Below are 111,554 nucleotides of genomic sequence, written 5' to 3' on the forward strand. Positions count from 1 at the left end.
GCGGCGGCAAGGGCGGGTTGCCGGTACCGGGGGCGGCCGGCGCGGGCGGCGCGCCCGTGGTGGTCCATTCCGGGGGGAGGGTGGGGCCCGGGGGGCGTGCTTCCGTGCTCATCCGCCCCCCGTTCCGTCGCTCGCCGTACTGCCCGATCCCCTTGCGGGGCAGGTTCGTTCGCGCGTCACTCTACGGGTTCGGGCAGGCCGGGCGGGAACTCCCCGGCACCGCCGGGTGATCTGCCCCGATCGTCCCCCTACCCTGCGGTAATCAGGTCTGGCAAGCTGCGGCCATGATTCCGCGCGCTGCCGACGGGGACCGGTACGACCGGGCCACCGCCCACCTCGACGCGCCCCTCGCCGTCGTCGATCTGGAGGCCTTCGACGCCAACGCGGCCGACCTGGTCCGGCGAGCGGCCGGGAAGCCGGTCCGGGTGGCGAGCAAGTCCGTACGGTGCCGTGTCCTCCTGGAGCGCGTACTGGCGAGGGACGGGTTCGCCGGGGTCATGTCGTTCACGCTGGCCGAGTCGCTGTGGCTGGCCCGGTCCGGCTTCGATGACGTCCTGCTGGCCTATCCGTCCGCGGACCGCGCCGGTTTCGCCGAGCTGGCCGGCGATCCGAAGCTCGCCGCCGCGGTGACCGTGATCGTCGACGATCCGGCGCAGCTGGAGCTGATCGACCGGGCCCGCGACGGCGGCAAGGAGCAGGTGCGGGTCTGTCTGGAACTGGACACGTCCCTGCGACTGCTCGGCGGTCGCGTCCGGATAGGCGCACTCCGCTCCCCGCTGCGCACGCCGGTCCAGCTGGCGGAGCTGGCCCGCTCGATCGCACGGCGCCCCGGCTTCCGGCTGGTGGGGATCATGGCGTACGAGGGCCATGTGGCCGGCGTCGGCGATGCCGTGTCGGGCCGGCCGCTGCAGTCACGCACCATCCGCCTGATGCAGGCCGCGGCTCGCGGAGAGCTGGCCGCGCGCAGGGCCGAGGCCGTACGGGCGGTCCGGGCCGTCGCGCCGGACCTGGAGTTCGTCAATGGCGGTGGGACGGGCAGCGTGCAGCACACCGCCGCCGAGGACGCGGTGACCGAGATCGCGGCGGGGTCGGGGCTCTATGTGCCGCGGCTGTTCGACAACTACACGTCGTTCACCGGCCGTCCGGCGGCCCTGTTCGCGCAGCCCGTCGTACGCCGTCCGGGCGTGGGCGTGGTGACGGTACTCGGCGGCGGCTATCCGGCGTCCGGCGCGGCGGGCGCCGACCGGCTGCCGGTGCCCTGGCTGCCGGAGGGCTTGCGGTACGACGCGAAGGAGGCGGCCGGTGAGGTGCAGACCCCGCTGCTGGGGTCCGCCGCCGACGACCTGCTGATCGGCGACCGGGTCTGGTTCCGGCACGCCAAGGCCGGCGAGATGTGCGAGCGGTTCGACGAACTGCACCTGATCGAGGGCGACCGGGTGACGGCGACCGTACCGACGTACCGCGGCGAGGGGCGCACCTTTCTCTGAGGCCCTTTCTCTGAGGCCCTTTCTCTGAGGCTCGGACCGTTGGGGCCTCAGACCTTGCTGCCTACGCCGCCGTTGCCGCTGTCCCCCGACTGCCGGATCCCCTGGGTGATCCGGTCCATGAGGGACAGTTCCGGCCCGTCGGGGCCGGCGTCGAACGCGAGGCGGACGAGGACCATCGCCTCGGTCCCGGCGGCCGACGGGAAGACCACCGACTGGACGTAGCCGCCCGGCCCGGCGCCGGTGCTGACGCGCCAGCGGACCAGGTGGCCCGTGCGTCCGGCGACGACGACCGGCGCCGAGGTGAGCTGCCGGTGCGAGGTGATGCCGCCGTGGGGCTGCCGGTCGAGCACGTCGCGGCCGTACGCCGCCTCCGCGTGGTCGGAGATGTCCTTTTCGGCGATGGCCTTCGCGGTGGTCTCGTCGCCGGTCGGCGCGGTACGGGAGGTCACCTTGCCGTGCCGGCAGAACGCCGAGGAGTGGCCGGGGCACTCGTACTGCCCGATGGACATGGCGGTGGAGTCCTCGGCGAGGCTGTCGGGCTTCTCCCAGCCGTCCGGGACGGGCAGGATGATCTTGTTGAGCTGGTCGACGAGCAGGGAGGCTTCTTCGGACGGCTCGGCGGACGGTTCGGCAGCCGGGCCTTCGGTGCTGTTCTTTCCGTCCGGCGGTGACGCGGAACTGCTCGGCCCGGTCGCCGTTTTCGTGCCGCCGCCGTCGCCCTTGCCGAGCATCACCACCCCCAGCACGACCGCGGTGACGAGCACGACTCCCGCCGCGGTGAGCGCCACGACCTTGCCGCCGCCACCCTGGCGGCCGGGCGGTGGTTCCGGCGCGGGCCCGTCCAGGACCCGGCTGTGCGCGGTCCAGGCGACGCCGTCCCACCAGCGTTCGGTGCCCGGCACGCCGGGGTCGGGATACCAGCCGGGTTGGGTCGTCATGCTCATCCCGACACCCTAGGGCGCGTCACAGCGCTGCGACGGCTTCTGGATGCACGACAGCCGGGCGTCCTGCGACGCCCGGCTGCGCAAAAGGGGACGGATTACTTGGGTGTGTTACATGGGGGTGACGTAGGCCCCGGAGATTCCGCCGTCGACCAGGAAGTCGGTGGCGTTGATGAAGGACGAGTCGTCGCTGGCCAGGAAGGCGACCGCGGCGGCGATCTCCTCCGCCTCGGCGAACCGGCCGACCGGGATGTGGACCAGGCGGCGCGCGGCCCGCTCGGGGTCCTTGGCGAACAGCTCCCGCAGGAGCGGGGTGTTGACCGGCCCCGGGCACAGGGCGTTGACCCTGATGCCCTCGCGGGCGAACTGCACGCCCAGCTCGCGGGACATGGCGAGTACGCCGCCCTTGGAGGCGGTGTACGAGATCTGGCTGGTGGCCGCGCCCATGATGGCCACGAACGAGGCGGTGTTGATGATCGAGCCGCGGCCCTGGCGCTGCATGTAGGGGAGGGCCGCCTTGCAGCACAGGTAGACGGAGGTGAGGTTGACGTCCTGGACGCGCTTCCAGGCGTCGAGCCCGGTGGTGAGGATGGAGTCGTCGTCGGGCGGCGAGATACCGGCGTTGTTGAAGGCGATGTCCACCGAGCCGTAGGTGTCGAACGCGGTCTTGAACAGCGCCTCGACCTGCTCGGGGTCGGTGACGTCGACCCGTACGAACGTGCCGCCGGACTCGTCGGCCGCGGCCTTGCCCGCGGCTTCGTCGATGTCGCCGCAGACGACGCTTGCGCCCTCGGAGGCGAGGCGGCGGGCGGTGGCCAGGCCGATGCCGCTGCCGGCGCCGGTGATGACGGCGGTACGGCCGATCAGGCGGCGGCAGATGGAAGTCTCTACGGTCATGGGTCAGGCCTCCGTGCTGATGAAGACGTTCTTGGTTTCGGTGAAAGCGGCGAGGGCGTCGGGTCCCAGTTCCCGGCCGAGTCCGGACTGCTTGTAGCCGCCGAACGGGGTCCAGTAGCGGACGCTGCTGTGCGAGTTGACCGACAGGTTGCCGGCGGCGACGGCGCGCGAGACGCGGATCGCGCGCCCCACGTCGCGGGTCCAGATCGAGCCGGACAGGCCGTACTCGGTGGCGTTGGCGAGCCGGATCGCGTCGGCCTCGTCCTCGAAGGGCAGGACGACGGCGACCGGGCCGAAGACCTCCTCGGTGGCGGCCGGGGCGTCCGCGGCGATGTCGGTGAGGACGGTCGGCGGGAACCAGAAGCCGCGGCCTTCGGGGGCGCTGCCCCGGATGCCCTTGAGGCCGTCGGGAACGTACGACCGTACGCGCTCCAGCTGGGCCGCCGAGATCAGCGGGCCCATCTGCGTCGCCTCGTCGGACGGGTCGCCGACGACCACGGACTCGATGCCGGGCGTGAGGAGTTCGAGGAAGCGGTCGTACACGCCGCGCTCGACGAGGACGCGGGTTCGGGCGCAGCAGTCCTGGCCGGAGTTGTCCAGGAACGACATGGGGGTGGCGGCCGCGGCGGCTTCGAGGTCGGAGTCGGCGAAGACGATGTTCGGGCTCTTGCCGCCGAGTTCGAGGGTCACGCGCTTCACCCGCGTGGCGCACTTGGCCATGATCTGCCTGCCCACCCCGGTGGAACCGGTGAACACGATCTTGGCGACGCCCGGGTGCTCGACGAGCGCGTTGCCGGCGACCGCGCCCGCACCGGGGAGCACCTGGAAGAGGTGCTCGGGAAGGCCGGCCTCCAGGGCGAGTTCGGCCAGGCGCAGGGCTGTCAGCGGAGTGGTCTCGGCCGGTTTGAGGAGGACCGCGTTGCCGGCCGCGAGTGCGGGGGCCGCGCCCCAGGCGGCGATCGGCATGGGGAAGTTCCAGGGCGCGATGACGCCGATGACCCCGAGGGGTTCGAGGAGGGTGATGTCCAGGCCCCCCGCGACCGGGATCTGGCGGCCGGAGAGCCGCTCCACTCCCCCGGCCGCGAAGTCCAGCAGATCGCGGACGTTGCCCGCCTCCCAGCGGGCGTTGCCGAGGGTGTGGCCGGCCTCGCGGACCTCCAGCCGGGCGAGTTCCTCGCGGTGTTCGTCGACGACGAAGGCGAAGCGGCGCAGCAGCCGGGCCCGGTCGGCGGGGGCGGCGGCCGCCCATCCCTGCTGGGCACGGGCGGCCCGTACGACCGCGGCGTCGACCTCGGCGGCCGTGGTCGCCGGGACGGTCGCGATGACTTCCTCGGTGGCCGGATTGAGTACGTGATGTTCCACAGCGTGGTGCTCGTGCGACAAGGCGTTCCTCACATGCGTTCGAAGGAGCGGCGCAGCTCCCAGTCGGTCACCGCGGCGTCGAATGCGGCGAGCTCGACGCGCGCCATGTTGCGGTAGTGCGCGACGACTTCGTCGCCGAAGGCCGCCTTGGCGATGGGGCTGTTCTCCCACAGTTCGGCGGCCTCGCGGAGCGTGGTCGGCACGTGCTCGTACTCGCCGGTGTAGGCGTTGCCCGCGCACGCCTCGGGGAGTTCGAGCTGCTGCTCGATGCCGTACAGGCCGGCCGCGACGAGTCCGGCGACCGCGAGGTGCGGGTTGACGTCGCCGCCGGGGAGGCGGTTCTCGAAGCGCATCGAGCGGCCGTGGCCGACGACGCGCAGCGAGCAGGTGCGGTTGTCGTAGCCCCAGGCGACGGCGGTCGGGGCGAAGGAGCCGGGCTGGAAGCGCTTGTACGAGTTGATGTTCGGCGCGTAGAGGAGGGAGAAGTCGCGCAGCGCGGCGAGCTGTCCGGCGAGGAAGTGGCGCATCACCGGGGACATGCCGCCGGGGCCGTCGCCCGCCATGACGTTGTGCCCGGCCTCGTCGAGGGACTGGAGCGAGAGGTGGATGTGGCAGGAGTTGCCCTCGCGCTCGTTGTACTTGGCCATGAAGGTGAGCGAGACGCCCTCCTGGGCGGCGATCTCCTTGGCGCCGGTCTTGTAGACGGCGTGCTGGTCGCAGGTCACGAGCGCCTCGTCGTACTTGAAGGCGATCTCGTGCTGGCCGGGGTTGCACTCGCCCTTCGCGGACTCGACGGTCAGTCCCGCGGCCGCCATCTCGTTGCGGATGCGGCGCAGCAGGGGCTCGATACGGCCGGTGCCGAGCACCGAGTAGTCGATGTTGTACTGGTTGGCCGGCGTGAGGCCGCGGTAGTTGCTGTCCCAGGCCTGTTCGTACGTGTCCTTGAAGACGATGAATTCGAGTTCGGTGCCGACGTGGGCGCTGTATCCGTGCTCGGCGAGGCGCTCCAGCTGGCGGCGCAGGATCTGCCGGGGCGCGGCGACGACGGGCGATCCGTCGTTCCAGGCGAGGTCGGCGATGAGCATGGCCGTGCCCGCGTTCCAGGGGACGCGGCGCAGGGTGGACAGGTCGGGGTGCATGGCGAAGTCGCCGTAGCCGCGGTCCCAGGAGGACATCTCGTAGCCGTCGACGGTGTTCATGTCGGTGTCGACGGCGAGGAGGTAGTTGCAGCCCTCGGTGCCGTGGTCGAGCACGTCGTCGAGGAAGAACGGTGCGGCGAACCGCTTGCCCTGGAGCCGCCCTTGCATATCGGGGAAGGCCAGGACGACAGTGTCGATCTCACCGCTCGCGACGAGGGCACGCAGCTCCTCGATCCCGAGCGGGGGTGTGCGGTCTGCCACGGGATTTTCCTCCTTCGGTCAGCCGGGAGCCATAAGGTATTGCCGAAGACCATTGCTTGGGAAGGGGAAACCGCGACGTGGTGAATGAGAGTGACACCTCCGACCGGCTCGCGCCCGTGTTGCGGCCGGTCCGGGCGGGCAACGGTTTCGAGGAGGCGCTGGAGCAGATTCTCCAGGTCGTACGGCTGGGTCTGGTGGCCGCCGGCGAGCGGCTGCCCGCCGAGCGCGAGCTGGCGGACCGGCTGCGGATCAGCCGGGTCACCCTGCGCGAGGTGCTGAAGGTGCTGCAGGACCAGGGGCTGGTGGAGAGCCGCCGGGGCCGGTACGGAGGAACGTTTGTGCGGCCGCGCTCGGACACCCACGCCGGGGGCTCCGAGGAGGAGCTGCGCCGCCGGGTGGCCGACGTCGACATCGAGGACATCCTGCGCTTCCGGGAGGTGCTCGAAGTGGGTGCGGCCGGGCTGTGCGCGGCGCACGGCCTCTCCGAGGAACAGGCGGACCGGCTGCGCGCGGCGCTCGCCGCGACGCATGACGCGCCGCTGGCCGACTACCGCAGGCTCGACACCCTGCTGCACCTGACCCTGGCAGAGCTGTCCGGCTCGGCCACGCTGACGGCGCAGTACGCCGCCGTACGGGCGACCGTGAACGAACTGCTCGACTGCATCCCGCTGCTCGTGCGCAACCTGGAGCACTCCCAGCACCAGCACACCGCGCTCGTCGAGGCCGTACTGGAGGGCGACGCGGACGCGGCGCGCGAGGTGATGCGCGAGCACTGCGGCGGTACGGCGGCGCTGCTGCGGGGCTTCCTGACCTGAGATCCGTTACATCCGTTTAACGCACAGGTCTTGCGCAGCAGCCGATGCGGCCGCAATGGTGTGGCCCCACACCATTACCCCGCAGCATTGACCGAGGGCAGGAGCGGCTCATGGCCGACGGCACCGACTCGCGCACCGCACCACCATCAGCACCGGTCGGCTCCTCGGCCGACTCCGAAAGCACCTACCTCCAGCGGCGCGCGCTGCGCCGGGGCAGTGCGGGCTGGCTGCTGCTCACCGGCCTCGGCGTGGCCTATGTCGTCTCCGGCGACTTCTCCGGCTGGAACCTCGGCCTGGCCGAGGGCGGTTTCGGCGGGCTGGCGATCGCCACTCTGCTGATGGGCGTGATGTACGCCTGTCTGGTCTTCGCGCTCGCCGAGCTGTCAGCCATCCTCCCCACCGCGGGCGGCGGCTACGGCTTCGCGCGGCGGGCGCTGGGCACCTGGGGCGGCTTCCTGACCGGCACCGCGATCCTCATCGAGTACGTCATGGCACCCGCCGCCATCTCGATCTTCATCGGCCAGTACGTCGAATCGCTGAAGCTGTTCGGCCTGACCAACAGCTGGCCGGTCTATCTCGCGTGCTTCGCGATCTTCATCGGGATCCACCTGTGGGGAGTCGGCGAGGCGCTGCGCTTCAGTCTCGTGGTGACCGCCATCGCGGTGGCGGCGCTGCTGATCTTCGCGGTCGGGGCGTTCACCGAGTTCGACGCGGACGGGCTCAGCGACATCCCGGTCGACAAGGAGGCGTTCGGGTCGGGCTCCTGGCTGCCGTTCGGCCTGCTGGGCATCTGGGCCGCGTTCCCGTTCGGCATGTGGTTCTTCCTCGGTGTCGAGGGCGTGCCCCTGGCCGCCGAGGAAGCCAAGGACCCCGTCCGCTCGATGCCGCGGGCCCTGGCGATCTCGATGGGCATCCTGGCGCTGCTGGCCCTGATCACCTTCTTCGCCGCGACCGGGGCACAGGGCGCGGACGCCATCAAGGAGGCGGGCAACCCGCTGGTCGTCGCGCTGGAGGGAGACGGCGATCCGACCGCGCTCAGCCGCTTTGTGAACTACGCGGGCCTGGCCGGTCTCGTCGCCTCCTTCTTCTCCCTCATCTACGCCGGATCCCGCCAGCTCTTCGCACTCTCCAGGGCCGGCTACCTGCCCCGCTTCCTCTCCCTGACGAGCCGCCGCAAGGCCCCCTACCTGGGGCTCCTGATCCCCGGCGCGATCGGCTTCGCGCTCGCGGCCGGCAGCGGCAACGGCGGCCGGATGCTCAATGTCGCCGTCTTCGGCGCGACCATCTCGTACGCGCTGATGGCCCTCTCCCACATCGTGCTGCGTCGCCGTGAACCCGGGCTGGAGCGTCCGTACCGTACGCCCGGTGGCGTCCTCACCTCTTCGGTGGCCTTCGTACTGGCGCTCTCCGCGCTGGTGGCGACCTTCCTGGTGGACAAGGACGCGGCGTTCATCGCGCTCGGCGTCTATGCAGTGGCTCTCGCCTACTTCGCCTTCTACAGTCGGCACCGACTGGTCGCTGCCGCTCCCGAGGAGGAGTTCGCGGCGCTGGCCGCGGCCGAGGCCGAGCTCGAACGCGGCTGAGCGCACCAGCAACCGGCAATCACCGGCAGCACTGACCGCATCCCGACCGGAGGAACCACCCGTGACCGAGCCGCTGATCGGTGTCAGCACCTACCTGGAGCCCTCCGCCCGGTGGGGCGTATGGGACCTGCCGGCCGCCCTGCTGCCCGCCGGGTACCCCCGGCTGGTCCAGGCGGGCGGCGGGCTGGCCGCGATGCTGCCGCCGGACGAACCGGCCGCGGCGGCACGGGTGGTGGCCCGGCTCGACGGACTGGTCATCGCCGGCGGTCCCGACGTGGAACCGGGCCGGTACGGGGCTGAGCGCGAGCCCCTGACCGGCCCGCCCGCCGAGGAGCGGGACGCGTGGGAACTCGCCCTGATCGCGGCCGCCCTGGAGTCCGGGACACCGCTGCTGGGCATCTGCCGCGGCATGCAGCTGCTCAATGTGGCGCTGGGCGGCACGCTCGTACAGCACCTCGAAGGGCACACGGAGACGGTCGGGACGTTCGGCGCGCACCCGGTGAAGCCGGTTCCCGGCACGCGATACGCGGCGATCGTGGCCGAGGAGGCCGACGTACCGACGTACCACCACCAGGCCGTGGACCGGCTCGGCCGCGGCCTGGTGGTCTCCGCGCACGCGGCGGACGGGACGGTGGAGGCCGTCGAACTGCCCGGCGAGCCATGGGTGCTGGGCGTCCAGTGGCATCCGGAGATGGGACAGGACGCCCGGGTGATGGCGGCTCTGGTCGCGGCGGCCGCGGCGCGTTCCACGTCCTGAGCGGAGCTCAGATCATCATTCGCCGCCGGGCCCCTGACCCGCGCCCCGCCCGTGGGGGAGCTTGTTGATCAGTCCGGATCGGTCCGCGCCGCCGGTGAGCGGCTGATGTCGTGTCGCGGTCAGCTCGGCATCCGGAGGGATGAAGAGCCGAGGCCGAGTCGGCGCGCAAGGACAGCAGAGGCCCGCGACTTCAGTCGCTGCCGCGGCAGGCGGTGAGAGGCGTCGGCGAGCGACGGACGACGCGCGAGCGCGGGCGCGTCGTGCCTGGCGGCACCTCTGGGGGCACCCCCAGCGGTAGCCGGGGGAGCGCCGCGGGGCCGGGGTGATTCGTCAGGCGCCGCCCGGGATCAGGGGCGTCCGGCGGGTCAGGGACAGGAGGTCCCTGGCCGGGCCCGCCGGGCGGGTGCCCGCCGGCCATACCGCCCGCAGGTCGCGGCGCAGGCTGACGCCCTCCACCGGAACCTCGGCCAGCCGGTGGGCCGACAGCTCCTCGCCGACCGCGAGTTCGCTCAGGACGCAGGGCCCGTGGCCGCTCACCGTGGCGGCCTTCACCGCGGTGGTGGAGGCGAGTTCGAGGAGGGGCTCGGCGAGGCCGCCGTACGCGGCGAGCGCGGCGTCCAGGACCTGGCGGGTGCCGGAGCCCTGCTCGCGCAGGATGAGCGGGGTCGCCGCGAGTTCCTCGGGTCCCAGCGGCTTGCGGCGGCGGCTCCAGGGGTGGGCGGGGGCGGCGACGACGAGCAGGCGGTCGTGGCCTATGACGGTGGAGTCCAGGCCCTCGGGCGTGGCCAGCCCCTCGACGAAGCCGAGGTCGGCCTCATGGGCGAGGAGCCGTCCGGCGACGGCGGCCGAGTTGCCGGCCAGCAGGGACACGGCCGTGCCGGGGCGCTCGCCGCGCAGCGCGATCAGCCAGCCGGGCAGCAGGTACTCGGCGATGGTCATGCTGGCCGCGACGCGCAGCCGCGAGTCACGGCGCACGCGCAGCGCCTGCGCCCCTGCGTCGAACACCTCCGCGGCCTCGACGATGCGCCCCGCCCAGTCCGTGACGAGCGCCCCGGATTCGGTGAGCCGGGAGCCGCGCGGTGACCGGTCGACCAGCGCCACGCCGAGCTGTCGCTCCATGGAACGGATGCGGCTGCTCGCGGCGGGCTGGGTGATGCCGAGTTCGCGGGCCGCCCGGCCGAGACTGCCGAGCCGGGCGACGGCGAGCAACAGCTCCAGCGCGCCGAGGTCGGGCACGCGGTGGGAGAGGGGGGCCGGTTCCGCAGCGCTGCTCATAACTTCAGATTATGCCCCCATAGACATGTCGTCCCTGGTGGGAGGGGCCGGTCCACCGGAGGGTGGACGCATGGCCACCGTCGCTCAGCCCCGCCCCCTCCCCCTCCCCCTCCCCGCGCGCGTGCGGGTGCCGGCTCTGCGGCACTTCGGCCCGAACTGGTACGCCCCCGTCATGGGCACCGCGATCGTCGCCACCGCCGGGGCGGCTCTGCCGTACGGCATACCGGGGCTGCGCGGGGCCTGCGTCGCCTTCTGGGCGCTGTCCGCCGCACTGCTGGGCGTCGTGCTCCTCGCCCGCGCCGGGCACTGGCTGCACCACCGTGACCAGGCGCGGGCTCATCTGCTCGACCCGGCGGTCGCCCCGTTCTACGGGTGTCTTTCGATGGCCCTGCTGGCGGTCGGCGGCGGCACGCTCGTCGTGGGCCGGGACGTGATCGGAGAGGGCGCGGCGGTCGCCGTGGACGCGGCGCTGTTCACCGTGGGCACGGGCATCGGACTGGCGGTCGCGGTGGCCATCCCGTACCTGATGGTCGTACGTCACCAGGCCGGGCCCGGCAGCGCCTCTCCCGTCTGGCTGCTGCCGGTGGTCGCGCCCATGGTGTCGGCCGCGCTCGGGCCGCTGCTGGTCCCGCATCTGCCCGCGGGCCGGCCTCGGGAGGCGATGCTGCTCGCCTGCTACGCCATGTTCGGGCTGAGCCTGCTGGCCACCCTGCTGATACTGCCGCTGGTGTTCGCCCGGCTCGTCCACCACGGGCCGCTGCCGCTCGCGCTGACGCCCGCGCTGTTCCTTGTCCTCGGACCCCTCGGCCAGTCCACCACCGCGGTCAACCAGCTCGCGGACGTGGCTCCGGGCGCGATCGGCGATCCGTACGCGGGGGCACTCGGCGCGTTCGCCGTCGTCTACGGCGTACCGGTGATGGGCTTCGCGCTGCTGTGGCTGGCGCTCGCCGGGGCGATGGTGGTGCGGGCGGCCCGGAACGGGATGCCCTTCGCGATGACCTGGTGGGCGTTCACCTTCCCGGTCGCTACGTGCGTCACGGGAGCCGCCGGACTGGCCCGGTACACCGGACTCGCCGCATTCGAGTGGCTGGCGGCCGCGCTGTTCGTGTTCCTGCTGGCCGCGTGGGCGGTGGCCGGATTCCGTACGCTGCGGGGACTGTTCAGCGGCGTTCTGCTCGCGCAGCCTCAGCCGACCACCACCTCGGACTTTCGCGACCGGAGCAGGGCTTGGTGCGCCGACCAGAGAACGGACACGAGCGGTACGGCCACGACCGCGCCCACCACTCCCGCTGCGATTGCGCCGCCGATGACGGAGACTGCGACGACCACGGGGTGCAGCCGGACGGCCCAGCTCATTACGATCGGGTGCAGCAGGTGTCCTTCGATCTGACCGATGATCACAATCAACGCAACGACGATCGCCGCCACGACCGGACCCTTCGACGCGAGGGCCACCACAGCGGCAACCGCGAGAGCGACGGGCGAGCCGATCAGCGGAATGAAGGCGGCGAAGAGCTCCAGCAGTGCCAGAGGTACGGCCAGAGGTACTCCGAGGGCCAAGAGGGCCACGCCGACCAGAATGGCGTTGGTCACCGCCACCAGCACGATGCCGTGCGTGTAACCCGTAAAAGTCCGCCACGCCGCCCGGCCGGCGATGGCCGCCCGGTCCCGGACGGTCATGGGCAGCTGGTCGCACGACCAGCTCCACAGCCGGTCTCCCGAGTGGATGAAGAACACCGAACAGAACAGTGCCAGGGCGAATACCGTCAGCACCTCCACCAGCCGCCCTGCGCCGCTGAGAGCTGTACTGATCAGGGTGGCCCGGTGGGCCGACAGGAATCGTCCGAGCCGGGACTGGACGTCTGAGAGCGCTTCCGGGTTCAGCCGGAAGGGCGGTTCCTCCAGCCGGCGCTCGATCCTGCCGATGCCCTCGCCGAACTCCCGTTGCAGGCCGGACCGCTCGGCTGCCACCACCTCACCGATCAGGGCCAGGATTGCGAGTACGAGGACGATGCTGCCGATCAACGTCACAGTGACGGCCAGCGGCCGTGGGACAAAGCGGGTGAGGAGATCCGCCACCGGCCTGAGCATCGCGGTGACGACCAGGCCGAGGAACACGGCCACGGCGATCTCGTGAAAATGTCCCAGCACGGAGAAGACGGCGTAGACGGCGCCTCCCACCACGAGGATCCGCCACGCGTAAGCGGCAGCCGTCCGGAGTGCCGGAAACACCCGCGGCTCGCCCCCGGACGCCGGCCCCACGCCTTCGCCCGACTGCCGCGCCGACGGACGGTCCATGCCGCGAAGTGCCTGGCGCGACGCCGCGCGGATCCGGTTCCGCCGCGCCTCGGAGGGCGCACCGGGGTCCGGGTGCGTGCGCTGCGTTTCGGGTTGCCTGGGCATCCCTGGCTCGTACCACCACGGACCCGTCACGTCACGCGCCAGAAGCCACATTCGCCCGAAGGCACTCGCGCGGGGGGCGCGCTCGCCCGGCCTGGAACGCGTCTAAATCTGACGATGTGCTCGTCGCAGCGCCGCGCCGAGGACCTCGGGTGCCTCGGCCAGTGAGGGGCCGTACCAGGTGAGGTGGCGGCCGCTGACGAGTGCGGCGGGCAGGCCGGGGAAGGCCTCGGGGCCGTCCTCGGCGGTGAAGCGGTAGGGCTCGTCCGGCAGGACGACGAGATCGCTGTCCGCCTCGTTCAGCTCGTCCACCGGAATACGCGGATAGCGCTCGGCATGGTCGGCGTACACGTTCTCCACCCCGAGCCTCGCGAGCAGGTCGCCGGCGAAGGTGTCCCGGCCCAGCACCATCCAGGGCCGCCGCCAGACGGGAACGACGGCCCTTCGTTTGACCACCGGGACGACGTTCGCCCATGCGGCCTCGGCCTCGTCGAGCCAGCGGGGCCTGCTCAGCCCGCAGCCCGCCACCAGGACTCGTTCGAGCTCGCGGAAGGCGCCGCGGACGTCGCGGATCTCGGTGACCAGCACGTCGAGACCGGCGGCGCGCAGCTCGGCGAGGTCCGGTGCGCGGTTCTCCTCCTCGTTGGCGATCACCAGATTGGGGCGGAGCCGGACGACCGCGTCGACATCCGGGTTCTTGGTGCCGCCGATGCGTGCGGCACCGAGGTCCGCCGGATGGGTGCACCAATCGGTGACTCCTGCCAGCAGGCCGGGGGCGGTCACGGCCACGGCTTCGGTGAGGGAGGGGACGAGCGAGACGACGCGCACGGGGCGCTCCCTTCAGCGGCGGGCTTCAGCGACGGAGTTCGCCGGTCGCGTCGACATGGCCGGCGACCGCGACGACAAGGATTCGGGTGCCAGGGGCGGTGGCGCGCCAGCGGTGCCGGACGCCGCCGGAGAGGAAGAGGGTGTCGCCCCGCTCCAGGCGGTACGCCCGCCCCTCTGCCTCCACCTCGGCCGCACCGTCCGCGACGTACATCAGCTCGTCGTTGCGGTGCTGGAACTCCCGCCCGGCGTCCTGCTCGCCGGTGAACTCCAGGGCGCGCAGCTGGTGCTGACCGCGGACGAGCGAGCGGACCCGGGCTTCGAGACCGGGGTCGGCGCCGGCCCGTACGACATCGACCGTGCGCGCGGAGTCGGAGGCGGCGATCAGCTGCCCGGCCGTGGTCTCCAGGGCGTCCGCGACCCGCTGCAGTGAGCGCATGCTGGGGCGGGCCCGCTGGTTCTCTATCTGGCTCAGGAACGGTACGGACAGTCCGCTGCGCGCGGCGACCGCGGCAAGGGTGAGGTCGAGGGCCCGGCGCCGTCTGCGCACGGCGGACCCGACCCGGAGGGGTTCCTTGTCCTTGTCGTCCTTGTCCTTCGCGCCCATTCGCCCGGTCTCCCCTCCTCGTCCTGTCGGCGCTGCGGTGTACTGACAGCACCATACGCAGCTTCGGCCCGTGGCCGTACCGGAGAGAACGGTTCAACTGCGGCCGGCAAAGGACTCCTGGGTGAGGAAGGCCAGCCTGGCGCGCTTCTCCGGGAGGTAGACCTCGGGCAGGTCGATCTCGGGGAGGACGATCTCGGGCCCGAGTACGAAGCCCGTCCGCTGCAGGCGCGTGATCGCCTTCTCGTTGCGGGCGTCCGGTTCGGCCACGATCCGCTGCCGTCCGGGGACCGAGAGCACATGGCTGACGAATACCGAGAGGAGGGCGGCGGTGTAGCCCGGTCGGGGCTCGCCGGCGGCGGGACCGAGCATCAGGTGGACGCCGACGTCGCCCGGATCGACGTCGTAGCACTCGCCGACCCGGTCGGCCGACGGCTCGTACGTCTGGAAGAGCGCGACCGGCTCGTCGCCCAGGAGGGCCAGGAAGGCGTGGTGCGTGGTGAGGGAGTCGAGGTGGGTGTAGATCTCCAAGACCTGTTCGCGGCTCGCGTCACCCATGCCCCAGAACCGGGCCCGCTCCTCGATGACCCAGCGGTGGATCACACCGGCGTCGGCCGCCGGGTCCACCGGGACGACGCGGACCGTTCCGAAACCGTCGACCGCCTGCTCGTGGACGGCCTCGCGGGTACCGCACGGAGCAGCCGGGGACTCGGTCGGGGATGCGGTCGGGGACTCAGAAGTCATGGTTCTCCTCGGTGAGGGTCAGGTGGTTCCAGTCAGTGACCACGGGGAGGAGTTCTCCCCGTACCCACAGGGGCAGCTGGTCGCGGTAGTGGGCACCGCCCGGGACGCCCGAGGCGCCGAGCGGGACCACCCAGAGGCTGTCCTCGCGCCGGGCGAGGTCCCACACGTAGCGCGCCGCGGGGCCGCGTGCGCTGAGGTCGGTGAGGCCGGGCACGCTCGACGTGGACAGCACGCAGTCGTGGTCGCCGGAGAGCCCCGGCCACTCCTCCTGGGCGGCGCCGGGCACGGCCTGCCACGGCAGGAGCCGGTGGGTCTCACCCCATGTCGCGGGCGTCCGGCTGCGGGCTGCCTCGTGGGCGGCGATGTCCTCGACGGCCGCCCTGACGACCTCGGCCCGGTCGATGCCGGGCAGCAGCGCGGTCGTGAGCAGACCTTCCAGGGCGTAGGCGACCTTGGGTACGAGGGCGAGCCAGGGCAGAAACGTCTCCGGATACGCCGGCGGCTCGGCCAGCCGCGCCAGCTCCGGGCAGGCGGCCAGCCGGCGCACCACCGCGGAGCGCAGCGCGGCGAACGCGGCGGCCTCGGTGCTTGTCGCGTCCATCCGGCGGTCCCAGCGAAGGAGCGCCTCGCGCAGCCGTACGGCGTCCGGGCTCAGCCCGTCGAGGCCGGCCAGCAGGTCCAGCAGGGGCCGGGCGGAGGCCAGGTGGGTGTCGGTGTGGACCGCTGCCATGCCCTTGGCGGACCAGGCCGCCGACTCCTCCAGCAGCTGCCGGATCCGGTCCGCCCGGTGGGGGGCCGCGAACTCGACGCCGAGCGGGCCGGCCAGGCCCCGCTGGTTGGCCATCACGGCGACGTCGTCGACGTCCTCTCGGGGCAGCGGGGCGTGCCAGCCGCGCCACTCGTGTCCGGCCTCCCAGGCAGGCACGACGCGCAGCTGGTTGTCCCGGTGGCGCAGCGGCACGGCGCCGGCGACCCGGTGCAGCAGGCCGCCCTCGGTGTCGGCGGCCTGTACGACGTTGACGGGCTCCGCCCACCGGTCGAAGGCACGGTCCACATCGGCGACCGTGGTCGCCCTGAGCAGTTCGGGCAGGGCGCCGAAGCCGAGGTCCTCGCGGACCCGCGGGGGGCAGCGGAGGCTGATCGCGTACTCCTCGTCCGGTCCGCCGATGATGACGGGCCCCCGGTCGGTCTCGATCACCTCGACGTCGACCGGATCGGCCCCCGCCACCTCGACGGTCTCGACGTGGACGGCGGCCGGCCGCCAGCCGTCCGGGCCGAGCGCCTCCACCCGGGCGTCGTTGCGCCGGAGCTGTTCCCGGTAGAGGTCCTGGTAGTCGGCCATGGCGTTGGTGATCGCCCAGGCCACCGAGCCGGTGTGCCCGAAGTGGCCGATGCCGGGGACGCCGGGGACGGCCAGCCCCACCACGTCGAACTCCGGACAGGCCAGGTGGATCTGCTGGTAGACGCCCGGGTCCTCGATGAACCGGTGCGGGTCGCCGGCGATGAGGGGCGCCCCGGTGACCGTGCGTCCGCCGGTGACGAGCCAGCCGTTGCTGCCGGAGGTGCCGGGCCCGTCGGTGGCGAACAGTTCGACCGACGCGTTGCCGAGGGCGCGGGCGACCTCCTCGCGCCACAGTTTGGTGGGGAACCCCGCGAACAGGATGTGCGTGGACAGCCAGATCCCCAGCGGGGTCCACGGCTGCCACTGTCCGGGGACCAGTCCCGTGGCGGCGAACTCCGGTGACCGCGGCTGCCCTTCGCGCAGGCCCGCGTTGACCCCGTCGACGTAACTGCTGACCCAGGCGGCGGTGTCCGCGTCGAGCCGGGCGAAGCAGCGCCGGGCGGTGTCCTCCACCCGGGCCTGCCGGACGAATCGGTCCCAGCCGACGGCCTCGGCGCCCAGGAAGGCAGCGGTGGTGCCCTGCGACCGGTGCCGCTCGACCTCGATCTGCCAGGCCCGGTCGGTGGCGGCGTTACGGCCTTGGGCGTAGGCGAGTTCCCGCGCACTGCCGGCGCGTAGATGGGGGATGCCCCAGGCGTCCCGGTAGACCTCGATGCTCACACTGACCCCCATCTGTTTTAGGTTAGGCTGGCCTAACTTAAACGACGGACGCGCGGAAGAACAATCGTGCGGGCAGCGGGCAGCTGTCCCGCGCCGATGGGGAGGGAGACCGTGGTGGGACATGGCTGGGAGGGCGTGGTCCTCAAGCTCATGCGGGGCAAGGACTTCGAGTTCACCGTGACGGGCGCCGAGCAGGTCACCGAGCACTTCCGGCGGGTGCATCTCACCGACGGCGGCATGCTCGGCGCGACCGGGGTGCACCCCACGATGTGGGTGCGGATGTGGTTCGAGAACGGCGGCAAGCCGCATCAGCGTGCCTACACCCTGGTGGACGCCGACCCCGAAGCGGGCACCTTCAGCCTGGAGTTCGCCCTGCACGACGGCTGCGCGAGCGACTGGGCACGAAAGGCGCAGCCGGGCGACACGATCGAGGCGACCCTCCAGGGCACCGGTTTCGCCGCGCCCGACCCGCTGCCGTCGCGGCTGTTCGTGATCGGCGACCCGGCCTCGCTGCCGGCCGTCAACTCACTGCTGGACTCGATCGGGCAGGTGCCGGCGACCATCTGGTTCGAGACCACGCACGATTCGGACGACGAGCTGCCGGTGCGGCTGGACCCGGCACACCACGAACTGCGCAGGGTCCCACGGCGGGAGGCCGGCGCCCACCTGGTCGAGGAGGTGCGGAAAGCTCTGCCCGGCCTGCTCGGGGACCCGGCCGCCGCGTACATGTGGATCGCGTGCGACACGGCGACGACCCGGGCCCTCACCTCGTACGTGCGCAAGGAACTGGCTGTGCCGAAGGACCGGGTCAACGCGCTGGGGTACTGGCGGGTGGATCAGGGGTGACTGAAAGGGGTGGGCCGCCGTGGCGGCCCACCCCTTTCGGCTTTCGCGTCCGTGCCGGTCAGCCGCCCACGGGGGCCAACTTGTCGGCGAGACCCGGGGTGGCCTTCAGCCAGGCCCTGACGGCCTGCTGCTCATTGCCCTTGCCTGCCTGCTGGATCTTCGCTTCGAGACCGGTGAGCTGCCGCTCCGTCATCTTGAAGTCCTTCAGCCACTTGCCGACTTCGGGGTTCTCCGAGGCGAACCCCTTGCGGGCGAGGGTGTGGACGCCGTCGCCCTTGCCCCAGCTGCCCTTGGGGTCCTTCAGCTTCTTCAGGTCGTACGTGCTGTAGGCCCAGTGCGGGGACCACAGTGTGGTGACGACCGGCTCCTTCTTCGCGTACGCACGCTTCAGCTCGGCCAGCATGCCGGGCGTGGAGCCGTCGACGACCTTGTACTCGCCCTGAAGGCCGTACTCCTTGAGGACCTTGTCCCCCAGCAGGCCCATCATTCCGGCGCTCGGCTCGATGCCGATGATCCGGCCCTTGAACGTGCCGGCCTTGCCCTTGAGGTCCTCGAGCGAGTCGACACCCTTGACGTATGAGGGGACGCTCAGCTCCAGGGAGGTCGGCCCGTACCAGGAGCCCATGTCCTGAAGCTTGTCCTTGTACTTCGCCCAGTACTTCTCGTGGGTGACGGGCAGCCAGGAGTCGGTCTGGAAGTCGATCTGGCCGTTGGCCATACCGGTGTAGAGGGCGCCCGCCTCGTACTGCTTGGCGGTCACCTCGAAGCCGCGCCGCTCCAGCAGTTCCTTCCAGAGGAAGGTGGAGGCGACGCCCTCGTCCCAGGGGATGTAGCCGAGCTCGATCTGCTTGCCCTTGCCGACGTTCTTCGCACCGGACGCGGCCCCGGACGTGCCGGCGCCGCCGAACATGCCCATGCCGCCGGCGACGACCGCGAGGACGACCACTGCGACGACCGCGACGGCGGGCTGCGGGCGGTAGTTCCAGATCTTCAGGCCGTGCAGGGCGTTCGCCTTGGCGGCGGCGCGGCGGCCGAGCGGCGAGACCTGTCGGCCCAGTGCGCCGGTGATCCGGTCCAGGTACATGGCGAGGACGACGATGGAGACGCCCGCCTCGAAGCCGAGGCCGATGTCGACATTGCCGATGGCGCGGTAGACCGCGCCGCCGAGGCCGCCGCCGCCGACCATGCCGGCGATGACCACCATGGACAGACCCAGCATGATCACCTGGTTGACGCCGGCCATGATGGTCGGCAGCGCGAGCGGCATCTGTACGCGAAGGAGGGTGTTGCGCGGGGTGGTGCCGAACGCCTCGGCCGCTTCGACGAGTTCACCGTCGACCTGGCGGATGCCGAGCTCGGTCATCCGTACGCCCGGAGGCATCGCGAAGATGATCGTCGCGATGATGCCGGGGACGACTCCCACGCCGAAGAAGATGATGCCGGGAATCAGGTAGACCATGGCCGGCATGGTCTGCATGAAGTCGAGAACGGGCCGCAGCACCGCGCTGACCGTGCGGGACCTGGCCGCCCAGATGCCGAGCGGCACGGCGAGCGCGAGGGTCACGAGGGTGGCGACGAGGACGAGCGACAGCGTGGCCATCGCGTCGTCCCACAGCTCGACCGAGTCGATCAGCGCGAAGCCCGCGAAGGCGAGCCCGCCGGCCAGCAGGCCGCGCAGCCACCAGGCGAGTACGGCGAGGATGCCGGCGAACAGCAGCGGCTCGGGCGCCGACAGCGCGGCGTCGATGCCGTCGTACATGCCGGTGACGAGTGAGCTGATCGCGTCGAACAGCCAGGAGAGGTGGCGCTGGAGGAAGTCGACGCCGCTGTCGACCCAGTCGCCCATGGGGAGCCTAGGCACCGGCGGTCACCTCCTTCCGGGTCTGGGCCGGGACGGGCGTCGCACCGGGCTCCGGGGGCGCGTCGGCCTCAGGGGTCGCGTCGGCCCCCGGGGTCATCGGCTCGCCCAGCACGGCGAGCAGGCGGGCGCGCGGCACGACGCCGATGAGGTCGCCCTCGGCGTCGGTCACCGCGACGCCCACACCGCTGGTGGAGCACGGCGTGAAGAGCTCGATGATCGGGGTGTCCGCGGACACGGTGGCGGGCGCCGCGTCGAGGACGTCCTGTGCGGTACGGATGACCTTGCCGTCGTCCGCCTCGGTACCCAGGGCCGAGTCGGGGTCGGCCATGACGGCGCCGGCGGTGAGCACGCGGGAGCGGTCGACGTCCTGGGTGAAGGAGGCCACGTAGTCGTTGGCCGGGGTGACGAGGATGTCCTCGGCGCTGCCGGTCTGGACGATCTTTCCGTCGCGCATCACGGCGATCTTGTCGCCGAGGCGCATGGCCTCGTTGAGGTCGTGGGTGATGAAGACGATCGTCTTCTTGAGCCGGCTCTGCAGCTCCAGCAGCTGGTCCTGCATGTCGCGGCGGATCAGCGGATCGAGCGCGCTGAACGACTCGTCCATGAGGAGCAGGTCGGCGTCGGTGGCCAGCGCGCGGGCCAGGCCCACGCGCTGCTGCATGCCGCCGGACAGCTCGTCCGGCCAGGAGTTCTCCCAGCCGGTCAGCCCGGCGAGTTCGAGCGCCTCGGTGGCCCGCTTCTCCCGCTCGGCGCGGGCGACGCCCTGCACCTCCAGTCCGTACGCGGCGTTCTCCAGGACGCTGCGGTGCGGGAAGAGCGCGAAGTGCTGGAAGACCATGCTGATCTTGTTGGAGCGGATCTCGCGCAGCGCGCGGGGGCTCAGGGCCGTCAGGTCCTGGCCGTCGAAGAGGACGTGTCCCGAGGTGGGCTCCAGCAGTCCGTTGAGCATGCGCAGCAAAGTGGACTTACCGGATCCGGAGAGACCCATGACGACGAAGATCTGGCCCGGTTCGACGCTGAAGGATGCGTCGATCACCGCGGCGGTCGTTCCTTCGCCGCGCAGCTCGTCGCGGCCTGCGCCGGCTTCGAGCCTGCGCACCGCGTCGTCGGGTCGTCTGCCGAACACCTTGTACAGGTGGTCGGCCTGCAGCCTGGACACATACACCTCACGCGTTGAACGGAAAACGACCTGCCACCCCCGTCGGCAGGTCGTGGAGCGGTGGCGGATTCGGCCCGCATGCCGGACAACTGGTTGAAACTGTTCCGGTTTCGCTCCGGGACCGCGCCTGCCCATGCTTCGCCGGTGCAAACGCGGGAGTGAGCCACCTCACGCGCGGTGGCTGCCTGCGTGGCTCTCAGAGGGGTGCCTGTCAGTGGGGTGCCTGTCAGTGGGGTGCGGCATCATCGGGGATGTGACGCGACGCCTGATGCTCCTCGACACCGCCTCCCTCTACTTCCGGGCCTATTTCGGTGTCCCGGACTCCGTCCGGGCCCCGGACGGCACGCCGGTCAACGCCGTACGCGGCCTGCTCGACTTCATCGGCCGACTGGTCCAGGACCACCGCCCGGACGAGCTGGTGGCCTGCATGGACGCCGACTGGCGGCCGCACTGGCGGGTGGAGCTGATCCCGTCGTACAAGGCGCACCGCGTCGCCGTCGAGGCGGAGGTCGGCCCGGACGAGGAGGAGGTCCCGGACACCCTCGCCCCGCAGGTCCCGATCATCGAGGCGGTCCTGGACGCGGTCGGCATCGCGCGGGTCGGGGTCGCGGGGTATGAGGCGGACGACGTGATCGGCACACTCGCGACCCATGCGAAGGGGCCGGTGGACATCGTCACCGGCGACCGGGACCTCTATCAGCTGGTGAGTGACGCCCGGCAGGCGCGCGTGCTCTATCCGCTCAAGGGCGTCGGCACCCTGGCGATCACCGACGAGGCGGTGCTGCGCGAGAAGTACGGCGTGGACGGGCCGGGGTATGTCGATCTGGCACTGCTGCGCGGCGACCCGAGCGACGGGCTGCCGGGCGTGCCCGGTATCGGCGAGAAGACCGCCGCGAAGCTGCTCGACGCGTACGGCGACCTGGCCGGGATCATGGCGGCCGTCGACGACCCCCGGTCGAAGCTGACCCCCTCACAGCGCAAGCGGCTGGACGAGTCCCGGGCGTATGTCGCTGTCGCGCCGACGGTCGTCCGGGTCGCGACGGACGTACCGCTGCCGGACTTCGACCCGGCGCTGCCCATCGAGCCGCGCGATCCGGCGACTCTCGACGAGCTCGCGGCACAGTGGGGGCTGGGTGGAGCGCTTCAGCGGCTGCTCTCCACTCTGCACGCGTGAGGTGTTAACTTAGGCAAGCCTAAGCAGCTCATGATCAGGGAGACTCACCGTGGCAGAAGGACCCGCCCGCAAGCAGCCGAAGGTGACCGAGGCGCAGGTGGTGCGCACCGAGCGGCTGACGCCGCACATGGTGCGAGTGGTCCTGGGCGGTGAGCGGCTGGCCGGCCTCGGCGCGGAGGAGTTCACCGACCAATACGTGAAGCTGCTGTTCCCGGCCGAGGGCGTCACCTACCCGGAGCCGTTCGACCTGGACCGCATCCGTGCGGAGTTCCCACGCGAGCAGTGGCCCCGTACCCGCGCGTACACCGTGCGCGGGTGGGACCCGGCCCACCTGGAGCTGACCGTCGACTTCGTGGTCCATGGCGACGAGGGCGTGGCCGGCCCCTGGGCGGCCCGCGTCCAGCCGGGCGAGACGGCGCGCTTCCTGGGGCCGGGCGGCGGTTACGCGCCTGACCCGGCCGCCGGCTGGCACCTGCTCGTCGGCGACGAGAGCGCGCTGCCCGCGATTGCCGCGTCCCTGGAACAGATGCCCTCGGGCGCCGTGGTGCACGCGTTCGTGGAAGTCGCCGACGCGCAGGACGAGCAGAAGATCGCTTCGCCGGACGGCACCGAGATCACCTGGCTGCATCGGGGCGAGCGGCCGGTGGGCGAAGCCCTGGTGGCGGCCGTGCGCGAGCTCGCCTTCCCGGCGGGCGACGTGCACGCCTTTGTCCACGGCGAGGCCGGCTTCGTGAAGCAGCTCCGCCGCCATCTGCGCCTGGACCGGGCGATCCCGCGCGAGCGCCTGTCGATCTCGGGCTACTGGCGCCTGGGCCAGACCGACGAGGCATGGCGAGCCGTGAAGCGCGAGTGGAACGAGCAGGTCGAAGCAGAACAGGAACCCCCGGCCGCGTAACCGCGGGCGCGTCCGTACGGATCGCCGCCTCGCCGCTGACCGTCGCCCCGGTCCTCGCGGTCTGCCTCACCCTGGCCGTACCGGTCTTCCCGGAGCTGTGGGCGGCGGTGCGCAGTCCGCACCTCGACGGATTCCGGGAGCTGACCGCACTGGCCAACGGGGCGGGGGCGATCTGGGCCCAGGTCATAGCCTGGGATCTGCTGCTGGTGATGGGCCCGTTGCTGGTGCTGACGATTCTGCTCTCGCCGTTCGGCCTGCTGGTCTTAAGGCCCCGCTCCGGAACCGGGGACGCGGCGCACCAATCCGCCGGGGCGCCTGCTACGAATGTCGGATGAAGCCTGTTCCTCGGGCCTGTCCGCATCGTGGAGGAAAGCCGCGTGAAAGAACCCGCGCACCTCGGGAGAACCGCCTCGGCGGGTCCCGATCTGCAGGAACTGCTCGGCCTGGTCGCCCGTGGCGACCAGGACGCCTTTGCCCGGGTCTACGACGCGGTCTGCGGGCCCGTACTGGGTCTGGTCCGCGCCGTACTGCGTGACCCGGCCCAGTCCGAGGAGGTCACCCAGGAGGTCCTGATCGAGGTCTGGCGCAGCGCTGCCCGCTTCCAGCCGGCCCGCGGCAGCGCCATGACCTGGGTGCTCACGCTCGCCCACCGGCGAGCCGTGGACCGGGTGCGTTCCGCGCAGGCGTCGACCGACCGCGAGCACCGGGCCGCGCTGCTGGCCCAGACACCCGCCTTCGACCAGGTCACCGAACAGGTGGAGGCCCGCCTCGAACGGGAGCAGGTGCGCCGCTGTCTGCGCACCCTCACCGAACTGCAGCGGCAGTCGGTGACGCTCGCGTACTACCGCGGGCTCGCCTACCGGGAAGTGGCGGAGCTGCTGTCCGTGCCCCTGGGCACCGTCAAGACTCGACTGCGCGACGGGTTGATCCGGCTGCGCGACTGCCTGGGGGTCAGCGTATGAACACCGCCGATCTGCACACCCTGACCGGTGCGTACGCGCTGCACGCGCTCGCTCCCGACGAGCGCGCGGAGTTCGAACGCCACCTGCAGGACTGCCCGTCGTGCGCCCAGGAGGTACGGGAGCTGACCGCCACCGCGAGCCGGCTCGGGATGGCCATGACCGTAACCCCGCCGCCCGCGCTCAAGGACCAGGTGATGCGGCGGATCTCGGCCGAGCGCCAGGATCCGCCCTGGGTCGCGCAGCATGCCCGCAGGCACGGCGGCGCCCATCGGGGACGTACGCTCTCCCGCTTCGCTCTCGCGGCCTGTGTGGCGGCGGCCGCCGCCTTCGGCGGGATCGCGATATGGCAGCACCAGGCAGCGGAGGACGCCCGGGACCAGGCGCGTCAGTCGCGGCAGCAGGCCTCGGCGCTGGCGGCGGTGCTCGCCGCGCCGGACGCCCGTACGTCCACGGGGAAGCTCGCGGACGGGGCCACCGGCACGGTGGTCGTCTCACGCAGCCAGAACAAGGCCGCCTTCCTGGCGTCCGGGTTGCCGAAGCCGCCGAGCGGCAAGGTGTACCAGCTGTGGTTCGACGACGGCGGCACGATGCGGCCCGCCGGGCTCATGGAACCCTCGGCCGACTCCGGTGCGATGCTCATGGACGGCCCGGTGGGCTCCGCCGCGGGCATGGGCATCACGGTCGAACCGGCCGGCGGCTCCCCGCAGCCGACGTCCGACCCGCTCGGCCTGCTGAGCTTCGCGAGTGTCTGACGGGCCCGCGCCCGTACGCACCTGACCGGGTCAGGTGCGTACAGGACCTCACGTCAGCTCTTCTTCGGCGGCCGCGGGAAGAAGCCGCTGGTGCGGGCCGCGTACTCGTCGTAGCCGGGGCGCGCGGCCATGTGCCGCTCCAGCAGGGCCTTTCCGCTGCCGCGGGTCAGCAGCGCCGTCATCACCAGCGGGCCGACAACGGTCGCGGCGGCCACCGCCCAGTCGTCACAGGCGAAAAGGAACAGCCCCCACCAGACACAGCAGTCCCCGAAGTAGTTGGGGTGCCGGGTCCAGCTCCACAGCCCGCGGTCCATGATCCGGCCGCGGTTGGCCGGGTCCGACTTGAAGCGGTGCAGCTGCCGATCGCCCACGGCCTCGAAGAACATGCCGACGGCCCACACCGCAGCCCCCGCCCAGCCGATCGCGGTGACGGGCCCGGGGATGAACTGAGCGGCCTGGACGGGCAGCGACACCAGCCAGACCAGCGCACCCTGCAACAGATACACCCTGCGCAGGGCGTACAGTTCGCGGTTTCCGCGGGCTTTGGCGAGCAGCTTCTCGTACCGCGGGTCCTCGCCGTGGCCACGACCGCGCGCGGCGATGTGCGCGGCCAGCCGCAGCCCCCATGCAGCGGTGAGCAGCGTGACCAGGAGCCGCCGGCCGTCGTCCCCCTCCCCCGCCGACATGGCGTACGAGACGAGGGCGACGGCGGTGAAGGCGATTCCCCACGCCACGTCGACGATCCGGTGCAGCCGCTCAGGTCCTGTCCGGGCCACCACGAGCGCGAAGGTGACGAGCAGGACGGCGAACGCGGTGGCGGCGGTGGCACCGAGGCTCTGGACGAACTCGCCCCAGGGGTAACCGCTCAACGGCGGCCGCCTCCCTCGTACCAGGCCCGCGGGGTGGCGGGCATCCCGCTGTGCCCGTCCACCGTGGGGCGCACGGCGAGGATCTGGTCGACGCCCATACGCCGCTCCTCGAAGGCCAGCCGGCCGCCCACCAGATAGAGCCGCCACACCCGCGCGGTCTCCTCACCGACGAGTGCGGTGAACTCGTCCCAGCGGTCTTCCAGCGTGGTGTGCCATGCGCCGACGGTACGGGCGTAGTGCTCGCGCAGCGACTCGACGGCGCGTACCTCAAGACCCGCGTCCTCCAGCAGGGAGACGGTCGCGCCGACCGGGCGCATGTGCATGTCGGGGGCGATGTACGACTCGATGAACGCGCCGCCGCCGGGCGCGACGGACCCGCGGGACATCTGCTGGACCAGCAGCCGCCCCTGGGGCCTGAGCATCCGGTGCAGCGTGGCGGCGAACGCCGGGTACTCGGCGTCCCCCACGTGTTCGCCCATCTCGACGGTGGACACGGCCTCGTACCAGCCGCCTTCGATGTCGCGGTAGTCGCAGTGCTGCACGTCCACCAGGCCCTCCAGCTCGCGCTCGCGCACCTGCGCCCGTACGTACTCGGCCTGTTCGCGGGCCGGCGTCACCGCGGTGACCTGCGCCTTGTACTCCTGCGCCGCGTACAGCGTCAGCGAGCCCCAGCCGCAGCCGATGTCCAGCAGGCGCATGCCCGGCTGGAGGCGCAGCTTGCGGCAGATCAGTTCCAGCTTGTCGCGCTGGGCGTCGGCTGGACCGTAACCGGGGTCCTCGCTGGTCCAGTAGCCGCAGGAGTACGCCATCGTCTCGTCGAGCAGCAGCGCGTAGAAGTCGTTGGACAGGTCGTAGTGATGGCTGATCGCGGCGCGGTCGCGGGCCTTGCTGTGCGGCAGCCCGTCCAGCCGGGCCTGGGAGGAGGGCGCCGGCGGGCGCGGGCCGGCCGCGCCGAGGCGCAGCGCGATGCCCGCCGCCCGGCTGCGGTCGGCGAGGGAGACGCGGGGCGCCTGAAGTCCGCGACCGCGCACCGCGCTCCAGATGCTGCGCAGCCCGTCGGCCAGATCGCCCTCGATGTCGATCTCACCGGTGATGTAGGCCTGGGCCAGGCCGAGTTCGTCGGGCTGCCAGAGCAGTCTGCGCAGCGCCCGGCGCGAGCGCAGCACCACGACCGGGGCACCGGCCTCCGGGGCGGGGCCGGCGGTGCTGCCGTCCCAGGCGCGCAGCCGCAGAGGCAGCCGGCCGCCGAGCAGCTGCTCGATCAGCGAGGCCAGCTGCTGGGCCACGCCCTGGCGGCCCGGTGCGTCGCGTGCGGCCCTCATCGGGGCGTCCCCTCCTTCGCCAGCAGCAGTTGCTGGACATCGAGATAGCCGGAGCGGAAGCCCGCCTCGGAGTAGGCGAGGTAGAAGGTCCACATCCGGCGGAAGGTCTCGTCAAACTCCAGGGCGGCGACGTCGGCGGCCCGCTCGGTGAAGCGTTCGCGCCACAGCCGCAACGTCTCGGCGTAGTGCGCCCCGAAGGCGTCGCGCCGGAGCACGCGGAGCCCGGTGCGCGCGGCGGTGACCTGCTCGATCGCCTCGACAGAGGGCAGTATCCCGCCGGGGAAGATGTACTTGTGGATCCAGGTGTAGGTGGTGCGGGAGGCGAGCATCCGGTCGTGCGGCATGGTGATCGCCTGGAGGGCGATCCGGCCGCCGGGCGCGAGCAGCCTGTCCAGTGTCATGAAGTAGTCGGGCCAGAACTCCTCGCCGACGGCTTCTGTCATCTCGACGCTGACGACGGCGTCGTACCGGCCGAGCACCCGCCGGTAGTCGCGCAGCAGTACGGTCACCCGGTCCTCGAGGCCGGCGGCGCGGATGCGTTCCTGGGCCAGCGCCTGCTGCTCCCGTGAGAGCGTGACGGTCAGGACGCGGGCCCCGCGCCGGGCCGCGCGGATGGCCAGCTCGCCCCAGCCGGTGCCGATTTCGAGCAGCTGGGTGCCGGGGCCGACCTGCGCCAGGTCGAGCAGCCGGTCGATCTTGCGGTGCTGGGCCGCGGGCAGCAGCGACGGGTCGGCGGGGAAGCCGCGGAAGAGTGCCGAGGAATACGACAGGGTGTCGTCGAGGAAGAGCGAGAAGAGGTCGTTCGACAGGTCGTAGTGGTGGCTGATGTTGTCGCGCGCCCCCTCGGGGGTGTTGCGCTGCGCGGACGGTTTCTTCAACTCCCAGAGCGGCCGCAGTCGTTGCAGGGGCGCCGGGATGAGGGTGGCGGCGTTGCCGGCCAGGGCGGTCAGTACGCCGACCGGGTCGCGGGCGTCCCATTCGCCCGCCATGTAGGACTCACCGAAGCCGATCAGGCCACTGGCGCCGATCCGCCGGAAGAACGCGTGCGGGTCGTACACCTCCAACAGGGGGCCGCCCAGGCCCAGCGTCTCGCCGCCCGCGAGGCGGACCCGCAGCGGGAGTCCGCCCAGCGCGCGCCGGACGAGCAGCTCGGCGACCGCGGTTCTGGTCCGCGAGGTCCTGGGCAGGGAGGCCACATCGGGCCAGCGCCGCGGATCGACGGCCGCGGCTGCCGGCGCCGCGGGGCGGCGACGCGGCACACGGTGTTCGGAGCTCACTGACACGCTCACTTGACACCCTCCTGGGGGTGGGGACGGGGCTGGGGACGGGGTTGTACGGGCAGTCCGCGCAGGTAGAGCCGGATGCCGTGCAGGCGGATGCCCACGGAGACGGCCACCGTGGACAGTGGATGGCGCACGGCCGCACGCAGCAGGGTGAACGGACCGGCCGGGCGCCGTTCGCCGCGTACGGTCGCGGTGAACGGGCGGGCACCGGAGCGTTCCAGCTGTACGGTCAGGTCCAGCCGCCCGTCCGGTTCGGGCAGCCGCATCCGATAGCCGCCGTCGACCGGGAAGAACGGCGAGACGTAGAACTCCTTGGCCACCGACACCCGGTGGGCCTCGTCGGGCCGCAGCAGATAGCAGTGCCGCTCGCCGTAGGTGTTGTGCACCTCGGCGACGACGCACAGCGGCGAGCCGTCGCGGCCATGGCACCAGAACAGGCTGAGCGGGTTGAAGACGTGGCCGAGGACGCGGGCATGGGCGAGCATCCGTACCGCCCCGCCGTCCAGCTCCACCCCGTGGCCGGCGAGGAACTTCTCCAGCCCGGCCCGGATGGTCGGTTCCGTCCCGTCGAAGTGGTCACGGGCGTCGAAGCGCGCCAGCGGCCGCAGCAGCCGGGGAAGCCGCGGCGGCCGGCCGGGGTCGACCAGCCACAGGTAGGTGCGGTGCCGGAAGGCGTGGCGCACCGGCGCGGTCCGGGTATGGCCGACCGTGCACGTGTAGAGGGCCGGTACCGGTGCCTGTACCGGTGCCTCGCTCACCGCGCCGGCCCCGCTCACCACGTCACCCCCAGGGCCGAGGCCGCCTCGACCCCCGAGCGGCAGCCGTCCTCGTGGAATCCCCAGCTGTGGTAGGCCCCGGCGTACGCCGTCACCGGGCCGCTCAGCGCGGGAAGTCGGCGCTGCGCCGCCACGGACTCCGGGGTGAAGACGGGGTGTTCGTACACCATGCGGGCGAGGACCCGGTCCCGGTCGACGAGGCCGGCGCCGTTCAGAGTCACCACGAACGCCGCCGGGGCATCGAGCCGTTGCAGCCGGTTCATGTCGTAACTGACCCGCACGCCGTCCGCCGTCGCGCGGCAGGACGGCATCAGGTAGTTCCAGGACGCGCGAGCGCCCCGGCTGCGCGGCAGCACGCTCGTATCGGTGTGCAGCAGGGTGGGGTTACGGGAGTACGTGAACGCGCCGAGCAGCCGGCGTTCCGCTTCGGTCGGGTCGGCGAGCAGCCGAAGGGCCTGGTCGGGGTGGACGGCGACGATCACCGAGTCGTACCGCCTGCTGGTGCCGTCCTCGGCGGTGATCTCGACACCGCCGCTGTCGCGGCGCACGGCCCGCACGGGGGTCGCGGTGTGCACGGCGGTGAGCTGCTTGGCTATCCGTTCGACATACTCGCGCGAGCCGCCGGTGACGGTGCGCCAGACCGGTGAGCCGCCGACCGAGAGCATCCCGTGGTGCTCCAGGAACCGGAACAGGTGCCTGGCGGGGTAGCGCATCGCCGTCGCGGCGTCGCACGACCAGACGGCGGAGACGACCGGGGTCATGAAGTGCGCGGTGAAATACGTGGAGTAGCGGCCCCGTTCGAGGAACTCCCCCAGTGTCAGCGTCTCGTCGCCGCCGTGCGCGAGCAGCCGCCGGGCCGCCCGGTGGAAGGCCGGGACCTCGGTGAGCATGCGCAGATAGCCGGCACGGAAGGCGTTGCGGGGGCGGGCCAGCAGGCCGGTCGGGCCGCGGGCGCCGGCGTACTCGAGTCCGCAGCCCTCGCAGCGCACGGACATGCTCATCTCGGACTCCTGGGTGGCCACGCCGAGTTCGGCGAAGAGCCGCAGCAGGTTCGGGTAGGTGCGCGCGTTGTGGACGATGAACCCGGAGTCCACGCGGTGCACCCGTCCGTCCGAGGAGGGCACCTCGTGGGTGTGCGCGTGGCCGCCGAGGCGGTCGTCGGCCTCGTAGAGCGACACGTCGTGCGCGCGTTGCAGTACGTACGCGGCGGTCAGCCCGGCCACTCCGCCGCCCACCACCGCCGTCCGCCGGCGTTCCCCACTCATACCGCTCCCTCCGGTCCGCTTCCGCTCGGGGCAACAGCCCTTCGCCGGCTATTCGGGGCCGCGCGGCGCGTGGATTGGTCGGCGGGACGATCATTCGCCTGCCGGCGTGCCGAACCGGCGGGGGAGGGGGCGGGTGAGGACTTCGGCGCCGGGCGGACATGGACGCGTCACGCCGCTGAAACCAGGACTCGTACGCTGGGCGGTGATGAGACGCAGACCGAAGGTGCCACCGCCGCCCCTACCCCAGCGGTACGGAATCGACCCGGTCCGGCTGAGGCTTCCCCTCGCCGGACCGTGGGCCACAGTGCGCGATCATCTCGTCGAGCGGCTGCCCAAGGGCGCCGCGGTGATCGACGCGATGCTGCGCGAGGGAGCGGTGGTCGGGGTGGACGGGCCCGTCCTGCCCGGTGCGCCCTTCGCGCCCGGGGCCTACGTGTGGTTCCACCGGGAGCTGCCGGACGAGGTGCCGGTGCCGTTCGGCATCGACGTCCTGTACCGCGACGAGCATCTGGTGGTCGCCGACAAGCCGCACTTCCTGGCCACCACCCCGCGCGGCAGCCATGTGGCCGAGACCGCCCTGGCGCGGCTGCGCCGCGATCTGGCGCTGCCCGAGCTCAGCCCCGCGCACCGGCTGGACCGGCTCACCGCCGGGCTGGTCATGTTCGCCGTACGGCCGGAGGACCGCGGGGCGTACCAGTCGCTCTTCCAGGACAGGCGGGTACGCAAGGAGTACGAGGCGGTCGCGCCGTACGATCCGGACCTCGCCCTCCCGCAGACGGTGCGCAGCCGGATCGAGAAGGTGCGCGGGGTCATCGCCGCGCGTGAGATCCCCGGCGAGCCGAACAGCGAGAGCCGCATCGAGCGGGCCGGGCAGCGCGGCGGGCTCGGCCGCTACCGGCTCACGCCCGCCACCGGCCGTACGCACCAGCTGCGGGTGCATATGAACGCGCTGGGCGTTCCCATCCTTGGCGACCCCGTCTATCCGGTGGTCACCGACCCCGCCCCGGACGACTTCCGGCGGCCGCTGCAACTCCTCTCCCGGGTACTGGAGTTCACCGACCCGGTCACCGGCCGTGCGCACCGGTTCGAGAGCGCCCGCACGCTGCGTGCGTGGACCTCGTACGAGGAGTGGTCAGCCGGCTGACGGGTCCGGGCCGGCACCCGCGATGCGCAGTGCCGCGTCCGCGGTCGCTTCGGCGAAGGCGGCGACGGGGCGGTCCGGGTCGGAGCGGTGGATGAGGATGACGCCCTCGATGAGCCCGAAGACCAGGTCGGTGCGGAGCGCGAGCCCGTCCTTGTCCAGTTCGGCACCGGGCGCGGTGCCGGCCAGCAACTGCCCGTACGCCTCCTTGAGTTCCGTGCGGACGCGATGGAACCCGGCGAACCGTTCCGCGCGCACCTCGGGCAGGAGGTACAGGCCGCCCAGGTTGTGCGGGCCGCAGAGCAGCTCGACGTCCGAACGGCACAGCTCCCACAGGCGGGACTCCGCGGAGGCGTCCTGGGCGGCGAGCAGCCGGCGGGCGAGGGCGAGCGAAGGCGTGACGGTGGATTCGAGTAGCTGGGCGAGGAGTTCCTCCTTGCCGGTGAAGTAGTGGTACATCGTCGCCTGCCGCATGCCGGCGCGTTCGGCGACGGCCCGGGTCGTCGTGGCGGCGTACCCGCGGGTCGTGAACAACTCGGCGGCGGCCGCGAGGAGTTCGTCGCGGACCGCCAGCCCGCTGTCCGGCCGCTGATCGGCGCGCGGCCGCCCGACGCGTCTTCCTGTGGTGCCCACGGTTCCGATCGTCGCACAGCGGCGGCGTCCGCGGATCTTGCCGGCCCCCAGGCACCCGCCAGGCACGACCCGGGGCCCAGCACCCGTCCGGGCGCCCGGGCCGACGTCCTCCGGCCGCGTGAGCGTCCGGTAACTCGCCCGCAACGGCCGGGCAACGGGCCCGACCCGCCCGCCTCCTAATTTCTGTCGGCGACAGAAATTACCGCCGAGCAGGGCACGGGACCACGCCCGCGCCCAGGAGGCCCAGCAGCGCACCCGCACCGGGCCGCAGCCCGTGGTGCCCGCGAGCGAGTGGCCCGCGCCGCCCGCCGGAACCGCCGCTCAGCAGCTCGTCTGGGCGGAGACCGTGGCGGGCGGCAACTGCACCCACCGCGGACACGGTCAAGGCGCAGTGGAACGCCTACCTGGGCGAGGGACGGCTGATCCTCTCCGACCAGGGCCGGGTGCTCGCCTCGGTCATCGCGGACACCTCCGGCGGCCGCGACACGCTCTGCGGCACCTCGACGCTCGTACGGAACACCCAGCGGTACGGCGACGGCACCCCGCAGTCCGCCTCGCCGCCGCGAGCTGCTTAAGCTCGCCGCGCTCAAGAACGGCCTGGCGCCCCGCGACCTGCCGCCCTCCCTCTCCTTCTTCCAGGGCGTGGAGGTACGGGAGGACGGCGCCCCGGACCTCACCGGTACCGCCGGGCCGGGCGCCTCGGTGGTCCTGCGCGCCGAGCAGGACCTGGCCGTACTGATCGCGAACGTCCCGCACCCCTTGGACCCCCGGCCCGACTACACCTCGACCCCGCTGGAGGTGCTGGCCTGGCGCGCCCGGCCCACCGCGCCCCGGTGACCCGCTGTGGGAGGCGATCCCAGCGATGCCCGGGACATCCCGGCGCACCGGCTACGGTGGGGTCCAGGTCGGCGGCTCCGGCGTGCCCACCACGCCCGGCCACCCCACCATCGCCGAGGTCGCGGCCGATCCGGTCGGGGCGTGATGCTGGTCGGCCTCGCCGGCACGGACGAGCGCCTGGCCCGGATCGCCGCCCTGCTCACACCGCCGGTCCGCCTCGCCGTGGTCGGAGCGCAGCTGTCCGGCAGCCCGCTCAACCCCCAACTCCTCGCGCACGGCGCCACCCTGGTCACCACCACCACGACCGCCCCGGTCTACCGGCCGTACGCGCTGCGCACCGACCCGCCCAAGCCGGGCCTGGTGTACGTGGGCGAAGGGCGGCGCCGCGATCGAGGCGGAGGTGTGGGCACTACCCCCGGAGGGCCTGGGCGCGCCCACCGCCGCCCTCCCCCGCCCCATGGCGATCGGCCGCGTCGAGCTGTCCGACGGAACCTCGGTCCCCGGTTTCCTCTGCGAGCCGGCCGCCGTCGAAGGCGCGCGGGACATCACGGAGTTCGGCGGCCGGCACGCGTACACCGCGCAGCCGCGCCAGTAGCGGCGATGCGGCGGAACAACGCCACTGGCCGGCACCCTCAGGGGATGCCGGCCAGTGCCCGAACCGCCTCGCCGAGGAGCGCGCCCGGTCAGCCGACCGAGCTGTACGCCACCACGCCGCGCAGCAGCGCGTCGACCGCCCTGCGGGCGTTCTTCGCGACCGTGCTGCCCTCGCCGGAGCCCGGCGCCGCCGCCGCGATCTGGCCCAGCACATCGATGACCTGCTTGCACCAGCGGACGAAGTCGCCGGCCGGCATCTCAGCCTCACGCAGCACCTCGTCGAGGCCCTTGTCGGAGGCCCACTGGTACGCCGCCCAGGCGAAGCCGAGGTCGGGCTCGCGCTGACCGACGCCCTCCGCCTGGTTGATCCTGTGGTCCTCCTCCAGCGTGTCGAGGCGGCCCCAGATGCGGACCATCTCGCCGAGCGCCACCTGTGCCTTGCCGCCAGGCGTCTTGGGCACCACCGCGTCGTCGGACTGCCGCGCCTCGTACACCAACGCCGATACACAGGCCGCCAGTTCGGCCGGGCTCAGGCCCTCCCAGACGCCGGCCCGCAGGCACTCGCTGGCCAGCAGGTCCAGTTCGCCGTACAGGCGGGCCAGCCGCCTGCCGTGCTCGGTGACCTCGTCGCCACGGAGATAGTCCAGCTCGGTCAGGAGCGCGTGAATCCGGTCGAAGGTGCGGGCGATGGTGTTCGTCCGGCCCTCGATGCGCCGCTCCAGCTGCTTGGTGTCGCGCTGCAGCCTGTGGTAACGCTCGGCCCACCGGGCGTGGTCCTCGCGCTCGTCGCAGCCGTGGCACGGGTGCGCGCGGATCTCCGTACGCAGCCGGGCGATCTCCCGGTCGTCCGCGGCGGCGGCGCGCTGCTTGCGGTGCCGATCCGGCTCGATGTGACCGGCCTTGGTCCGCAGCGCGGAGGCCAGGTCCCGGCGGGACTGCGGGCTGCGCGCGTTGAAGGACTTGGGGATCCGCATCCGCTCCAGCGGCTCCACCGGCACCGGGAAGTCCATCGACGCGAGCCGCTTGACCTGCCGCTCGGAGGTGAGCACCAACGGGCGCGGCCCGTCGAGGTGTTCGTAGCCGCGGTGGCCGTTGGTCCGCCCGGCGGGCAGCCCCGGGTCCAGTACCAGCGCCAGCCCGACGAACTTGCCGGCCGGCACATGGATGACGTCACCGGGCTTGAGCCTCTCCAGGGAGGTCGCGGCGGCGGCCCGCCGCTGCGCCACGCCCTGCTTGGCCAGTTCGGTCTCGCGGTCCTTCAGCTCGCGGCGCAGCCGCGCGTACTCCTCGAAGTTCCCCAAGTGGCAGGTCATGCCCTCGCGGTAGCCCTCGAGGCCCTCTTCGTTCCTCTGGACCTGCCGGGAGATCCCGACGACCGACTTGTCGGCCTGGAACTGCGCGAACGACGTCTCCAGCAGCTCACGCGAGCGGTGCCGGCCGAACTGCTGCACCAGGTTCACGGCCATGTTGTACGAGGGCCTGAAGCTGGACCGCAGCGGATACGTACGCGTACCGGCGAGGCCCGCGAGCGCGCCCGGGTCCATGCCGCGCTGCCAGAGCACCACGGCGTGGCCCTCGACGTCGATGCCGCGCCGGCCGGCCCGTCCGGTGAGCTGGGTGTACTCGCCGGGGGTGATGTCGGCGTGCTGCTCGCCGTTCCACTTGACTAGCTTCTCCAACACCACCGACCGTGCGGGCATGTTGATGCCGAGTGCGAGGGTCTCGGTCGCGAAGACGGCCTTGACGAGGCCGCGCACGAACAGCTCCTCGACGACCTCCTTGAACGTCGGCAGCATGCCGGCGTGGTGCGCGGCGATGCCCCGCTCCAGGCCCTCCAGCCACTCGTAGTACCCGAGTACGTTCAGGTCCTCGCCGGGGATGGAGGCCGTCCGCTCCTCGACGATCTCGCGCACCCGCTGGCGCGCGTCGTCGTCGTTGAGCCGGAGTCCGGCGTACAGGCACTGCTGTACGGCGGCCTCGCAGGCGGCCCGGCTGAAGATGAAGGTGATCGCGGGCAGCAGGTCGGCGGCGTCCAGCCGCTCGATGACCTCGGGGCGGGCCGGCGTCCAGATCCGGCTGCGCTGTCTGCGCTCGCGCTCCCGGTCCGCCTCGCGCACCATCTTGCCGCGGCGCCGGTCGCGCGGGTTGTACGTCCGCTGGTTCTCCATCCGGGCCATGCGGACGAGGTCGGGGTTGACCTCGCGGCGCCCGACGCCGCGGCCGCCGTGGTCGGTCTCCTCCTCGAAGAGGTCGTACATCCGGCGGCCGGCGAGCACATGCTGCCAGAGCGGTACTGGGCGGTCCTCGGAGACGATCACTTCGGTGTCGCCACGGACCGTGTCCAGCCAGTCACCGAACTCCTCGGCGTTGGAGACGGTCGCCGACAGTGATACCAGTGTCACGGAGTCGGGGAGGTGAATGATCACCTCTTCCCATACGGCCCCGCGGAAGCGGTCGGACAGGTAGTGCACCTCGTCCATCACGACATATCCGAGACCGCGCAACGACTGGGAGCCCGCGTACAGCATGTTGCGGAGCACCTCGGTGGTCATCACGACCACCGGTGCCTCGGAGTTGACGCTGTTGTCACCGGTGAGCAGGCCGACCTTCTCCGCGCCGTAGCGCCTGACGAGGTCGGTGTACTTCTGGTTGGACAGGGCCTTGATGGGCGTGGTGTAGAAGCACTTGCGGCCCTGTGCGAGGGCGAGGTGGACGGCGAACTCGCCGACGATGGTCTTGCCGGAGCCGGTCGGGGCGGCGACGAGCACGCCCTTGCCCGCCTCCAGCGCCTGGCAGGCCTCGATCTGGAAGGGGTCCAGATCGAATGCGTACAGCTCGCGGAAGGGGGCCAGGGCAGTGGCCTCCTCGGCGGCGCGGATCCGGGCGGCGGCGTAGCGCTCAGCAGGTGAGAGGTCCTCGGTCATCTTGTTCATGAGCCTACCCGTCACGTCTGACAGTCAGCCCGATCTTTATATGACCGCAGGCGAACCCGCTCAGGTGACGTCGTCGTAACCGTTCAGCCGCTGCGCCCGACTGCCGTCGGCCTGCTCCGGCAGCGCCGGCGCCATGGCGACGGGCTCGATGGCGCCGACCGCCTCGGGGGTGAGGTCGAGCTCGGAGGCCTCGTCGTCGGCGGGACCGGTGGCGTCGCGCGCCGCCCGGCGCCGGTCGTTGATCAGCGAGATGCCGGTGGCGGCGAAGTAGAGCACCCAGATGGGAACGGCCAGCGCGAGCATGGTCAGCGGGTCCGTGCTGGGTGTGGCGATCGCCGCGAAGAGGGTGATGCCCATGATCATGGCGCGCCACCAGCCGAGCATCCGCTTGCCGGTGATCACGCCGCCGAAGTTCAGCAGCACAAGGAGCAGTGGCAGCTCGAAGGAGAGGCCGAAGACGATGACCATGCGCGTGACGAGGTCGAGCAGATCGTCGAGCGGCAGGAGGTTGTCGACGCCGAAGGGTGTGAACTCGATCAGGACCTTCGCGGTGGTCGGAAGCACCGAGTACGCGAAGTAGCCGCCGAGCAGGAAGAGGGGGAAACCGGCGCCGACGAACGCCAGCGCGTACTTCTTCTCGCTGTTGTGCAGGCCGGGGGCGAGGAAGGCCCACAGCTGGTAGAGCCAGATCGGCGAGGCGAGGACGACACCCGCCATGAGGGAGACCTTGAGCGCCAGGGTGAAGGGCGTGAGCAGACCGTTGATGGTGATCTGCGCGCAGGTGGTGTCCTTCGGCTGCTTGGCGAGCTCGGTGAACGTGGAGGGACAGCCCACCGAGTCCAGGACCGGCTTGGTGAAGAGGTTGATGATGTCGTTGTAGAAGAAGGCGGCCACGACCGTGACGGCGACAATCGCCAGCAGCCCCTTCGCAAGCCGGTTGCGCAGCTCACGCAGATGCTCCGCGAGCGGCATCCGCCCCTCGGGATCCTTCTCCTGCTTGCGGGCAGACTTCAGCAACCCACGTCCTCATCTCGTGCGGCAGGCCGTCACCGGTCTCGGCGCCTGCATCGGCCCAGGTGTCAGCGCTTGGTCGAGTCGGTCGGCTCGGTGACCGGACGCGAGCTGGTCACATCGCCGGGCGCGGCCTGGATCGTGCGCGGTACTGCCTGGTCCTGGGAGGCACCGGGCGCCGGGGGGTCGGCGGGAGCCGGCTGCTGGCCGCCCTCGGACTTCATCGCCTTGGCTTCGCTCTTGAGGATGCGTGCGGACTTGCCCAGCGAACGAGCCATGTCCGGAAGCTTCTTCGCGCCGAACAGCAGGATGATGACGACGAGGATAAGAATGATCTCGGGAGCGCCGAGCCTTCCGAACATAAGCGTGTACCTTCTCACCGAGGGCGGCTGGGGGGCTGTCGTGCCGCTAGGACAGTTGTCCTACCGTCGTTCTGGCAGCGATCGTAACCCGCGGGCGCAAACAGGGGGCAATCCCCGCGTGTACTCCCGGCTACGGCCTGCGCCTCGCTTACAGGGCCGCGATCTTCAGCGTACAACCCGGAGTCCCGCCGCAGGAGTCCCCCGTCGACTATCGCAACGCTTCGCCAGTACGCGCCATGTCCGTAGCCGCACGTTCCAGGTCCTCCGCCGCGCGGTTGATCTTTCCCGCCGTCTCGGAGACTTGGCGGCCGAGCCGCCGGACCTCGAAGAAGACCCTGATGGCCAGGGTGCCGAGTACGGCGATTCCGAGGAATCCCAGAGCGATTGCGAGCATCGGCCAGAGCATGCTGCAGAGCCTAGTGCCTCGACGAGACGGTCAGACGGTGGAGTGGAGGCGCAGCGTCCGCACGCCGCCTCCGGTGAGCAGCTCGATGATCCGCTCGCCGGCCGGCTTGCGCACCGCCGATCCGCACTCGGGGCAGGTGAAGGAGTAGAAGGTGGTGCGGCGGCTGGCGCCGATCGCCAGCCGGAGCGCCCCCGCGGAGAGTTCGAAGCGCGCACGGCAGTCCGGGCAGGCGGCCTTGAAGAGGAGCGGCCCCACCTGGGCGGACAATCCCGAGATTCCAGGCATCATGCGCAAATCCCCTCACTACTCCTGACCGTCGTACGCCGCGAGCGCCTCGCGGGCCGCCTGCTGTGCACTGTCCGCCAGGTCCTGCGGAGACACGATCCGGCCGTCCCTGCCGAGCCGCAGCGCCAGCCGGCGCAGCGAAGCCGGGTCGGGGGTGCGCAGCGCGATCCGCAGCCCCCCGTCGGGCAGTTCCTCCGCGCTGTCGTGCGGGTAGTACTCCGCGACCCAGCGGCCACCGGGGGCCACCACGACGACGACCTCGGGGTCCTCCGCCGCGGGCTGCACCAGGCCCTCCGAGAGGTCGCGCGGCTCGATGGCCGGCGGCTCGGAGCGTTCGTCGAGCAGCCTGATCTCCGCCACCCGGTCCAGCCGGAAGGTGCGCCGCGCCTCGGAGAGCCGGCACCACGCCTCCATATACGTGTGGCCCACCGCGAACAGCCGGATCGGGTCGACCTCCCGCTCGGTGAGCTCGTCCCGGGCGGGCGAGTAGTAGCGCAGCCACAGCCGGCGCCCCTCGGAGATCGCCCGGTCCACCTCGGCGAAGACCCCGCCCTCGGACTCAAAGGTCACCGAGAGCCTGGAACTGGCGCCCGCCGCCTCACCCGCCGCGGCCTCCAGCTTGGCAGTGGCGCGCAGCAGCGCGTCGCGGTCGCTCGCACGCAGGCCGGGGAGGGTGGCCACCGCCCGGGCGGCCACCAGCAGAGCGGTGGCCTCGTCGGCGGCGAGCCGCAGCGGTTCCGCGACATCGTCCGGGTTGTGCCACCAGATGCGTTCGCCGTCGGTGTCGATGTCGAGGAGGTCGCCGCCGCGGAAGCTCGTCCCGCACATCGGCAGGACGTCGAGGTCGGAGATCAGCTCGTCCTCGGTGATCCCGAAGGCACGGGCGACGTCTCCCACGCGCGCGCCGGGGCGCTCCCGCAGGTACGTCACCAGAGAGAGCATCCGGCGGGTCTGGTCAATCGCGTTCGCAGCCATGCTTGTGCCCGTCCCCTCAGCCCTTGGCCACGGCGCGCAGCCGGTCCACGACATCTGCCCGCAGATCCGCGGGCTCCAGTACGACCACGTCCGGCCCGAACTCGACGAGCCAGGCGTCCAGCCCGTGGCCGTACGGAATCTCCAACTCCTCCCACCCGTCACCGAGTTCCCGGCCGGCGGTCGCCCTCGCGCGCAGCGGGTAGCCGGCGCCCGAGCGCAGCCGGATCACCGCGGTGCGGGTGGCGGTCTCGCCCGCCCAGCTCTCGACGGTCTCGCGGACGGTGGAGACGTCCGGAACGGGCGCGGTGAAAGCCCCGGCCCGCGAGCGGACCCGGCCGCTGATCCGGGACAGCCGGAACACCCGCTCGGCGCCCCGTTCCCGGTCCCAGCCGGCCAGATACCAGTGGCCGCGCCAGCACTCCAGCGTCCAGGGCTCGACGTGCCGCTGCTCGGGACGTGCGGCATTGGCCTTGCGGTAGTCGAAGACGACCGGCCGGCGGTCGCGGCAGGCCAGCATCAGCGGCTCAAAGGCGGCTTCGTGCACGGGGATCCGCGGCTCGATGGCGCTGTGCTGTCCCTCGTAAGGATCTCCGGCCTCGGGCATCCCGGCCGCACGCAACTTCTGCAGCGCGCCGCTGGCCGCGCCGGCGAGCCTCGCCTGCTGCCACACCTTGGCCGCGAGGCCGAGGGCCGCGGCCTCCTCGGCGTCCAGGGCGACGGGCGGCAGCCGGTTGCTGTCACGGCGGGCGAGGTATCCGATCTCGCCGTCGAGGTTCTCCACCGTCTCGATGACCAGGCCGAGTTCGCGGAGATCGTCCTTGTCCCGCTCGAACATCCGGTTGAAGGAGTCGTCGGAGCCGGCCTCCAGGTAGGCCTCGATGGACCCCCTCAGCTCGCGCTTGCTGAGCGGGCGCCGCGTCCCGAGCAGGCACAGCGCCAGATTCATCAGCCGCTCGGCCTTGGCAATGGCCATCGACGCCCTACACCTCTTCTGTTCGTATCAGTACTGCCCGTTGACCGTACCGCTCCGGAGTGTCGCGGCAAAGCGGAGTCCGGCGGCCCGAGGGCCCATGCCTTCCCGGCATGGGCCCTCGGTGTGCTGCGGCACGGCTACGGCGTGTGGATCAGACGCCGACCAGGTCGCAGACGAAGATCAGCGTCTCGCCCGGCTTGATCCGGTCGCCCGCGCCACGGTCTCCGTACGCGAGGTGCGCGGGGATGATCAGCTGGCGGCGCCCGCCGACCTTCATGCCCTGCACGCCCTTGTCCCAGCCCTGGATGACCTGGCCGACACCGAGCTGGAACTTCAGCGGGGTGCCGCGGTTCCAGCTGGAGTCGAACTCCTCGCCGGTGGAGAAGGCCACACCCACGTAGTGGACGGAGACGGTGTCGCCGGCCTTGGCCTCCGGGCCGTCACCCTCCCAGATGTCCTTGATCTCCAGGTCGGCCGGCGGCTCGCCGCCCGGGAAGTCGATCTCGGGCTTCTCGATGCTCACGGAAATTGCTCCTTGTTCACTGACGTACGGGCAACCCGGACAGTCTTACAGAACAGCAAGGATGTCGAGCGAGAAGACCAGCGTCGAGTTGGCCGGAATGCCCTCCGAGGCCTTGTCGCCGTAGCCCAGCTCCGGCGGCACCACGAGCATGACGCGGCTGCCGACCTTCTTGCCCGCAAGCCCCTGCTGCCAGCCCTTGATCAGCTGCTGCAGCGGGAACTCGGCCAGCTCCTCGCGCTTGTAGGTGGAGTCGAACTCCTTGCCGCCGTCCCAGAGGACGCCCTTGTACTGCAGGAGCAGCGTGTCCGTGGCCTTGACCTCCGCGCCGTCGCCCTCCAGGACATAGCTGGAGACGAGCTTCTTGGGCGCGTCCTTCTTCGGGACGTCGATCGAGGGCGCGTTGCCGTCCGTGTTGGTGCCGACCTTGGGAAGATCGATGTTGTCCTGCGCGACCTCCTTGCCGTCGGCCGAGCTCTTGCCGCTGAAGGTGCCCACGACGTCGACCACGAAGACGAGCGTGTCGGTGCCCTTGATCCCGCCCTGCGGGTTGCCCTGGCTGCCGTAACCGAGCGCCGGCGGCACCGCCAGCTCCACGCGGCTGCCGACCTTCTTGCCCACCAGTGCCTGGTCCCAGCCGGGGATGAGCTGGCCGACGCCGATCGGGTAGAGGGCCGCCTTGCCGCGGTCGAAGGAGTTGTCGAAGACCTTCGCGGTGTCCCAGATCTGGCCCAGGTAGTTGAACTGCAGCTTGTCACCCTTGGCAACCGTGGCGCCCTTGCCCTCGATCAGCGTCTTGACCGCGAGATCCGTGGACGGCTTTCCGGACCCCTTGGCGATGGTCGGCTTCTCACCGAACTTCGTACCGGCCGTGACCGCAGGCAGCGGGCCGTCGACGATCTTCCCCGTGGGGGCCGCCGAGGGCGTCGGGCTGGAGTCGGTCTTGGCCTTGTCGGACTTGTCGTCGCCGCAGCCCGCGAGCGTGAGCAGCCCGGCGGGCACGGCGAGGAGGAGGGAGCGACGGCGCACGGAAAGCCTCTATCTGGTTGGGGGGTAGATCTTGCTGTTGGCGTGCGCGCCACTCTACGACGTGCGCGAGGCGCCGTACGTGAAACGTACGGCGCCTCGCGTTCCGTTCCGCCCCGGCTGTCACATGCCGGCGATCAGCTTCTCCACCCGGTCGTCGACCGACCGGAAGGGGTCCTTGCACAGCACGGTGCGCTGCGCCTGGTCGTTGAGCTTGAGGTGCACCCAGTCGACGGTGAAGTCCCGGCGCTGCTCCTGGGCCCGCCGGATGAAGTCACCCCGCAGTCGCGCCCGAGTGGTCTGCGGCGGCACCGACTTGCCTTCGAAGATCTTCAAGTCGTTGCAGATCCGGGCGGCTTGGCCCTTCCTCTCCAGCAGGTAGTAGAGCCCGCGGCGGCGGTGGATGTCGTGGTACGCGAGGTCTATCTGGGCGACCCGCGGATGCGACATCGTCATGTTGTGCTTGGCCCGGTACCGCTCGATGAGCTTGTATTTCATCACCCAGTCGATCTCGGTGCCGATCCGGTCGAGATCCTCTGCCTCGATCGCGTCCAGGGTGCGGCCCCAGAGTTCGAGGACCTGCTCGACCGTACCCGTACGGATGCCCCGGCGGTCGACGAAGTCCACCGCCTTCTCGTAGTACTCCCGCTGGACCTCGAGAGCGGATGCCTCGCGTCCGCTGGCCAGGCGCACCTTGCGCTGTCCGGTGAGGTCGTGGCTGACCTCGCGGATCGCCCGGATCGGGTTCTCCAGGGTCAGGTCGCGCATCACCGTGCCCGCCTCGATCATGCGCAGCACCAGGTCGGTGGCGCCGACCTTGAGGAGCATGGTGGTCTCGGACATGTTGGAGTCGCCGACGATGACGTGGAGCCGGCGGTAGCGCTCGGCGTCCGCGTGCGGCTCGTCCCGGGTGTTGATGATCGGCCGGGAGCGGGTGGTGGCGGAGCTGACCCCCTCCCAGATGTGCTCGGCACGCTGGCTGACGCAGTAGACCGCGCCCCGGGGGGTCTGCAGTACCTTGCCCGCGCCGCACAGCAGCTGCCGGGTGACCAGGAAGGGGATCAGGATGTCCGCGAGCCGGGAGAACTCTCCGTGCCGGGCGACCAGATAGTTCTCGTGGCAGCCGTAGGAGTTTCCCGCCGAGTCGGTGTTGTTCTTGAAGAGATAGACGTCGCCTGCGATTCCCTCCTCGTGCAGGCGGCGTTCGGCGTCGACGAGCAGGCCCTCGAGGATGCGCTCGCCGGCCTTGTCGTGGGTGACCAGTTCGGTCACGTTGTCGCATTCGGGAGTTGCGTATTCCGGATGCGATCCCACGTCGAGGTACAGGCGGGCGCCGTTCCGCAGGAAGACGTTGCTGCTGCGGCCCCATGACACAACACGGCGGAAGAGGTAGCGCGCCACTTCGTCAGGAGACAGTCGGCGCTGTCCCCTGAACGTGCACGTGACGCCGTACTCGTTCTCCAGCCCGAAAATGCGGCGGTCCATGACTGAACATTACGCCTGATGCCCTGCTCTGAAACCGGGTTCGACGGCACCGTTTCGATCATTTTCCGATGAGTTCTTTTCACCGCCGCGATGCGCGGGAGCTGCGAGGACCGGCTGAGTGGCCATCAGAACCAGTAGCGCGCTGACTCCTCCGGCACCCGCCACGGCGAAGCTCACGGCGGTCCCGCCGAGTTCCACGGCCGGGCCCGCGGCGGCCGTACCGAGGGCGGCGCCCACCCCGAAGGTGGTCACCAGCCAGGAGAACGCCTCGGTCACCGTACCGCTCGGGGCGTGCCGGTCGACCACGATGAAGGCGCACGCGATGGCCGGCGCGAGGAACACACCGGCGACGGCCGCGAGCAAGGTCATGACGACCACGTCCGGAGTCAGCATCAGCGGCAGATAGCCCAGCGCGAGCAGCGCCACGATGGCCGTCAGCCGCCGCTCGGGGGCGCCTGCCCACTGCCGGGCGCCGTACACCACGCCGCCGATCAGCGCACCGAGCCCGAGGGCCGCCATCAGCCAGCCGTACACCGACTCGTTGCCGTGGTCGTCGGCGTACGCGACGCCGGCGACGGTGATCGAGCCGAGGGCGACGCCCACGAAGAAGAACGAGCCCAGCAGGGCGAGGAGGCCCGGCGAGCGCAGGGCCCCCAGCCAGTGCGCCTCACGAGGCGCGGAGCGCCAGGCGCGGGACGGCTCCGAAACGACCACGGACAGCGCGCCGAGTACCCCGATCGCATTGATGACCAGCAGCGCGGCGCCCGGCGACCACAGTGAGACGAGCAGCGTGACCAGCAGTGGACCGACCGTGAACATGATCTCCTGGGCGACCGCGTCCAGCGCGTACGCGGCGTGCACCCGGTCCTCGCGCTTCAGCACGCTGGGCCAGAGGGCCCGTAGACCGCCCTCCAGGGGCGGTGTGAAGAGGCCCGCGACGGCAACGGCCCCGAAGGCCACCGGGAGGGAATCGGTGCCGATGAGGGCGAGCAGCGCCATTCCCAGGGCCGAGACGACGGCGGCCGGCAGCTGGACACGCGGCTGGCCGAAGAGGTCCACGGTCCGGCCGAGCAGCGGCTGGCCGACGGCGGTGGCCAGCCCGTACACGGCGGCGAGGGCTCCGGCGAGGGTGTAGCTGCCGCCCTCGGCCCGGGTGAAGAGCACGATCGCGATATGGGCGGTGGCGTTCGGCAGCCGGCCCACGAGGGTGCCGGCGAGCAGCCGCGCCGCATGCCGGGTCCTGAGGAGCTCCGCGTATCCCGCGGCCATGTGCCGTCCCTTCCGCCCCGACTCCAGCCGAGGTTTTACGTATAACGTACTGGTCCATACGTACCATGTGCGCTGTCCGCAGGTCTACCCCGGAGGCACCAGTGACGAGGCCCACCAGCCGTGATGTGGCACAGGCCGCCGGGGTCTCGCAGGCGACCGTCTCGCTGGTCCTCGGCGACAAGTGGCGGGGGCGCGTCTCGCAGCGCACGGCAGGCCTGGTGCGGGACGCCGCCCAGGAGCTGGGCTACCGGCCCAACCTCGCGGCCCGCAACCTCCGGCTGGGCCGCACACGCACCGCGCTGCTGGTCGTACCGGCGCTCACCAACGAGTTCTTCGCCCGCGTCTACACCGGCGCGGCGCGGGTCGCCGCCGAACACGACTTCGGCGTGGTGCTCTACCTCTGGCCCGAGGGCGTGGGGCCCGCCCGCGACCCCTTCGCCTCGGCGCGGGCCGCCCTGGACGGCGTCATCGCCTCGTCAATGGCGGCCGGCGCGCTCGGCGCGATCCGGGGCGCCGATCTGCCCCTGGTGATGCTCGACAGCGACCCTGCCGGCACGGAGGCCGCGGCGCTGGTGAACCTCGACATGGCCGACGGGATGCGGCAGGTGACGGACCATCTGCTCGGCCTCGGCCACCGGCGCTTCGTCCATCTCGCCTCGGCCGTGGAGTCCTGGACCTTCGAGGTACGGGCCCGGGCCCTGGCCGGGGCGCTGGGCAAGGCATCCGGCACCGTCGTACGCACCGCCCCCGCACCGCTCACCGTCGACGGCGGCCGGACGGCCGCCGAGGCGGCCCTGTCCGCACCCGGTCCCCGGCCCACGGCGGTCATCTGTGACGACGACATCCTGGCCGCGGGCGCGTGCAAGGCGGCCCGGCGGCTCGGCCTGCGGATCCCGGACGACCTCTCGGTGACCGGCTTCGACGATCTGGCCCTCGCCACGGCGGTGGAGCCGGAGCTGACCACGGTCCGGCTGCCCGCGGAAGAGGTCGGCGAGCGCGGTATGAGCGCACTGCTCGCCGTCCTGGACGGCCGCCCCCCACAAACGGGCGACCTACCGGTCGAACTGATCCCCCGAGCCTCCACGGCACCACCCCCGCGGGCGCACTGAGCGGTTCTTGAGCGGCTCCGCCGCGTGGCAGGGCAAGGCCCGCCCCCGGCGAGGTACGGCAGCTTCGCGCCGCAGCGCAGACCGGGCCCGGGACGCCCGGACGCACACCGCCGTTTGAGCGCGGCGCCGGGGTGCAGCGGCTGCGCGGCACGCAGCGGCCGGCCGCACACCGATCGGGCACGCGAGCCCGGGCGCCGGACATGGCTGTGCCCCGGTCGCGCGGGGCGGCCGGGGCACGGCAAGGGGCCGGGGGCTATTCCTCCTCGGTGTCCGAGGGGGCCTCGGTCGGTTCCGTTGTCGCGCCTTCCGTCTCCAGCAGACGGGTCAGCTGACGTCCGACGATGCGCTTGAACTTCCGCTGCTGCGGCCGCGTCCGGTCCAGGACCGCGACCTCCAGCCGCTCCGCGGGGATCTCCCGCTCGCTGCCGTTGCTCTGGTTGGACAGGGCCTGGACGGCCAGCCGCAGCGCTTCCGCCAGCGTCATCCCGTCGCGGTGGCGCTGGTCGAGGAACGTGCTGATCTGTTCGGCGTTGCCGCCGACCGCGACCGAGCCGTGCTCGTCGACGATCGATCCGTCGTGCGGCAACCGGTAGATCTGGTCACCCTCGGGCGCGCTGCCCACCTCGGCGACAACCAGCTCCACCTCGTACGGCTTCTCGGCGGCGCTGGAGAAGATGGTGCCCAGCGTCTGCGCGTAGACGTTGGCCAGTCCACGCGCCGTCACATCGTCACGGTCGTACGTGTAGCCGCGCAGATCCGCGTAACGGACGCCGCCGATACGGAGGTTCTCGTACTCGTTGTACTTGCCGGCCGCGGCGAAGCCGATCCGGTCATAGATCTCGCTGAACTTGTGCAGCGCACGGGACGGGTTCTCGCCGACGAACACAATGCCGTCGGCGTACTGCATCACAACAAGGCTCCGCCCGCGGGCGATGCCCTTCCGGGCGTACTCCGCCCGGTCGGCCATGGCCTGCTGGGGTGAGACATAGAACGGCGTCGACACCGGCTATCCGTCCCTTTCTGTCAGTGGCGAGTGCATGTCCCGGTCCGCGTCAGAGCAACGCGGCACGCGGGCCGTCGGGCTGTTCGAGGCGCCGCTCGGTGATCGCGCGGGCGAGTTCGGAGGATTCCGCCTCGGTCAGCTTCCGGAAGCCCTCGTCGGTGATGACGGTGACGATCGGGTAGATACGGCGGGCCATGTCGGGACCGCCGGTCGCCGAATCGTCGTCTGCGGCGTCGTACAGCGCCTGTACGACCAGAGTGGTGGCCTGCTGCTCCGTCAGGTCCTCGCGGTACAGCTTCTTCATCGAGCCGCGCGCGAAGATCGAGCCGGACCCGGTGGCCGCGAAGCCGTGCTCCTCCGACCGGCCGCCCGTGACGTCGTACGAGAAAATCCGGCCCTTCTCACGGTCCACGTCCCAGCCCGCGAAGAGCGGAACGACGGCCAGGCCCTGCATCGCCATGCCGAGATTGCCGCGGATCATCGTGGAGAGCCGGTTGGCCTTGCCCTCCAGGGAGAGGGTGGCGCCCTCCACCTTCTCGAAGTGCTCCAGCTCCAGCTGGAAGAGTTTGACCATCTCGACGGCGAGGCCGGCCGTGCCCGCGATGCCCACCGCGGAGTACTCGTCGGCCGGGAACACCTTCTCGATGTCGCGCTGCGCGATCATATTGCCCATGGTGGCCCGGCGGTCACCGGCCAGCACCACTCCGCCGGGGAACGTCGCGGCGACGATGGTGGTGCCGTGCGGCGCCTCGATCACGCCCTTGGTGGGCGGCAGCACCCGCTTGCCCGGAAGCATCTCGGGCGAGTGGTCGGACAGAAAGTCCATGAACGAGGCCGAGCCCGGCGTCAGGAAGGCAGCTGGTAGACGCCCGGTGCTACGAGTGTTGGCTTCCACGCGATTCCTTCCAGATAAGTGATGGCCCGACGCAGAGTGTCGGGATCATCTCCCAACTTGCCGATGGCCGAATTGCAGTTGAAGCACAGTACGCCACGGACCTTACCCGTCTCATGGCAGTGATCCACATGTACTGCCGGGGCAGATAAGCAGATCAAGCAGATGCCCATCTGGGACGAGATCATCTCGTCCCTCTGGGCCTCGGTGATGCCGTATGTGCGCATGAAGTAGCCCGCGCGATTATTCTGCGCCCGGCAGACACGGCAGTAGCTGCACCAGCCGTCGGAAGAAGTCTTGTTCCGCTCCCACTCCGAGTGCGGCTTGACCTCCCCGCATTGCGGGCACCGCTTGTGTCCGCGCGGCACGGGCACCTTCACCCGCACCGCGCGCCCCTTCGCCTCCTGGCGCCGCTTGTAGTACTGCGCGGAGCAGTCTCTGCAGTACGCCTGCAATCCGTCCGGAGTTGAGCGGTTACTGGCGAAGGCTGCGCGCGGCATTTCAACCTTGCACCGCGAGCAGCGCTTCAGCGCCTCAGGCATGACACCCACCCCCCAGCCTTCGAATCTAAGGGAAACCGGCCCTACTGCCCACCCTTCTGAACGAAGCTTCGCACAAAGTCCTCTGCATTCTCTTCGAGGACATCGTCAATCTCGTCCAGTACCGAGTCGACGTCGTCCGACAGCTTCTCCTGCCGCTCCTTGAGGTCTTCAGCGGCCTGCGCCTCTGCCGCCTGCTCCTCGACCTCCTCGGTGGAGCGCTGTGCCTTCTGCTGTCCGCCGCCGGTGTCCTTGGTCGCCATCTCTACCTCACCCCGCTCGGTTCGCCCGCTCGATTCGAGATCGATCTCTCCAAGATCAGACCCTACCCACAGGGTCTGACATCGGCCCCGTACTTCGTACAGTCCGTACAACGTCCGGGAGCCATCTCCATGATTCCCTTCCGCGCCTCATTTCAGCCCCCGGAGAGGACCCGGACCAGGTCCTCGGCCGTCCGGCAGCGGTCCAGCAGCTCCTTCACGTGGTTACGCGTTCCGCGAAGCGGCTCCAGGGTGGGGACCCGCTGGAGCGAGTCGCGGCCGGGCAGGTCGAAGATGACCGAGTCCCAGGAGGCCGCCGCGACGTCGTCCGCGTACTGCTCGAGGCAGCGGCCGCGGAAGTACGCCCGGGTGTCTTCCGGGGGCTTCGTCTCGGCCCGTTCCACGGCCGGCTCGTCCAGCAGCCGCTTCACCTTGCCGCGGGCCGCCAGCCGGTTGTACAGGCCCTTGTCGGGCCGTACGTCGGCGTACTGGAGGTCGACCAGGTGGAGGCGGGCCGCGTCCCAGTCCAGGCTGTCGCGGCGCCGGTAGCCCTCCAGTAGCTCCCGCTTGGCGATCCAGTCCAGCTCGCCGGAGAGGCTCATGGGGTCGCTCTCCAGCCGCCCCAGCACGTCCTCCCAGCGGATCAGGACGTCCCTGGTCTGGTCGTCGGCGTCCGCCCCGAACCGCTCCTCGACGTACTTGCGGGCCAGCTCGAAGTACTCCATCTGCAGTTGTACTGCGGTGAGTGTCCGGCCGCTGCGCAGGGTGACCAGGTGCTTGAGCGTGGGGTCGTGCGAGACCTGGTGCAGGGTGCGCACCGGCTGGTCGACCGCGAGGTCCACGGCGATGAAGCCGTCCTCGATCATCGACAGGACCAGGGCGGTGGTGCCGAGTTTCAGGTACGTCGAGATCTCGGAGAGGTTCGCGTCGCCGATGATCACGTGCAGCCTGCGGTACTTCTCGGCGTCCGAGTGCGGCTCGTCCCGGGTGTTGATGATGGGCCGCTTCAGGGTGGTCTCCAGGCCCACCTCGACTTCGAAGTAGTCGGCCCGCTGGCTGATCTGGAAGCCGTGTTCGTGGCCGTCCTGGCCGATGCCGACCCGGCCCGCGCCGGTGACGACCTGCCGGGAGACGAAGAACGGCGTCAGGTGCCGCACGATGTCCGAGAAGGGGGTCTCCCGCTTCATCAGGTAGTTCTCGTGCGTGCCGTAGGAGGCGCCCTTGTTGTCGGTGTTGTTCTTGTAGAGGTGGATCGGCTGGGCGCCCGGCAGCTGCGCGGCGCGCTCGGCGGCCTCGGCCATGATCCGTTCGCCGGCCTTGTCCCACAGGACGGCATCGAGCGGGTTGGTCACCTCCGGCGAGCTGTATTCGGGGTGCGCGTGGTCCACGTACAGCCGCGCACCGTTGGTGAGGATGACATTGGCCAGGCCGATGTCCTCGTCGGTGAGCTGGCTGGAGTCGGCGGCCTCGCGGGCGAGGTCGAAGCCGCGGGCGTCCCGCAGCGGGTTCTCCTCCTCGAAGTCCCAGCGGGCGCGGCGCGCCCGGTGCATCGCCGCCGCGTAGGCGTTGACGATCTGGGATGAGGTGAGCATGGCATTGGCGTTCGGGTGGCCGGGGACGGAGATCCCGTACTCCGTCTCGATTCCCATTACTCGCCGTACGGTCATGCGGCCCTCCTTGCCCGGCGGCGCTCCCACCCGGGAGCGGCGCTCAAGTACCGCTGTTTCTCCGGTGCGTGTGCGGTGCCCGTCCCCGCACTGCGCGACTCGGCGGTACCGATGAGCCTAGAACGCCTCTGCGCTGGTGGGGAGATCATTTCATTCATTGCCCTAGCTCCTGCGGCCTCCTGAAAGCAGTTGGCTGCGGATGCCCTGAGAGGGCACCCGCAGCCGCCCTGACATTTACAGGTACTGACCGGTGTTTGCCACCGTGTCGATGGAGCGTCCGGTGTCCGCGCCCTGCTTTCCGGTGACGAGTGTGCGGATGAATACGATCCGCTCGCCCTTCTTTCCGGAGATCCTGGCCCAGTCGTCCGGGTTTGTCGTGTTGGGCAGGTCCTCGTTCTCCTTGAACTCGTCCACGCAAGCCTGGAGGAGGTGGGAGACGCGCAGACCCTTCTGGTTTTGGTCGAGGAAGGCCTTGATGGCCATCTTCTTGGCCCGGTCCACGATGTTCTGGATCATCGCGCCCGAGTTGAAGTCCTTGAAGTAAAGGACTTCCTTGTCGCCGTTGGCGTACGTGACCTCGAGGAAGCGGTTTTCCTCGGTCTCGGCGTACATCTGCTCCACGACGGACTGGATCATGCCGTGCACCGTGGCGGCGGAGTCTCCACTGTGCTCGGTCAGGTCGTCGCCGTGCAGGGGCAGCGAGGCCTTGAGGTACTTGGCGAAGATGTCCCTCGCCGCCTCGGCGTCCGGACGCTCGATCTTGATCTTGACGTCGAGCCGGCCGGGTCGCAGGATCGCCGGGTCGATCATGTCCTCGCGGTTCGAGGCACCGATGACGATGACGTTCTCCAGGCCCTCCACGCCGTCGATCTCGGCGAGCAGCTGCGGGACGATGGTGTTCTCCACGTCCGAGCTGACTCCGGATCCGCGGGTGCGGAAGAGCGACTCCATCTCGTCGAAGAAGACGATCACGGGGGTGCCCTCGCTCGCCTTCTCCCGGGCACGCTGGAAGACGAGGCGGATGTGCCGCTCGGTCTCACCGACGTACTTGTTGAGGAGCTCGGGGCCCTTGATGTTGAGGAAGTAGCTCTTCCCCGCGGGCTGTCCGGTCACCTCGGCGACCTTTTTGGCAAGGGAGTTGGCCACGGCTTTGGCGATCAGCGTCTTGCCGCAGCCGGGGGGGCCGTAGAGCAGCACGCCCTTGGGCGGCCGCAGTTCGTGCTCCTTGAAGAGGTCGGGGTAGAGGTAGGGCAGCTCGACCGCGTCGCGGATCATCTCGATCTGGTTGCCCAGACCGCCGATCTTGTCGTAGTCGATGTCCGGGACCTCTTCGAGGACGAGCTCCTCGACCTCGCTCTTGGGTACGACCTCGTAGACGTAGCCGGAGCGGGGCTCGAGCAGCAGGGCGTCGCCGGGGCGGATGATGACGTCCAGCAGGGGCTCGGCGAGCCTCACCACCCTTTCCTCGTCGGTGTGCCCGACCACCAGGGCGCGCTCGCCGTCCTCGAGGATCTCCTTGAGGGTGACGATGTCCCCGGCGCGCTCGTACTCCATGGCCTCGACCACATTGAGCGCTTCGTTGAGCATGACCTCCTGGCCGCGCCTGAGCTCGTCCGGCTCGACGCTGGGGCTGACGTTCACCCGGAGCTTGCGGCCCCCGGTGAAGATGTCGACGGTGCCGTCCTCGTTCGACTGCAGGAAGACACCGAAGCCGGCCGGCGGCTGTGCGAGCCGGTCGACCTCCTCCTTGAGGGCCACGATCTGGTCCCGGGCCTCACGGAGCGTATTGGCAAGTCGCTCGTTCTGAGCGGACACGCCGGCCAGGTTCGTCTGCAACTCGATGATCCGCTCTTCGAGAATCCTCGTGTGCCGCGGAGAGTCGGCGAGCTTTCGTCGCAGGACGGCGATTTCCTGCTCGAGATAGGCAACCTGGCCGGCTGGGTCCTCAGACCCCCGCCCGGGCCGGATGCCGCGGTTGATGTCGTCGTCGTGGGCTGCCACGGTCCTCACCTCCTCCAAGGGGAGCTGGACGCTTCCTGACCCTACCTGGGCAGGTGGCGATTGAAACCCCTAGATCACAAAGACGGTAGGGGTGTGTCCGATCTTCACCCTTGCGTACTCCCTCACGCCAGGGGAATACCCACCGTTCAACATCGGAAAGCGGCCGGTTGTATCGTCGAAGCGTTCAACACCCGTCAGGGCTGGCGCGACTTGCGTCAGGTTGGATCACGTAGCGCAGGGAACGGCAGGAGATATGACCGTGCAGGACGAGGCGCCCAGCGGCAGCGTCGGCGAGGGCCGGGATCTGCTCGAGGTCTGGATCGACCAGGATCTCTGCACCGGGGACGGAATCTGCGCCCAGTACGCGCCCGAGGTCTTCGAGCTGGACATCGACGGGCTGGCGTACGTGAAGGGCGCCGAGGACGAGCTGCTGCAGGATCCGGGGGCCACAACACCCGTGCCGCTGCCGCTTCTCCGGGATGTGGTGGACTCCGCCAAGGAGTGCCCGGGCGACTGCATCCATGTACGGCGAGTTTCGGACAGGGTCGAGGTCTACGGGCCTGACGCCGAGTGACGGATCACACACTGCCCGCTCAGGCGCGGGCTTGGTCGGCCCGTAGGAACTTGCCGTCCGCCCATCGCCACTTGACCTGTCGGCGCTCGTCCGGGCAGCAGCGCGGCACCGCCTGCGAGGAATAGCCGAAGAGCGTCGCGGTGACTGTGCCGTCACGGACCGCGAAGGCGCCCACACTCAACTTCTCCGCCGGGTCGACCAGGGTGGCCACAATCCTGGCGGCGGAGCTCTGTGCGGCCTGCCGCGCGAGTACGTAGACACCGCTCGGCGGGGTGCCCGAGCCGGCCTCGCAACGGACCACGACGACGCTCTCCGGCCGTCCGTCACCGTCGAGGTCGCCGGATCCCTGCTTGGTCACCAGCTCCTTCGCGCCACCGCAGTCGAGCGGGAAGTCCACCTTGGCGGGATCGGGCGCGGCGGCGGGATCGGGCGCGGGCAGCTCGGGCCCGGCTGTCGTGACCGTCCTCGGGCCGCCGGCCTGGGACGCGGTGGCGTCGTCGGGCTGGAGCAGGCCGGCGACCGCGACGACCGCGGCCATCGCCGTGGCAGTGGCGAGCCAGTGCGCCGGGCGGGTGCGGGTGTGCGCCAGGTCCGGGACGTCCGAGGTCTGCACGCGGAGTGTCTCCTGTGGTGCGGCGGTGCTGGGGGTGGCCAGCATCGTGCCACACGTCACACCGGGGCGGAACGACGGGGTCCGTAATTCCGCGAATCCGCTGGGCCAACGAATGGGCCAACGAAAAGGCGCCGCCGCCCAGTTCCCCTGTGAGGTGCGGGAACTGGGCGGCGGCGTTCGTACGTTGGAGACTTGCGGCGGGTGTCAGCCTCGCGAGGCGGACCCGCTCTCACTGCCGGGGCCGGTGTAGTCCTCGCCGTACGCGCCCTTGGCGGGCCGGCGGCGGCGCAGCGGGGGCTCCACGCCGTCGGCGAGGCGGCGGGCGGTGACGAGGAAGCCTGTGTGGCCGATCATCCGGTGGTCCGGGCGGACGGCCAGGCCTTCGACGTGCCAGTTGCGGATCATCGACTCCCACGGCTGCGGCTCGGCGAAGCAGCCGATCTCGCGGATCGCCTCCACGGTGCGGGCGAGCTGGGTGGTGGTCGCGACGTACGCGCAGAGGATGCCGCCCGGCACGAGCGCCTTGGAGACGGCATCGAGGCATTCCCAGGGGGCGAGCATATCCAGGATCACGCGGTCGACATCGGTGTCCGACAGGTTGTCCTGGAGGTCGCCGACCGTGAGCTGCCACGCGGGGTGGGGGCCGCCGAAGTAGCGCTCCACGTTCTGGGTGGCGATCTCGGCGAAGTCCTCCCGGCGCTCGTAGCTGTGCAGCATGCCCTGGTCGCCGATGGCCCGCAGCAGGAAGCTGCTGAGCGACCCGGAGCCGACCCCCGCCTCCACGACGCGGGCGCCGGGGAAGATGTCGGCGAAGGCCAGGATCTGGCCCGCGTCCTTGGGGTAGACCACGGCGGCGCCGCGGGGCATGGAGAGGACGTAGTCGGGGAGCAGGGGGCGCAGCGCGAGGTAGGCGACGTTTCCCGTGGTTCGGACAACACTGCCCTCGGGAGCACCGATCAGCTCGTCGTGCGGGAAGGAACCCTTGTGGGTGTGAAAATTCTTCCCGGCTTCGAGCGTGAACGTGTAGTGGCGTCCCTTGGGGTCGGTGAGCTGGACCTGGTCCCCGACCTTGAAGGGCCCGCGTCGGCGGGCGGCACCGGTCGGTTCGGACATGTGAACAGCCTACCGGCCCCGCAGGGTGCAGGTTCACGCTGCCCCCGGCGAGTGAGCCGAAGCGCCCCGGAGGCGAACCGAGCCCCTTATGAGGAGGGCCGCGCCATGGCTTGGACGAAGGCCCTTTCGACGTCGGCGGTGGAGAGGACGCCGTAGATCTCGCCCGTCTCCTCGACCACGAGGTACTCGGTGGCCGGGGTTGCGCGCAGGGTGTCGAGGAGTGCTTCGCCGGCCAGTTCGGCCGAGACCTTCATGCCGTCCTTGATGTCCTGGGCGAGGCCGCTCACCGCGACCCAGGGGCGGCGGTGTTCGGGGACTCCCGCGATGGCTGCCTCGCGTACCAGGCCGGTGGGGTCGCCGAGCCCGTCGACGACGACCAGGGCGCGGGCGCCGGCCTCGTTGGCGCGGCGCAGTGCCTCGGAGAGGGGGGTGTGGGACTCCACCGGGACGGCCCGCCGGGTGAGGGTGCGGGCGCGCAGCCCCGGGAGGTGCTCGCGCAGCCGGGCCATGCGCAGGCTGTTGCCCGCTCCGGTCCAGATGATCGCGGCGAGGATGGCGGCGAGGAGCGCGTCGGTGACGGTGTCCATGCCGCCGATCTCTTCGGTGGGGTTCCCGAGGAGGCCGGTGTGGGTGAGGAGCGGGAGGCCGAGGAGTACGGCGACGGCGAGGGCGCGGCCAACCCAGGCGGCGGCGACGGTGCCGGCCATCGGCTTGCCGGTGATCTTCCACACGACGGCCCGCAGCATCCGGCCGCCGTCGAGCGGCAGGCCCGGCAGCAGGTTGAACGCGGCAACGATGAGGTTGGAGATCATCAGGCCGGCGAGCAGCACGCCTGGCACGGTGCCCGGTTCGACGGCCTGCATTCCGGCGTAGAAGGCACCGGCCAGGAGGAGCGAGAGCAGCGGGCCGACGAAGGCCAGGACGAATTCACGGCCGGGTGTCTCGGACTCCTTCTCGATCTCGGAGACTCCGCCGAAGAACTGGAGCTGGATCCGGCGCACCGGCAGCTTGAAGCGCAGGGCGGCGACCGTGTGGGCCAGTTCGTGGACGAGTACGGAGGCGTAGAAGGCGACGGCGAAGAAGAGGGAGACCAGATAACGGGCGCTGCCGAGTTCGGGCAGGACGCGCTCGAGTTGGCCGCCGAAGACCCAGGTGATGAGCGCCGCCACGAGGAACCAGCTGGGGGCGACGTACACCGGCACGCCGAAGGGACGGCCCATGAGGAGGCCGCCACCGGATTCGCGTCGCGTGCGCTGCGGCTTGCTGTCTCCGGGCGGGGAGCCGGGACTGGCTCCCCCGCCGCCGGACCGCGGCCGTCCGCCGTCGCCGCTCTCGTCCACGGTGTCCCCTCTGTCGGAAGCGTCCCCCACTGTTGCATGGTGTGATCCCACGATCATGCAGTGCGAGGGGGTCTGTCGTCGATGGTATGCGGAGCACTGTCAGTGGCGGGTCGTAGGGTCTGAGTCATGAGTACGACCACCGGCACCGAACCGGCCGACGCCGCGCGGCCCACGTCGCTCTCTCCTTCCCGGGCGAGCGACTTCATGCAGTGCCCGCTGCTCTACCGGTTCCGGGTGATCGACAAGCTGCCCGAGAAGCCGAGTGCGGCGGCGACGCGGGGCACGTTGGTGCACGCGGTGCTGGAGCGGCTCTTCGACGACCCGGCGGTGGAGCGTACGGCGCCGCGGGCGCGGGCGATGGTGCCCGGCCAGTGGGACCGGCTGCTGGAGTCGCGGCCGGAGCTGACGGAGCTGTTCGCCGAGGATTCCGAGGGGGAGCGGCTCGGGCGGTGGCTCTCGGAGGCGGAGGAGCTCGTCGAGCGGTGGTTCTCGCTGGAGGATCCGACGAGGCTGGAGCCGGCGGAGCGGGAGCTGTTCGTCGAGACGGAGCTGGAGTCGGGGCTGCGGTTGCGCGGGATCATCGACCGGGTCGATGTGGCGCCCACCGGTGAGGTGCGGATCGTCGACTACAAGACGGGCAAGGCTCCGCGTCCGGAGTACGCGGAGGGTGCGCTGTTCCAGATGAAATTCTACGCGCTGGTGGTGTGGCGGCTGAAGGCGGTCGTCCCGCGCCGGCTGCAGCTGGTGTATCTCGGCAGCGGCGATGTCCTGACGTACGACCCGGTGGTGGCCGATCTGGAGCGGGTGGAGCGCAAGCTGCTCGCTCTGTGGGACGCGATCAAGGAGGCGACCGAGACGGGTGAGTGGCGGCCCCGGCCGACGAAACTCTGCGGCTGGTGCGACCACCAGGCCCACTGCCCGGAGTTCGGCGGCACGCCCCCGGTGTACCCGTTGACGATCACGCCGCGGAATCCGGCCCCCTGACGGCACAGCGCGGCCCCCGGCCGGGGGTCCGGGGGTTGCCCCCCGGGAAGACACAGCCCGTTGACGATCACGCCGCGGAATCCGGCCCCCTGACGGCACAGCGCGGCCCCCGGCCGGGGGTCCGGGGGTTGCCCCCCGGGAAGACACAGCCCGTTGACGATCACGCCGCGGAATCCGGCCCCCTGACGGCACAGCGCGGCCCCCGGCCGGGGTCCGGCGGCGGGCGGGGCGGGGGGTCAGGGCAGAATGGGGCCGGTCTAGCTAAGGAGTTCCCGTGGCCATCCGCGTCCTACTGGTCGACGACCAGCCTCTCCTGCGTACCGGTTTCCGGATGATCCTGGAGGCGGAGCAGGACCTCGCGGTCGTCGGCGAGGCCGGGGACGGCCTGCAGGCTCTCGACCAGGTGCGGGCCCTGCAGCCGGATGTCGTGCTGATGGACATCCGTATGCCGCGGATGGACGGGGTGGAGGCGACACGCCAGATCACCGGGCCCGGCCGGGACGGCCCGGCCAAGGTGCTGGTGCTGACGACTTTCGATCTCGACGAGTACGTCGTGGAGGCGCTGCGCGCCGGGGCCAGCGGGTTCCTGCTGAAGGACGCTCCGGCCAATGAGCTGGTGCAGGCGATCCGGGTGGTCGCCGCCGGCGAGGCGATGCTCGCGCCGAGCATCACCCGCCGGCTGCTCGACAAGTACGCGAGCCATCTGCCGTCCGGCGAGGACCCGGTGCCGGACACGCTGCACACGCTGACCGAGCGCGAGGTGGAGGTGCTCAAGCTGGTCGCGCGCGGCCTGTCGAACGCGGAGATCGCCGCCGATCTCTTCGTCAGCGAGACGACGGTCAAGACGCATGTCGGGCATGTGCTGACGAAGCTGGGGCTGCGCGACCGGGTGCAGGCGGCGGTTTACGCGTACGAGAGCGGACTGGTGCGCCCCGGCGCACAGTGACGCCGGGGCGCGGCCGTTGACGGCCGGTCAGCCCTTGCTGATGCCCTTGCTGATCTCCCAGAACCGGAAGACCGTCGAGGCGTCCAGCGACCACTGGAGGCCCGTGACGTTCTCGCGGGCCACCACGTACTGCTTGCCCTGCCACAGCGGCAGGATCGGCAGCTCCTCGGCGACCAGGTTCTGCAGCCTGCCGAAGTCCTCCTCGGTGGCGGCGCGGTCGGACATCGCGGAGGTGGCCGGGATGATGTCGTCGGTGATGGTGCCGTTCTCGTAGTTGTTGGACAGCACGTTGCCCTCGCCGAAGAACGGCTGGGTGAAGTTGTCCGGGTCCGGGTAGTCCGGGATCCAGCCCTTGAGGTACACGCCGTACTTGCCGTCGGCGATGTCCTTCTCGTACTGGTCGAACTCGACGGACTTCACATCGGCGTCGAAGAGCCCGCTGTCGTTCAGCTGCTTCGCGATGGCCTGGAACTCCTGGCCCGCCGCCGGCCCGTAGCGGGACGGGGTGGTCCACAGGGTGAGCTTCACCTTGTCCGTGAAGCCGGCCTTGCGCAGGGCCTGGCGGGCCTTTTCGGGCTGCGGGGTGCCACCGTACCGGTCGAAGAATGCCGTGTTGTGGGCGGCGATTCCGGCCGGGACGATGGAGTAGAGCGGCGACGCGGTGCCGTTGTAGACCTCGCTGACCAGGGCCTCGCGGTCGACGAGGTAGGCGATGGCCTTGCGTACGCCGAGTTCGCCGGCGACCGGGTCGTTCATGTTGAAGACGAGGTGCTGCACCTCGGCTCCGTTGCCCTCGACGACATCGAGGCCGGTCTTGCCGCTCTGGTCGCCGAGTCCGGCGATGTCCTGTGCGGCGAGACCGCGGTAGGCGATGTCCACATCGCCCTTCTGCAGCGCCTCCTTGAGGGCCGCCTGGTCGTCGTCGAAGAACCGCAGCGTCATGCCGGAGTTCTGGGCCTTGGCCGTGCCCTGGTAGTCGGGGTTGACCGAGAAGGTGGCCTTCTCGTCGTCGAAGGAGTCCAGCTTGTAGACGCCGGAGCCGACCGCCTTGCTGTCCGTGCGCAGCTTGTCGGCGCTGTACTCGCGGTGGTCGACGATGGATCCGGCACCGGACGCGATCTTGCTGGGGAAGGTCGCGTCGGGCACCTTGAGGCGGAAGACCACGGTCTTCTCGTCCGGCGTGTCGATCGTGCCGATCGAGGCGAGCATGACGGCCGGGCCGTTCTCGTCGTCGATCTTGAGTGTGCGCTCGAAGGAGAACTTGACGTCCTTCGAGGTGAGGCTGTTCCCGTTGCTGAACTTCTGCCCGTCCCGCAGGGTGCACCGGTAGACCTTGCTGCCGCTGCCCTCGAAGGTGCACTTCTCGGCCGCATCGGGCTGCGGCACCGTGCTCCCCTTGGGGAAGCTCAGCAGGGACTGGAAGACGTTGTTGAACAACAGCCAGGAGCCCGGGTCGTAGCCCGAGGCCGGATCCGTGGCCGCAACATCGTCGGACATTCCCATGACCACCGAATCACCGGTGCCCCCGGAAGCCCCCTCCTGCGCACCGCAACCGCTGAGCAAACCGGCTGCGAGTCCCGCTCCGAGCGGGGCCGCCAACCACTGGTTACGCCTTTTCACGCGAACGTGCCTCACTGTCTCACTGAGTTGCCTCCCGGCGCGTGGTGCCCGCTACCGGGTTCTGCGGAGATCAGCCGCTCACACCACGGCCGAGCTCCCACAGCTGAAGGTCCGCGGAGGAGTTGACCGACCACTCCACCCCGGTGATGTCGTCGCGCGCGCCGACGTACTGCTTGCCCTGCCACAGCGGCAGCACGGGCACGTCCTCGGCGACGATGTCCTGGATCTTTGCGAAGGTCTTTCCGGCCGCGCCCCGGTCGGCCTCGCGCCGCGAGGCCGGGATCAGCTTGTCGCGGACCTCGTTGCTCACGTACGGCGTGCCCAGGAAGTTGTCCTTGTCCAGGAAGGGCGCGACGTAGTTGTCGGGGTCCGGGAAGTCGGGGAACCAGCCGAGGCCGTAGACGGCGTACTGGCCGCGCTTCTGGGCGGGACGGAACTTCGACCACTCGGTGCCCTTGACGCTGATGTCGAAGAGCTTGGTGGAGTTCAGCTGCTTCGCGAGCGCCTCGAACTCCTTGGCCGTACCGGAGCCGTAGTGGTCCGTCGTGTAGTGCAGCGTCAGCTTCACCGGGGTCTTGATGTCGGCGGCGCGCAGGATGGAACGGGCGCCGGCGGTGTTGGCGTCGCCGTACTTGTTGAAGAACGAGTTCACATGGCCGGGGATGCTGGAGGGAACGAGCGAGTAGAGCGGCTCGGCCGTCGATCCGTAGACCCTGGAGGTGAGTTCGTTGCGGTTGACGGCGGCTGCCATGGCCTGCCGGACCGCCTTGTCCTTCACCGAGGGGTCCGCGGTGTTGAAGGCGAGGTAGCGGATCTCCAGACCCGGCATCTCGACGAGTTCGACGCCCTTGGCCGGGGACGCCGACAGTTGCTCGATCTGCTCGGGCGACATGGTGCGGGACATCATGTCGATGTCTCCGGCCTCCAGCGCCTTGCCCATCTCGTCGGAGTCCGGATAGGTGCGCAGCTCGACCTTGTCGTTCTGCAGCTTCAAGTCGCCCTTGTAGTACGGGTTCTTGGAGAAGACGGCCCTGACGAGCTGGTTGTCCTTGACCTCGGGCCTGACGGTGTAGGGACCGGAGCCGTCGACCTCGAATCCGTCGCGGAGCCTGTTCGCGTCGTACGTGGCGCTGTTGACGATGCCGGCGGCCGGCGTGGACAGCTTGTACGGGAAGGTGGCGTCCGGGGTCTTGAGGTGGAAGACGACCTCGTCGTCACCGTTGGTCTCCACGGTGTCGATGTTGGACAGCAGGGTGATCGGACCGTTGTCGTCGTCGATGGTCAGCACACGGTCGATCGAGAACTTCACGTCCTCGGCGGTGAGGTCGTCACCGTTGGCGAACTTCAGCCCGCTGCGCAGGGTGCAGCGGTAGCTCTCGTTGCCCTTGTCCGTGAAGAGGCATTCCTGGGCGGCCTCGGGCTTCGGCGCGCCGCCGCCGCGCGGGACGTGCATCAGCGTCTGGACGGTCTGGCGCAGTACGTTCCAGGCGCCGGCGTCGTACGCGTAGGCGGGGTCGAAGGGGGCGGGTGCGTCCTGCGCGGCCTCGAACCGGTCCGTGGTACCGACGACGATCCCGTCGCCGCCCTCTCCCCCGCTGGTCGTGCTGCCGCACGCGGCGAGCACGGGGGCGAGCAGGCCGGCCACAGCCGGCAGCACCAGAGTCTTGCGGTTCATCCTCGGAGTTCTCCCTCATCCGGCACTTGCGTACAGCGGTTGCTTCCACTCCGCGGCAGCCGCCCGGGGTAGGGGCGAAGCGATCGGGCCGGGTACAAAACGATCGGTCCAGTGACCTCAGTTACGGGGTGCGTGCTGAGGACACGAAGGTTGCGGCGGAGTTCTCGCGACGACATTAGTGGGCATGGCCAGGAAAGCTGGAACTGGCTGGACTTGACGCGTAATCCCTGGGTGGTCAATGGGAACAGCGCGCCGATGCGGGGCCGCGGCAGGATTCGTACACGGCTCCATCAATCCGGACACAAGGGAAGCGGACGCACCGCCTCAACCCGCCCACCAAGGGGCAGAGAGGTGACCAAGCTCACTCGCGAGATCCGCGCCGCGGGCAATGTATTCAGCCACCACGCACTCACGGAAAATGCACGCGCCGGAGCAGGGAGTTTCGGCCCCATTCCGTGTTGTACGCAGCGTGAAGAGGTCAGTTCAATCGCGTGATCAGAGTTCTCAGGAAAGGGAGATCCACGTCTTCGAGGGACCGGACGACCGTCCGGCCCGGCGCCGGCGCGATGGGCGCGACCGACGGCACCGCCACTACCCGGCAGCCGGCCGCCTCGGCGGCGGCCACGCCGGTGGCCGTGTCCTCGATGACCGCGCAGCGCGCGGGGTGGGCGCCCAGGCCCTCGGCGGCCAGCAGGTACGGGTCGGGGTGCGGCTTGGTACGCGCCACCTCGTCACCGGCGACGGTCAGCGCGAAGCGGTGGGTACCCAGCGATCCGAGGACCCGGTCGATGATCCGCCGGTGCGAGGCGGACACCAGGGCGGTGGGGATGTTGTGCGCGGCCAGCTCGGTGAGCAGCCGCTCGGCGCCGGGCATCATGGGCAGGCTGTGCCCGATGCGCTCCTCGAAGCGGTCGTTGAGCAGTACGGTCAGCTCGGTGAGGGTGATGTCGGCACCGGTCGCCTGGATGAGGTAGCCGGCGCTGCGGGTCATCGGGCCGCCCACCACGATGTCGCGCCAGGTCTCGTCGAGGGTGTGCCCGAGATCGGCGAAGACCTCCACTTCGGCGTCCCACCAGAAGCCCTCGGTGTCCACCAGGGTGCCGTCCATGTCGAGCAGCACGGCCTGGAGGGCGGAGCCGTCGGCCGTACGGGTTACGGGCGCGGGAACCGTACTGGTCATCCGGGCACACCTCCAAGAGGGACGAGAAGGCCGGTGGCCTTCCCAGGAGGGAAGGCCAACCGGCCTGCGCTGGACCGACCAGTGTACGACGTGTCCGCTCGACGTGCGCGACAGCAATGCCCGGGCGGCGCTACCGGGCGTTGAAGTACTTCGCCTCGGGGTGGTGAATGACGATCGCGTCGGTGGACTGCTCGGGGTGGAGCTGGAACTCCTCGGAGAGGTGGACGCCGATCCGCTCCGGCTGGAGCAGCTCGGCGATCTTCGCCCGGTCCTCCAGGTCGGGGCAGGCACCGTAGCCGAGTGAGAAGCGCGCACCGCGGTACTTGAGCGCGAACATGTCCTCGACGTCGGTCGGGTCCTCGCCGGCGAAGCCGAGCTCGGAGCGGACGCGGGCGTGCCAGTACTCGGCGAGGGCTTCGGCGAGCTGGACGGACAGGCCGTGGAGTTCCAGGTAGTCGCGGTAGGCGTTTGCCTCGAACAGCTCGGCGGTGGCCTCGCCGATCCGTGAGCCGACCGTGACGACCTGCAGGCCCACGACATCGGTCTCGCCGGACTCCTCCGGGCGGAAGAAGTCCGCCAGGCACAGGCGGCGGCCGCGGCGCTGGCGCGGGAAGGTGAACCGGGTGCGCTCCGAGCCGTCCTCGCCCAGGAGGATCAGGTCGTCGCCCTTGGACACGCAGGGGAAGTAGCCGTGGACGACCGCGGCTTCCAGCAGGTTGTCGGTGTGCAGCTTGTCGAGCCAGCCGCGCAGCCGGGGCCTGCCCTCGGTCTCCACCAGCTCCTCGTACGTGGGTCCGGTGCCGGTGCGGGCCTGCTTCAGGCCCCACTGGCCCTTGAACAGGGCGCCCTCGTCGAGCCAGGAGGCGTACTCCTTGAGGCCGATGCCCTTGACCACCCGGGTGCCCCAGAACGGCGGCGTCGGGACCGGATTGTCGACCGCCACGTCCGAGCGGGCGGCGCCTTCCTCGGGGCGCTCCTCCGCAACGGCGGTGGCGGTGGGCCGCACGCGGCGCTGCTTGAGCTCGGGGAGGGCGGCGCCGGGGACGCCGCGCTTGACCGCGATGAGGGCGTCCATCAGCCGCAGGCCCTCGAACGCGTCGCGGGCATAGCGGACCTCGCCCTCGTAGATCTCGTGCAGGTCCTGCTCGACATACGCACGGGTCAGCGCCGCACCGCCGAGGATCACCGGGTAGTCGGCCGCCAGCTTGCGCTGGTTGAGCTCCTCCAGGTTCTCCTTCATGATCACGGTCGACTTGACGAGCAGCCCGGACATGCCGATCACATCGGCGCGGTGCTCTTCGGCGGCTTCCAGGATCGCGGAGACCGGCTGCTTGATGCCGAGGTTGACGACGTTGTAGCCGTTGTTGGACAGGATGATGTCGACCAGGTTCTTGCCGATGTCATGCACGTCGCCGCGGACGGTGGCCAGCACGATCGTGCCCTTGCCCTCCGCGTCCGACTTCTCCATGTGCGGCTCCAGGTGCGCGACCGCGGTCTTCATGACTTCGGCGGACTGGAGCACGAACGGCAGCTGCATCTGGCCGGAGCCGAACAGCTCACCGACGACCTTCATGCCCTCCAGCAGCGTGTCGTTGACGATGTCGAGGGCGGGGCGGTCCTGGAGGGCCTCGTCGAGGTCTGTTTGGAGCCCGTTCTTCTCGCCGTCGATGATCCGGCGCTGCAGCCGCTCGTCCAGCGGCAGGGCGAGGAGTTCCTCTGCCCGGCCGGCCTTCATCGACTTGGTGTTGACCCCCTCGAACAGCTCCATGAGCTTCTGCAGCGGGTCGTAGCCCTCGCTGCGCCGGTCGTAGATCAGGTCCAGGGCGACCTTGACCTGCTCCTCCTCCAGGCGGGCGATCGGCAGGATCTTCGACGCGTGCACGATCGCCGAGTCCAGGCCGGCCTTGACGCACTCGTCCAGGAAGACGGAGTTCAGCACCAGCCGGGCGGCCGGGTTGAGGCCGAAGGAGATGTTGGACAGGCCGAGGGTGGTCTGCACGTCCGGGTGGGTGCGCTTGAGTTCGCGGATCGCCTCGATGGTGGCGATGCCGTCGCCCCGGGACTCTTCCTGGCCGGTGCAGATGGTGAAGGTCAGGCAGTCGATGAGGATGTCGGACTCGTGGACGCCCCAGTTGGTGGTGAGGTCCTCGATCAGCCGCTCGGCGATGGCGACCTTGTTCTCGACGGTGCGGGCCTGGCCCTCCTCGTCGATGGTCAGCGCGATCAGCGCGGCGCCGTGCTCCACGGCGAGCGCGGTGACCTTCGCGAAGCGGGACTCCGGCCCGTCGCCGTCCTCGTAGTTGACCGAGTTGATGACGGCGCGGCCGCCCAGCTTCTCCAGACCGGCGCGGATGACCTCCAGCTCGGTGGAGTCCAGCACGATCGGCAGGGTGGAGGCGGTGGCGAAGCGGCCGGCCAGCTCCTCCATGTCCGCGACGCCGTCGCGGCCGACGTAGTCGACACAGAGGTCGAGCATGTGGGCGCCCTCCCGGATCTGGTCGCGGGCCATCTCCACACAGTCGTCCCAGCGGCCCTCCAGCATGGCCTCGCGGAACTTCTTCGAGCCGTTGGCGTTGGTGCGCTCGCCGATCGCGAGGTACGAGGTGTCCTGCCGGAAGGGCACGGTCTGGTAGAGCGAGGCGGCGCCGGGCTCGGGGCGTGGGTCACGGACGGTGGGGGTCATGTCACGGACCCGCTCGACCACCTGCCGCAGGTGCTCGGGCGTCGTACCGCAGCAGCCGCCCACCAACGACAGTCCGTACTCGCGCACGAACGTCTCCTGCGCGTCGGCCAGCTCGGCCGCCGACAGCGGGTAGTGGGCGCCGTCCTTGCCCAGGACGGGGAGTCCGGCATTGGGCATGCAGGAGAGCGGGACGCGGGAGTTGCGGGCCAGATAGCGCAGGTGCTCGCTCATCTCGGCCGGGCCCGTCGCGCAGTTCAGGCCGATCATGTCGATGCCCAGCGGCTCCAGCGCGGTCAGCGCGGCGCCGATCTCCGAGCCGAGCAGCATGGTGCCCGTCGTCTCCACGGTCACCGAGCAGATCAACGGGAGGCTGATGCCGGTGGCGTCCAGGGCGCGGCGGGCGCCGAGGATCGCGGCCTTGGTCTGCAGCAGGTCCTGGGTGGTCTCCACGAGCAGCGCGTCGGCGCCACCGGCGATCATGCCTTCGGCGTTCTGCTGGTAGGCGTCGCGCAGCCTGACGTACGGGGCGTGGCCCAGCGTCGGCAGCTTGGTGCCGGGGCCCATGGAGCCCAGGACCCAGCGCTGCTGCCCGGTGGAGGCGGTGAACTCGTCGGCGACCTCGCGGGCGATCCGCGCACCGGACTCGGACAGCTCGAAAATCCGCTCGGGGACGTCGTACTCACCGAGGGCCGAGAGGTTCGCGCCGAACGTGTTCGTCTCGACACAGTCCACGCCGACCGCGAAATACTCCTCGTGCACCGTTCGCACGATGTCGGGGCGGGTGACGTTGAGGATCTCGTTGCAGCCCTCGAGCTGCTCGAAGTCGTCGAGCGTGGGGTCCTGCGCCTGGAGCATCGTCCCCATGGCTCCGTCGGCGACCACCACACGGGTGGCCAGCGCCTCCCGGAGGGCGTCGGCCCTGGTCTGGCTGTCAGCGGACGGGTTCGGCAACGAGGCCATGGATGAGCTCCCTGGAGTGCGACGGCTGTCGGCTTTGCACCTTCTGAGGAAGGCGCACGCGGCCAGCCTAACCGGCAGACTCCGGCCCGGTGAGGCTGTCCCACAGGCCGGACGGCATGCTGTCGGCGGGGGTGCCTCGCTACGACTTGTCTTGACAGACTCTGTGGACGGTGCACGAGGTCGGCATCGACCGATAGTGTTCAGCATTGTCGAACCGAGGTGGAGGAGGCTGCGCGATGGCACGGAACATCCAGTCGCTCGAGCGGGCGGCTGCGATGCTGCGGCTGCTCGCCGGCGGCGAGCGTCGGCTTGGACTGTCGGATGTGGCCTCCTCCCTGGGCCTGGCCAAGGGCACCGCGCACGGCATACTGCGCACCCTTCAGGCCGAGGGTTTCGTCGAGCAGGACCCGGCTTCCGGCCGCTACCAGCTGGGCGCGGAGCTGCTGCGCCTGGGCAACAGCTACCTGGATGTCCACGAGCTGCGGGCGCGCGCCCTGGTGTGGACCGACGACCTGGCCAGGTCCAGTGGTGAGAGCGTCTACGTCGGGGTGCTCCACCAGCAGGGCGTGCTGATCATGCACCACGTCTTCCGGCCGGACGACAGCCGTCAGGTGCTGGAGGTGGGGGCCATGCAGCCGCTGCACTCCACCGCCCTGGGCAAGGTGCTGTCCGCATACGATCCGGTGGCCCACGGCGAGGCCGTCGAGGGCGAGCGCACCGCGTTCACGCCCCGGACCGTGACCGGCCTGGATGACTTCGAGTCCGTACTCGACCTGACCCGGGCGCGCGGCTGGGCGGCCGATGTCGAGGAGACCTGGGACGGTGTGGCCTCGGTGGCCGCGCCCATCCATGACCGGCGCCGGATGCCGGTGGGCGCGATCGCCATCTCGGGCGCCGTCGAGCGGGTCTGCAACGGCGGTGGCGAACTGCGCTCCGAGCTGATCGCCGCTGTACGGGACTGCGCCCGCGCGGTTTCGCGGGACCTGGGCGCCGGGCGCTTCTGACGTACCCGCCGAGCGGACGGTAACGATCCGGCTTTCGGCCACCGAACTCTTGACGTGCTGTTAACCGTGGCGAAAAACTGCCGTTCACCGGTCGGCATTGCCGAACACCTAACGGCAATACACGCTAGGGTGTGGCAACGCCAAGGGCCGGTCAACGCACTCACCGAGTGCGCGGACCACCGGAGGGACCCGGGGTTCGCCTTCCCCTGGACGAAGGACAAAGGAGTCGCGCGTGTCCAGCTCCGACATCTTCATCGGCGAGATCATAGGTACCGCCGTACTCATCCTGCTCGGCGGTGGCGTGGTCGCCGCCGTCGTACTCAAGCGCTCGAAGGCGCAGAACGCCGGCTGGCTGGCGATCACCTTCGGGTGGGGCTTCGCGGTCATGACCGCCGTCTACATGACGGGCACGCTCTCCGGCGCCCACCTCAACCCGGCAGTCACCCTCGGTATCGCGATCAAGGACGGAGACTGGGGCAACGTCCCGGTCTACTTCGCCGGCCAGCTGCTCGGCGCCATGATCGGTGCCTCCCTGGTCTGGATCGCGTACTACGGCCAGTTCCACGCGCACCTCACGGACCCGGAGATCATCGCCGCGCCGCCGCACGAGGAAGGCCTGGTCGACCAGAAGGCCGCCCCGAAGGCCGGACCGGTGCTCGGTATCTTCTCCACCGGCCCCGAGATCCGGAACGTGGCCCAGAACCTGGCCACCGAGATCATCGGCACCGTCGTGCTCGTGCTCGCCGTCCTGACCATGGGCCTCAACGACAGCGGCAAGGGACTCGGCACCCTCGGCGCGCTGATCGTCGCGTTCGTCGTCGTCAGCATCGGCCTCTCCCTCGGCGGCCCGACCGGCTACGCCATCAACCCGGCCCGTGACCTGGGCCCGCGCATCGTGCACGCCCTGCTGCCGCTGCCCAACAAGGGCGGATCGGACTGGGGCTACGCCTGGATCCCTGTCGTCGGCCCGCTGATCGGCGGAGCCATCGCAGCGGGTATCTACAAGCTCGCGTTCGTCTAAGCCGTCCCTTCAAGACTTCGCAGGAGTACTTCGTGACCGACGCTCACACCCCAGGCACCCACTCCCACGGCGCAGGCCCGTTCATTGCCGCGATCGACCAGGGCACCACCTCCAGCCGCTGCATCGTCTTCGACCGCGACGGGCGCATCGTCGCCGTCGACCAGAAGGAGCACGAGCAGATCTTCCCCAAGCCGGGCTGGGTGGAGCACAACGGCGCCGAGATCTGGACCAACGTCCAGGAGGTCGTCGACGGCGCGATCGCCAAGGCCGGCCTCACGGCCGCCGATGTCAAGGCGATCGGCATCACCAACCAGCGTGAGACCACGGTCCTGTGGGACAAGAACACCGGCGAGCCGGTGCACAACGCCATCGTCTGGCAGGACACCCGCACCGACGCCCTGTGCAAGGAGCTCGGCCGCAACGTCGGCCAGGACCGCTTCCGCCGCGAGACCGGTCTGCCGCTCGCGTCCTACTTCGCCGGTCCGAAGATCCGCTGGATGCTCGACAACGTCGAAGGCCTGCGTGAGCGCGCCGAGCGTGGCGAGATCCTCTTCGGCACCATGGATTCCTGGGTCATCTGGAACCTGACCGGTGGAGTCGACGGCGGTGTGCACGTCACGGACGTCACCAACGCGTCGCGCACCATGCTGATGAACCTGCACACCATGGAGTGGGACGAGAAGATCCTCCAGTCGATGGGGGTACCGGCCGCGGTGCTGCCGGAGATCCGCTCCTCCGCCGAGGTGTACGGGAAAGCCAAGGGCGGCGCCCTCGCCGGCGTCCCGGTCGCATCGGCCCTCGGCGACCAGCAGGCGGCCCTCTTCGGCCAGACCTGTTTCTCGGAGGGCGAGGCCAAGTCCACCTACGGCACCGGCACGTTCATGCTGATGAACACCGGCAGCGAGCCCGTCAACTCGTACAACGGCCTGCTGACCACCGTCGGGTACCGGATCGGCGACGAGGCGCCCGTGTACGCCCTCGAAGGCTCGATCGCCGTCACCGGCTCGCTCGTCCAGTGGATGCGCGACCAGATGGGTCTGATCAACAGCGCCGCGGAGATCGAGACGCTGGCGTCCTCCGTCGAGGACAACGGCGGCGCGTACTTCGTGCCCGCCTTCTCCGGCCTCTTCGCCCCGTACTGGCGCTCCGACGCCCGCGGTGTGATCGCCGGCCTGACCCGGTACGTCACCAAGGCGCACATCGCCCGTGCCGTGCTCGAAGCCACCGCCTGGCAGACCCGTGAGATCACCGACGCCATGACGAAGGACTCCGGTGTCGAGCTGACCGCACTCAAGGTCGACGGCGGAATGACCTCCAACAACCTGCTGATGCAGACACTCTCGGACTTCCTGGACGCACCCGTGGTGCGCCCGATGGTCGCCGAGACCACCTGCCTCGGCGCCGCCTACGCCGCCGGCCTGGCCGTCGGCTTCTGGCCGGACACCGACGCGCTGCGCGCCAACTGGCGCCGGGCCGCCGAGTGGACCCCCCGCATGGACGCGGACCAGCGGGACCGCGAGTACAAGAGCTGGCTCAAGGCCGTGGAGCGGACCATGGGCTGGATCGAGGACGAGGAGTAAACATGAGCACCCTGCAGAGCGTCCCGGCCCTCGGGACGCACCCGACTGCCGGTTCACGTACGGCATCGCCTGTGGCGGGCCGTGCCGAGACCAGGGAGCGGCTGGCCAAGGCCACGTACGACCTCCTGGTGATAGGCGGCGGCATCCTGGGCACCTCGGTGGCCTGGCATGCGGCGCAGTCGGGGCTGCGGGTGGCGATGGTGGACGCCGGTGACTTCGCCGGCGCCACCTCCTCCGCCTCCTCCAAGCTGGTCCACGGCGGTCTTCGCTACCTGCAGACCGGCGCGGTCAGGCTGGTGGCGGAGAACCACCACGAGCGGCGTGTACTGGCCAAGGACGTGGCCCCGCACCTGGTCAACCCGCTCACCTTCTACCTGCCGGTCTACAAGGGCGGGCCGGTGGGCGCCGCCAAGCTGGGCGCCGGCGTCTTCGCCTACTCGGCGCTGTCCGCCTTCGGTGACGGAATCGGCAAGGTCATATCACCGGCCAAGGCGGTGGCTGGCAACCCCGGTCTGAAGACGGACAACCTCAAGGCCGTCGCGGTCTACTACGACCACCAGATGAACGACTCGCGGGTCGCCGTCATGACGGTCCGCGCGGCCGTCGAGTCCGGTGCGGTCGTGCTGAACCACGCCGAGGTCACCGGGCTGCGGATAACGCACGGCCGGGTCTCGGGCGCGGAACTCAGGGACCGGCTCGACGGCACCGAGTTCGGCGTGAACGCGCGCGTCGTGCTCAACGCGACGGGTCCGTGGGTCGACCACCTGCGGCGCATGGAGGACAAGCACTCCATGCCGTCCATCCGCCTCTCCAAGGGCGCGCACATCGTGATGAAGCGCAAGTCGCCGTGGAAGGCCGCCATGGCCACCCCGATCGACAAGTACCGCATCACGTTCGCCCTGCCGTGGGAGGACCAGCTGCTGCTCGGTACGACCGACGAGAAGTACGAGGGCGACCCGGCGGACGTGCGGGCCACCGAGTCCGACATCCAGCAGATCCTGGACGAGGCGGCCTTCTCCGTACAGGGCGCGGACCTGGACCGTTCCCTGATGACGTACGCCTTCGCCGGCCTGCGGGTGCTGCCCGGCGGGCCCGGCGGTGTGGAGAAGGCCAAGCGCGAGACGGTCGTCTCCGAGGGCCGCGGCGGCATGCTGTCCGTCGCGGGTGGCAAGTGGACGACGTACCGGCACATCGGCCGGGTGGTCATGGACAAGCTGGCGAAGCTGCCCGGCAGCCCGCTGAGCGAGGACATGGAACCGGTGTCGTCCCTGGTACGCCGGGTCCCGCTGCCCGGTGTCGCCAACCCCAACGCGGTCGCGCACCGGCTGCTGGTGGACCGCGAGCCGGGGAGCCGGATGGACCCGCTGACCGCGCGTCACCTGGCTTCGCACTACGGCTCGCTGTCGTTCGACATCGCGCGCCTGGTGAACGAGGACCCGGCGCTCGGCGAGCGGATCCACGAGGACGGTCCGGAGATCTGGGCGCAGGTCGTGTACGCCCGGGACCACGAGTGGGCCGAGACGGTGGACGATGTGCTGCGCCGCCGTACGACGCTGACGATCCGCGGCCTGGACACCGACGACGTCCGCGCGAAGGTCGAGGACATGCTGGGCCGCAGGGCCTGACACGGGGATACGGCTGAGCGGCGGTCCGCACCGGCGGGCCGCCCCTCAGCCGTGTTCCGGCGGTCGACGGCTCTGGGCAGCGTCTCCGGGCCGTCTCCAGGCGGTCTCGAGCCCGTAGACGCGGGCGGCGGTGTCACCGAACACCGCCGCCCGTTCCAGGACGGTGAGATGGGCGGTGGCCTGTTCCGCGAGGGCCAGCACTTCCCGGTAGTCGGCCGCCAGCGTGCACACCGGCCAGTCGGACCCGAAGAGCACCCGGTGCGGGCCGAACGCGTCGAGGACGTGGTGGGCGTACGGCAGCACCTCCTGCGGGCGCCATTTCTGCCAGTCGGCCTCGGTGACCAGCCCGGACAGCTTGCAGCTCACGTGCGGCTCACCGGCCAGCTCGGTGATGCCGTCCGCCCAGGGCTGCCACAGCCGCTCCGCGACCGCCGGCTTCCCGGCGTGGTCGAGTACGAAGGTGAGCTGCGGCACCTCCCGTACGGCCTCGATCGCGGCCGGCAGCTCGCGCGGGGTGACGAGCAGGTCGTACACCAGGCCGGCGTCCGCAACGGCGGCGAGGCCCCGGCGGACCTCGGGCCGTACCAGCCAGAGCGGGTCCGGCTCGTCCTGCACCTGGTGGCGAATGCCGCGCAGCCGGTCACCGCCGGGGGCGGACCGCAGCCCGGCCAGTACGGCGGGCAGCCCCGGGTCGGTGAGGTCGGCCCAGCCGACGACGGCGGCGATCCACCCGGATCCGCCGGCGGTGGCGAGGAGGTCGCGGGTCTCGTCGTAGGAGGTGCTCGTCTGGACGGCGACGCTCATGTCGACGCCGTGCGCGGTCAGTTCCGGCTCGAGATCGGCCGGAGCGAAGGTGCGCCGCAGCGGGTCCGCCCATGGACCGTCCATCCACGGCTGGGGGCGGCGGGAAAGGTCCCAGAGGTGGTGATGGGCGTCGATGCGCATGACTCACTCCCAGCGGCAGCCGGACACCATCCAGCCTCATCACACCGACGGCCAATTGCAAGGTGGCACAGGCGGATGTGGACATCGGACCTTCCGTCGTCATGCGATCAGGGTCGGCGCAAGCCGTAGGCTTGGCCCGTACGCAAGAGAACTTCGGAAGGAGGCACTGGGTGATCGAGCTCGAGGGGGTGCCCGAGCTGATCGACCCGGTCATGGTGGCCGCGTTCGAGGGCTGGAACGACGCAGGCGACGCCGCCTCCACCGCGGTCGCACATCTGGACCGGGAGTGGAAGGGCGAGGTGTTCGCCGCCCTCGACGCCGAGGACTACTACGACTTCCAGGTCAACCGGCCCACCGTGTGGCTGGACGACGGGGTGCGGAAGATCACCTGGCCCACCACCCGGCTGTCCGTGGTCCGCATCGGTGGAGCCAAGCCGCGCGACCTCGTCCTGGTGCGCGGTATCGAGCCGTCCATGAGATGGCGCTCGTTCTGCAATGAGATCCTCGGCTTCGCCCATGAACTGGGCGTCGAGATGGTGGTGATCCTGGGCGCCCTGCTCGGAGACACCCCGCACACCCGCCCGGTACCGGTCAGCGGAGTCACCTCCGACCCGGACCTCGCGCGGACCATGGATCTGGAGGAGACCCGGTACGAGGGGCCCACGGGCATCGTGGGAATCCTCCAGGAGGCGTGCACGCACGCCGGTGTGCCGGCGGTGAGTCTGTGGGCCGCGGTGCCGCACTACGTGTCGCAGCCGCCCAACCCGAAGGCCACGCTCGCCCTCCTCAACCGCCTGGAGGACCTGATCGATCTGCGTATCCCGCTGGGCGAACTGCCCGAGGACGCGCGGGCCTGGCAGCTGGGCGTGGACCAACTGGCCGCCGAGGACAGCGAGGTGGCCGAGTACGTCCAGACGCTGGAGGAGGCGCGGGACACCGCGGAGCTGCCGGAGGCGACCGGCGAGGCGATCGCCCGGGAGTTCGAGCGCTATCTGCGGCGGCGTGACGGCGGCCCCGGCCCCGGGCAGGCCCCCGGCGGCCACGCCACGGACGGCGGCGACGGTTCGTATCTCCGCGACACCTCCAGCGGGCGCACCCGTCCGCCCAGACCGCCGCGCGCGGAGAAGCCCGACAGCGCGGAGAGCGAGGACAGCGGTCCCGAGGACGCCGACGAGGAGTAACCACAGCAGAAGACAGTGGGGGCGGTGCCGGGCCGGCACCGCCCCCACTGCTGTCAGACCCGGGGTACGGACACCACGTCGTACTCGGCGTCCGGCGTCGGCTCCACGTCGAAGCGGGCGTTGGGCAGTTGAAGCTCTCTCCCGCCCGAGGGCGGGAGATTCCCGTCTGGATCGCTCCGAAGGGTTTGACGGCTCTTACGTCCGTCCGTACGACGATCCTCCCGACCGCCGGGCAGGTCGGCGACCTGCCGAGTTTCGCCAACTTGGTTGTCGCTGGCGGACGTTCGCACTCTATGAGGGAGCTGCGACGCTCCGCGTCGCAGCTCCGAGGGATGGCCTTCACCTCCCCCGTAAGCGGGGGAGCACTGGCCAAGATCGAGGTAGATCCGGTCACGCCACATCGGGCGACGCCCGTCCTTGGGTCGACCCGCATCAGCCCGCCGCCGCCGGCGACGGTGTTGACCACCAGCAGCGCACGGCCGTCCGGTGTCCGCTCGATCCGACTGTTGGTCCGACAGACGCTCCCACCTCATCACGGAACGAGCGGTGCCGGGCGGAGCAGCCCCCGCCCGGCACGTCAACTCATGCGCAGCTGAAGCGCGCTGCCGCCCAGTCCGCGTGGTCCCCGGACTTCGACCCGTTGGTGTCGGTGACCTTGAGACGCACATGCCTCGCACCGGTCAGACCGACGCTCACGGGCACGGTCGCGGACGCCCCGGTCAGCTTGGGCGAGGTCCACAGCACCTTGCCGTCCGCCTCGACCGAGAAGGCGACCTCGCCGTAGCCGTTGATCTCGTCGTCGATGCCGACGTCGGCGGCGAAGGCCGTGCAGCGGCCGCCGACGTAGATCTCGATGTCGGAGTCGGCGTGGGCTCCGATTCCCTTCTCGTACGTCTTCCCGGCGAGGGTGAGTGTGCGGCCGTCGTTCGCGCCCGACTCCCCGTTGCTGCGGTCGCGTTCGGGCGGGCCCCAGCCATTGGCCGACTTCAGCCACACCAGGTCGCTCGCCCAGGCGTCGGCGGCCGGCGGCTCGGGCATCACCCCGACCGCGAACCGGTCTACGGCGGTACGGTCCGTGCCGGCCGCCCGGTGGCGTGCGGTCGCGGTGAGCGTCGCCTCCCCCGGCTTGGCGTCCTTGGCCGGGGTGACGGACACCTCGACCCGCCGCGTGGTGCCCGCCGGGATCCGGTCCACGGGCGGGGCCGGGGTGACCTGCCAGCCCGCCGGGGCGGTCACGGAGACCTCGACACCGGTGGCGTCCCGGCTGCCCGCCGTGACGTCGACGGCCACCTTGCCCGGCGCGCCCGCACCGAGTTCCTGGCCGGCCGGGGCGGAGACGACGGCGCCGGCGCCCGGCACCGCGCCGCCGACCGCGCTGGTGTCCTCGAGCTCCAGCTCGAAGCCCCGGTCGGTGGGCAGCGCCGCGGTCTTGACCTTCACCACGCCGCCGCGGTCGTCCTGGTCGTACCACCAGCCCTGGGCGGCCTTGTCGTACGCCGCCTTGGAGGTGAGCCTCGGCAGCCTGCGGTCGTCGAGCTCCACCGAGCCCGGCGCATCCCCGGTGTGCACGCTGAACAGGTACGGGCGCTTGGTCTGCTTGCCGGTGAACTCGCCCTTGCTCGCACCGATCCGGACGCTCACATCGCCCGCGCCGCGCCGCGGTGCCTCGACGTCGGCGCGCTGGGTGGCGTACTTGCCCGCGCGGTGCTCGCGCGTGACGCCGTCGTCCTCGTACATCGTGAACGAGGACTTCCCCTGCGGGTAGATGTCCCAGGCCAGCGGGGATTCGGCGGTGCGGTCGGCGTACGAGCGGATGCCCGGCCACATCGGGACGGTGGCCCCGGCCTTCACGAAGAGCGGCAGGGTGTCGAGCGGCGCGCTGTAGCCGTCGACGGTGACCGGCCCTTCGTACGTCCGTCCGCTCCAGTAGTCGATCCACGTCCCCTTCGGGAGGTAGATGCCGTCGCGGCGGGTGGAGTCCTGGTAGACGGGCGCCACCAGGAAGTCCTCGCCGCTCAGGAACTCGTACTTGGCCGCGTCCGTGGCCGCCTTGGGGTCGTCCGGGTACTCCAGGACGAGCGGGCGGACCGGACCGACGCCGGTCTTCGTCGCCTCGTGCGCGTACGAGTACATGTAGGGCAGCAGCGACTCGTGCAGCTTCAGATAGTCGCGGTTGACGGAGGTGTAGGGCTCGCCGTACCGGAAGGGCTGCTTGTCCTTCGCGGCCCAGCCGTCCATGGTCATCGTGACCGGCAGGAACATCTTCCACTGGAGGTCGCGGGTGTACGTCTTGGCGCTGCCGCCGAAGATGCCGTCCACGTCGCCGGTGGTGTAGGCGAGGCCGGACATGCTCGCGCCCGCGTAGGTCGGGATCTGCCAGCGGATGTACTCCCAGGTGCCCGACTGGTCGCCGGACCACTGGACTCCGCAGCGCTGCGCGCCCGACCAGCTCTCCGGCGCCCAGGTGAAGCCGCGGGCGTCGCTGTGGTCCTCGATGCCCTTGTACGCGTCCTTGCAGCCGTCGAGGGCGAACTTGTAGCCCGCGCCGACCCAGGCGACGTCCAGCTTCGCGACCCGCTGTCCTGCCTTGACCTGGTCGGCGATCTTGTCGATGCCGTCCTCGGTCCACAGGCCCAGCTGCATCTTGCGGTCCTTAAGGCCCTTGGCGGTCTCGGCGAGGTTCTCGTAGCCGCAGCCGTAGCCGTCGTTGACCAGCATCCAGCCGTTCGGCATGTCGTTCTCGACGTACCCGTCGGCGACCTTCAGCGCGTCCAGGGTGTGCCGCTCGCCGCGGTTGGCGTTGTGCAGATAGCAGTCGGCGTCGCCGATCTCCAGCCCGTAGATGGGCGGCAGGAAGGGCCGGCCGGTCAGCTTGGTGTACTGCCCGATGACGTCCTTGGCGCTCGCGCCCGCGAAGTAGTAGGCGTCGAAGCGCTGTTCCTTGGCGGTGGTGGTCACCGGCTCACCGAAGACATAGGTGCCCGGCGCGTATGTGTTGCGGTAGACGCCGTAGCCGGCCGAAGAGAGGTAGAAGGGAACGGAGTTGGGGTGGCCGCCGTCGTTCCAGTTGTAGTCGACGCCGACCTCGACGGTCTTGCCGCGGTGTGAGGTGTTGCCGCGGCCGTTCTGCATGCCGGCGCCGTAGAACTGCTCGTCTCCGCCGCGCGCGAGGCTCTGTGTGGTGGTGTTCGCGGTCCAGGTCAGTCCCCTGCTCTCGGCCCAGACCTCGGTGCCGTCGGCGCGGTGCAGGGCGAACCGGAGCGGGGACTTGTAGGCCCGCAGCGTGACCTTGGCGGTGCTCAGTTCGTAGCGGTCTCCGCTGTCCTTCCAGCGGGTGGCGGGCGGCTTGCCCTGCGGCTGGACGATGTCGGCGCCGGTCGGGTCGGTGAACTCGCCGTTGGGGGCGAGTTCGAGACGGAAGGTATCCGGGGTGACGAAGCTGACGCGGGCCTCGGCCCGGCCGGCTGTCAGCCGGTAGACGGAGCCGTCGGCCGCGAAGCCGGTGACGTCCCCGACGGTCGTGACAGGCGGTTCGGCCTGAGCGCTTCCCGGTCCCGCGAACACCGCGAGCAGACCGAGCAGGGCTCCCATGACCGCCGCTCTCGTGCGCATTGGTGATTGCATGGAGCGTGTTTAGCGCAGAAACGAGCATTCAGCCATGGATAAAACGGAACCGCCCCCAGACTCCGAAGAGATCCGGGGGCGGCGGTGAGTGGGACGGCGCGAGGCCGGTGGTGATGAGGGGGCGGCCCTACAGGGCGACGCCCAGGAGTGCGTCGACGGCGCGCGAGACCACGCCGGGCGCCCCCTCGTCCGTACCGCCCTCGGACTGCTGAAGGGCGGCCCAGCGGTCGACCGCGGCCAGCGCGGCCGGGGCGTCCAGGTCGTTCGCAAGCGCCTCGCGGATGTCCTCGACGAGTGCGTCGGCGGACGGCCCGTCGGGACGCGACACGGCGGCGCGCCACCGGCCGAGCCGCTGGGCGGCCGTGTCGAGCACATCGTCCTTCCACTCCCAGTCGGCGCGGTAGTGGTGGGCGAGGAGCGTCAGGCGGATCGCCGCCGGGTCCACACCGTCGCGGCGCAGCTTGGAGACGAAGACCAGGTTGCCCTTGGACTTCGACATCTTCTCGCCGTTCAGCGCGACGATCCCGGCGTGCACGTACGCCTGGGCGAACGGGAATTCACCGGTCAGCACCTGCGCGTGCGAAGCGCCCATCTCGTGGTGCGGGAAGGCGAGGTCGGAGCCGCCGCCCTGTACGTCGAAGCCCATGCCGAGGTGGTCGAGGGCAATGGCCACACACTCGATGTGCCAGCCGGGCCGGCCGCGGCCCAGAGTCCCCCCGTCCCAGCTCGGCTCGCCCTCACGGGCGGCCATCCAGAGCATCGGGTCGAGCGGGTTCTTCTTGCCCGGACGGTCCGGGTCGCCGCCGCGCTCGGCGGACAGCAGCCGCATCGCCTCGGCGTCCAGGTTGGACACCGCGCCGAAGCGGGCGTCCGACTCGACGGAGAAGTACACGTCCCCGTCCAACTCATAGGCGGCACCCGTGTCCCGCAGCCGCTCGACGAGCGGCACGATCCCCGGTATCGCCTCCACGGCGCCGATGTAGTGCTGCGGCGGAAGCATCCGCAGGGCGGTCATGTCCTCGCGGAACAGCGCCGTCTCGCGTTCCGCGAGCTCGGTCCAGTCGTGTCCGTCGCGGATGGCCCGTTCCAGCAGGGGGTCGTCGACGTCCGTCACGTTCTGGACGTAGTGAACCTGCCGCTTGGTGTCGAGCCACACGCGCTGAACGAGGTCGAACGCGTTGTAGGTCGCCGCGTGACCGATGTGGGTCGCGTCGTACGGAGTGATGCCGCAGACGTAGATACGGGCGACGGGACCGGGGTCGAGGGTGATCGTCCCCTGGGTCGCGGTGTCGTGGATCTGGAGGTCGCGGCCCTTGCCGGGCAGGGCGGGAACCTCAGAAGCGGGCCAGGCATGCATGCCTATGAGCCTAACCGGGGGCATGTTCCGTACACGAACCGGATCTGCGCTCTTGGCGTGATCGGCGCTCTTGACTTTCCCGCCGCCGTGCGCTGGTGGCTACACCGGTGGCCAGGGGATCGCCGGCCACTGGCCGGAGGGCTCCCGGTGGCGCCCGCTGATACGCATCTCCGCCACTCGCTCGCGCACCGCGTCGAGTTCCGCCGCGGTGATCAGCTCGGCCAGTCGGGTGGCGAGAGGGCCGCCTTCGGCCAGTGCGGTGTCCAGCCGGGCCAGCACCTCCACCGCCTCCGGCGTCAGCGGCTCGCCCGCCCAGCCCCACAGCAGCGTGCGCAGTCTGTCCTCGGCGTTGAACGAGACGCCGTGGTCGATGCCGTACAGCCGCCCCCCGGCGGCCGGCAGCAGATGCCCGCCCTTGCGGTCACCGTTGTTGATCACGGCGTCCAGGACGGCCAGCCGGCGCAGCCGCTCGTCGTCGGCGTGCACCAGGAGCGCCGTGCGCCCCTCGCCCACCTCGGCGAAGGCCACCGCCTTCCAGCCATTTCCTGGCTCGTCGGCCTCGACGAGGCTCAGCAGCGGGGCGGCCTCGGGGTCGGCCTCGATCCACAGCTGGCACATGCCCTCGCCGTAGGGACCGTCACGCAGCACGGTGGGTGGGATCAGCGCCCATCCGGTGGCCTCGGAGAGTTCGTATGCGGCCACCTCGCGCTGGGCGAGGTTGCCGTCGGGGAAGTCCCACAGCGGGCGCTCGCCGGCGATGGGTTTGTAGATGCAGGTGACCTGCCGGCCCTCGTACTCCGCCATGCAGTAGAGCGCCGCGTTCGACGCCTCGCGGATCCGTCCCCGCACGGTGAGCTCGCCCCTGTCGAGCACCTTGAGATCAGGGGGCGAGGGGGGCACAGCCGGCCCGGTGAGCACAGTGACCTCGTCCGCCGCGCTCATGCTCCGCGCCGGTATCCGTTCTGGCGCGGGCATACATGTCCCTCCGGATCGAGCGGCAGGCTGCACAGGGGGCACGGCGGGCGGCCGGCGTTCACGACGTCGAGGGCGCGCTTGGCGAAGGCGCGGGCCTGCACGCCGGTCAGCCGCACGCGCAGCATGGGCGGACCGTTCTCCTCGTCCTGGAGCAGCCGCTCCTCCGCCTCCGCGAGGTCTTCCTCGGTGTCGGCGTCCAGTTCCACCAGTGCCTGTGCCTCGACGATCATGCGCTGCTCGTCGCCGTCCCAGGCGAGCGCCATGGTGCCGACCCGGAACTCCTCGTCGACGGGCGCGTCGAGGGGGGCGGTGTCCGCGACCTCGGTGGGCGCGACGGCCGGTACCGGTGCGCTGCCGCCGGTGCGGCGCACCACCTCGTCGAGCAGCTCGTCGATGCGCTCGGCGAGCGCGGCGACCTGCGTCTTCTCCAGGGCGACGCTGGTGACGCGCGGCCCGGACGAGGCCTGCAGGAAGAACGTACGGCGCCCAGGCAGCCCGACCGTACCGGCCACGAAGCGGTCCGGCGGGTCGTAGAGGAACACCTGACGGGACACGTCCAGTCTCCAGAGGTTTCGGCGTTGGGGGTCTGCGTGGGGATCTGTACCGCGTGGGGATCTAAATCGACTGCATCAGCTGCCGGACCGTCACTGCACCGGCTTTCAGCCCGTCCACCCTACTGCGCCCGGCGATCACGCCGCGCCCGCGCCGCCCCCGACCACCGCTTCCCCGCTGTTGTCGGTCTCGCGCTGCGCCGGCGCCAGGGAGGCGAGGTCCCCGGTGTCCCCGAGCCGTACGACGAACGGGCGCAGCCGGGTGTAGCGGATCGCCGTGACGGAACAGGGTTCCACCGAGATCCGCTGGAATAGGTCGAGATGCATGCCGAGCGCGTCGGCGACCACGGACTTGATGATGTCGCCGTGCGAGCACATCAGATAGGCGGCGTCCTCGCCGTGCTGCTGCTCGATCCGCTCGTTCCAGTCCCGAACGGCCTCGACGGCGCGGGCCTGCATGGCGCGCATGGACTCGCCGCCGGGGAAGGCGGCCGCCGAGGGATGCTGCTGGACGACGGTCATCAGCGGCTCGTCGGCGAGTTCGGCGAGCTTGCGTCCGGACCAGTCGCCGTAGTGGCATTCGCCGATGCGCTCGTCGGTGTGCAGGGGCAGCTCGGGGCGTGCGTCGAGCAGCGGCCGCAGGGTTTCCCCGCAGCGCTGGAGGGGGCTGGTGACGGCCGCGGCCAGCGGCACCGCGGCGAGCCGGCCGGGCAGAGCGGCGGCCTGGGCGGCACCGCGCTCGTCCAGGGCGACACCCGGCGTCCAGCCGGCGAGCAGTCCCGCGGTGTTGGCGGTCGAACGTCCGTGCCGTACGAGGATCAGCGTTGCCATGGCCGCCAGCCTAGGCTGCCGGGGGCCGGAGGGGGGTGTCGGGCGGCAGAAGGTGCGTGCCGGGCGGTGGGCGGGGAAGAATGCGCGCGTGATTGTGGACTGCGCCATTTACCGGGAGGGGCGCCGGATCGAGGGCCCCTCCGACTTCTCGGACGCCCTGGACGAGGCACGGGCCACGGGCGACGCGTTTCTCTGGATCGGGGTGCACGAACCGACGGAGAAGGAATTCGACCTCGTACGCAGCGAGTTCGGCCTGCACCCGCTGGCGGTGGAGGACGCGCTGACGGCTCACCAGCGTCCGAAGCTCGAGGTGTACGACGACTCGCTCTTCGTGGTCCTCAAGCCGGTCATGTACGAGGAGAAGGAGGACACGGTCACCACGGGCGAGCTGATGCTGTTCATCGGCGACTCGTTCGTGGTCACGGTCCGGCACGGCGAGGGTGCCCCGCTGGCCGCCGTACGCCACCGGCTGGAGGCCGAGCCGGAGGTGCTCAGGCACGGTCCGACGTCGGTGCTGTACGCGGTGAGCGACGCGGTCGTCGACCACTACATCGACGTGGCCGCGGAGCTCCAGGTGGACCTGGAGGAGCTGGAGGCCGACGTCTTCGAGCCGAGTGGCGGCGACTCCAGGAACACCGCCGCGCGGATCTACAACTTCAAGCGCCAGGTGCTGGAGTTCCGGCGGGCGGCCGGGCCGCTGGCCGGGCCTATGGACCGGCTCGCGGGCGCGGGTGTGCCGTTCGTGGACGAGCACTCCCAGCCGTTCTTCCGCGATGTCGCCGACCACCTGACGCGCGCCAACGAATACGTCGAGGGACTCGACCGGCTGCTCTCGGACGCGCTGGCCGCCCATCTGGCGCAGATGGGTGTGCGGCAGAACAACGACATGCGGAAGATCTCGGCGTGGGCGGCCATGGCGGCGGTGCCGACGATGGTGGCGGGCATCTACGGCATGAACTTCGAGCACATGCCGGAACTGGCGACGGGCTGGGGCTATCCCATGGTGCTGCTCGTCATGGCCGGGGCGGTCTTCGGCCTGTACCGGCTGTTCAAACGCCGGGGCTGGCTCTGAGCGCCGGCCCCTGCACCTCTCCCCGCCGGGAGCTCAGGCGAACTCCGCCGCGGAGGTCGCCGGTCCGCCGAGGGCGTTGCGCCGTTCGGGCTGCTTCAGGCTGACCATCCGGTGCCAGCCGCCGAAGCGCTCGTACGCGTACATGGCGTGGATACCGGCCGCGAGGGCCGTGGACTTCGCCTTGGGCCAGTGCAGGAGACGGCCCATGTGCTCCATGACGGCGAGGCTCACGTCGCGGTAGATCCTGATCTCGGCGAGGGCGCTCTCCCGCAGGACGCGGTGGATCGTGCGGCCGTGCCCCTCCCGGGCCAGCCGCAGCAACTCCTCGTGGCAGTAGGCGAGGTGGTTGTCCTCGTCGTTGCAGATCAGCCTGATGGCCCTGCCGACCTCGGGGTGGTCCCCGAAGTTCTTCACCAGCATGTCCATCTGGTCGGCTGCCCGCTGCTCGGTGACCCGGCTGTGCGAGAGGTAGACGACGATGTCGTCCTCGGTCAGCGGTTCGTCCCGGCGCAGCTTGTCGTGGGCCAGTCCGATGCCCTGCCGTTCGAGCAGCATCGTGTAGTCGGTCTCCGGCGGGACCGGGACCGGCTCCAGGTTCCGCTTCTTCAGCAGGGCGTTGAAGATCCGCCCGTGCTTGTCCTCGTCGGCCCCGTGCCGGGTGATCTTCGGGGTGAGGACACTCATGCTCGCGGGTACGAGGGCCGCGATCCGGGCGTTCTCCCAGCCGCCCTGGGTTTCGCCGCTGGCCGCGATGGAGCAGAAGAGCTGGAAGGAGTCGTCGCTGTCGAGGATCTCCTGGAACAGGCTTCGGGCCGAGAGCATCACTGCCACCTCCATGCAGGCGTCCGCAAAGAACGAGTCAAATGCGGATACGGGCGGCAGGCAACAGCTGCGTCGGACTACTCCGCCGAACGAGGGACAACACGGCGCGTCCAGGTGCGTAACCGAGCGGGCTCCCGCGCGTTGTTCCCATGACGGCCGTGGCGGGGAAGACCCCCGAGCCCCCACCACGGCCGCGGACTTCAGCGGGGACTGCTACGCGATCCCGGCGCGCTCCAGGGCCTCGGTACCGGCGCGCAGGGCCGTGAGTCGCTCGTCGAGCGTGAAGCCGGCCGGGGCCAGCGTCAGGGTGGTGACCCCGGCCGCGGCGTACGCGTGCATCCGCTCGGCGATGCGGTCGACGGAGCCGAGCAGCGTCGTCGAGTCGATCAGCTGGTGCGGGATCGCGGCGGCCGCGCCGTCCTTGTCGCCCGAGAGGTACTTGTCCTGGATCTCGGCGGCTTCCTTCTCGTATCCCATGCGCTGCGCGAGCTGGTTGTAGAAGTTCTGCTTGCGGCTGCCCATGCCGCCGACGTACAGGGCGGTGTACGGACGGAACATGTCGGCCAGGGCGTTCACGTCGTCACCGACCGCGAGCGGCAGCGTCGGGCAGACGTCAAAGCCTTCCATCGTCTTGCCGGCCTTCTCGCGGCCCGCGCGGATGTGCCGGATCGCGGTGTCCTCGAGGTGGTCGGCGGAGGGGAAGATCAGCAGGGCGCCGTCGGCGATCTCGCCGGTCTGCTCGAGGTTCTTGGGGCCGATCGCGGCGATGTAGAGCGGAATGTGCTCGCGCTGGGGGTGGACGGTGAGCTTGAGTGGCTTGCCCGGCCCGCCGGGCAGCGGGAGGGTCCAGTGCTCGCCCTCGTACGAGAGCCGCTCGCGGGTCATCGCCTTGCGGACGATGTCGACGTACTCCCGGGTGCGGGCGAGGGGCTTGTCGAACTTGACGCCGTACCAGCCCTCGGAGACCTGCGGGCCGGAGACGCCAAGGCCCAGCCGGAAGCGGCCGCCGGAGAGGGAGTCGAGGGTGGCGGCGGTCATCGCGGTCATCGCCGGCTGGCGGGCCGGGATCTGGAGGATGGCGGAGCCGACGTCGATACGCTCGGTCTGGGCGGCCACCCAGGCGAGCACGGTGGGGGCGTCGGAGCCGTAGGCCTCGGCGGCCCAGCAGACCGAGTAGCCGAGCTTGTCCGCCTCCTTGGCGACCGCGAGATTGTCGCCGTCCATCCCCGCGCCCCAGTAGCCGAGGTTGATACCGAGCCGCATAGCGCTCCCCTTACCGATCAGTAACGTCCTTGTTGCGGGGGACTCTAGCGCGCGGGGCGCGATCCGTCAGGACAAGTACTTGTCCACAGGCTCCCACTGCGTGGACCCCTGGCCAGTAATCTCAGCGCTCATGGAGCAGAGGCACCTCGGCCGCACGGGCCTGCGCGTATCCCGGATCGGGCTCGGCACCCTCACCTGGGGCCGGGACACCGGCGAGCACGACGCCGCCGATCAGCTCAAGGCGTTCTGGGAGGCGGGCGGGACGCTGGTCGACACGGCAGACGTGTACGGCGACGGCGACGCCGAGTACCTGCTCGGGCAGCTCGTGGAGGGGCTCGTACCGCGGCGCGACCTGGTCATCGCGACCAAGGCGGGCAGCGTGCCGGACCCCGACCGGCGCTTCAACGGCTCGCGCGGGCACCTGCTGGCCGCGCTCGACGCGTCGCTGGAACGGCTCGGGACGGACTATGTCGACCTGTGGCAGGTGCACGCCTTCGACCCGACGACGCCGTTGGACGAGACCCTCCAGGCGCTGGACATCGCGGTCAGCAGCGGGCGGGCGCGGTACGCGGGCGTGTCGAACTTCTGCGGCTGGCAGCTGGCCAAGGCCGCTACCTGGCAGCTCGCCGCGCCCGGCGTGCGGACCCGGCTGGCCAGCACGCAGATGGAGTACTCGCTGCTCCAGCGCGGCGTGGAGCGGGAGGTGCTGCCGGCGGCCCTCGACCTGGGCATCGGGCTGCTGCCTTCTTCGCCGCTCGGCCGGGGCGTACTGACCGGCAAGTACCGGCATGCCACGCCTGCCGACTCGCGGGGCGCCTCGGAGCACCTGGCGCCGTTCGTCGCCCCGTACCTCGACGACGCGGCGAGCCGGATCGTGCACGCGGTGGCCACGGCGGCGGACGGACTGGCGGCGACACCGCTGCAGGTGGCGCTGGCGTGGATCCGCGACCGGCCGGGAGTCACCGCCCCGATCGTCGGCGCGCGCAACGCGCAGCAGCTCACGGCGGCGTTGTCAGTGGAGGCCCTTAGTCTTCCTGACGAGATCTGCCAGGCGCTCGACGACGTGTCGGCGCCCGTGCACCGCTATCCCGACCAGGACTGGAGCACGCTGTGAGTACGGAGCGCGAGGCCGAGGCGGCTGCCGCCGGGGAGCCGGAGAAGGCCACGCGGGCAGCCGCCGCCCAGGAGGAGCGCGCCACAGAGGAGCCCCCCACCGCCCAGGAGGAGAGCGCCGGCGAGGGCGCGGGCACCGGCGAGGGCGAGAGCGTCGGCGCGGGTTCGGGCACCGGTGAGCACGGGGGTGCCGCCGCGGAAGGCGGGGGAGCCGCCCGGGACGAGAGCACCTCCGTGGACGGCGGGAGCGCCGGGCGGGACGGCGCGGGTACCGGCGAGGGCGCGGGTACCGGCGAGGGCGGGGGTGGGGTGTCTGCTGCTGAGGCTGAGCTGGCTGCTCAGAAGGCGCTTCGTGAGCGCATCGAGCAGCGGAAGGCCGAGCGCGGGGGGCCCGTGGAGGCCGGTGCGAAGCTCAGCGGGACCGCCGCCGAGCTGCTCGCCGCCGTACGGGCCGTGGAGAGCGGGGAGAGGCCACCGGCGGTGGTACCGCGCCGGACCGCCCCGCCCGTGGCCCCACCCCGGCAGGCCCGTCCCGTTCCCGTGGCGACGGGCCCCGCGCCCGAGCTGGTCGAGGCGGTGCGGAGCGTACTGACCGAGGGCGGAGCGCCCGCCGCCCTCGCCCCCCAGGTCGCCGCCGCGCTCGGGGACGGCGCCGCGCAGGTGCTGCGCGAAGACCCGTGGCAGCTCCTCGGAGTGAGCGGCGTACGGCCTACGCAGGCCGACGGGTTCGCCCGGGCCCTGCTGGGCACGGAGTGCGGGCCCGGCGACCAGCAGCGGACGACGGCGCTGGTGGGCTGGCTGCTGGAGCAGGCGGCAGCCAAGGGGCACACCGCACTGGAGTCCTCGGTACTCACCGGCGCGCTCGCCCAGTACACCGTGCCGGACCCGGAAGAGGCACTGCACACCGCGATCGCCGACGGGAGTGTGCTGGTCTTCCAGGACGCGCTGGAGCAGGACTCCGGTGAAGAGGAGCAGCAGCCGGTCCGGGTGCTCGTCGGGCTGGAGCGGTACGCCTTGGCGGAGGAGAGCCTCGCGGACGGGCTGGTCCGCCTCGGTTCCGTACTCGGTGCCGGCGAGGCGGACGGTCCCACCGCGACGCAGTGGGAGGAGGCCGCAACCGCGGCGCCGTCTCCGTCCGCGGCCGAGCTGATCCGCACAGTCGCCGGCAGCGGACTCGTCACACACACCGGGGGCGAGGCCGCCCGCGCGGAACCAGCGGCGCTGGTCGCCGCGGCGCAGGCGCTCGGCCTGCGGGCGTACGCGGCGGCGCACACCAGGGACGGGCAGCGCCGACTGGCGGCGGGCATCGCGGGCCCGGCCGCCCGCCCGGAGCCGGTGGCCGTCACCGTCGCCGGACTGCTGGCCGGGACCGAAGGGCCGGGCCGGGACGCGGAAGGCGCCTTCGAGCTCGATCTGCTGGTCGTGCTGGACGCGCCCCAGCTGGATGTGGAGACGGCCGCGGCCCTGGTCGAATCCGTCCCGGACGGAGCCCGTCTGGTCCTCAGCGGTGACCCCGGTGTGCTGTGGTCGGCCGGTCCGGGGCGGGTGTTCGCCGATCTGCTGGCGGCCCGCGCCTGCCCGCAGGTGACCTCCCGCACCCCGGACCCGGGCCCGCTCGGTGAGCTGGTCTCGGGCGTCGGGATCGGTGAGCTGAACCAGGTGGAGGCGCCGGGCAAGGAGGTCGTGATCGTGCCGGTGCGCGACGCCGGGGAGGCGGTCCACCGCACCGTGCAGCTGGTGGCCGACTCGGTGCCCAGGGCGATCGGAGTACCGCCGGAAGGCACCCGGGTGATCACACCGGGCCATGGCGGCTCGGCGGGGACACACGCCCTGAACGCCGCACTCAAGGAGCGCCTCAATCCGGGCCCGGGCCGCTTCGGGGGCTTCGACCCGGGCGACCGCGTGGCCTACGCGCCGGGGCCCGGCCGGACGCTGCCGGGCACCGTGGTCACCGCGGACGCCGAGGGCCTGCACCTGGACTGCGAGGGCACCACGGTCGTCGTCCCGAAGGAGCGGGTGGAGCAGGCCGTGCGGCACGGCTGGGCGCTCACCGCACACCAGGCCGTCGGGACGCGCTGGCCCGCGGTGGTCGTCGTACTGCCGGGCGACGCGGCCCAGGCGCTGTCTCGGGACTGGGTCTACACGGCCTTCGGCCGCGGCGAGCGGCATCTGTCGGTGGTGCATGGCGTGGACCAGGCGCTGCCGAAGGCGGTGGCCGAGACCCTGCCCAGGGACCGCACCACCCGGCTGCGCACGCTGCTGCTCACCCAAGCCCAGGCACAAGCCCAGGCCCCTGCCTCGGCCCCGGCCCCGAATGGCGCCGTCGAGGAATGATCCTGCCGGGCCCGCGCCGCGCACCGCCGCCGCGGGCCCGGACCGGCCGGTTCAGCGGTCGGCGTCCAGGGCCTCCAGCTCCTCCTCGTCACCGTCGAGCTCGTCGTCGAAGACGGAGCTGACATCGAACCGGCACAGCACCCGCTGGGGGTCGGCCTCGTCGAACGGCGCGTTCAGCCACTCGCCCGGTTCCGAGGGCTCGTCGGCGGCGGACACCCAGAGGGTGGAGTCACCCTCCTCCAGCCCGAACTCCTTGTGGCGGGAGGCGATTTCATCCGCTTCGTACTCTCCGAAGAGCACCCCGAGGGCCGTGCCAGCCCCGGCCCCGTCGGCGGGCCACACATCCCGGTCGACCGCCGCGACCCGGTCCGCCTGGGCGATCAGCCGCTGGGGCTCCACGACCATGTAGTCCCGCCGGATCATCACGCTGATCGCGCCGGGTTCCGCGGGCCCCGTGTACGGCAGGGCGTCCTCGGTGCCGGGGATCTCGAAGGGGGTCACCTCGTCGTAACGGTCGTAGAGCACCTCGTCGTACTCCTCGGCCGCCGCGGCCAGTTCGTTGAACGCGGCGTACACGGCCGGATCATCGTCTCCCGACCGGTGCTCGACCGCCTCGAGGTGACGGTCGAGCGCGGCTTTGACCGCCTCGGCGGCGGCGCGTACCTCGGCAGCGGTGGGCTGAGCAGCATCAGACATAGTGCAGACGCTATCCGTACCGGGCCTCTGCCCGCACAATAGATGCGATGCCGGAATACGAATTTGTCGACGTGTACGTACCGCGCGGCGTGTCCCGCAAGGAAGCGACCCGTCTGCTGACCGACCATGCCGAGTACGGACACTGGGAGTTGGACCGACTGAGTCTGCACCGGGACGGCAGCCGCAGGGTGCGGCTGCGCCGGCGGATCATCCGCCAGGTGCGAGCCACCTGGTGACGCGTGGAAGGGAGCGGGCCTCGCGGCCGCGGGCCCCGCTCCCTTCCGGCTGCGCCGACGGCGGTGTTACGCGGCGGCGCGCGCCCGGCGGTAGATCACCGCACCGGCCAGCAGCAGCCCGGCACCCGCCGGGATGGCCAGGCCGAGCGAACCGGCGCCGGTCTCCGCGAGCGCGTCGATGCCGCGAGGTTCGGTGCCCGGTCGGCCGCCGTGCTCGGACGGCGTGCCGGGCTTCTGCGGAGTCCCCGGCTTCCCGTCACCCGGCTTCCCGTCACCCGGCTTTCCGTCACCCGGCTCACCGGGCTCCCCCGGCTTACCGGGCTCACCGGGCTTACCGGGTTCCCCCGGCTTTCCGGGCTCGCCCGGCTTACCCGGCTTACCCGGGCCCGGGTGCCCCGGGTTGCCCGGCGGGTAGCCGCCGGGCGGTGTGCCGACCCCGGAGTCGTTGGCGCAGCCGTTGCCGATGGCCGGGTTGAGGCCCCCGACCACGTTGACCGTGTTCCCGCAGGCGTTCACGGGGACGTGGACCGGCGCCTGGACGTTGTTGCCGGAGCCGACGCCGGGCGAGTTACTGGTCCCGCCCTCAGCCGTGGCACCGCCACCGTGGTTGCCGCCCTGCTTGCCGCCCGAGGTGTTGGCACAGCTGTTGCCGATGGCCGGGTTGAGCAGCCCGACCACGTTCACGGTGTTGCCGCATGCGTTGACGGGGACATGCACCGGGGCCTGGACCGAGTTTCCGGCCAGTACCCCCGGCGAATTCGAGGCGCCGCCGTTGGCCACGGAATCCGCTTGTGCGTATCCGCCGCCCATGGCGATAACGCCACCGGCGGCCGCCACGGTGATCAGGCCTTTACGCGTGACCTGTCGCATTGGTTCGTTCCCTGCCTTCTGCCGTCCGAAAGCGTGCGGGCTTTCTTGCCCGTACGCGGAAATGCCCAGCGGCCCCGGAGCGCATGGAACGCACTCCGGGGCAGCCCGGGATTCACACCCTCACGGGTTGTGGCAACGTCAGTGGTTGACGCAGTAGTTGCCGAAGGTGGGGTTCAGCAGCCCGATCACGGAGACCGTGTTGCCGCACACGTTCACCGGGATGTGAACAGGCACCTGGACCACGTTGCCCGAGAGGACGCCGGGGGACTTCACAGCCGCACCCTGAGCACCCGAGTCGGCGACGGCCATGCCCGCACCCGCGAGAATCAGGCCACCAGTGGCAGCCGCAGCAGCGACGACCTTCTTGATCATTATTCCTCCTAGTTGGCAATGCGGTCCCAGCCGCGGACCGCATCACCTGTAACGAGGAGGAGGGAGCGGAGCTACGAGCCTATGGTCCCATTCACCCTTCTCAGTCAAGTGCGCACAGGCTGCCGATTATTGGAGTGTCGTTTCAGCAGCTTGTACGTCAGCACTTGTCCAGGAATCGGTCGAGGACGCGAACGCCGAACTTCAGGCCGTCCACCGGCACCCGCTCGTCCACGCCGTGGAACATTCCGGCGAAGTCCAGCCCCGGCGGCAGCTTCAGCGGCGCGAATCCGAAGCAGCGGATCCCGAGGTCGTCGAACGACTTGGCGTCAGTGCCCCCGGAGAGCATGTACGGGACGGCGCGCGCGATGGGGTCCTCCGCCTTGAGGGCGTACTGCATGGCGTCGACCAGGTCGCCGTCGAAACTGGTCTCCAGGGCCTTGTCGCCGTGCACGTCCTCGCGCTTCACCCGTGGCCCGAGGATGCGGTCGAGATCGGCGAGGAACTCCTCCTCGTACCCGGGCAGGAAGCGCCCGTCGACGTGCGCGGTGGCCTGCCCCGGGATCACGTTGACCTTGTATCCGGCGCCGAGCATGGTCGGGGCGGCGGTATTGCGGAGCGTCGCGCCGATGAGCTTCGCGATGCCGCCGAGCCTGGCGAGCGTCGCGTCCATGTCCTCGGGGTCGAGCGGGGTGCCGAGCGCGTCCGAGAGCTCGTCCAGGAAGGACCGTACGGTCTTGGTGACCCTGACCGGGAACTTGTGCCGGCCGAGCCGCCCGACGGCCTCGCACAGCTCGGTGATCGCGTTGTCGTTGTTGGTCATCGAGCCGTGGCCGGCGGTGCCCTCGACGGTGAGCCGCATCCAATGCATGCCCTTCTGGGCGGTCTCGATCAGATAGAGCCGCAGGTTCTCGTTCACGGTGAAGGAGAAGCCGCCGACCTCGCCGATCGCCTCCGTGACGCCCTCGAACAGGCCGGGGTGCCGGTCGACGAGGTGCCGCGCGCCGTACGTGCCGCCCGCCTCCTCGTCCGCGAGGAACGCCAGCACGATGTCGCGCGGGGGCTTGCGGCCGCTGCGCAGCCGGTCCCGTACGACCGCGAGAGTCATGGCGTCCATGTCCTTCATGTCGACTGCGCCGCGGCCCCACACGCAGCCGTCCGCGATCTCGCCGGAGAAGGGGTGGTGCGTCCAGTCGTCGGCGTTGGCCGGGACGACGTCGGTGTGGCCGTGGATCAGCAGCGCGGGCCGGGACGGGTCCTCGCCCTCGATCCTGGCCACGGTGGAGGCCCGGCCCGGGTGGGACTCGAAGATCTGCGGCTCGAGCCCCACTTCGGCGAGCTTCTCCGCCACGTACTCGGCGGCGGCGCGTTCGCCGGGGCCCGAGTGGTCGCCGTAGTTGCTGGTGTCGATCCGGATCAGTTCGCGACAGAGGTCCACGACCTCGTCCTCGCCGGAGACGGTGTTGGCGGTGTTCGAGTCAGTCACGCTGCTTCCTCCCACTGGCACTCCTGGTGGTCCCGCCCCATCCTCCCGCGACCTGCACCCTCCCCCAAGGGGTGATCGAGGGGGTCCGAATGTTTGCTATGGTTTTCCACGTCGGAACGGCCCGCGGCCGCGAGACAGACACCTTGTCCGGGTGGCGGAATGGCAGACGCGCTAGCTTGAGGTGCTAGTGCCCTTTATCGGGCGTGGGGGTTCAAGTCCCCCCTCGGACACCAGCGAAGACCCCACAACATGTGGGGTCTTCTTGTTTTCCCTGTACTCACTTTCCGGTACTCACCTGCTCACGGCACCAGGACGTCCAGCTCGTGCAGCGCTCCGACGGCGATCTCTCTGGTCAGCATTTCGGCGCGGGCCGCGTCCCGTTCGCGTACCGCCTCGGCGACCTGGACATGGAGGGTGACCGCGGCCGGGTCCGGGTCGTCGAACATCACCCGGTGCCGGGTCCGGCCGGTCAGCACCTCGGCCACCACATCGCCCAGCCGTGCGAACATCTCGTTGCCCGAGGCCTGGAGCACCACGCGGTGGAACGCGACGTCGTGCACGAGGTACGCCTCAAGCTGGTGTCCGCGTGAGGTGGCGACCATGCCCAGCGCCTGTTCGGTGAGCTCCGCGCACTGGGCGGGCGTCGCGTGGTGGGCGGCGAGCCCGGCCGCGACCGGTTCGACGGCCGACCGCAGGACGGTCAGCGAGCGCAGCTGGCGCGCGCGGTCGGCGCCGGCCAGCCGCCAGCGGATGACCTGCGGGTCGTAGACGTTCCACGCCTCGGTGGGGCGTACGGTCACGCCCACCCGGCGCCTCGACTCGACCAGGTGCATGGACTCCAGGACCCGGACCGCCTCCCGGATGACGGTCCGTGAGACCTCGAAGCGCTGCGCGAGTTCGTCGGTGCGCAGGACGCTGCCCGGCGGGTACCCGCCGCCTGTGATGGCGGGCCCGAGAGACTCCAGCACCTTCTCGTGAAGCCCCTGCCCCCGGCCCTCTGTGGTCATGGGGTCAGCGTACGGGGCGCCGATCGGGAAGAAAAAGTACGACGTTTATGTCACAGACTCTTGAATACGTCGTACCTAATGGGTTTCCTTGGCGCGACGTACCGATGTCGGATGTCGATAAAGACAGCGAGGCACCCATGAACACCCCCCACGTCATCGTCGTGATGGGCGTGGCAGGAACCGGAAAGACCACGATCGGTCCCCTGCTCGCCCAGGCGCTGGGCGTCCCGTACGCCGAGGGCGACGACTTCCACTCCCCGGCGAACATCTCCAAGATGTCCGCCGGGACTCCGCTGGACGACGAGGACCGGGGCCCTTGGCTGGACGCCATCGGGGCATGGGCCCACAGCCGCGCCGGACGGGGCGGCGTGGTGAGCAGCTCCGCGCTCAAGCGGACATACCGCGACCGGCTGCGGGCGGCCGCGCCCGAGGCGGTCTTCCTGCACCTCACCGGCGACCGCGAGCTGATCGAACAGCGGATGGCCGAACGCAAGGGGCACTTCATGCCCGCCGCGCTGCTCGACTCGCAGTACGCCGCACTCCAGCCGCTCCAGGACGACGAGGCCGGCGTCGCCGTCGATGTCTCCGGCACCCCTGAAGCCATCACCGACCGAGCCGTCGCCGCGCTGCGCCGGCCCGACCAGTAAAGGAAGCACCGTGACTCGTCTCAGCGTCGAGATGCTGGCAGCGGATCCCGTGGAACCGATCACGTCGGCGGGCAACGCCCAGCTCGGGATCGCCGTCCTGGCGGGCATCGCCGTCATCGTCCTGCTCATCACGAAGTTCAAGCTCCACGCGTTTCTGGCGCTGACCATCGGGTCGCTGGCGCTCGGCGCGTTCGCCGGGGCCCCGCTCGGCAAGACGATCGCCAGCTTCTCGACCGGCCTCGGCAACACGGTCGCGAGCGTCGGTGTGCTCATCGCGCTCGGTGCGATCCTCGGCAAGCTGCTCGCCGACTCGGGCGGGGCGGACCAGATCGTCGACACCATCCTCGCGAAGGCGAGCGGGCGTGCCATGCCCTGGGCGATGGTGCTGATCGCGAGCATCATCGGCCTGCCGCTGTTCTTCGAGGTCGGCATTGTGCTGCTGATCCCGGTGGTGCTGCTGGTCGCCAAGCGCGGCAACTACTCGCTGATGCGCATCGGCATCCCGGCCCTCGCGGGGCTCTCTGTCATGCACGGCCTGATCCCGCCGCACCCCGGCCCGCTGGCGGCGATCGACGCGATAGGCGCCAACATGGGCGTCACGCTGGCGCTCGGTGTGCTCGTCGCCATCCCGACGGTGATCATCGCGGGTCCGGTGTTCTCGACGTACGCGGCCCGCTGGGTCGACATCCCCGCCCCCGAGCGGATGCTCCCCACCCGCGCGTCCGAAAATCTGGACCGCCGGCCGAGCTTCGTCGCCACGGTCAGCACCGTGCTGCTGCCCGTCGTCCTGATGCTCGTCAAGGCCCTGGTCGACATCGTCGTCGACGACCCCGAGCACCCGGTCCAGCGGGTCACCGACGTCATAGGCTCGCCGCTGATCGCGCTGCTCGCCGCCGTGCTGGTCGGCATCTTCACCCTGGGCCGCGCTGCCGGTTTCACCAAGGAGCGCCTCTCGTCCACCGTCGAGAAGTCGCTCGCACCGATCGCGGGCGTGCTGCTGATCGTCGGCGCGGGTGGCGGCTTCAAGCAGACGCTGATCGACGTCGGTGTGGGCCAGATGATTCTGGAGTTCTCCGAGAGCTGGGCCATTCCCACACTGCTGCTGGCCTGGCTGATCGCTGTGGCGATCCGGCTCGCGACCGGCTCGGCGACCGTCGCCACCATCTCCGCCGCCGGTCTGGTCGCGCCGCTGGCGGCCGACATGTCGACCACGCACGCGGCGCTGCTGGTGCTGGCGATCGGCTCGGGCTCGCTCTTCTTCAGCCATGTCAACGACGCCGGGTTCTGGCTGGTCAAGGAGTACTTCGCAATGACCGTCGGTCAGACCGTCAAGACGTGGTCGGTGATGGAGACGATCATCTCGGTGGTCGGCATCGTCTTCGTCCTGCTGCTGTCCCTCGTTATCTAGCGGTCACCGCTTGCGCCAGAGCGGGTGCTCGCGCTCGGCCCACTCCCGGTCGACGGTGCCGGTGCGCATGCCGCGCCGTGCCTCCGGGTCGGCCAGTGCCATGCCCACGTGCCCGGCGATCACAATGCCGAGCGCGAGTGCCAGCCAGTCGTGGACGAAGGTCGCCGCGGTCCGCCAGACCAGCGGGGCGAAGCCGGTGAACCACATCAGCAGCCCGGTACCGAGCATCACCAGCACCGCTCCGGCGAGCCAGCCCGCGTACGTCTTCTGTCCGGCGTTGAACTTGCCGGCGGGGCGGGACGCCGGCCTGCGGTCGCGGCGCAGCGCGGCCAGCAGCCACACCCGGTCGTGGCGGCCGAAGCGGTTGAGGCGGCGCAGGTCCGCGCGGAACGCCGGGGAGGCGAGCCCCAGCAGGAACGGAACCGGCAGCAGCAGTCCGGACCATTCGTGCACGGTGACCAGGAGGTGGCGGCGGCCGACGAGTTCGGCGAGTTCCGGTACGTACAGACAGGCCGCGGTCGCCACGCACAGGCCCATCAGGGCGGCCGTGGCCCGGTGGATCCAGCGCTCGGCGCGGCTGAACCGCTTGACCCGCGGCGGTTCGGACGGCGGTTCGGACCGCGGCTCAGACGGTGGGGGCATCGTCGCGTCCGTTCGACTTGCCGACCCATGCGTCGACGTCATATCCGCGCTCCTCCCAGTAGCCGGGCTCGACGTCACGGGTGAGGGTGATGCCCGAGAGCCATTTCGCGGATTTGTAGAAGTACATGGGCGCGATGTAGAGACGCGCCGGGCCGCCGTGCGCATGGGTCAGCGGTTTGTCCTGCATACGCAGGGCCACCAGGACGTCGGCGCGGAGGGCCTGCGGGAGGGTGAGGCTCTCGCTGTACGTGCCGTCGAAGCAGGTGAACCGGATCGCCCGGGCTTCCGGGCGCACCCGGGCCGCGTCGAGGAGGCGGGAGAGGGTGACGCCCTCGAACGGGGTGTCGGGGACCCGCCAGCCGGTGACGCACTGCACGTCGCGCACGATCCGGGTCTGCGGGAGCCGCCGCAGCGCGTCGAGGGTGTATGTGGCGGGGCGGGCGACCAGTCCGTCGACCGTGAGCCGGTAGTTCTCCGGGCCGCGGTGCGGGACGGAGGTGGCCACCGAGTAGTAGCGGAAGCCGCCGCCGTTGGGCAGCAGTCCGGTGAGTCCGGTGGGGTCCTTGTCGGCGGCCGCGCCGAGGGCGGCTTCGAGTCCGCGTTGCAGGTAGGGCCCGGCGGCCAGACCCGCGGCGCCGAGGCCGAGCATCGACAGGACGAGGCGCCGCCCCACCGGGGTGCCCCGGCCGTCGGCGTCCGGGGGTTCGCCCGGGGGCCCGTCCGGGGGCTGTTCTGTGGTCACATGATGATTCGAGCACCCGCGGCGGCCGATGGCCAAGGCTCCGCGGGTGCTCGTCAGACTTCCGTCAGAATTGGGCAGCTCAGAGAGACTCGGCGGCCTTCTCCAGCCGGAACGCCTCGTTGCCCAGTCCGATGCGGGCGTGCACGTCCGGCTTCACGGACCGCAGCACCGCGCCGTACACCAGACCGACGACGACGGCCGCGCCGATGATGCCGGGCAGGATCCAGCTGAGCGCGGAGCCGGGACCGGCCCCCACCAGGACCTCGAAGTCCCGGACCGTGTAGACGGCGATGCCGATGAGCGCCAGGCCGGCCAGCGCCGAGGCGACCAGCCGTGCGGCCTGTGCGCGGGCGGTTCCGCGGCGTACGAAGAAGGCGATGACGGCGAAGGAGGCGGCGGCCATCAGCACGATGATGCCGAGGGCGCCGACGTTGCCCATCCAGGTGAACAGCTGGAGCACCGGTGCGGTCGGGTCGCCGACGGGCTTGTCGTCGCCGAGCGCGAAGGCCAGGACGACGACCACGGAGACGGCGGACTGCAGGAGCGAGCCGGTCGCCGGGGCGCCGCTGGTGCGGCTGGTCCGGCCGAAGGAGGCGGGCAGCAGGCCCTCGCGGCCCATGGCGAAGGCGTACCGGGCGACGACGTTGTGGAAGCTGAGCAGCGCCGCGAACATGCCGGTGACGAAGAGGACGTGCAGGACGTCGGTGAAGGCGCCGCCGAGGCGGCTCTCGGTGAGGGCGAAGAGGAGGCCGGGTCCGGCCTCCCGGGACGCCTCGACCACGGCGCCGGGTCCGGTGGCGACCGTGAGCGCCCAGGAGCTGAGCGCGAAGAAGAGCGCGACGAAGCCGACCGCGAGGAACATCACGCGGGAGACGACGATGTGTGGGCGGCTGGTCTCCTCGGCGTAGACCGGGGACTGCTCGAAGCCGACGAAGGCGGCGATGCAGAAGCACAGGGCGGTGCCGAGTCCGGCGCCGGTGAGGGTGTCCGGGTTGAAGGCGTGCAGGGACAGGCCCTCCTTGCCCGGGTCGGCCACGGCGGCGATGTCGAAGATGACGACCAGGGCGCATTCGATGAGGAGCAGGACGCCGAGCACCTTGGCGTTGAGGTCGATCTTCAGGAAACCGAGCGCGCCGATGATCACTACAGTGGCCATGGCCGGTATCCACCAGGCGAGTTCGATCTCGAGGTAGGCGGCGAAGAGGCCGGATATCTCGAAGCCGAGGATTCCGTAGACGCCGACCTGCATCGCGCTGTACGCGACGAGCGCCACCAGGGAGGCCCCGGCGCCGGCCGTGGGGCCGAGGCCCCGGGCGATGTACGCGTAGAAGGCGCCGGCGTTGTGGACGTGCCGGCTCATCTCGGCGTATCCGACGCTGAACAGGATCAGGACGATGCCCAGGATCACGAAGAGCAGCGGCTGCCCCACGATCCCCATCACCCCGAATGTGGTGGGCATGACACCTGCGACCACCATCAGGGGGGCGCTCGCGGCGAGGACGGACAGCAGCAGACCCGCCGTGCCGAGGCGGTCGGCGCGCAGCGCCCGGTCCTGACCCTTGTAGGTGCTGATGCCACTCGCATCCGCGCTCGTGCTCGTACTCGTGCTCGTGCTCGAACTGCCCGTCGCCATGGCGGGGTTGTCCTTTCCGGATATGCGGATCATGCGGAGCCGAGCGCGGCGTTGCGCGCGGCGAGGAACGCCTTGTGGGGGTCCAGGTCGGGATAGGACCAGGGCGCACGGGTGGCGTGCCGCCCGATGCGGTGGAAGAGGGCGGCCGCCTCGGCGGGCCGGCCCTCGCGGAGTTTGGCGTGGGCCAGGAAGTTGAGGTCGATCCGGTTGCGCGGATGGTCCTCCCGCTCCCATTCGAGCCACCAGTCGAAGGCGGACTTCAGCACCTGGCGGGCGCGCCGTCCGGACCAGTGCTCCGAGACCCCCGGGGTCCCCGGCTCGGTGCCGGCGGCGAGGACGCGGTACCGCTCGGCGTGCGCGATCACCGGCAGCACGGCGAGCGGCGAGTCCGCCGGTGCCTGCTCCGCGGCCCAGGCGGCGAAGTCGTAAACCTCGTGCAGCGGGTCCTGGCCGGCGCCGGACCGGCGTTCTGCCAGGCGCGCGACCATGAGGTGGTGGGCGTGGTGGTGCTCGCGGTGGCGGGCGCGGACCTGGTCGAAGAGCCGCCCGAACTCCTCCTCCGTACCGAAGGAGCGCGAGAGCATCAGCAGGCCGAGCCACGGCGTGGGGTCGCCGGGGGCCAGCTCTGCGGCGCTCCGGCAGGCCTCGGCGGCAGGCTCGGGCGACTCCTTGCCACGCAGCGCGCGGAAGACGGTGGCCAGGGCGAGCAGCGCCGAGGCGTCGGCGCTCTCCGGCTCGGCGAGCAGCCACTCGTCGGCCCATGCGGCGGATGCGTTGCCCTCGGCGAGGACGACGAGGCGGTGGCCGCGGCGGTCCCAGTCGTCGCCGGTCTCGGCGAGCAGGGAACGGGCCCTGGACCAGCGGCCCTGGGCGAACTGCCCTCGTACGGTCACGAGTTCGGTGTCGCCGAGGGCCGGGTCGAAGAGCTGGGCGTCCCTCTTGCGGGGGCGGCCGAGGGGTGGCGGAGGCGGGGACATCCGCGGAATTCCTCTACGACGTGGTGTGCAAGCGAATGATCACGCACAGCAAACCGGTAGGCACTGCTCCGAGTCAAGGCCGACCTGGATCCGGTCAACCTTCAACTACCTTCACGATGCGTCCACTTGCCTCTCACCTGCGCCGATGCGGCAGGTCGGCCGTACAGTGTCCGTATGCCGGAACACGAATCGCTCCCCCCTTATCTGCTCGCGTTCCCGGGGCCGCTCCGCGACCAGTTGGTCGCCGCGGTGCTCAGCGGGGACAAGGTGTCGACCACCGGACTGCTCGCCGAGTACGACGCCGAGCAGGAGGAACTCCCGCCGGTCGGTGAGCGGTCGGCCCTGATCGACTCTGACGGGCATGAGGTCGCCGTGATCGAGCTGACCGAGGTACGGGTGCTGCGGCTGGGCGACGTGGACCTGCGGCACGCGGTGGACGAGGGAGAGGGCTACACGTCGGTCGCCGCATGGCGGGCCGGGCACGAGAAGTTCTGGCACAGCGCGGAGGTACGCGAGGCGCTCGGCGACCCGGAGTTCGAGGTCGACGACGACACCCTGGTCGTCGCCGAACGGTTCCGCGTCGTCGAACGCCTCACCCGCTAGCCGACCGCCTTGGCGGCGGCGCGGCCCGCCGCGCGGCCCGAGAAGATGCAGCCGCCCAGGAACGTGCCTTCCAGGGAGCGGTAGCCGTGCACCCCGCCGCCGCCGAAGCCGGCCGCTTCCCCCGCCGCGTACAGTCCCGGCAGCGGCGCCTGTCCGTCGTCGGCCAGCACCCGCGAGGACAGGTCCGTCTCCAGGCCGCCGAGCGACTTGCGGGTGAGGATGTTCAGCCGTACGGCGATCAGCGGACCGGCCTTGGGGTCGAGGATGCGGTGCGGGGCGACGGTCCGGATCAGCTTGTCGCCCAGGTAGTTGCGGGCTCCGCGGATCGACATCACCTGAAGGTCCTTGGTGAACGGGTTGGCGACTTCGCGGTCGCGTGCGGTGATTTCCCTGCGCAGCTCGGCCTCGTCGATGAGCGGCTCCTTTGTGAGCGCGTTCATTCCGCGCACCAGCGCGCTGAGGTCCTTCTCCACGACGAAGTCCACGCCGTTGTCCATGAACGCCTTCACCGGGCCCGGCACGTCGACGCGGGCGCGGCCGATCACGTCGCGGACGGACTTGCCGGTCAGGTCCGGGTTCTGCTCGGAGCCGGAGAGCGCGAACTCCTTGCCGATGATGCGCTGATCGAGGACGAACCAGGTGTAGTCGTAGCCCGACCTGGTGATGTGCTCCAGCGTTCCGAGCGTGTCGAAACCGGGGAACAGCGGTACCGGCAGCCGCTTGCCGCGCGCGTCCAGCCAGAGCGAGGACGGCCCCGGCAGGATGCGGATGCCGTGCCTGGCCCAGATCGGGTTCCAGTTCTCGATGCCCTCGGTGTAGTGCCACATCCGGTCCTTGTTGATGTTGCGGGCACCGGCCGCCTCCGCGATGCCGAGCATCAGCCCGTCGACGTGCGCGGGCACCCCGGACAGCATCTTCTCGGGCGGGCTGCCGAGCCGGTCGGGCCACTGGGCGCGTACGAGATCGTGGTTGCCGCCGATGCCGCCCGAAGTGACGATCACCGCCTGCGCCCGGAACTCGAAGGCCCCGGCGACCTCCCGGCTGCTCGCGGTGCCGCGCTCGGCCGTCGACGGCTCCAGGACTTCGCCGCTCACCGTGTCGAGGGTGCCCGCGCTACGGGAGAGCCCGGTGACCCGGTGCCGGAACTTCAGCTGCACCAGCCCCTTGGCCACGCCCTCGCGCACCCGGCGCTCGAACGGCGCGACGAGACCGGGGCCGGTGCCCCAGGTGATGTGGAAGCGGGGTACGGAGTTGCCGTGGCCGTTGGCGTCGTACCCGCCGCGCTCGGCCCAGCCCACGACCGGGAAGAACCTCACCCCCTGGCGGTGCAGCCAGGACCGCTTCTCGCCCGCCGCGAAGTCGACGTACGCCTCGGCCCACTTGCGCGGCCAGTGGTCCTCGGCGCGGTCGAATCCGGCCGTGCCCAGCCAGTCCTGCATGGCCAGGTCCCGGCTGTCCTTGATCCGCAGCCGCCGCTGCTCGGGCGAGCCGACGAAGAACAGCCCGCCGAAGGACCAGTGCGCCTGGCCGCCGATCGACTGCTCGGGCTCCTGGTCGAGCAGGATCACCTTGCGCCCGGCGTCGACGAGCTCGGCGGTGGCCACCAGGCCCGCGAGCCCGGCCCCGATCACGATCACATCAGCGTCGTACGCCATGGGTTCCATCCTTGCCGGGCGGGAGGTGAGTGCGGTGGGTCGATCTTCCGTACGCGGCAGTAACTAGTCAACCGTTCCGCACCCTCCTGACTGCCTGCTTGGATGGTCGTATGGCTGCTGACGAGATCCTGGACATCGTCGACGAACAGGACCGCGTCGTCGGGCAGGCGCCGCGTGGCGAGGCGACGGAGAAGGGGCTGCGCCACCGGTGTGCGTTCGTGCTCGCGCGGGACGCCGGGGGGCGGATCTTCGTCCATCGGCGTACCGCGACCAAGCTGGTCTTCCCCTCGCTGTACGACATGTTCGTCGGCGGGGTCGTCGGGGCGGGTGAGTCGTACGACGAGGCGGCCCTGCGCGAGGCGGAGGAGGAGCTGGGGGTCTCGGGGCTTCCTCGGCCGGTCCCCCTGTTCAAGTTCCTGTACGAGAGCCCTGAGCACAGCTGGTGGTCGTACGTCTACGAGGTCCGCTGCGACCTGCCGGTGAACCCCCAGGTGGAGGAGGTCGCCTGGCACGGCTTCCTCACCGAGGACGAGGTGGAGCGCCGTCTGGAGGAATGGGAGTGGGTGCCCGACGGGCTCGCGGCGTACCGCCGCCTGCGCGCGCACCGTACGCGCTGAGCCGCGAGTAGGGTGCGGCCGTGATCGACTTTGTGCGGAGCCTGCGGCTCTGGTTCGCGCCCCAGCGCATCCGCGAGGAGGGCGAGACCCCCGACTACCGCTTCTCGCTCGCCAACGAGCGCACCTTCCTGGCCTGGGTCCGGACCGCGCTCGCGCTGGTGGGCGGCGGCTTCGCGGTGGACCAGTTCCTGCCCGACCTGCGCTGGGGCGTCCGGGTCGGCATGGCGCTCGCGCTGCTCGCCGCGGGAGCGCTGTGCGCGCTGCGGGCGGTCAATCACTGGGTGCGCTGCGAGCGGGCGATGCGGCGCGGCGAGGATCTGCCGGTGTCGCGCTTCCCGACGCTGTTGAGCCTCGCGGTCGGCGTGGTCGCGGTGGCGATGGTCGTGGTTGTGCTCTTCGGCAGGTCCGGCCGGTGACCGGCCGGGTACGGGATCCGGGGCTGCAGCCGGAGCGGACTCGGCTCGCCTGGCGGCGTACGACCCTGACCTGCACGGTCGTTGCCGTACTGGCGGGCAAGCAGGCCCTGCAGCGCGGGGTCACCCCGCAGGGCGTGGTCGCGGCCGGCCTGAGCGCGCTGGTCTGGCTGGGCTTTCTCGTGGTGGCGCACCGCCGCATCCTCGCCCTGTCGACGGCGCGGCCGGCGCCGCTGTCGCTGCGGGGCGCGGCGACCGTGGCGGTCTGCACGATCGCCCTGGCCGCGTTCGCGGTGGCGGCGGTCGGCTGACGGGCCGTACGACATACCGGAGTCAGGGGCGGCACGCGGCGTCAACTGACAGGAGGCGCTGTCTGCGGTTCGTCGCCGAGCTGGCCGAGGCCGGGCGCGCCAAGGGGCTGAGCCCGCTGGAAACGGCGCGGCAGGCCGGCCTCGGCGCGTTCGCCGAACTGCGGGAGACGGGCGACCTCGAAGCCGGAGACGACGGACAGCCGGAGCTTGTCCGCGGTCTGCGCTCCGCGCAGTCCGCCGGCGGCCACCCGGTCGTCGGTGGCACGTGACGCGCCGCACACCTCGGCGGCGAGGGGAAGGAGCCCGTTCAGATCGGTGACCGGGCGTCCGGGCAGCGCTTCGGCGAGGGGCCGGGCGGTCTCCAGGTACTTCGTGTCCCCGTAGGTCTCCCCCAGGCCGGTCACCCCGCCGCGTGTGACGACCTCCACGATGAGGCGGGGGGTGTACGGCTGATGGACCCCCCGGGTGTTGAGCAGGGGCGGATCGGACATCAGGATCGGAGTGAGCCGGACCTCGTCAATGATCAGCGCTGCATCCATACGTGAACCCTATTCAGGGACACAGATGAAACTCCAGGGCCGGGACGGGAGTTCCGTCGCCCCTCTGGACGCGCATACCGACTGGTCGGCATGATGCTCCGTATCGATTCATCACCAGAGATCCATCACCGATCGTCCCACCCCGCACGGAGGTGCCCATCATGAGCTCAGTCCACCCACCAGGCCTCGATCTGGACCGGCTGCGCGGCCACCTGGACCGCGAGCGGCCCGGCCTGGTGAGCGGACCGCTGAGCGGCCGGCTGATCGAGGGCGGGCGGTCGAACCTCACGTACTCCGTCACCGACGGCGCCTCCCGCTGGGTGGTCCGCCGTCCGCCGCTCGGGCATGTCCTGGCCACCGCGCACGACATGAAGCGCGAGCACCGGGTGATCGACGCCCTGTACGGGACCGCGGTTCCGGTGCCCGCACCGGTGCTGCTCTGCGAGGACGACTCGGCCATCGGATCGCCCTTCTACGTCATGGAGTTCGTGGACGGCACTCCGTACCGTACGGCCGACGAGCTCGCCTCGCTCGGGCCGCAGCGCACCCGTGACGCGGTGCTCGCCCTCGTCGACACCCTCGTCGACCTGCACGCCGTCGACCCCGCCGCGGCCGGGCTCGCCGACTTCGGGCGGCCCGAGGGCTTCCTCGACCGCCAGCTGCGGCGCTGGGGCAAGCAGCTCGACGCCTCCCGCAACCGCGAGCTGGCCGGCATCGACGAGCTGCACGCCGGGCTGGGCCGCCCGCTGCCCGCCTCCCCCGCGCCGACCGTCGTCCACGGCGACTACCGGCTCGACAACGTACTGATCGGTTCCGACGACTCGATCAAGGCCGTCCTGGACTGGGAGATGTCCACGCTCGGCGACCCGCTCACCGACCTCGGCCTGCTGGTGATGTACAGCGCCGAGCTGGACCTGCCCGACTCGCCGGTCAGCACCACCGCCGGGGCCCCCGGCCACCCGACCCCGCAGGAGCTGATCGAGCGCTACGCCGCCCGCTCCGGCCGGGACACCTCCGCGATCTCCTGGTACACCGCCTTCGCCTGGTTCAAGCTCGCGGTGATCCTCGAGGGCATCCACTACCGCTACACGCTGGGCCAGACGGTCGGCGCCGGCTTCGACCGGATCGGCGACGTCGTCCCCGTCTTCATCGAGCACGGCCTCACCACCCTCAAGGAAGGCTGAGACACCTCATGGACTTCGCATTCGACGCGCGAACCGAAGAGCTGCGCGCCAAGCTGCTGGCCTTCATGGACGAGCACGTATACCCGGCCGAGGCGGTCGCCGAGGAGCAGCGCGCGCTGCTCGCCTCGCCGTGGGACACCCCGGCGGTGGTCGGGGACCTCAAGGCCGAGGCCCGCCGACAGGGCCTGTGGAACCTCTTCTTTGTGGACCAGCACAGCCTGCCCGACGCCGAGTACGGGGCGGGACTGACCAATCTGCAGTACGCCCCGCTCGCCGAGATCACCGGCCGCAGCCCGCACCTGGCGCCGACCGCACTGAACTGCGCGGCCCCCGACACCGGGAACATGGAGGTGCTCGCCCAGTTCGCCACCGAGCAGCAGAAGAAGCAGTGGCTGGAGCCACTGCTCGCGGGCGAGATCCGGTCGGCGTTCGCGATGACCGAGCCCGAGGTGGCCTCCTCGGACGCCACGAACATCGAGACGCGCATCGAGCGAGCCGCGGACGGCGCGGACGAGTACGTCATCACCGGCCGCAAGTGGTACATCTCCGGCGCGATGAACCCCGACTGCAAGATCTTCATCGTGATGGGCAAGACCGACCCGGACAGCGCCGACCAGCGCCGCCAGCAGTCGATGATCCTCGTCCCCCGGGACACCCCCGGTCTCGAAGTCCGGCGCGCGATGCAGGTGTACGGGTACGAGGACCACTCCCACGGCGGGCACGCGGAGGTCGTCTTCGACCGGGTCCGGGTGCCGGCGTCGAACCTGATCGGCGAGGAGGGCGGCGGCTTCGCCATCGCCCAGGCCCGCCTCGGCCCCGGCCGGATCCACCACTGCATGCGGCTCATCGGCATGGCCGAGCGGGCCATCGAGCTGATGTGCCGCCGGGCCGTGACCCGTACGGCCTTCGGCAAGCCGCTGGCCCAGCAGGGCGTCGTACAGAACTGGATCGCGGACGCGCGCGTCACGGTCGAGCAGCTGCGTCTGCTGGTGCTGAAGACCGCCTGGCTGATGGACACGGTGGGCAACCGCGGGGCGCACACCGAGATCCAGGCCATCAAGATCGCCACGCCGCGCGCGGTCGTCGACATCCTCGACAAGGCGGTCCAGGTGCACGGCGCGGGCGGCGTCAGCCAGGATTTCCCGCTCGCCGAGCTGTGGGCGGCGGCGCGGACGCTGAAGCTCGCGGACGGGCCCGACGAGGTGCACCAGCGCTCGCTGGCCCGCCGCGAACTGAAGAAGTACCTCTGAGGTACTTCTAGGGCCGCAGCGCGCGCAGCAGCAGGTCGGCGAGGTGATCGGCGACCTGCTGCGGCGTGAGCGGCCCGTCCGTCCGGTACCAGGTGGACAGGTGGTGGACGGAGCCGAAGTGGTAGTCCACCACCAGGTCGGCGGGGGTCGCCTTCGAGAACACCCCGGTGCGCTGGCCCTCCTCGACCAGCGCGCGGAACCGCTCGTGATAGCGCCGGCGCTCCGCCCGCACCTGCTTGTCCTTCTCCGGGCTCAGGTGGTGCATCGAGCGGAAGAAGATCATGGCGTCGTCGAGGTTCTCGATGGTCGTGACCACCACGTCGGCGGCGGCGCCGCGCAGCCTCTCCTCCACGGGCGCGTCGGCGTCAGCGAAGGCGTCCAGCCGCTCCTGCTGGAGGCGCAGCATGCGTGCGTACACCTCGTGCAGGAGGTCGTCCTTGCTGCCGAAGTAGTGGTAGAGCGCGCCCTTGGTGACGCCCGCCGCTTCGACGATCTCCTGAACCGATGTCCTGTCGTACCCGCGCTCCGCGAAGAGCCGGGTGGCGGCGGCCAGCAGCCGCTGCGGGACGGGAGTAGCGTCTCCGTCCGTCGTCCTGGCCATGTCCGCCACCTGCCCTTTCGTTCGCCTGACTGTGCTATGCGCGGGAACGCAGTTCCCGCCTGAGGATCTTCCCACTCGTGGTCTTGGGAAGCTCCGGCAGGATCTCCACCTCGCGCGGGTACTTGTACGCGGCCAGCCGCTCCTCGCAGTACGCGGAGAGGTCGGCGGGCCGCACGTCGGCGCCCGGGCGGAGGCTGACGTACGCCTTGACCGTCTCCCCGCGGTACGCGTCGGGGACGCCCACGACGGCCGCCTCGCGTACCGCTTCGTGCGTGTACAGCACGTCCTCGACCTCGCGCGGCCAGACCTTGAAGCCGGAGGCGTTGATCATGTCCTTCTTGCGGTCGACGACGTAGAGCCAGCCGTCCGGGTCCATGAAACCGATGTCGCCGGTACGCAGTTCGCCGCCGGGGAACGCCTGCGCGGTGGCGTCCGGGCGGCCCCAGTAGCCCGAGACGACCTGCGGGCCGCTCACCGCGATCTCGCCCTGCTCGCCGAACGGGACGTCCTCGCCCTTCTCGTCGACGATCCGTACGACCGTGTCGGGGCCGGGGACGCCGACGGAGAGGGTGCCGGAGGCGCGATCCACCGGGGCCTCCTTCTCCGGCGGGACGGCGGCGCAGGGCGCGGTGCACTCGGTGAGGCCGTAGCCGTTGCGGATGTACGGGCCGAAGCCCGCCCGGAACCTCTCCACCAGGGCGGGCGGCACAGGCGCCCCGCCCGAGGAGATGACCTGGAAGGAGCTGAAGTGGTCGCGGGTGACTGCGGGGTGGGCGGCCAGCGCCATGAACGCGGTGGAGGGGCCCACGGTGTACGCGGGGCGGTGCTCGGCGAAGGCGTCGAGGACCACGCCGGTCTCGAAGCGGTACGCGAGGGCGAGCGTGCCGGCGTTGGCGAAGCAGGCGGCCAGTTCGCAGACCATGCCGGTGATGTGGAACAGGGGCGCGAGCGCGAAGTAGCAGGCGCCCTCGGGGACCGGATGGCCGGTGCGCTGGCGTTCGGCGTTGTAGGTGATCGCCCCGTGGTGGTTCAGGGCTCCCTTGGGGGCGCCGCTGGTGCCCGAGGTGTAGCTGATCAGCGCCACGTCGGCGGAGGTGAGGACGCGGTCGGCGGGGGCCGGGAACGCGCGGCGAGCGACGTCGATGAGGTCCTCGGCGTCCGCCGCCCGGGGCAGGCGCTCGAAGCCGAGGACGCGGGTGTCGTTCCTGGTCTGGAGGTCCAGTTCGCAGGCGGTGAGGGTGATCCGTACCGGCGACTCTGCGGCCGCCTCCCGCAGGTACGACTCCCAGGCGCGGTCGGCGCAGACCAGTGCGGTCACCTCCGCGTCCCGCAGGACGTGCCCGACCTCGCCGGCCTTGTACATCGGGTTGACCGGCACGACCGTGGCCCCGGCCTTCCAGGCGCCGAGCAGGGCGAGTACGAAGTGCGGGGTGTTCTGCAGCATGATCGCGACCCGGTCGCCGCGCCGCACGCCACGGGCGGCGAGATACCCGGCCACCGAGTCGGAGAGCTCGTCGGTCTCGCGGTAGCTCAGCCGCCCGTCGAAGTAGGCGAGGGCGGTGTGCTCGGGAGCCCGGCCGACCGCCGCACGGAAGGAGTGCACGACACTCTCGGGCGGCGTGACCGGCGCGCGCTGGGCCTCGCTCAGCTGCGCAAGCCAGGGCTTTTGTGCGTATATCGACTGCTGCGACTGGTTCATACACCCTCCCACTTCTGTTGCAGGTGGTTCATATTGCCCAGCCAGCGGTCGGGGTCGGTAGCCCGGGCCGCGTAGTAACCGGCCACCTCGGGGTGAGGGAGGATCAGGAAGCGGTCCGCCTCGATGCCCTCGAAGAGGGCGTCGGCCACGTCCTCGGGCTCGATCGCGGTGGGCGCGAGGACGAGTTCGCCGGCGGTTCCGGCGGCGGTCAGCATGTCCGTCCGTACGCCCTGCGGGCAGATCGCGTGCACCTTCAGCCCGCGGTGCCGGTAGGTGAGCGAGAGCCATTCGGCGAAGGCGAGCGCTCCGTGCTTGGTCACGCTGTACGGCGCCGCGCCGACCATGGTCAGCAGACCGGCGGCGGAGACGGTCGAGACGAAGCGGCCGCTGCCGCGCTCCAGCCAGTCGGGCAGCAGCTCGCGCGCCGCCCTGATATGCGCCATCACATTGACGTCCCAGGCCGACGCCCAGACCTGTTCGTCGGCGAACGCGTCGCCGGGCGAGGCCAGGCCCGCGTTGGCGCAGTACACGTCGACCCGCCCGCCGAGGGCCTCGCGGGCGGCGGTCACGACGGCCGAGGCGTCGCCGGGCAAGGCGGTGGCGCCGATCTCGTCGGCGATCAACTTGGTCTTCTCCGCGTCCAGATCGTTGACCACGACACGCGCGCCCTCGGCCACGAACCTGCGCGCCAGTGCGGCGCCGATACCGCCTCCGGCGCCCGTGACGACCACTCCCGCACCCTGCATCGCGCTCACGCTGGCTCCTGCCTCTCGCTTGCCGGTTGCTGGGCAGACTAACCAGTCGGTATGTATCGGCGGAAGGGGTGGACACCGACGGACCCGCGCGCATCGTTCCCCGGGGCCGTCATGAGCGCTAGCGTGCGTGGCCATGACAGCCGAGGCGATCGCGGAGGTAACCGTATGAGCGTGTCCAGACGGGGGTTGCTGACCGCCACCGGCGCGGCGGGAGCCGCCGGTGTCCTCGCGGCGGCAGCGCCGGCCGCCGCCGCGGGCGCCGGGCACGGGCGAGTGCGTACCGGCTTCGACCGGCTGGCCGCCGACGGGTATGCCCTGCTGGACGGACAGCGGGTCGGCGTCGTCACCAACCCGACCGGCATCACCGCGGAGGCACGCCACCTCGTGGACGTCATGCACGCCGACGAGCGGGTGGACCTGGTCGCCGTCTTCGGCCCCGAGCACGGCTTCCGGGGGACCGCCCAGGCGGGCGGCTCGGAGGGCCGCCACGACGATCCGGCCACCGGCCTTCCCGTCTACGACACCTATCTCAAGAGCGGGCAGCCGCTCGCCGACATCTTCACCGCGTCGGGTGTGGACACCGTCGTGTTCGACATCCAGGACGTCGGTGCCCGCTTCTACACGTATATCTGGACGCTGTACGACTGCATGGTCGCCGCATCGCTCGCGGGCAGGCGGTTCGTCGTACTGGACCGGCCGAATCCGGTGACGGGCCGGCAGGCGTCCGGGCCGGTGCTCGACAAGGCCTTCGCGACCTTCGTCGGCCGCGAGCCGATCCCGCAGGCGCACGGCATGACGGTCGGTGAGCTGGCCCGGCTCTTCAACGGCGAGTTCCTCGCCCCGCCGGTGCGGCTGGAGACGGTGCGGATGTCGGGCTGGAAGCGCACCGACTTCTTCGACGCGACGGGCCTGCCGTGGGTGCCGCCGAGCCCCAACATGCCGACGCCCGACACCGCGCTGGTCTACTCGGGCACCTGCCTCTTCGAGGGGACGAACCTCTCCGAGGGCCGCGGTACGACCCGGCCGTTCGAACTGCTCGGCGCGGAGGGCATCGACCGGCGGTGGGCCCAGGCGGCGAATGCGGAACGGCTCCCGGGCGTGCACTTCCGCGAGGCGTACTTCGCCCCGACGTTCTCCAAGTTCCAGGGCAAGACGGTCGGCGGGGTCCAGGTGCACGTCCACGAACGGCGGTCGTACGACCCGGTTCGGACCGGAATCGCCCTGCTGGTGACGGCGAAGCGGAGCTGGAGCGGCTTCGCCTGGCGGCCGGACAACTGGATCGACAAGCTGACGGGTTCCAGCCGGGTCCGCACGATGATCGACGCGGGCGCGGGAACGGACGACGTGGTGGCAGCATGGCAGGGCGAGCTGACCACATTCCGCCGGGTACGCGGGGAATACCTGCTCTACCGCTGAGCACAGCCGAAGCCGGCGCCGGCGATCCGGCCGAGGGCGCACCGCCGGCCTCGGCGCCGTCTGGCTGGGGCGCGGGCAGGGCAGGGTTGTGCGCCAGCGCGGAAATCAGCATGTCCGGATCGCCGCTCACCCCTGTTGATGGCCGCCATTCGATTTTGGATGGAGCCAAACCGGGAAGTCGTACGTCCATTCCTCGACGCCGAAGTACCAGCGACGGAGGTGGCAGTGCGATGGCCGGGTTCCGGAGTCTTGCGAGACAGGTGCGTGACGCGCGCAATGACCTGGCGCTGAGGCGCTATTCATTGCGTAAGTGCCTGGAAAGGTTCGCCCCTTATGGGCACAGGGCGACCTGGCACCATCTGTGTGCCAGGCATGGGATCGAGCCCGAGGACCGGGCGGCTGATCCGGCGCGGCTGGTGGCCGCGCTCGAGGAGCTGGAAGAGGCACGGTCCGTCTGGCTCGCGTACGAGACGGAGTTCGCGGAGCGGCGCAAGCGCGAGAAGCACGACGGGCTGAGGCAGCCCGGATCGATCGACGACTGGCACCGGTGCACCTGGGGAGGCAACGGGGTGGCACGGTGCGACAATCCGGCCGTCCGTCCTCCCGAACCACTCGGCGAGGTGCTGCGTCGGCTGATCTCCGCTCTGGAGGCGGCGCCCGGCACGGCGTGCCCGGTGTGCGAAGGGACGGGAATCGTCTGGCGTCAGGATCTGGCTCACGAGCCCTGGTACGGACCGGTCTGCACGGGCTGCGGCATTGTGGTGCCACAGCCCGTTCTGACGTCCGAGGCGATGGCTGCCGCCAAGGGGCCCGCGCGACGCAGGCAGCTGGCCTCGGTCGCGTGACGATGCGGGGTGCGGGGTGCGGGGTGCGGGCCACCAGAGCGCGCACCCGCGTTGTCAGTGCCGTGCGGCACCATCGGATGCATGCTCATTCAGGTGTGTCTGAACGGTCCGCGCGGCGCGGCCGACAGTGCGGCGGTACCGCTCTCGCCGGGGGCGATGGCGGAGTCGGCGGCGGCAGCCGTCGCGGCCGGGGCCGGTGAGGTGCATGTGCACCCCAAGTCCCCGTGCGGCGAGGACACGTTGTCGCCGCGCGCGGTCGCGGCCGCGCTGACGGCGATACGGGCTGCGGTGTCCGTACCGGTGGGGGTTACCACGGGCGCCTGGGCCGAGCCGGATCCGGAGCGCCGGGTGGAGCGCGTCCGGTCCTGGACGGTGCTGCCCGACCATGCCTCGGTGAACTGGCACGAGCCGGGGGCGGAGGCGGTGGCGGCGGCGCTGCTGGAGCGGGGCGTGGGTGTCGAGGCGGGCATCTGGTCCGGCACGGACGGCGTTGGCCGCTTCCTCGCCTCGCCGCTCGCGCCGCGCGTCCTGCGGGTACTGGCCGAGGTGACCGACCCGGATCCGGCGACCGCGCAGGACACCGGCCGGGAGCTGCTGGCCGCACTGGGCGCGGCGCACGGCCGGCCGGTGCTGCTGCACGGCGAGGACGGCGCGGCATGGCCGGTGCTGCGGCTGGCCCTGCGGCTGGGACTGGACACCCGGATCGGCCTGGAGGATGTACTCGTGCTCCCGGACGGCAGACGGGCGTCGTCCAACGCTCAGCTGGTACTGGGCGCGTTGGCCCACACGTCCTCGGACCATCGGCCGTCATAGGGCAGGGCGAGCAGGCCGATCTTGAAGTGGAGCAGGGGGTCGGCGTTCCGGGCCCACAGACGAGCGGGAGCGTGGGCGAGGACCCATGCCTGGATCTCAGCGAGTGGCTCCTCGCGGTCGAACCAGTACCACGAGGAAGTCACCCTCTGAAGGCAGTCGTTGATCAAGTCGTCGATCCAGTGGTCGATGGTCTCGACGAGGTGGGCGTCGGCCAGACTTCCCACCGGTTGTGCCGCCCAGCGGTCGAGCATCGGAGTCACCGTCCCGCGCAGGTCCGCACAAGCAGCGAAGACAGCGTCCACCGAGTTGGCGGGAGACGCGGTGGCGAGCGTGTCGAGCCACCAGACGTTCAGGAACTGGTCGACAGCAGTGGCCTGTTGCTCCGGCCAGGAGTGCCAGCCGGTGCGTCCGTGGCCGATCGACCCGTAACCGAGCGCCTCGAAGCGGCCCGACGCGAGGTAGGCGGTGAACTGCGGCAGCAGCCGTCTGAACGCAGCGGGATGATCGGTGAAGTGGTCCGGTGTCTTGTGCACGAACGAGATCATCAGATCCTCGGGCAGCGGCTCGTCCGGCGTGCGCAGCAGCGCGATCTCTTCCTCGCCGTAACAGTGCGTGCAACCGGTCTCGTTCGGGCTGGTCATGCCGGCAAAGACCGTTCGTACCCGGTCGACCGCGGCGGCGAGTGCAGTGGATGCCATGTCGGCCCGTCCTGTCAGGACTCCGGGCGCGGCTTCCGCCGACCGAAGAGCGCGACGCTACCAGAGAGCTATTCGGTGACCGGAACAGGGCGGCACCGAGTACGAGTGATCAGCCGTCCCGCCGCGACGCGGGGGCCGAGCCCTAGGGCCTGTTGCGAAAGTGGATCTCGCCTGTGAAATGATCTTGTGTTGTGGCGCGTGCAGATCTGACGGACGAAC

The 111,554-nt window shown here is 70.8% G+C and carries 99 protein-coding genes, 1 tRNA gene and 4 pseudogenes; 39 read left to right on the forward strand and 65 right to left on the reverse strand.

The features are described 5' to 3' along the window. Positions 1-284: 284 nt before the first annotated feature. Positions 285-1,487: an amino acid deaminase/aldolase gene (locus tag NLX86_RS03115; protein WP_254369988.1), complete on the forward strand. Its 1,203-nt coding sequence runs from the start codon at positions 285-287 to the stop codon at positions 1,485-1,487. 47 nt (positions 1,488-1,534) lie between these two features. On the opposite strand, the gene NLX86_RS03120 is transcribed toward NLX86_RS03115, so the two are convergent. The 4 genes from NLX86_RS03120 to NLX86_RS03135 form a co-directional block, all read right to left on the reverse strand. After that, positions 1,535-2,431: a DUF2510 domain-containing protein gene (locus NLX86_RS03120; protein ID WP_254369989.1), complete on the reverse strand. Its 897-nt coding sequence runs from the start codon at positions 2,429-2,431 to the stop codon at positions 1,535-1,537. A gap of 108 nt (positions 2,432-2,539) precedes the next feature. After that, positions 2,540-3,325, reverse strand: a complete 786-nt coding sequence (locus NLX86_RS03125; RefSeq protein ID WP_254369990.1) for a 3-oxoacyl-ACP reductase — start codon at positions 3,323-3,325, stop codon at positions 2,540-2,542. A 3-nt stretch (positions 3,326-3,328) separates the two neighbouring features. Next, positions 3,329-4,708 carry an aldehyde dehydrogenase gene (locus tag NLX86_RS03130; protein WP_254369991.1) on the reverse strand — a complete coding sequence of 460 codons (1,380 nt, stop codon included), beginning with the start codon at positions 4,706-4,708 and terminating at the stop codon, positions 3,329-3,331. Between the two features lie 8 nt (positions 4,709-4,716). Next, positions 4,717-6,087, reverse strand: coding sequence for a glutamine synthetase family protein (locus NLX86_RS03135; RefSeq protein WP_254369992.1), 1,371 nt, complete (start codon positions 6,085-6,087; stop codon positions 4,717-4,719). Between the two features lie 77 nt (positions 6,088-6,164). Here NLX86_RS03135 and NLX86_RS03140 point away from each other — a divergent pair, with 77 nt between their 5' ends. The 3 genes from NLX86_RS03140 (at position 6,165) to NLX86_RS03150 (ending at position 9,242) form a co-directional block, all read left to right on the forward strand. Then, positions 6,165-6,902 carry an FCD domain-containing protein gene (locus NLX86_RS03140; protein ID WP_254369993.1) on the forward strand — a complete coding sequence of 246 codons (738 nt, stop codon included), beginning with the start codon at positions 6,165-6,167 and terminating at the stop codon, positions 6,900-6,902. 110 nt (positions 6,903-7,012) lie between these two features. Next, the gene (gene eat / locus NLX86_RS03145; RefSeq protein ID WP_254369994.1) at positions 7,013-8,485 is read left to right on the forward strand and encodes an ethanolamine permease; all 1,473 of its coding nucleotides are present in this window, start codon (positions 7,013-7,015) and stop codon (positions 8,483-8,485) included. 61 nt (positions 8,486-8,546) lie between these two features. Further along, complete coding sequence (locus NLX86_RS03150) at positions 8,547-9,242, forward strand: gamma-glutamyl-gamma-aminobutyrate hydrolase family protein (protein WP_254369995.1); 696 nt, start codon at positions 8,547-8,549, stop codon at positions 9,240-9,242. 330 nt (positions 9,243-9,572) lie between these two features. Here NLX86_RS03150 and NLX86_RS03155 read toward each other — a convergent pair whose 3' ends face one another. Further along, entirely contained in the window at positions 9,573-10,517 is a 945-nt protein-coding gene (locus tag NLX86_RS03155; protein WP_254369996.1) for a LysR family transcriptional regulator, read from the reverse strand. Positions 10,518-10,587: 70 nt separating this feature from the next. Between NLX86_RS03155 and NLX86_RS03160 the strand changes: the two genes are divergently transcribed. After that, on the forward strand, positions 10,588-11,907 hold the full coding sequence (locus NLX86_RS03160; protein ID WP_308409538.1) for a TDT family transporter: 1,320 nt from the start codon (positions 10,588-10,590) through the stop codon (positions 11,905-11,907). On the opposite strand, the pseudogene NLX86_RS03165 reads toward NLX86_RS03160, so the two are convergent. The 5 genes and pseudogenes from NLX86_RS03165 to NLX86_RS03185 all read right to left on the reverse strand — a co-directional run. Continuing rightward, positions 11,802-12,971: pseudogene (locus NLX86_RS03165) on the reverse strand (AI-2E family transporter); the annotation flags it as partial. The gene NLX86_RS03160 and the pseudogene NLX86_RS03165 sit on opposite strands and share 106 nt — an antisense overlap. A 51-nt stretch (positions 12,972-13,022) precedes the next feature. Further along, a complete protein-coding gene (locus NLX86_RS03170; RefSeq protein ID WP_254369997.1) occupies positions 13,023-13,745 on the reverse strand; it encodes a helical backbone metal receptor in 723 nt (240 codons plus the stop codon). Positions 13,746-13,770: 25 nt separating this feature from the next. Further along, the gene (locus NLX86_RS03175; protein WP_254369998.1) at positions 13,771-14,349 is read right to left on the reverse strand and encodes a helix-turn-helix domain-containing protein; all 579 of its coding nucleotides are present in this window, start codon (positions 14,347-14,349) and stop codon (positions 13,771-13,773) included. 93 nt (positions 14,350-14,442) lie between these two features. After that, entirely contained in the window at positions 14,443-15,090 is a 648-nt protein-coding gene (locus NLX86_RS03180) for a GNAT family N-acetyltransferase (RefSeq protein WP_254369999.1), read from the reverse strand. Next, positions 15,080-17,152, reverse strand: a complete 2,073-nt coding sequence (locus NLX86_RS03185) for a penicillin acylase family protein (RefSeq protein WP_254370091.1) — start codon at positions 17,150-17,152, stop codon at positions 15,080-15,082. Before NLX86_RS03185 ends, NLX86_RS03180 begins: the two co-directional genes overlap by 11 nt. Before the next feature lie 114 nt (positions 17,153-17,266). On the opposite strand from NLX86_RS03185, the gene NLX86_RS03190 reads away from it, so the two are divergent. Next, positions 17,267-17,998 carry a siderophore-interacting protein gene (locus NLX86_RS03190; protein ID WP_374213820.1) on the forward strand — a complete coding sequence of 244 codons (732 nt, stop codon included), beginning with the start codon at positions 17,267-17,269 and terminating at the stop codon, positions 17,996-17,998. A 58-nt stretch (positions 17,999-18,056) separates the two neighbouring features. Here NLX86_RS03190 and NLX86_RS03195 read toward each other — a convergent pair whose 3' ends face one another. Then, the gene (locus NLX86_RS03195) at positions 18,057-19,859 is read right to left on the reverse strand and encodes an ABC transporter permease/substrate binding protein (RefSeq protein WP_254370001.1); all 1,803 of its coding nucleotides are present in this window, start codon (positions 19,857-19,859) and stop codon (positions 18,057-18,059) included. Next, positions 19,852-21,018, reverse strand: coding sequence for a glycine betaine/L-proline ABC transporter ATP-binding protein (locus tag NLX86_RS03200; RefSeq protein ID WP_254370002.1), 1,167 nt, complete (start codon positions 21,016-21,018; stop codon positions 19,852-19,854). The genes NLX86_RS03195 and NLX86_RS03200 overlap by 8 nt, the downstream gene beginning before the upstream one ends. Positions 21,019-21,286: 268 nt before the next feature. Here NLX86_RS03200 and NLX86_RS03205 point away from each other — a divergent pair, with 268 nt between their 5' ends. The 5 genes from NLX86_RS03205 to NLX86_RS03225 are packed head-to-tail and all read left to right on the forward strand — an operon-like array spanning position 21,287 to position 24,801. Beyond that, a complete protein-coding gene (locus NLX86_RS03205) occupies positions 21,287-22,192 on the forward strand; it encodes a 5'-3' exonuclease (protein WP_254370092.1) in 906 nt (301 codons plus the stop codon). A 49-nt stretch (positions 22,193-22,241) separates the two neighbouring features. Next, positions 22,242-23,087, forward strand: coding sequence for a siderophore-interacting protein (locus tag NLX86_RS03210; protein WP_254370003.1), 846 nt, complete (start codon positions 22,242-22,244; stop codon positions 23,085-23,087). After that, on the forward strand, positions 23,042-23,422 hold the full coding sequence (locus NLX86_RS03215; protein ID WP_254370004.1) for an abscisic acid-deficient protein Aba4 family protein: 381 nt from the start codon (positions 23,042-23,044) through the stop codon (positions 23,420-23,422). The genes NLX86_RS03210 and NLX86_RS03215 overlap by 46 nt, the downstream gene beginning before the upstream one ends. A 42-nt stretch (positions 23,423-23,464) precedes the next feature. Next, positions 23,465-24,049, forward strand: coding sequence for a sigma-70 family RNA polymerase sigma factor (locus NLX86_RS03220; protein ID WP_254370005.1), 585 nt, complete (start codon positions 23,465-23,467; stop codon positions 24,047-24,049). Next, on the forward strand, positions 24,046-24,801 hold the full coding sequence (locus tag NLX86_RS03225; protein WP_254370006.1) for an anti-sigma factor domain-containing protein: 756 nt from the start codon (positions 24,046-24,048) through the stop codon (positions 24,799-24,801). The genes NLX86_RS03220 and NLX86_RS03225 overlap by 4 nt, the downstream gene beginning before the upstream one ends. 53 nt (positions 24,802-24,854) lie before the next feature. Here the strand turns inward: NLX86_RS03225 and NLX86_RS03230 are convergent, their stop codons facing one another. From NLX86_RS03230 to NLX86_RS03250, 5 genes are read right to left on the reverse strand one after another with little or no spacing between them, the layout of a single operon-like run. Then, entirely contained in the window at positions 24,855-25,670 is an 816-nt protein-coding gene (locus tag NLX86_RS03230; protein WP_254370007.1) for a DUF1295 domain-containing protein, read from the reverse strand. Further along, complete coding sequence (locus NLX86_RS03235) at positions 25,667-26,992, reverse strand: cyclopropane-fatty-acyl-phospholipid synthase family protein (protein ID WP_254370008.1); 1,326 nt, start codon at positions 26,990-26,992, stop codon at positions 25,667-25,669. Before NLX86_RS03235 ends, NLX86_RS03230 begins: the two co-directional genes overlap by 4 nt. Further along, positions 26,989-28,269 (reverse strand): class I SAM-dependent methyltransferase, encoded by a 1,281-nt coding sequence (locus NLX86_RS03240; protein ID WP_374213825.1) that lies wholly within the window; start codon positions 28,267-28,269, stop codon positions 26,989-26,991. The genes NLX86_RS03235 and NLX86_RS03240 overlap by 4 nt, the downstream gene beginning before the upstream one ends. 8 nt (positions 28,270-28,277) lie before the next feature. Next, a complete protein-coding gene (locus tag NLX86_RS03245) occupies positions 28,278-29,033 on the reverse strand; it encodes a DUF1365 domain-containing protein (RefSeq protein ID WP_254370009.1) in 756 nt (251 codons plus the stop codon). A gap of 14 nt (positions 29,034-29,047) precedes the next feature. After that, positions 29,048-30,316 carry an NAD(P)/FAD-dependent oxidoreductase gene (locus tag NLX86_RS03250; protein ID WP_254370010.1) on the reverse strand — a complete coding sequence of 423 codons (1,269 nt, stop codon included), beginning with the start codon at positions 30,314-30,316 and terminating at the stop codon, positions 29,048-29,050. A gap of 205 nt (positions 30,317-30,521) precedes the next feature. Between NLX86_RS03250 and NLX86_RS03255 the strand changes: the two genes are divergently transcribed. After that, positions 30,522-31,460 (forward strand): RluA family pseudouridine synthase, encoded by a 939-nt coding sequence (locus NLX86_RS03255; RefSeq protein ID WP_254370011.1) that lies wholly within the window; start codon positions 30,522-30,524, stop codon positions 31,458-31,460. Here NLX86_RS03255 and NLX86_RS03260 read toward each other — a convergent pair. Beyond that, positions 31,449-32,099, reverse strand: a complete 651-nt coding sequence (locus NLX86_RS03260; RefSeq protein ID WP_254370094.1) for a TetR/AcrR family transcriptional regulator — start codon at positions 32,097-32,099, stop codon at positions 31,449-31,451. The genes NLX86_RS03255 and NLX86_RS03260 overlap by 12 nt on opposite strands. A 205-nt stretch (positions 32,100-32,304) precedes the next feature. Between NLX86_RS03260 and NLX86_RS03265 the strand changes: the two are divergent. Together NLX86_RS03265 and NLX86_RS03270 are read left to right on the forward strand one after the other, a co-directional pair. After that, positions 32,305-32,949: pseudogene (locus NLX86_RS03265) on the forward strand (DUF1989 domain-containing protein); the annotation flags it as partial. 60 nt (positions 32,950-33,009) lie between these two features. Next, positions 33,010-33,522 (forward strand): annotated as a pseudogene (locus NLX86_RS03270) (allophanate hydrolase); the annotation flags it as partial. Between the two features lie 88 nt (positions 33,523-33,610). On the opposite strand, the gene NLX86_RS03275 reads toward NLX86_RS03270, so the two are convergent. From NLX86_RS03275 to NLX86_RS03325, 11 genes are all read right to left on the reverse strand, one after another. Beyond that, positions 33,611-36,445 (reverse strand): RNA helicase, encoded by a 2,835-nt coding sequence (locus tag NLX86_RS03275; RefSeq protein WP_254370095.1) that lies wholly within the window; start codon positions 36,443-36,445, stop codon positions 33,611-33,613. A gap of 69 nt (positions 36,446-36,514) precedes the next feature. Next, positions 36,515-37,471: a twin-arginine translocase subunit TatC gene (tatC, locus tag NLX86_RS03280; protein ID WP_254370012.1), complete on the reverse strand. Its 957-nt coding sequence runs from the start codon at positions 37,469-37,471 to the stop codon at positions 36,515-36,517. Positions 37,472-37,533: 62 nt separating this feature from the next. Next, positions 37,534-37,827 (reverse strand): Sec-independent protein translocase subunit TatA, encoded by a 294-nt coding sequence (gene tatA, locus NLX86_RS03285; protein ID WP_254370013.1) that lies wholly within the window; start codon positions 37,825-37,827, stop codon positions 37,534-37,536. Between the two features lie 208 nt (positions 37,828-38,035). Next, positions 38,036-38,233 carry a hypothetical protein gene (locus NLX86_RS03290; RefSeq protein WP_254370014.1) on the reverse strand — a complete coding sequence of 66 codons (198 nt, stop codon included), beginning with the start codon at positions 38,231-38,233 and terminating at the stop codon, positions 38,036-38,038. A gap of 30 nt (positions 38,234-38,263) precedes the next feature. Beyond that, positions 38,264-38,521, reverse strand: a complete 258-nt coding sequence (locus NLX86_RS03295; protein ID WP_374213821.1) for a hypothetical protein — start codon at positions 38,519-38,521, stop codon at positions 38,264-38,266. Between the two features lie 15 nt (positions 38,522-38,536). Then, entirely contained in the window at positions 38,537-39,493 is a 957-nt protein-coding gene (locus NLX86_RS03300) for a YafY family protein (RefSeq protein WP_254370015.1), read from the reverse strand. A gap of 16 nt (positions 39,494-39,509) precedes the next feature. Next, positions 39,510-40,466 (reverse strand): YafY family protein, encoded by a 957-nt coding sequence (locus NLX86_RS03305; RefSeq protein ID WP_254370016.1) that lies wholly within the window; start codon positions 40,464-40,466, stop codon positions 39,510-39,512. Positions 40,467-40,617: 151 nt separating this feature from the next. Beyond that, the gene (locus NLX86_RS03310; RefSeq protein ID WP_254370017.1) at positions 40,618-40,989 is read right to left on the reverse strand and encodes an FKBP-type peptidyl-prolyl cis-trans isomerase; all 372 of its coding nucleotides are present in this window, start codon (positions 40,987-40,989) and stop codon (positions 40,618-40,620) included. A 45-nt stretch (positions 40,990-41,034) separates the two neighbouring features. Beyond that, complete coding sequence (locus NLX86_RS03315) at positions 41,035-42,015, reverse strand: FKBP-type peptidyl-prolyl cis-trans isomerase (protein ID WP_254370018.1); 981 nt, start codon at positions 42,013-42,015, stop codon at positions 41,035-41,037. Positions 42,016-42,135: 120 nt separating this feature from the next. Then, positions 42,136-43,497, reverse strand: coding sequence for a Pup--protein ligase (gene pafA, locus NLX86_RS03320; protein WP_254370019.1), 1,362 nt, complete (start codon positions 43,495-43,497; stop codon positions 42,136-42,138). A gap of 9 nt (positions 43,498-43,506) precedes the next feature. Then, positions 43,507-44,766 (reverse strand): MFS transporter, encoded by a 1,260-nt coding sequence (locus NLX86_RS03325; RefSeq protein WP_254370020.1) that lies wholly within the window; start codon positions 44,764-44,766, stop codon positions 43,507-43,509. 65 nt (positions 44,767-44,831) lie between these two features. Between NLX86_RS03325 and NLX86_RS03330 the strand changes: the two genes are divergently transcribed. Continuing rightward, positions 44,832-45,875 carry a LacI family DNA-binding transcriptional regulator gene (locus NLX86_RS03330; RefSeq protein ID WP_254370021.1) on the forward strand — a complete coding sequence of 348 codons (1,044 nt, stop codon included), beginning with the start codon at positions 44,832-44,834 and terminating at the stop codon, positions 45,873-45,875. Positions 45,876-46,128: 253 nt separating this feature from the next. Here the strand turns inward: NLX86_RS03330 and prcA are convergent, their stop codons facing one another. The 6 genes from prcA to arc all read right to left on the reverse strand — a co-directional run bounded on the left by prcA (position 46,129) and on the right by arc (position 52,237). After that, positions 46,129-46,878: a proteasome subunit alpha gene (gene prcA, locus NLX86_RS03335; protein WP_254370022.1), complete on the reverse strand. Its 750-nt coding sequence runs from the start codon at positions 46,876-46,878 to the stop codon at positions 46,129-46,131. 49 nt (positions 46,879-46,927) lie between these two features. Next, positions 46,928-47,773, reverse strand: a complete 846-nt coding sequence (gene prcB, locus NLX86_RS03340) for a proteasome subunit beta (RefSeq protein ID WP_254370023.1) — start codon at positions 47,771-47,773, stop codon at positions 46,928-46,930. Continuing rightward, positions 47,725-48,312 carry an endonuclease VII domain-containing protein gene (locus NLX86_RS03345; protein WP_254370024.1) on the reverse strand — a complete coding sequence of 196 codons (588 nt, stop codon included), beginning with the start codon at positions 48,310-48,312 and terminating at the stop codon, positions 47,725-47,727. The genes prcB and NLX86_RS03345 overlap by 49 nt, the downstream gene beginning before the upstream one ends. A gap of 41 nt (positions 48,313-48,353) precedes the next feature. Further along, positions 48,354-48,572: a ubiquitin-like protein Pup gene (locus tag NLX86_RS03350; RefSeq protein ID WP_254370025.1), complete on the reverse strand. Its 219-nt coding sequence runs from the start codon at positions 48,570-48,572 to the stop codon at positions 48,354-48,356. Between the two features lie 152 nt (positions 48,573-48,724). After that, complete coding sequence (dop, locus tag NLX86_RS03355) at positions 48,725-50,236, reverse strand: depupylase/deamidase Dop (protein WP_374213822.1); 1,512 nt, start codon at positions 50,234-50,236, stop codon at positions 48,725-48,727. 234 nt (positions 50,237-50,470) lie between these two features. Then, the gene (gene arc / locus NLX86_RS03360; protein WP_254370026.1) at positions 50,471-52,237 is read right to left on the reverse strand and encodes a proteasome ATPase; all 1,767 of its coding nucleotides are present in this window, start codon (positions 52,235-52,237) and stop codon (positions 50,471-50,473) included. Positions 52,238-52,490: 253 nt separating this feature from the next. Between arc and NLX86_RS03365 the strand changes: the two genes are divergently transcribed. Next, positions 52,491-52,811 carry a ferredoxin gene (locus NLX86_RS03365; RefSeq protein ID WP_254370027.1) on the forward strand — a complete coding sequence of 107 codons (321 nt, stop codon included), beginning with the start codon at positions 52,491-52,493 and terminating at the stop codon, positions 52,809-52,811. A 19-nt stretch (positions 52,812-52,830) separates the two neighbouring features. Here NLX86_RS03365 and NLX86_RS03370 read toward each other — a convergent pair whose 3' ends face one another. From NLX86_RS03370 to NLX86_RS03380, 3 genes are all read right to left on the reverse strand, one after another. Then, complete coding sequence (locus tag NLX86_RS03370) at positions 52,831-53,424, reverse strand: hypothetical protein (protein ID WP_254370028.1); 594 nt, start codon at positions 53,422-53,424, stop codon at positions 52,831-52,833. A gap of 204 nt (positions 53,425-53,628) precedes the next feature. Beyond that, positions 53,629-54,537, reverse strand: coding sequence for a tRNA (adenine-N1)-methyltransferase (locus NLX86_RS03375; RefSeq protein ID WP_254370029.1), 909 nt, complete (start codon positions 54,535-54,537; stop codon positions 53,629-53,631). An 86-nt stretch (positions 54,538-54,623) separates the two neighbouring features. Then, positions 54,624-55,877, reverse strand: a complete 1,254-nt coding sequence (locus NLX86_RS03380; RefSeq protein WP_254370030.1) for a site-2 protease family protein — start codon at positions 55,875-55,877, stop codon at positions 54,624-54,626. Between the two features lie 126 nt (positions 55,878-56,003). On the opposite strand from NLX86_RS03380, the gene NLX86_RS03385 reads away from it, so the two are divergent. Beyond that, positions 56,004-56,861, forward strand: coding sequence for a RecB family exonuclease (locus NLX86_RS03385; RefSeq protein WP_254370031.1), 858 nt, complete (start codon positions 56,004-56,006; stop codon positions 56,859-56,861). A 274-nt stretch (positions 56,862-57,135) separates the two neighbouring features. Next, on the forward strand, positions 57,136-57,807 hold the full coding sequence (locus NLX86_RS03390) for a response regulator transcription factor (RefSeq protein ID WP_254370032.1): 672 nt from the start codon (positions 57,136-57,138) through the stop codon (positions 57,805-57,807). Positions 57,808-57,834: 27 nt separating this feature from the next. Here the strand turns inward: NLX86_RS03390 and NLX86_RS03395 are convergent, their stop codons facing one another. The 4 genes from NLX86_RS03395 to metH form a co-directional block, all read right to left on the reverse strand. Then, positions 57,835-59,427 carry an ABC transporter substrate-binding protein gene (locus NLX86_RS03395; protein WP_254370033.1) on the reverse strand — a complete coding sequence of 531 codons (1,593 nt, stop codon included), beginning with the start codon at positions 59,425-59,427 and terminating at the stop codon, positions 57,835-57,837. Between the two features lie 70 nt (positions 59,428-59,497). Continuing rightward, positions 59,498-61,102 carry an ABC transporter substrate-binding protein gene (locus NLX86_RS03400; protein ID WP_254370034.1) on the reverse strand — a complete coding sequence of 535 codons (1,605 nt, stop codon included), beginning with the start codon at positions 61,100-61,102 and terminating at the stop codon, positions 59,498-59,500. A gap of 478 nt (positions 61,103-61,580) precedes the next feature. After that, positions 61,581-62,282 (reverse strand): HAD family phosphatase, encoded by a 702-nt coding sequence (locus NLX86_RS03405; protein ID WP_254370035.1) that lies wholly within the window; start codon positions 62,280-62,282, stop codon positions 61,581-61,583. Between the two features lie 130 nt (positions 62,283-62,412). After that, entirely contained in the window at positions 62,413-65,925 is a 3,513-nt protein-coding gene (gene metH, locus NLX86_RS03410) for a methionine synthase (RefSeq protein ID WP_254370036.1), read from the reverse strand. A 236-nt stretch (positions 65,926-66,161) separates the two neighbouring features. Here metH and NLX86_RS03415 point away from each other — a divergent pair, with 236 nt between their 5' ends. The 4 genes from NLX86_RS03415 (at position 66,162) to NLX86_RS03430 (ending at position 71,155) form a co-directional block, all read left to right on the forward strand. After that, a complete protein-coding gene (locus NLX86_RS03415; protein ID WP_254370037.1) occupies positions 66,162-66,929 on the forward strand; it encodes an IclR family transcriptional regulator in 768 nt (255 codons plus the stop codon). Between the two features lie 232 nt (positions 66,930-67,161). After that, on the forward strand, positions 67,162-67,950 hold the full coding sequence (locus NLX86_RS03420) for an MIP/aquaporin family protein (protein ID WP_254370038.1): 789 nt from the start codon (positions 67,162-67,164) through the stop codon (positions 67,948-67,950). Positions 67,951-67,982: 32 nt separating this feature from the next. After that, positions 67,983-69,530: a glycerol kinase GlpK gene (gene glpK, locus NLX86_RS03425; protein ID WP_254370039.1), complete on the forward strand. Its 1,548-nt coding sequence runs from the start codon at positions 67,983-67,985 to the stop codon at positions 69,528-69,530. Positions 69,531-69,532: 2 nt separating this feature from the next. After that, entirely contained in the window at positions 69,533-71,155 is a 1,623-nt protein-coding gene (locus tag NLX86_RS03430; protein WP_254370040.1) for a glycerol-3-phosphate dehydrogenase/oxidase, read from the forward strand. 45 nt (positions 71,156-71,200) lie between these two features. On the opposite strand, the gene NLX86_RS03435 is transcribed toward NLX86_RS03430, so the two are convergent. Further along, positions 71,201-72,100, reverse strand: a complete 900-nt coding sequence (locus NLX86_RS03435) for an amidohydrolase (RefSeq protein ID WP_254370041.1) — start codon at positions 72,098-72,100, stop codon at positions 71,201-71,203. 170 nt (positions 72,101-72,270) lie between these two features. Here NLX86_RS03435 and NLX86_RS03440 point away from each other — a divergent pair, with 170 nt between their 5' ends. Continuing rightward, the gene (locus tag NLX86_RS03440) at positions 72,271-73,281 is read left to right on the forward strand and encodes a PAC2 family protein (protein ID WP_254370042.1); all 1,011 of its coding nucleotides are present in this window, start codon (positions 72,271-72,273) and stop codon (positions 73,279-73,281) included. A 582-nt stretch (positions 73,282-73,863) separates the two neighbouring features. On the opposite strand, the gene NLX86_RS03445 is transcribed toward NLX86_RS03440, so the two are convergent. The 5 genes from NLX86_RS03445 to NLX86_RS03465 all read right to left on the reverse strand — a co-directional run bounded on the left by NLX86_RS03445 (position 73,864) and on the right by NLX86_RS03465 (position 80,619). Continuing rightward, positions 73,864-76,905, reverse strand: coding sequence for an NPCBM/NEW2 domain-containing protein (locus tag NLX86_RS03445; protein WP_254370043.1), 3,042 nt, complete (start codon positions 76,903-76,905; stop codon positions 73,864-73,866). A gap of 127 nt (positions 76,906-77,032) precedes the next feature. After that, positions 77,033-78,262 (reverse strand): cysteine--1-D-myo-inosityl 2-amino-2-deoxy-alpha-D-glucopyranoside ligase, encoded by a 1,230-nt coding sequence (gene mshC / locus NLX86_RS03450; protein ID WP_254370044.1) that lies wholly within the window; start codon positions 78,260-78,262, stop codon positions 77,033-77,035. Positions 78,263-78,361: 99 nt separating this feature from the next. After that, positions 78,362-79,237, reverse strand: a complete 876-nt coding sequence (locus tag NLX86_RS03455) for an SCO1664 family protein (RefSeq protein ID WP_254370045.1) — start codon at positions 79,235-79,237, stop codon at positions 78,362-78,364. Then, on the reverse strand, positions 79,201-79,791 hold the full coding sequence (locus tag NLX86_RS03460) for a DUF3090 domain-containing protein (RefSeq protein WP_254370046.1): 591 nt from the start codon (positions 79,789-79,791) through the stop codon (positions 79,201-79,203). The genes NLX86_RS03455 and NLX86_RS03460 overlap by 37 nt, the downstream gene beginning before the upstream one ends. Before the next feature lie 135 nt (positions 79,792-79,926). Beyond that, entirely contained in the window at positions 79,927-80,619 is a 693-nt protein-coding gene (locus NLX86_RS03465) for a histidine phosphatase family protein (RefSeq protein WP_254370047.1), read from the reverse strand. Between the two features lie 88 nt (positions 80,620-80,707). Between NLX86_RS03465 and corA the strand changes: the two genes are divergently transcribed. Continuing rightward, positions 80,708-81,691, forward strand: coding sequence for a magnesium/cobalt transporter CorA (gene corA / locus NLX86_RS03470; RefSeq protein ID WP_254370048.1), 984 nt, complete (start codon positions 80,708-80,710; stop codon positions 81,689-81,691). A 33-nt stretch (positions 81,692-81,724) separates the two neighbouring features. On the opposite strand, the gene NLX86_RS03475 is transcribed toward corA, so the two are convergent. After that, positions 81,725-82,513 (reverse strand): ferritin-like domain-containing protein, encoded by a 789-nt coding sequence (locus NLX86_RS03475; RefSeq protein WP_254370098.1) that lies wholly within the window; start codon positions 82,511-82,513, stop codon positions 81,725-81,727. A 213-nt stretch (positions 82,514-82,726) separates the two neighbouring features. Then, positions 82,727-83,776, reverse strand: coding sequence for an LLM class F420-dependent oxidoreductase (locus tag NLX86_RS03480; RefSeq protein ID WP_254370049.1), 1,050 nt, complete (start codon positions 83,774-83,776; stop codon positions 82,727-82,729). Positions 83,777-83,906: 130 nt separating this feature from the next. Between NLX86_RS03480 and NLX86_RS03485 the strand changes: the two genes are divergently transcribed. Together NLX86_RS03485 and NLX86_RS03490 are read left to right on the forward strand one after the other, a co-directional pair. Next, positions 83,907-84,890 (forward strand): aldo/keto reductase, encoded by a 984-nt coding sequence (locus tag NLX86_RS03485; RefSeq protein WP_254370050.1) that lies wholly within the window; start codon positions 83,907-83,909, stop codon positions 84,888-84,890. Further along, positions 84,887-87,223 (forward strand): helix-hairpin-helix domain-containing protein, encoded by a 2,337-nt coding sequence (locus tag NLX86_RS03490; RefSeq protein ID WP_254370051.1) that lies wholly within the window; start codon positions 84,887-84,889, stop codon positions 87,221-87,223. The genes NLX86_RS03485 and NLX86_RS03490 overlap by 4 nt, the downstream gene beginning before the upstream one ends. Positions 87,224-87,274: 51 nt before the next feature. Here the strand turns inward: NLX86_RS03490 and NLX86_RS03495 are convergent, their stop codons facing one another. Continuing rightward, positions 87,275-87,919: a hypothetical protein gene (locus NLX86_RS03495; RefSeq protein WP_254370052.1), complete on the reverse strand. Its 645-nt coding sequence runs from the start codon at positions 87,917-87,919 to the stop codon at positions 87,275-87,277. A gap of 47 nt (positions 87,920-87,966) precedes the next feature. Here NLX86_RS03495 and NLX86_RS03500 point away from each other — a divergent pair, with 47 nt between their 5' ends. Then, entirely contained in the window at positions 87,967-88,155 is a 189-nt protein-coding gene (locus tag NLX86_RS03500) for a DUF5703 family protein (protein WP_005319466.1), read from the forward strand. Between the two features lie 66 nt (positions 88,156-88,221). Here NLX86_RS03500 and NLX86_RS03505 read toward each other — a convergent pair whose 3' ends face one another. The 3 genes from NLX86_RS03505 to NLX86_RS03515 all read right to left on the reverse strand — a co-directional run bounded on the left by NLX86_RS03505 (position 88,222) and on the right by NLX86_RS03515 (position 90,880). Next, positions 88,222-89,025 (reverse strand): chaplin, encoded by an 804-nt coding sequence (locus NLX86_RS03505; protein ID WP_254370053.1) that lies wholly within the window; start codon positions 89,023-89,025, stop codon positions 88,222-88,224. A 138-nt stretch (positions 89,026-89,163) separates the two neighbouring features. Continuing rightward, positions 89,164-89,397, reverse strand: coding sequence for a chaplin ChpH (gene chpH, locus NLX86_RS03510; RefSeq protein WP_254370054.1), 234 nt, complete (start codon positions 89,395-89,397; stop codon positions 89,164-89,166). A 157-nt stretch (positions 89,398-89,554) separates the two neighbouring features. Then, positions 89,555-90,880, reverse strand: a complete 1,326-nt coding sequence (locus NLX86_RS03515; protein ID WP_254370055.1) for a M20/M25/M40 family metallo-hydrolase — start codon at positions 90,878-90,880, stop codon at positions 89,555-89,557. A gap of 145 nt (positions 90,881-91,025) precedes the next feature. Here NLX86_RS03515 and NLX86_RS03520 point away from each other — a divergent pair. Next, positions 91,026-91,113, forward strand: a tRNA-Leu gene (locus NLX86_RS03520). A gap of 66 nt (positions 91,114-91,179) precedes the next feature. Here NLX86_RS03520 and NLX86_RS03525 read toward each other — a convergent pair. Beyond that, entirely contained in the window at positions 91,180-91,887 is a 708-nt protein-coding gene (locus tag NLX86_RS03525; protein WP_254370056.1) for a FadR/GntR family transcriptional regulator, read from the reverse strand. Between the two features lie 137 nt (positions 91,888-92,024). Between NLX86_RS03525 and NLX86_RS03530 the strand changes: the two genes are divergently transcribed. Both NLX86_RS03530 and NLX86_RS03535 read left to right on the forward strand, forming a co-directional pair. After that, positions 92,025-92,534: a gluconokinase gene (locus NLX86_RS03530; RefSeq protein WP_254370057.1), complete on the forward strand. Its 510-nt coding sequence runs from the start codon at positions 92,025-92,027 to the stop codon at positions 92,532-92,534. A 10-nt stretch (positions 92,535-92,544) separates the two neighbouring features. Beyond that, positions 92,545-93,942 (forward strand): gluconate:H+ symporter, encoded by a 1,398-nt coding sequence (locus NLX86_RS03535; protein WP_254370058.1) that lies wholly within the window; start codon positions 92,545-92,547, stop codon positions 93,940-93,942. A 3-nt stretch (positions 93,943-93,945) separates the two neighbouring features. On the opposite strand, the gene NLX86_RS03540 is transcribed toward NLX86_RS03535, so the two are convergent. The 4 genes from NLX86_RS03540 to NLX86_RS03555 form a co-directional block, all read right to left on the reverse strand. Then, the gene (locus NLX86_RS03540; RefSeq protein ID WP_254370059.1) at positions 93,946-94,584 is read right to left on the reverse strand and encodes a cytochrome b/b6 domain-containing protein; all 639 of its coding nucleotides are present in this window, start codon (positions 94,582-94,584) and stop codon (positions 93,946-93,948) included. After that, the gene (locus tag NLX86_RS03545; RefSeq protein WP_254370099.1) at positions 94,568-95,233 is read right to left on the reverse strand and encodes a molybdopterin-dependent oxidoreductase; all 666 of its coding nucleotides are present in this window, start codon (positions 95,231-95,233) and stop codon (positions 94,568-94,570) included. The genes NLX86_RS03540 and NLX86_RS03545 overlap by 17 nt, the downstream gene beginning before the upstream one ends. Before the next feature lie 172 nt (positions 95,234-95,405). Beyond that, entirely contained in the window at positions 95,406-96,959 is a 1,554-nt protein-coding gene (locus tag NLX86_RS03550; protein ID WP_254370100.1) for an APC family permease, read from the reverse strand. 29 nt (positions 96,960-96,988) lie between these two features. After that, complete coding sequence (locus NLX86_RS03555) at positions 96,989-97,936, reverse strand: hypothetical protein (RefSeq protein ID WP_254370060.1); 948 nt, start codon at positions 97,934-97,936, stop codon at positions 96,989-96,991. 174 nt (positions 97,937-98,110) lie between these two features. On the opposite strand from NLX86_RS03555, the gene NLX86_RS03560 reads away from it, so the two are divergent. Next, positions 98,111-98,539, forward strand: coding sequence for an ASCH domain-containing protein (locus tag NLX86_RS03560; RefSeq protein WP_254370061.1), 429 nt, complete (start codon positions 98,111-98,113; stop codon positions 98,537-98,539). On the opposite strand, the gene NLX86_RS03565 is transcribed toward NLX86_RS03560, so the two are convergent. Then, positions 98,536-100,194: an FAD-binding dehydrogenase gene (locus NLX86_RS03565; RefSeq protein WP_254370062.1), complete on the reverse strand. Its 1,659-nt coding sequence runs from the start codon at positions 100,192-100,194 to the stop codon at positions 98,536-98,538. The two genes, NLX86_RS03560 and NLX86_RS03565, sit on opposite strands and share 4 nt — an antisense overlap. 110 nt (positions 100,195-100,304) lie before the next feature. On the opposite strand from NLX86_RS03565, the gene NLX86_RS03570 reads away from it, so the two are divergent. Genes NLX86_RS03570 through NLX86_RS03580 form a run of 3 tightly spaced genes read left to right on the forward strand, consistent with a single transcriptional unit; the run spans position 100,305 to position 101,535 of the window. Continuing rightward, positions 100,305-100,811, forward strand: coding sequence for an NUDIX hydrolase (locus tag NLX86_RS03570; RefSeq protein WP_254370063.1), 507 nt, complete (start codon positions 100,305-100,307; stop codon positions 100,809-100,811). Positions 100,812-100,831: 20 nt separating this feature from the next. Continuing rightward, entirely contained in the window at positions 100,832-101,227 is a 396-nt protein-coding gene (locus NLX86_RS03575) for a DUF202 domain-containing protein (protein ID WP_254370064.1), read from the forward strand. Then, the gene (locus tag NLX86_RS03580) at positions 101,224-101,535 is read left to right on the forward strand and encodes a DUF202 domain-containing protein (RefSeq protein ID WP_254370065.1); all 312 of its coding nucleotides are present in this window, start codon (positions 101,224-101,226) and stop codon (positions 101,533-101,535) included. The genes NLX86_RS03575 and NLX86_RS03580 overlap by 4 nt, the downstream gene beginning before the upstream one ends. 128 nt (positions 101,536-101,663) lie before the next feature. Here NLX86_RS03580 and NLX86_RS03590 read toward each other — a convergent pair. Continuing rightward, positions 101,664-102,074: pseudogene (locus NLX86_RS03590) on the reverse strand (glucarate dehydratase); the annotation flags it as partial. 161 nt (positions 102,075-102,235) lie between these two features. Between NLX86_RS03590 and NLX86_RS03595 the strand changes: the two are divergent. Continuing rightward, positions 102,236-103,258: a phosphotransferase family protein gene (locus NLX86_RS03595; RefSeq protein ID WP_254370066.1), complete on the forward strand. Its 1,023-nt coding sequence runs from the start codon at positions 102,236-102,238 to the stop codon at positions 103,256-103,258. 8 nt (positions 103,259-103,266) lie between these two features. Then, positions 103,267-104,508 (forward strand): acyl-CoA dehydrogenase family protein, encoded by a 1,242-nt coding sequence (locus tag NLX86_RS03600; RefSeq protein WP_254370067.1) that lies wholly within the window; start codon positions 103,267-103,269, stop codon positions 104,506-104,508. A 7-nt stretch (positions 104,509-104,515) separates the two neighbouring features. Here NLX86_RS03600 and NLX86_RS03605 read toward each other — a convergent pair whose 3' ends face one another. Genes NLX86_RS03605 through NLX86_RS03615 form a run of 3 tightly spaced genes read right to left on the reverse strand, consistent with a single transcriptional unit; the run spans position 104,516 to position 107,554 of the window. Beyond that, entirely contained in the window at positions 104,516-105,109 is a 594-nt protein-coding gene (locus NLX86_RS03605) for a TetR/AcrR family transcriptional regulator (protein ID WP_254370068.1), read from the reverse strand. Positions 105,110-105,143: 34 nt separating this feature from the next. After that, positions 105,144-106,808, reverse strand: coding sequence for a class I adenylate-forming enzyme family protein (locus tag NLX86_RS03610; protein ID WP_254370069.1), 1,665 nt, complete (start codon positions 106,806-106,808; stop codon positions 105,144-105,146). Further along, on the reverse strand, positions 106,805-107,554 hold the full coding sequence (locus NLX86_RS03615; RefSeq protein WP_254370101.1) for an SDR family oxidoreductase: 750 nt from the start codon (positions 107,552-107,554) through the stop codon (positions 106,805-106,807). The genes NLX86_RS03610 and NLX86_RS03615 overlap by 4 nt, the downstream gene beginning before the upstream one ends. 174 nt (positions 107,555-107,728) lie before the next feature. Here NLX86_RS03615 and NLX86_RS03620 point away from each other — a divergent pair, with 174 nt between their 5' ends. From NLX86_RS03620 to NLX86_RS03630, 3 genes are all read left to right on the forward strand, one after another. After that, a complete protein-coding gene (locus tag NLX86_RS03620; protein WP_254370070.1) occupies positions 107,729-108,979 on the forward strand; it encodes an exo-beta-N-acetylmuramidase NamZ domain-containing protein in 1,251 nt (416 codons plus the stop codon). A 230-nt stretch (positions 108,980-109,209) separates the two neighbouring features. After that, positions 109,210-109,824, forward strand: coding sequence for a hypothetical protein (locus tag NLX86_RS03625; protein ID WP_254370071.1), 615 nt, complete (start codon positions 109,210-109,212; stop codon positions 109,822-109,824). An 81-nt stretch (positions 109,825-109,905) separates the two neighbouring features. Continuing rightward, the gene (locus tag NLX86_RS03630) at positions 109,906-110,637 is read left to right on the forward strand and encodes a 3-keto-5-aminohexanoate cleavage protein (RefSeq protein ID WP_254370072.1); all 732 of its coding nucleotides are present in this window, start codon (positions 109,906-109,908) and stop codon (positions 110,635-110,637) included. Here NLX86_RS03630 and NLX86_RS03635 read toward each other — a convergent pair. Beyond that, a complete protein-coding gene (locus NLX86_RS03635; protein ID WP_254370073.1) occupies positions 110,583-111,335 on the reverse strand; it encodes a hypothetical protein in 753 nt (250 codons plus the stop codon). The genes NLX86_RS03630 and NLX86_RS03635 overlap by 55 nt on opposite strands. Positions 111,336-111,554: the final 219 nt, after the last annotated feature.

It is taken from the genome of Streptomyces sp. A3M-1-3 (genome assembly GCF_024213665.1).
Taxonomy (GTDB): domain Bacteria; phylum Actinomycetota; class Actinomycetes; order Streptomycetales; family Streptomycetaceae; genus Streptomyces.

Coding starts and splice junctions, on each gene's coding strand:
- NLX86_RS03485 (WP_254370050.1), top strand. CDS start 83,907: ATGGAGCAGAGGCACCTCGGCCGCACGGGCCTGCGCGTATCCCGGATC.
- NLX86_RS03175 (WP_254369998.1), bottom strand. CDS start 14,349: ATGGGCGCGAAGGACAAGGACGACAAGGACAAGGAACCCCTCCGGGTC.
- dop (WP_374213822.1), bottom strand. CDS start 50,236: ATGACCGTACGGCGAGTAATGGGAATCGAGACGGAGTACGGGATCTCC.
- NLX86_RS03275 (WP_254370095.1), bottom strand. CDS start 36,445: ATGACCGAGGACCTCTCACCTGCTGAGCGCTACGCCGCCGCCCGGATC.
- NLX86_RS03635 (WP_254370073.1), bottom strand. CDS start 111,335: ATGGCATCCACTGCACTCGCCGCCGCGGTCGACCGGGTACGAACGGTC.
- NLX86_RS03445 (WP_254370043.1), bottom strand. CDS start 76,905: ATGCAATCACCAATGCGCACGAGAGCGGCGGTCATGGGAGCCCTGCTC.
- NLX86_RS03300 (WP_254370015.1), bottom strand. CDS start 39,493: ATGGCTGCGAACGCGATTGACCAGACCCGCCGGATGCTCTCTCTGGTG.
- NLX86_RS03525 (WP_254370056.1), bottom strand. CDS start 91,887: ATGACCACAGAGGGCCGGGGGCAGGGGCTTCACGAGAAGGTGCTGGAG.
- NLX86_RS03500 (WP_005319466.1), top strand. CDS start 87,967: ATGCCGGAATACGAATTTGTCGACGTGTACGTACCGCGCGGCGTGTCC.
- NLX86_RS03385 (WP_254370031.1), top strand. CDS start 56,004: ATGAGTACGACCACCGGCACCGAACCGGCCGACGCCGCGCGGCCCACG.
- NLX86_RS03555 (WP_254370060.1), bottom strand. CDS start 97,936: ATGTCCCCGCCTCCGCCACCCCTCGGCCGCCCCCGCAAGAGGGACGCC.
- NLX86_RS03255 (WP_254370011.1), top strand. CDS start 30,522: ATGAGACGCAGACCGAAGGTGCCACCGCCGCCCCTACCCCAGCGGTAC.
- metH (WP_254370036.1), bottom strand. CDS start 65,925: ATGGCCTCGTTGCCGAACCCGTCCGCTGACAGCCAGACCAGGGCCGAC.
- NLX86_RS03345 (WP_254370024.1), bottom strand. CDS start 48,312: ATGCCTGAGGCGCTGAAGCGCTGCTCGCGGTGCAAGGTTGAAATGCCG.
- NLX86_RS03620 (WP_254370070.1), top strand. CDS start 107,729: ATGAGCGTGTCCAGACGGGGGTTGCTGACCGCCACCGGCGCGGCGGGA.
- eat (WP_254369994.1), top strand. CDS start 7,013: ATGGCCGACGGCACCGACTCGCGCACCGCACCACCATCAGCACCGGTC.
- mshC (WP_254370044.1), bottom strand. CDS start 78,262: ATGCATGCCTGGCCCGCTTCTGAGGTTCCCGCCCTGCCCGGCAAGGGC.
- NLX86_RS03225 (WP_254370006.1), top strand. CDS start 24,046: ATGAACACCGCCGATCTGCACACCCTGACCGGTGCGTACGCGCTGCAC.
- chpH (WP_254370054.1), bottom strand. CDS start 89,397: ATGATCAAGAAGGTCGTCGCTGCTGCGGCTGCCACTGGTGGCCTGATT.
- NLX86_RS03600 (WP_254370067.1), top strand. CDS start 103,267: ATGGACTTCGCATTCGACGCGCGAACCGAAGAGCTGCGCGCCAAGCTG.
- NLX86_RS03545 (WP_254370099.1), bottom strand. CDS start 95,233: ATGCTCGGCCTCGGCGCCGCGGGTCTGGCCGCCGGGCCCTACCTGCAA.
- NLX86_RS03615 (WP_254370101.1), bottom strand. CDS start 107,554: ATGCAGGGTGCGGGAGTGGTCGTCACGGGCGCCGGAGGCGGTATCGGC.
- NLX86_RS03295 (WP_374213821.1), bottom strand. CDS start 38,521: ATGATGCCTGGAATCTCGGGATTGTCCGCCCAGGTGGGGCCGCTCCTC.
- NLX86_RS03405 (WP_254370035.1), bottom strand. CDS start 62,282: ATGACCAGTACGGTTCCCGCGCCCGTAACCCGTACGGCCGACGGCTCC.
- NLX86_RS03325 (WP_254370020.1), bottom strand. CDS start 44,766: ATGGCCGCGGGATACGCGGAGCTCCTCAGGACCCGGCATGCGGCGCGG.
- NLX86_RS03160 (WP_308409538.1), top strand. CDS start 10,588: ATGGCCACCGTCGCTCAGCCCCGCCCCCTCCCCCTCCCCCTCCCCGCG.
- NLX86_RS03625 (WP_254370071.1), top strand. CDS start 109,210: ATGGCCGGGTTCCGGAGTCTTGCGAGACAGGTGCGTGACGCGCGCAAT.
- pafA (WP_254370019.1), bottom strand. CDS start 43,497: ATGGACCGCCGCATTTTCGGGCTGGAGAACGAGTACGGCGTCACGTGC.
- NLX86_RS03480 (WP_254370049.1), bottom strand. CDS start 83,776: ATGCGGCTCGGTATCAACCTCGGCTACTGGGGCGCGGGGATGGACGGC.
- NLX86_RS03435 (WP_254370041.1), bottom strand. CDS start 72,100: ATGCGCATCGACGCCCATCACCACCTCTGGGACCTTTCCCGCCGCCCC.
- NLX86_RS03115 (WP_254369988.1), top strand. CDS start 285: ATGATTCCGCGCGCTGCCGACGGGGACCGGTACGACCGGGCCACCGCC.
- NLX86_RS03605 (WP_254370068.1), bottom strand. CDS start 105,109: ATGGCCAGGACGACGGACGGAGACGCTACTCCCGTCCCGCAGCGGCTG.
- NLX86_RS03595 (WP_254370066.1), top strand. CDS start 102,236: ATGAGCTCAGTCCACCCACCAGGCCTCGATCTGGACCGGCTGCGCGGC.
- NLX86_RS03205 (WP_254370092.1), top strand. CDS start 21,287: ATGCTCCTCGACACCGCCTCCCTCTACTTCCGGGCCTATTTCGGTGTC.
- NLX86_RS03455 (WP_254370045.1), bottom strand. CDS start 79,237: ATGCCCGCGCCAGAACGGATACCGGCGCGGAGCATGAGCGCGGCGGAC.
- NLX86_RS03630 (WP_254370072.1), top strand. CDS start 109,906: ATGCTCATTCAGGTGTGTCTGAACGGTCCGCGCGGCGCGGCCGACAGT.
- NLX86_RS03290 (WP_254370014.1), bottom strand. CDS start 38,233: ATGCTCTGGCCGATGCTCGCAATCGCTCTGGGATTCCTCGGAATCGCC.
- NLX86_RS03505 (WP_254370053.1), bottom strand. CDS start 89,025: ATGCGACAGGTCACGCGTAAAGGCCTGATCACCGTGGCGGCCGCCGGT.
- NLX86_RS03305 (WP_254370016.1), bottom strand. CDS start 40,466: ATGGCCATTGCCAAGGCCGAGCGGCTGATGAATCTGGCGCTGTGCCTG.
- NLX86_RS03250 (WP_254370010.1), bottom strand. CDS start 30,316: ATGAGTGGGGAACGCCGGCGGACGGCGGTGGTGGGCGGCGGAGTGGCC.
- NLX86_RS03475 (WP_254370098.1), bottom strand. CDS start 82,513: ATGCTCTCGGCCCGAAGCCTGTTCCAGGAGATCCTCGACAGCGACGAC.
- NLX86_RS03235 (WP_254370008.1), bottom strand. CDS start 26,992: ATGAGGGCCGCACGCGACGCACCGGGCCGCCAGGGCGTGGCCCAGCAG.
- tatA (WP_254370013.1), bottom strand. CDS start 37,827: ATGTTCGGAAGGCTCGGCGCTCCCGAGATCATTCTTATCCTCGTCGTC.
- NLX86_RS03350 (WP_254370025.1), bottom strand. CDS start 48,572: ATGGCGACCAAGGACACCGGCGGCGGACAGCAGAAGGCACAGCGCTCC.
- NLX86_RS03400 (WP_254370034.1), bottom strand. CDS start 61,102: ATGAACCGCAAGACTCTGGTGCTGCCGGCTGTGGCCGGCCTGCTCGCC.
- NLX86_RS03415 (WP_254370037.1), top strand. CDS start 66,162: ATGGCACGGAACATCCAGTCGCTCGAGCGGGCGGCTGCGATGCTGCGG.
- NLX86_RS03570 (WP_254370063.1), top strand. CDS start 100,305: ATGGCTGCTGACGAGATCCTGGACATCGTCGACGAACAGGACCGCGTC.
- NLX86_RS03155 (WP_254369996.1), bottom strand. CDS start 10,517: ATGAGCAGCGCTGCGGAACCGGCCCCCCTCTCCCACCGCGTGCCCGAC.
- NLX86_RS03560 (WP_254370061.1), top strand. CDS start 98,111: ATGCCGGAACACGAATCGCTCCCCCCTTATCTGCTCGCGTTCCCGGGG.
- NLX86_RS03550 (WP_254370100.1), bottom strand. CDS start 96,959: ATGGCGACGGGCAGTTCGAGCACGAGCACGAGTACGAGCACGAGCGCG.
- NLX86_RS03465 (WP_254370047.1), bottom strand. CDS start 80,619: ATGGCAACGCTGATCCTCGTACGGCACGGACGTTCGACCGCCAACACC.
- NLX86_RS03610 (WP_254370069.1), bottom strand. CDS start 106,808: ATGAACCAGTCGCAGCAGTCGATATACGCACAAAAGCCCTGGCTTGCG.
- NLX86_RS03495 (WP_254370052.1), bottom strand. CDS start 87,919: ATGTCTGATGCTGCTCAGCCCACCGCTGCCGAGGTACGCGCCGCCGCC.
- NLX86_RS03565 (WP_254370062.1), bottom strand. CDS start 100,194: ATGGCGTACGACGCTGATGTGATCGTGATCGGGGCCGGGCTCGCGGGC.
- NLX86_RS03365 (WP_254370027.1), top strand. CDS start 52,491: ATGACCGTGCAGGACGAGGCGCCCAGCGGCAGCGTCGGCGAGGGCCGG.
- NLX86_RS03120 (WP_254369989.1), bottom strand. CDS start 2,431: ATGAGCATGACGACCCAACCCGGCTGGTATCCCGACCCCGGCGTGCCG.
- NLX86_RS03375 (WP_254370029.1), bottom strand. CDS start 54,537: ATGTCCGAACCGACCGGTGCCGCCCGCCGACGCGGGCCCTTCAAGGTC.
- NLX86_RS03180 (WP_254369999.1), bottom strand. CDS start 15,090: ATGACTTCTGAGTCCCCGACCGCATCCCCGACCGAGTCCCCGGCTGCT.
- NLX86_RS03330 (WP_254370021.1), top strand. CDS start 44,832: ATGTGCGCTGTCCGCAGGTCTACCCCGGAGGCACCAGTGACGAGGCCC.
- NLX86_RS03430 (WP_254370040.1), top strand. CDS start 69,533: ATGAGCACCCTGCAGAGCGTCCCGGCCCTCGGGACGCACCCGACTGCC.
- NLX86_RS03540 (WP_254370059.1), bottom strand. CDS start 94,584: ATGCCCCCACCGTCTGAGCCGCGGTCCGAACCGCCGTCCGAACCGCCG.
- NLX86_RS03125 (WP_254369990.1), bottom strand. CDS start 3,325: ATGACCGTAGAGACTTCCATCTGCCGCCGCCTGATCGGCCGTACCGCC.
- NLX86_RS03530 (WP_254370057.1), top strand. CDS start 92,025: ATGAACACCCCCCACGTCATCGTCGTGATGGGCGTGGCAGGAACCGGA.